Annotated in this window: 99 protein-coding genes and 2 pseudogenes (1 of these 101 running past the window's edge); 74 read left to right on the forward strand and 27 right to left on the reverse strand. The window is 61.3% G+C overall.

Translation table 11 applies throughout. The features are described from left to right. The first annotated feature begins 457 nt into the window (after nucleotides 1–457). The 7 genes from cobU (at nucleotide 458) to K7431_RS17010 (ending at nucleotide 5,746) form a co-directional block, all read left to right on the forward strand. On the forward strand, nucleotides 458–979 hold the full coding sequence (cobU, locus tag K7431_RS16980; RefSeq protein WP_015885235.1) for a bifunctional adenosylcobinamide kinase/adenosylcobinamide-phosphate guanylyltransferase: 522 nt from the start codon (nucleotides 458–460) through the stop codon (nucleotides 977–979). Further along, on the forward strand, nucleotides 976–2,031 hold the full coding sequence (gene cobT / locus K7431_RS16985; RefSeq protein WP_015885234.1) for a nicotinate-nucleotide--dimethylbenzimidazole phosphoribosyltransferase: 1,056 nt from the start codon (nucleotides 976–978) through the stop codon (nucleotides 2,029–2,031). The genes cobU and cobT overlap by 4 nt, the downstream gene beginning before the upstream one ends. After that, nucleotides 2,028–2,603: an alpha-ribazole phosphatase family protein gene (gene cobC, locus K7431_RS16990; RefSeq protein ID WP_015885233.1), complete on the forward strand. Its 576-nt coding sequence runs from the start codon at nucleotides 2,028–2,030 to the stop codon at nucleotides 2,601–2,603. The genes cobT and cobC overlap by 4 nt, the downstream gene beginning before the upstream one ends. Before the next feature lie 2 nt (nucleotides 2,604–2,605). Then, nucleotides 2,606–3,334: an adenosylcobinamide-GDP ribazoletransferase gene (locus tag K7431_RS16995; RefSeq protein WP_015885232.1), complete on the forward strand. Its 729-nt coding sequence runs from the start codon at nucleotides 2,606–2,608 to the stop codon at nucleotides 3,332–3,334. Nucleotides 3,335–3,376: 42 nt separating this feature from the next. Next, on the forward strand, nucleotides 3,377–3,781 hold the full coding sequence (locus K7431_RS17000) for a MarR family winged helix-turn-helix transcriptional regulator (RefSeq protein ID WP_015885231.1): 405 nt from the start codon (nucleotides 3,377–3,379) through the stop codon (nucleotides 3,779–3,781). A gap of 63 nt (nucleotides 3,782–3,844) precedes the next feature. Next, nucleotides 3,845–5,044 carry an MFS transporter gene (locus K7431_RS17005; protein WP_162471080.1) on the forward strand — a complete coding sequence of 400 codons (1,200 nt, stop codon included), beginning with the start codon at nucleotides 3,845–3,847 and terminating at the stop codon, nucleotides 5,042–5,044. A 150-nt stretch (nucleotides 5,045–5,194) separates the two neighbouring features. Beyond that, nucleotides 5,195–5,746, forward strand: coding sequence for a glutathione peroxidase (locus K7431_RS17010; protein ID WP_015885229.1), 552 nt, complete (start codon nucleotides 5,195–5,197; stop codon nucleotides 5,744–5,746). Between the two features lie 65 nt (nucleotides 5,747–5,811). Here the strand turns inward: K7431_RS17010 and K7431_RS17015 are convergent, their stop codons facing one another. The 4 genes from K7431_RS17015 to K7431_RS17030 all read right to left on the reverse strand — a co-directional run bounded on the left by K7431_RS17015 (nucleotide 5,812) and on the right by K7431_RS17030 (nucleotide 8,985). Next, entirely contained in the window at nucleotides 5,812–7,107 is a 1,296-nt protein-coding gene (locus tag K7431_RS17015; RefSeq protein ID WP_015885228.1) for an OmpP1/FadL family transporter, read from the reverse strand. 146 nt (nucleotides 7,108–7,253) lie between these two features. Then, nucleotides 7,254–7,736, reverse strand: a complete 483-nt coding sequence (locus tag K7431_RS17020) for a hypothetical protein (protein ID WP_015885227.1) — start codon at nucleotides 7,734–7,736, stop codon at nucleotides 7,254–7,256. Nucleotides 7,737–8,014: 278 nt separating this feature from the next. Further along, a complete protein-coding gene (locus tag K7431_RS17025; RefSeq protein ID WP_024076751.1) occupies nucleotides 8,015–8,236 on the reverse strand; it encodes a hypothetical protein in 222 nt (73 codons plus the stop codon). Nucleotides 8,237–8,679: 443 nt separating this feature from the next. Continuing rightward, nucleotides 8,680–8,985, reverse strand: a complete 306-nt coding sequence (locus K7431_RS17030) for a hypothetical protein (RefSeq protein ID WP_015885226.1) — start codon at nucleotides 8,983–8,985, stop codon at nucleotides 8,680–8,682. A 457-nt stretch (nucleotides 8,986–9,442) separates the two neighbouring features. Between K7431_RS17030 and K7431_RS17035 the strand changes: the two genes are divergently transcribed. Together K7431_RS17035 and rmuC are read left to right on the forward strand one after the other, a co-directional pair. Then, on the forward strand, nucleotides 9,443–9,766 hold the full coding sequence (locus K7431_RS17035; RefSeq protein WP_015885225.1) for a hypothetical protein: 324 nt from the start codon (nucleotides 9,443–9,445) through the stop codon (nucleotides 9,764–9,766). Nucleotides 9,767–9,941: 175 nt separating this feature from the next. Next, the gene (rmuC, locus tag K7431_RS17040; protein WP_173390411.1) at nucleotides 9,942–11,306 is read left to right on the forward strand and encodes a DNA recombination protein RmuC; all 1,365 of its coding nucleotides are present in this window, start codon (nucleotides 9,942–9,944) and stop codon (nucleotides 11,304–11,306) included. Nucleotides 11,307–11,331: 25 nt separating this feature from the next. On the opposite strand, the gene K7431_RS17045 is transcribed toward rmuC, so the two are convergent. The 3 genes from K7431_RS17045 to K7431_RS17055 form a co-directional block, all read right to left on the reverse strand. Further along, entirely contained in the window at nucleotides 11,332–14,802 is a 3,471-nt protein-coding gene (locus K7431_RS17045; protein WP_015885223.1) for a hybrid sensor histidine kinase/response regulator, read from the reverse strand. Nucleotides 14,803–14,920: 118 nt separating this feature from the next. Further along, the gene (locus K7431_RS17050; protein WP_043205714.1) at nucleotides 14,921–15,304 is read right to left on the reverse strand and encodes a YbaN family protein; all 384 of its coding nucleotides are present in this window, start codon (nucleotides 15,302–15,304) and stop codon (nucleotides 14,921–14,923) included. Between the two features lie 20 nt (nucleotides 15,305–15,324). Next, complete coding sequence (locus K7431_RS17055) at nucleotides 15,325–15,912, reverse strand: UPF0149 family protein (RefSeq protein ID WP_015885221.1); 588 nt, start codon at nucleotides 15,910–15,912, stop codon at nucleotides 15,325–15,327. A 276-nt stretch (nucleotides 15,913–16,188) separates the two neighbouring features. Between K7431_RS17055 and recQ the strand changes: the two genes are divergently transcribed. Both recQ and K7431_RS17065 read left to right on the forward strand, forming a co-directional pair. Continuing rightward, nucleotides 16,189–18,315, forward strand: coding sequence for a DNA helicase RecQ (gene recQ, locus K7431_RS17060; RefSeq protein WP_015885220.1), 2,127 nt, complete (start codon nucleotides 16,189–16,191; stop codon nucleotides 18,313–18,315). A gap of 121 nt (nucleotides 18,316–18,436) precedes the next feature. After that, nucleotides 18,437–18,871 (forward strand): MarR family transcriptional regulator, encoded by a 435-nt coding sequence (locus K7431_RS17065; RefSeq protein ID WP_015885219.1) that lies wholly within the window; start codon nucleotides 18,437–18,439, stop codon nucleotides 18,869–18,871. Nucleotides 18,872–19,072: 201 nt separating this feature from the next. Here K7431_RS17065 and K7431_RS17070 read toward each other — a convergent pair whose 3' ends face one another. After that, nucleotides 19,073–21,262, reverse strand: a complete 2,190-nt coding sequence (locus tag K7431_RS17070; RefSeq protein WP_043205713.1) for a patatin-like phospholipase family protein — start codon at nucleotides 21,260–21,262, stop codon at nucleotides 19,073–19,075. Nucleotides 21,263–21,346: 84 nt separating this feature from the next. On the opposite strand from K7431_RS17070, the gene K7431_RS17075 reads away from it, so the two are divergent. After that, the gene (locus K7431_RS17075; protein ID WP_015885217.1) at nucleotides 21,347–21,634 is read left to right on the forward strand and encodes a SelT/SelW/SelH family protein; all 288 of its coding nucleotides are present in this window, start codon (nucleotides 21,347–21,349) and stop codon (nucleotides 21,632–21,634) included. Nucleotides 21,635–21,674: 40 nt separating this feature from the next. On the opposite strand, the gene K7431_RS17080 is transcribed toward K7431_RS17075, so the two are convergent. The 3 genes from K7431_RS17080 to K7431_RS17090 all read right to left on the reverse strand — a co-directional run bounded on the left by K7431_RS17080 (nucleotide 21,675) and on the right by K7431_RS17090 (nucleotide 23,822). Next, complete coding sequence (locus tag K7431_RS17080) at nucleotides 21,675–21,956, reverse strand: hypothetical protein (RefSeq protein WP_015885216.1); 282 nt, start codon at nucleotides 21,954–21,956, stop codon at nucleotides 21,675–21,677. A gap of 132 nt (nucleotides 21,957–22,088) precedes the next feature. Next, nucleotides 22,089–22,973: a DMT family transporter gene (locus K7431_RS17085; protein WP_015885215.1), complete on the reverse strand. Its 885-nt coding sequence runs from the start codon at nucleotides 22,971–22,973 to the stop codon at nucleotides 22,089–22,091. A 99-nt stretch (nucleotides 22,974–23,072) separates the two neighbouring features. After that, nucleotides 23,073–23,822, reverse strand: coding sequence for an AraC family transcriptional regulator (locus tag K7431_RS17090; RefSeq protein WP_015885214.1), 750 nt, complete (start codon nucleotides 23,820–23,822; stop codon nucleotides 23,073–23,075). 137 nt (nucleotides 23,823–23,959) lie between these two features. Here K7431_RS17090 and K7431_RS17095 point away from each other — a divergent pair, with 137 nt between their 5' ends. Beyond that, on the forward strand, nucleotides 23,960–24,769 hold the full coding sequence (locus tag K7431_RS17095) for a UDP-2,3-diacylglucosamine diphosphatase (RefSeq protein WP_015885213.1): 810 nt from the start codon (nucleotides 23,960–23,962) through the stop codon (nucleotides 24,767–24,769). A gap of 126 nt (nucleotides 24,770–24,895) precedes the next feature. On the opposite strand, the gene K7431_RS17100 is transcribed toward K7431_RS17095, so the two are convergent. From K7431_RS17100 to phhA, 3 genes are all read right to left on the reverse strand, one after another. Continuing rightward, nucleotides 24,896–26,089 (reverse strand): amino acid aminotransferase, encoded by a 1,194-nt coding sequence (locus K7431_RS17100; protein WP_015885212.1) that lies wholly within the window; start codon nucleotides 26,087–26,089, stop codon nucleotides 24,896–24,898. Then, complete coding sequence (locus K7431_RS17105; protein ID WP_010208721.1) at nucleotides 26,089–26,445, reverse strand: 4a-hydroxytetrahydrobiopterin dehydratase; 357 nt, start codon at nucleotides 26,443–26,445, stop codon at nucleotides 26,089–26,091. The genes K7431_RS17100 and K7431_RS17105 overlap by 1 nt, the downstream gene beginning before the upstream one ends. A gap of 96 nt (nucleotides 26,446–26,541) precedes the next feature. Next, nucleotides 26,542–27,333: a phenylalanine 4-monooxygenase gene (phhA, locus tag K7431_RS17110; RefSeq protein WP_015885211.1), complete on the reverse strand. Its 792-nt coding sequence runs from the start codon at nucleotides 27,331–27,333 to the stop codon at nucleotides 26,542–26,544. Nucleotides 27,334–27,590: 257 nt separating this feature from the next. On the opposite strand from phhA, the gene K7431_RS17115 reads away from it, so the two are divergent. The 38 genes and pseudogenes from K7431_RS17115 (at nucleotide 27,591) to K7431_RS17300 (ending at nucleotide 63,486) form a co-directional block, all read left to right on the forward strand. Beyond that, nucleotides 27,591–29,153 (forward strand): sigma-54-dependent phenylalanine hydroxylase transcriptional regulator PhhR, encoded by a 1,563-nt coding sequence (locus K7431_RS17115; protein WP_015885210.1) that lies wholly within the window; start codon nucleotides 27,591–27,593, stop codon nucleotides 29,151–29,153. A gap of 347 nt (nucleotides 29,154–29,500) precedes the next feature. Next, nucleotides 29,501–30,241: a flagellar basal body rod protein FlgF gene (locus K7431_RS17120; protein WP_015885209.1), complete on the forward strand. Its 741-nt coding sequence runs from the start codon at nucleotides 29,501–29,503 to the stop codon at nucleotides 30,239–30,241. Nucleotides 30,242–30,303: 62 nt separating this feature from the next. Continuing rightward, nucleotides 30,304–31,089, forward strand: coding sequence for a flagellar basal-body rod protein FlgG (flgG, locus tag K7431_RS17125; protein WP_005790105.1), 786 nt, complete (start codon nucleotides 30,304–30,306; stop codon nucleotides 31,087–31,089). Nucleotides 31,090–31,140: 51 nt separating this feature from the next. Beyond that, complete coding sequence (gene flgH / locus K7431_RS17130) at nucleotides 31,141–31,836, forward strand: flagellar basal body L-ring protein FlgH (RefSeq protein ID WP_015885208.1); 696 nt, start codon at nucleotides 31,141–31,143, stop codon at nucleotides 31,834–31,836. Nucleotides 31,837–31,845: 9 nt separating this feature from the next. Continuing rightward, entirely contained in the window at nucleotides 31,846–32,952 is a 1,107-nt protein-coding gene (locus tag K7431_RS17135) for a flagellar basal body P-ring protein FlgI (RefSeq protein WP_015885207.1), read from the forward strand. Nucleotides 32,953–32,956: 4 nt separating this feature from the next. After that, entirely contained in the window at nucleotides 32,957–34,228 is a 1,272-nt protein-coding gene (flgJ, locus tag K7431_RS17140) for a flagellar assembly peptidoglycan hydrolase FlgJ (protein WP_043205712.1), read from the forward strand. Nucleotides 34,229–34,238: 10 nt separating this feature from the next. Then, nucleotides 34,239–36,287 carry a flagellar hook-associated protein FlgK gene (flgK, locus tag K7431_RS17145; RefSeq protein WP_015885205.1) on the forward strand — a complete coding sequence of 683 codons (2,049 nt, stop codon included), beginning with the start codon at nucleotides 34,239–34,241 and terminating at the stop codon, nucleotides 36,285–36,287. Between the two features lie 14 nt (nucleotides 36,288–36,301). Further along, a complete protein-coding gene (locus K7431_RS17150; RefSeq protein ID WP_015885204.1) occupies nucleotides 36,302–37,924 on the forward strand; it encodes a flagellar hook-associated protein 3 in 1,623 nt (540 codons plus the stop codon). A gap of 276 nt (nucleotides 37,925–38,200) precedes the next feature. Then, nucleotides 38,201–39,130 (forward strand): ketoacyl-ACP synthase III, encoded by a 930-nt coding sequence (locus K7431_RS17155; protein WP_015885203.1) that lies wholly within the window; start codon nucleotides 38,201–38,203, stop codon nucleotides 39,128–39,130. A 265-nt stretch (nucleotides 39,131–39,395) separates the two neighbouring features. Continuing rightward, entirely contained in the window at nucleotides 39,396–40,853 is a 1,458-nt protein-coding gene (locus K7431_RS17160) for a flagellin N-terminal helical domain-containing protein (RefSeq protein ID WP_015885202.1), read from the forward strand. A gap of 73 nt (nucleotides 40,854–40,926) precedes the next feature. Beyond that, complete coding sequence (locus tag K7431_RS17165; protein WP_015885201.1) at nucleotides 40,927–41,277, forward strand: flagellar protein FlaG; 351 nt, start codon at nucleotides 40,927–40,929, stop codon at nucleotides 41,275–41,277. A gap of 81 nt (nucleotides 41,278–41,358) precedes the next feature. Continuing rightward, the gene (gene fliD / locus K7431_RS17170; RefSeq protein WP_015885200.1) at nucleotides 41,359–42,762 is read left to right on the forward strand and encodes a flagellar filament capping protein FliD; all 1,404 of its coding nucleotides are present in this window, start codon (nucleotides 41,359–41,361) and stop codon (nucleotides 42,760–42,762) included. A gap of 140 nt (nucleotides 42,763–42,902) precedes the next feature. Beyond that, nucleotides 42,903–43,307: a flagellar export chaperone FliS gene (fliS, locus tag K7431_RS17175; protein ID WP_015885199.1), complete on the forward strand. Its 405-nt coding sequence runs from the start codon at nucleotides 42,903–42,905 to the stop codon at nucleotides 43,305–43,307. Between the two features lie 41 nt (nucleotides 43,308–43,348). Further along, nucleotides 43,349–43,645, forward strand: a complete 297-nt coding sequence (locus K7431_RS17180) for a flagellar assembly protein FliT (protein ID WP_015885198.1) — start codon at nucleotides 43,349–43,351, stop codon at nucleotides 43,643–43,645. Nucleotides 43,646–43,816: 171 nt separating this feature from the next. Next, nucleotides 43,817–44,008: pseudogene (locus tag K7431_RS17185) on the forward strand (sigma-54-dependent Fis family transcriptional regulator); the annotation flags it as partial. 24 nt (nucleotides 44,009–44,032) lie between these two features. Next, nucleotides 44,033–44,191: pseudogene (locus K7431_RS17190) on the forward strand (helix-turn-helix domain-containing protein); the annotation flags it as partial. A 269-nt stretch (nucleotides 44,192–44,460) separates the two neighbouring features. After that, complete coding sequence (locus K7431_RS17195) at nucleotides 44,461–45,672, forward strand: sensor histidine kinase (protein WP_043206315.1); 1,212 nt, start codon at nucleotides 44,461–44,463, stop codon at nucleotides 45,670–45,672. 7 nt (nucleotides 45,673–45,679) lie between these two features. Further along, nucleotides 45,680–47,056: a sigma-54-dependent transcriptional regulator gene (locus K7431_RS17200; RefSeq protein WP_015885195.1), complete on the forward strand. Its 1,377-nt coding sequence runs from the start codon at nucleotides 45,680–45,682 to the stop codon at nucleotides 47,054–47,056. A gap of 131 nt (nucleotides 47,057–47,187) precedes the next feature. Then, nucleotides 47,188–47,517, forward strand: coding sequence for a flagellar hook-basal body complex protein FliE (gene fliE, locus K7431_RS17205; RefSeq protein WP_015885194.1), 330 nt, complete (start codon nucleotides 47,188–47,190; stop codon nucleotides 47,515–47,517). A 16-nt stretch (nucleotides 47,518–47,533) separates the two neighbouring features. Beyond that, a complete protein-coding gene (fliF, locus tag K7431_RS17210; RefSeq protein WP_015885193.1) occupies nucleotides 47,534–49,315 on the forward strand; it encodes a flagellar basal-body MS-ring/collar protein FliF in 1,782 nt (593 codons plus the stop codon). Further along, entirely contained in the window at nucleotides 49,308–50,324 is a 1,017-nt protein-coding gene (gene fliG / locus K7431_RS17215; protein ID WP_015885192.1) for a flagellar motor switch protein FliG, read from the forward strand. The genes fliF and fliG overlap by 8 nt, the downstream gene beginning before the upstream one ends. A gap of 10 nt (nucleotides 50,325–50,334) precedes the next feature. Further along, nucleotides 50,335–51,099 (forward strand): flagellar assembly protein FliH, encoded by a 765-nt coding sequence (gene fliH / locus K7431_RS17220; RefSeq protein ID WP_015885191.1) that lies wholly within the window; start codon nucleotides 50,335–50,337, stop codon nucleotides 51,097–51,099. Beyond that, nucleotides 51,089–52,447 carry a flagellar protein export ATPase FliI gene (gene fliI / locus K7431_RS17225; RefSeq protein WP_015885190.1) on the forward strand — a complete coding sequence of 453 codons (1,359 nt, stop codon included), beginning with the start codon at nucleotides 51,089–51,091 and terminating at the stop codon, nucleotides 52,445–52,447. Before fliH ends, fliI begins: the two co-directional genes overlap by 11 nt. A gap of 3 nt (nucleotides 52,448–52,450) precedes the next feature. Next, nucleotides 52,451–52,900 carry a flagellar export protein FliJ gene (gene fliJ / locus K7431_RS17230; RefSeq protein WP_015885189.1) on the forward strand — a complete coding sequence of 150 codons (450 nt, stop codon included), beginning with the start codon at nucleotides 52,451–52,453 and terminating at the stop codon, nucleotides 52,898–52,900. Nucleotides 52,901–53,161: 261 nt separating this feature from the next. Next, entirely contained in the window at nucleotides 53,162–53,467 is a 306-nt protein-coding gene (locus tag K7431_RS17235) for an STAS domain-containing protein (protein WP_015885188.1), read from the forward strand. Then, nucleotides 53,464–55,182, forward strand: a complete 1,719-nt coding sequence (locus tag K7431_RS17240) for an ATP-binding SpoIIE family protein phosphatase (RefSeq protein WP_043205711.1) — start codon at nucleotides 53,464–53,466, stop codon at nucleotides 55,180–55,182. Before K7431_RS17235 ends, K7431_RS17240 begins: the two co-directional genes overlap by 4 nt. 30 nt (nucleotides 55,183–55,212) lie before the next feature. Further along, nucleotides 55,213–55,566 (forward strand): Hpt domain-containing protein, encoded by a 354-nt coding sequence (locus tag K7431_RS17245; RefSeq protein ID WP_015885186.1) that lies wholly within the window; start codon nucleotides 55,213–55,215, stop codon nucleotides 55,564–55,566. Between the two features lie 405 nt (nucleotides 55,567–55,971). Then, complete coding sequence (locus K7431_RS17250; protein ID WP_015885185.1) at nucleotides 55,972–57,312, forward strand: flagellar hook-length control protein FliK; 1,341 nt, start codon at nucleotides 55,972–55,974, stop codon at nucleotides 57,310–57,312. A 221-nt stretch (nucleotides 57,313–57,533) separates the two neighbouring features. Further along, nucleotides 57,534–58,034: a flagellar basal body-associated protein FliL gene (fliL, locus tag K7431_RS17255; protein WP_015885184.1), complete on the forward strand. Its 501-nt coding sequence runs from the start codon at nucleotides 57,534–57,536 to the stop codon at nucleotides 58,032–58,034. Between the two features lie 9 nt (nucleotides 58,035–58,043). Beyond that, nucleotides 58,044–59,012: a flagellar motor switch protein FliM gene (gene fliM, locus K7431_RS17260; RefSeq protein ID WP_015885183.1), complete on the forward strand. Its 969-nt coding sequence runs from the start codon at nucleotides 58,044–58,046 to the stop codon at nucleotides 59,010–59,012. A 56-nt stretch (nucleotides 59,013–59,068) separates the two neighbouring features. Further along, nucleotides 59,069–59,536, forward strand: a complete 468-nt coding sequence (gene fliN, locus K7431_RS17265) for a flagellar motor switch protein FliN (protein WP_015885182.1) — start codon at nucleotides 59,069–59,071, stop codon at nucleotides 59,534–59,536. Between the two features lies 1 nt (nucleotide 59,537). Then, a complete protein-coding gene (fliO, locus tag K7431_RS17270) occupies nucleotides 59,538–59,975 on the forward strand; it encodes a flagellar biosynthetic protein FliO (protein ID WP_015885181.1) in 438 nt (145 codons plus the stop codon). Further along, nucleotides 59,975–60,718 carry a flagellar type III secretion system pore protein FliP gene (gene fliP / locus K7431_RS17275; protein ID WP_015885180.1) on the forward strand — a complete coding sequence of 248 codons (744 nt, stop codon included), beginning with the start codon at nucleotides 59,975–59,977 and terminating at the stop codon, nucleotides 60,716–60,718. The genes fliO and fliP overlap by 1 nt, the downstream gene beginning before the upstream one ends. A 4-nt stretch (nucleotides 60,719–60,722) precedes the next feature. Continuing rightward, nucleotides 60,723–60,992 (forward strand): flagellar biosynthesis protein FliQ, encoded by a 270-nt coding sequence (gene fliQ / locus K7431_RS17280; protein WP_010208761.1) that lies wholly within the window; start codon nucleotides 60,723–60,725, stop codon nucleotides 60,990–60,992. A 4-nt stretch (nucleotides 60,993–60,996) separates the two neighbouring features. Then, a complete protein-coding gene (gene fliR / locus K7431_RS17285) occupies nucleotides 60,997–61,782 on the forward strand; it encodes a flagellar biosynthetic protein FliR (RefSeq protein ID WP_043205710.1) in 786 nt (261 codons plus the stop codon). 3 nt (nucleotides 61,783–61,785) lie between these two features. Then, nucleotides 61,786–62,922, forward strand: coding sequence for a flagellar biosynthesis protein FlhB (gene flhB / locus K7431_RS17290; RefSeq protein ID WP_015885178.1), 1,137 nt, complete (start codon nucleotides 61,786–61,788; stop codon nucleotides 62,920–62,922). 138 nt (nucleotides 62,923–63,060) lie between these two features. Beyond that, on the forward strand, nucleotides 63,061–63,267 hold the full coding sequence (locus tag K7431_RS17295) for a cold-shock protein (protein WP_224265914.1): 207 nt from the start codon (nucleotides 63,061–63,063) through the stop codon (nucleotides 63,265–63,267). A gap of 18 nt (nucleotides 63,268–63,285) precedes the next feature. Next, nucleotides 63,286–63,486 (forward strand): cold-shock protein, encoded by a 201-nt coding sequence (locus tag K7431_RS17300; protein WP_043205708.1) that lies wholly within the window; start codon nucleotides 63,286–63,288, stop codon nucleotides 63,484–63,486. A 44-nt stretch (nucleotides 63,487–63,530) separates the two neighbouring features. Here the strand turns inward: K7431_RS17300 and K7431_RS17305 are convergent, their stop codons facing one another. After that, nucleotides 63,531–63,773 (reverse strand): DUF6124 family protein, encoded by a 243-nt coding sequence (locus tag K7431_RS17305; protein WP_015885177.1) that lies wholly within the window; start codon nucleotides 63,771–63,773, stop codon nucleotides 63,531–63,533. Between the two features lie 583 nt (nucleotides 63,774–64,356). On the opposite strand from K7431_RS17305, the gene flhA reads away from it, so the two are divergent. From flhA to yegS, 15 genes are all read left to right on the forward strand, one after another. After that, a complete protein-coding gene (gene flhA, locus K7431_RS17310) occupies nucleotides 64,357–66,471 on the forward strand; it encodes a flagellar biosynthesis protein FlhA (protein ID WP_255610971.1) in 2,115 nt (704 codons plus the stop codon). 12 nt (nucleotides 66,472–66,483) lie between these two features. Beyond that, nucleotides 66,484–67,800, forward strand: coding sequence for a flagellar biosynthesis protein FlhF (gene flhF / locus K7431_RS17315; RefSeq protein ID WP_015885175.1), 1,317 nt, complete (start codon nucleotides 66,484–66,486; stop codon nucleotides 67,798–67,800). 105 nt (nucleotides 67,801–67,905) lie between these two features. Further along, nucleotides 67,906–68,739 carry a flagellar synthesis regulator FleN gene (fleN, locus tag K7431_RS17320; protein WP_003192912.1) on the forward strand — a complete coding sequence of 278 codons (834 nt, stop codon included), beginning with the start codon at nucleotides 67,906–67,908 and terminating at the stop codon, nucleotides 68,737–68,739. Then, nucleotides 68,736–69,476, forward strand: coding sequence for an RNA polymerase sigma factor FliA (gene fliA / locus K7431_RS17325; RefSeq protein ID WP_015885174.1), 741 nt, complete (start codon nucleotides 68,736–68,738; stop codon nucleotides 69,474–69,476). Before fleN ends, fliA begins: the two co-directional genes overlap by 4 nt. Before the next feature lie 167 nt (nucleotides 69,477–69,643). After that, the gene (locus K7431_RS17330) at nucleotides 69,644–70,018 is read left to right on the forward strand and encodes a chemotaxis response regulator CheY (protein ID WP_015885173.1); all 375 of its coding nucleotides are present in this window, start codon (nucleotides 69,644–69,646) and stop codon (nucleotides 70,016–70,018) included. Between the two features lie 18 nt (nucleotides 70,019–70,036). Continuing rightward, nucleotides 70,037–70,825 (forward strand): protein phosphatase CheZ, encoded by a 789-nt coding sequence (locus K7431_RS17335; RefSeq protein WP_015885172.1) that lies wholly within the window; start codon nucleotides 70,037–70,039, stop codon nucleotides 70,823–70,825. Between the two features lie 11 nt (nucleotides 70,826–70,836). Further along, complete coding sequence (locus K7431_RS17340; protein ID WP_015885171.1) at nucleotides 70,837–73,053, forward strand: chemotaxis protein CheA; 2,217 nt, start codon at nucleotides 70,837–70,839, stop codon at nucleotides 73,051–73,053. 48 nt (nucleotides 73,054–73,101) lie between these two features. Beyond that, complete coding sequence (locus tag K7431_RS17345; RefSeq protein WP_015885170.1) at nucleotides 73,102–74,241, forward strand: protein-glutamate methylesterase/protein-glutamine glutaminase; 1,140 nt, start codon at nucleotides 73,102–73,104, stop codon at nucleotides 74,239–74,241. After that, nucleotides 74,241–74,981 (forward strand): flagellar motor protein, encoded by a 741-nt coding sequence (locus K7431_RS17350; protein WP_010166125.1) that lies wholly within the window; start codon nucleotides 74,241–74,243, stop codon nucleotides 74,979–74,981. Before K7431_RS17345 ends, K7431_RS17350 begins: the two co-directional genes overlap by 1 nt. Nucleotides 74,982–75,177: 196 nt before the next feature. Further along, the gene (gene motD / locus K7431_RS17355; protein WP_043205705.1) at nucleotides 75,178–76,065 is read left to right on the forward strand and encodes a flagellar motor protein MotD; all 888 of its coding nucleotides are present in this window, start codon (nucleotides 75,178–75,180) and stop codon (nucleotides 76,063–76,065) included. A gap of 50 nt (nucleotides 76,066–76,115) precedes the next feature. Then, nucleotides 76,116–76,904 (forward strand): ParA family protein, encoded by a 789-nt coding sequence (locus tag K7431_RS17360; RefSeq protein ID WP_015885168.1) that lies wholly within the window; start codon nucleotides 76,116–76,118, stop codon nucleotides 76,902–76,904. Then, the gene (locus tag K7431_RS17365) at nucleotides 76,904–77,716 is read left to right on the forward strand and encodes a CheW domain-containing protein (protein ID WP_015885167.1); all 813 of its coding nucleotides are present in this window, start codon (nucleotides 76,904–76,906) and stop codon (nucleotides 77,714–77,716) included. Before K7431_RS17360 ends, K7431_RS17365 begins: the two co-directional genes overlap by 1 nt. Nucleotides 77,717–77,795: 79 nt before the next feature. Continuing rightward, nucleotides 77,796–78,278 (forward strand): chemotaxis protein CheW, encoded by a 483-nt coding sequence (locus tag K7431_RS17370; protein WP_005790025.1) that lies wholly within the window; start codon nucleotides 77,796–77,798, stop codon nucleotides 78,276–78,278. Further along, nucleotides 78,279–78,671 carry a DUF2802 domain-containing protein gene (locus tag K7431_RS17375; protein ID WP_015885166.1) on the forward strand — a complete coding sequence of 131 codons (393 nt, stop codon included), beginning with the start codon at nucleotides 78,279–78,281 and terminating at the stop codon, nucleotides 78,669–78,671. It begins immediately after the preceding gene. A 411-nt stretch (nucleotides 78,672–79,082) separates the two neighbouring features. After that, nucleotides 79,083–80,003: a lipid kinase YegS gene (gene yegS / locus K7431_RS17380; protein WP_015885165.1), complete on the forward strand. Its 921-nt coding sequence runs from the start codon at nucleotides 79,083–79,085 to the stop codon at nucleotides 80,001–80,003. On the opposite strand, the gene K7431_RS17385 is transcribed toward yegS, so the two are convergent. The 3 genes from K7431_RS17385 to K7431_RS17395 all read right to left on the reverse strand — a co-directional run bounded on the left by K7431_RS17385 (nucleotide 79,962) and on the right by K7431_RS17395 (nucleotide 82,326). Continuing rightward, nucleotides 79,962–80,621, reverse strand: a complete 660-nt coding sequence (locus K7431_RS17385; protein WP_015885164.1) for a response regulator transcription factor — start codon at nucleotides 80,619–80,621, stop codon at nucleotides 79,962–79,964. The two genes, yegS and K7431_RS17385, sit on opposite strands and share 42 nt — an antisense overlap. Next, nucleotides 80,618–81,511: a sensor histidine kinase gene (locus K7431_RS17390; protein WP_043205703.1), complete on the reverse strand. Its 894-nt coding sequence runs from the start codon at nucleotides 81,509–81,511 to the stop codon at nucleotides 80,618–80,620. The genes K7431_RS17385 and K7431_RS17390 overlap by 4 nt, the downstream gene beginning before the upstream one ends. Nucleotides 81,512–81,879: 368 nt before the next feature. Beyond that, complete coding sequence (locus K7431_RS17395; RefSeq protein WP_043206314.1) at nucleotides 81,880–82,326, reverse strand: hypothetical protein; 447 nt, start codon at nucleotides 82,324–82,326, stop codon at nucleotides 81,880–81,882. Nucleotides 82,327–82,869: 543 nt separating this feature from the next. On the opposite strand from K7431_RS17395, the gene K7431_RS17400 reads away from it, so the two are divergent. Further along, nucleotides 82,870–83,805, forward strand: a complete 936-nt coding sequence (locus tag K7431_RS17400) for a chemotaxis protein CheV (RefSeq protein ID WP_015885161.1) — start codon at nucleotides 82,870–82,872, stop codon at nucleotides 83,803–83,805. 51 nt (nucleotides 83,806–83,856) lie between these two features. Continuing rightward, the gene (locus K7431_RS17405; protein ID WP_015885160.1) at nucleotides 83,857–84,663 is read left to right on the forward strand and encodes an MOSC domain-containing protein; all 807 of its coding nucleotides are present in this window, start codon (nucleotides 83,857–83,859) and stop codon (nucleotides 84,661–84,663) included. Between the two features lie 66 nt (nucleotides 84,664–84,729). Here the strand turns inward: K7431_RS17405 and ppnP are convergent, their stop codons facing one another. From ppnP to K7431_RS17445, 8 genes are all read right to left on the reverse strand, one after another. Further along, nucleotides 84,730–85,014 carry a pyrimidine/purine nucleoside phosphorylase gene (gene ppnP / locus K7431_RS17410; RefSeq protein ID WP_015885159.1) on the reverse strand — a complete coding sequence of 95 codons (285 nt, stop codon included), beginning with the start codon at nucleotides 85,012–85,014 and terminating at the stop codon, nucleotides 84,730–84,732. Nucleotides 85,015–85,077: 63 nt separating this feature from the next. After that, entirely contained in the window at nucleotides 85,078–85,620 is a 543-nt protein-coding gene (locus K7431_RS17415) for an exonuclease domain-containing protein (protein WP_015885158.1), read from the reverse strand. 72 nt (nucleotides 85,621–85,692) lie between these two features. Then, nucleotides 85,693–87,576: an acetyl-CoA carboxylase biotin carboxylase subunit gene (locus K7431_RS17420; RefSeq protein WP_015885157.1), complete on the reverse strand. Its 1,884-nt coding sequence runs from the start codon at nucleotides 87,574–87,576 to the stop codon at nucleotides 85,693–85,695. A 160-nt stretch (nucleotides 87,577–87,736) separates the two neighbouring features. Continuing rightward, the gene (locus K7431_RS17425) at nucleotides 87,737–88,498 is read right to left on the reverse strand and encodes an enoyl-CoA hydratase/isomerase family protein (protein ID WP_015885156.1); all 762 of its coding nucleotides are present in this window, start codon (nucleotides 88,496–88,498) and stop codon (nucleotides 87,737–87,739) included. Next, the gene (atuD, locus tag K7431_RS17430; RefSeq protein WP_015885155.1) at nucleotides 88,495–89,652 is read right to left on the reverse strand and encodes a citronellyl-CoA dehydrogenase; all 1,158 of its coding nucleotides are present in this window, start codon (nucleotides 89,650–89,652) and stop codon (nucleotides 88,495–88,497) included. The genes K7431_RS17425 and atuD overlap by 4 nt, the downstream gene beginning before the upstream one ends. A 46-nt stretch (nucleotides 89,653–89,698) precedes the next feature. After that, a complete protein-coding gene (gene atuC, locus K7431_RS17435; protein WP_015885154.1) occupies nucleotides 89,699–91,315 on the reverse strand; it encodes a geranyl-CoA carboxylase subunit beta in 1,617 nt (538 codons plus the stop codon). A 3-nt stretch (nucleotides 91,316–91,318) separates the two neighbouring features. Further along, nucleotides 91,319–92,191: an SDR family oxidoreductase gene (locus K7431_RS17440; protein ID WP_015885153.1), complete on the reverse strand. Its 873-nt coding sequence runs from the start codon at nucleotides 92,189–92,191 to the stop codon at nucleotides 91,319–91,321. A gap of 13 nt (nucleotides 92,192–92,204) precedes the next feature. Beyond that, nucleotides 92,205–93,983 (reverse strand): acyclic terpene utilization AtuA family protein, encoded by a 1,779-nt coding sequence (locus K7431_RS17445; RefSeq protein ID WP_015885152.1) that lies wholly within the window; start codon nucleotides 93,981–93,983, stop codon nucleotides 92,205–92,207. 153 nt (nucleotides 93,984–94,136) lie between these two features. Here K7431_RS17445 and K7431_RS17450 point away from each other — a divergent pair, with 153 nt between their 5' ends. Together K7431_RS17450 and K7431_RS17455 are read left to right on the forward strand one after the other, a co-directional pair. Further along, nucleotides 94,137–94,760, forward strand: a complete 624-nt coding sequence (locus K7431_RS17450; protein ID WP_015885151.1) for a TetR/AcrR family transcriptional regulator — start codon at nucleotides 94,137–94,139, stop codon at nucleotides 94,758–94,760. Nucleotides 94,761–94,854: 94 nt separating this feature from the next. Beyond that, a complete protein-coding gene (locus K7431_RS17455) occupies nucleotides 94,855–95,643 on the forward strand; it encodes a substrate-binding periplasmic protein (RefSeq protein ID WP_080567210.1) in 789 nt (262 codons plus the stop codon). A 151-nt stretch (nucleotides 95,644–95,794) separates the two neighbouring features. Here the strand turns inward: K7431_RS17455 and K7431_RS17460 are convergent, their stop codons facing one another. Continuing rightward, nucleotides 95,795–96,346, reverse strand: a complete 552-nt coding sequence (locus K7431_RS17460; RefSeq protein ID WP_005789991.1) for an RNA polymerase factor sigma-70 — start codon at nucleotides 96,344–96,346, stop codon at nucleotides 95,795–95,797. Nucleotides 96,347–96,647: 301 nt separating this feature from the next. Here K7431_RS17460 and K7431_RS17465 point away from each other — a divergent pair, with 301 nt between their 5' ends. The 4 genes from K7431_RS17465 to K7431_RS17480 form a co-directional block, all read left to right on the forward strand. Continuing rightward, complete coding sequence (locus K7431_RS17465; RefSeq protein WP_015885149.1) at nucleotides 96,648–97,400, forward strand: thioesterase II family protein; 753 nt, start codon at nucleotides 96,648–96,650, stop codon at nucleotides 97,398–97,400. A gap of 51 nt (nucleotides 97,401–97,451) precedes the next feature. After that, a complete protein-coding gene (locus K7431_RS17470) occupies nucleotides 97,452–110,342 on the forward strand; it encodes a non-ribosomal peptide synthetase (protein ID WP_015885148.1) in 12,891 nt (4,296 codons plus the stop codon). Nucleotides 110,343–110,490: 148 nt separating this feature from the next. Then, a complete protein-coding gene (locus K7431_RS17475; protein ID WP_224265913.1) occupies nucleotides 110,491–113,232 on the forward strand; it encodes a hypothetical protein in 2,742 nt (913 codons plus the stop codon). Nucleotides 113,233–113,412: 180 nt separating this feature from the next. Beyond that, on the forward strand, nucleotides 113,413–115,343 hold the 5' portion of the coding sequence (locus K7431_RS17480) for a hypothetical protein (RefSeq protein WP_015885146.1). It continues 805 nt past the right edge of the window; only the first 1,931 of its 2,736 coding nucleotides appear in the window; it begins with the start codon at nucleotides 113,413–113,415; its stop codon lies beyond the right edge, outside the window.

The following is a 115,343-nucleotide window of genomic DNA, read 5'->3' on the forward strand; positions in this document are numbered from 1 at the left end:
ACTCCGGCTTTGGAGCGTGGGCCGCCGCGATGGGCCATCCTTGGCCCAGCGCGGCTAACCCGGCGTCCTGCCGGGTTACCCACGCTCCAAAGCCTGCGTTCGGCCAGCGTGGTTTTACGGGGCGCCTGAGATCAAAATCAAAAGCCAGATCAAACGCGAATCTGCTTTTCTGTGGGAGTGGGCTTGCCCGCGATGGCGGCCCGACGGCCGACCCCTATTTACCTGATGCCCCCCACTCCAAATGTGGGAGTGGGCTTGCCCGCGATGGCGGCCCGACGGCCGACCACCCTTTACCTGATGCCCCACGCCCCAAAGGTGGGAGTGGGCTTGCCCGCGATGGCGGCCCGACGGCCGACCACCCTTTACCTGATGCCCCACGCCCCAAATGTGGGAGCGGGCTTGCCCGCGATGGCGGCCTGACAGCCGACCCATTTCAGCCAACCCAAGGTGCCATCCCATGCTTCAACTGATCCTCGGTGGCGCTCGCTCCGGCAAAAGCCGTCTCGCCGAAAGGCTCGCCAGCGACAGTGCCTTGCCCGTCATTTACATTGCCACCAGCCAACCGCTGGATGGCGAGATGAACGCGCGCGTCGCGCTGCATCGCCAACGTCGCCCGGACGATTGGGGCTTGATCGAGGAGCCTGTTGAGCTGGCGCGGGTGCTTCGGGAGAACGCTGCCGTGGGGCAGTGTCTGCTGGTGGACTGCCTGACGCTGTGGCTGACCAATCTGCTGAGGCTCGAGGACGTCGAACGCTTGGCGCTCGAACGCGAACAACTGCTGGAAACCCTGGCCTCGTTGCCGGGTGAAATCATTTTTGTCAGCAACGAGACCGGTCTGGGTGTCGTGCCGCTGGGCGAATTGACTCGCCGCTATGTGGATGAAGCCGGTTGGCTGCATCAAGCCTTGGCCGAGCGGTGTCAGCGTGTTGTCCTGACCGTTGCCGGCCTGCCCCTGACTTTGAAAGGTACTGCGTTATGACTGACACTTGGTGGCTCAACCCTTGTAAGGCGATCGATGCTCAAGCGTACGAACAAGCCCTGGCGCGCCAGCAACAATTGACCAAGCCGGCCGGTTCCCTCGGTCAGTTGGAGGCGCTGGCAGTGCAATTGGCCGGTCTGCAGGGCCAGGTCAAGCCGTCAGTGGATTCTCTGTGGATCGCCATTTTCGCCGGTGACCATGGCGTGGTTGCGGAAGGCGTGTCGGCGTTTCCCCAGGAAGTCACCGGGCAGATGCTGCAGAACTTTGTCACCGGTGGCGCGGCCATCAGCGTATTGGCGCGGCAGTTGGGTGCGCAGTTGGAAGTGGTCGACCTGGGGACGGTGACGCCGTCGCTGGATCTGCCGGGTGTACGGCACTTGAATATCGGCGCGGGCACGGCCAACTTCGTCAACGGCCCGGCGATGACCGAGGCTCAGGGGCAGCTCGCCCTGCAAGCCGGTCGCGACAGTGCGTGGCGTGCGTTGGCAAACGGGGCGCAACTGTTTATCGGCGGCGAGATGGGCATCGGCAACACCACCGCCGCCAGTGCGCTGGCGTGTGCCTTGCTCGATTGCCCGGTCAGCGACCTCACCGGGCCGGGCACCGGGTTGAATGCCCAGGGTGTCAGCCACAAAGTGGCCGTGATCGAACGCGCGCTGGCGTTGCATGCCGGCCAGCGCGGTAATGCGTTGCAGACCCTGTTCAATCTTGGCGGCTTTGAAATTGCCGCACTGGTGGGCGCGTATCTGGGCTGCGCCCAGGAAGGCATCGTGGTGCTGGTGGATGGGTTCATCTGCACGGTCGCGGCGCTGGTGGCGACACGCGTGAACCCGGCGTGCCGTGAATGGCTGGTGTTTGGCCATCGCGGTGCCGAGCCTGGCCATCGTCATGTGCTGCAGCGTCTGGACGCGCAGCCATTGCTGGAACTGGGTCTGCGCCTGGGTGAGGGCAGCGGTGCTGCGCTGGCGGTGCCGTTGTTGCGCCTGGCCTGCGCGCTGCACGGGCAGATGGCGACCTTCGCCGAAGCCGCCGTGGCAGACCGTCCGGCATGACCTTGCGCCTCGACCTGCTGCGCCACGGCGAAACCGAGATGGGCGGCGGCCTGCGCGGCAGCCTGGATGACGCACTCACCACCAAGGGCTGGGCGCAGATGCGTGCTGCTGTTGTGGCGCAAGGGCCGTGGGACCGCTTGGTCAGTTCGCCACTGCAACGTTGTGCGCGGTTCGCCGAGGCATTGGGCGCTCAACTCAACCTGCCGGTCACGCTGGAAAAGGATCTGCAAGAGCTGCACTTCGGTGCCTGGGAGGGGCAAAGTGCCGCCGCCTTGATGGAGACCGACGCCGAGGGGCTGGGCTTGTTCTGGGCTGATCCCTACAGTTTTACGCCGCCGGAGGGGGAGCCTGTCAGCGACTTTTCCGGTCGGGTTCTGGGCGCTGTCGCACGTTTACATCAGGCTTACGCCGGTGAGCGTGTGTTGTTGATCAGCCATGGCGGCGTGATGCGCCTGCTATTGGCGCAAGCGCGAGGCTTGCCTCGGGAGCAATTGCTAAACGTGGAAGTTGGCCACGGTGGGCTATTCAGCCTGCAGGTCGCCAACGACGGCGCGCTGAAGGAAGTGGGGTAACCATGCTGCCATTCTGGATCGCCCTGCAATTTCTCAGCAGCCTGCCGATTCGCCTGCCGGGCATGCCGCAGCCTCAGGAGCTGGGCCGCTCGTTGCTGTTTTATCCCGTCGTCGGTGTGTTGTTCGGTGTGCTGTTGTGGGCCTTGAGTACGGCATTGATGGGCGCGCCGCTGTTGCTGCATGCCGCACTGTTGCTGACGGCCTGGGTGCTGCTCAGTGGCGGCCTGCACCTGGACGGTCTGGCGGACAGCGCCGATGCCTGGCTGGGCGGCTTCGGCGATCGCGAGCGAACGCTCGCGATCATGAAGGACCCGCGCAGCGGGCCGATTGCCGTCGTCACGCTGGGGCTGGTGCTGCTGCTCAAATTCACCGCCTTGGTCGCCTTGATCGAACAGCAGAACGGCGCCGCACTGATCCTGGCCCCGTTGATCGGCCGCGCATCGATGCTGGCGCTGTTTCTCACCACGCGCTATGTGCGTGCTGGCGGATTGGGACAGGCATTGTCGGATCATTTACCGAGGATCGTCGGCCAACAGGTGCTGATCCTCAGTGGGCTGGCGTGCATCCTGATCGGCGGCTTCAGCGGTGGAGTTGCGGTATTGCTCGCGGCGATCTGTTTTATCGGGCTGCGCCAACTGATGGTCAATCGCCTGGGCGGCACCACGGGCGACACCGCGGGCGCCTTGCTGGAGCTGCTGGAAGTCGCGGTATTGGTTGGCTTGGCGCTGTAACACTTTCTTGCATTTCCTTAATCGCGGGTATATACACGTTCCATGCTTGCCTCCCAATGTTTATGTACCAACCTGCGACGTGCCGCCCGTGGCGTCAGCAGGCATTACGACGGCGCCCTTGATGGCTTCGGGATCAACGTCGCCCAGTATTCCTTGCTGTGCAACCTGCAGCGACTCGATCAGCCGAGCATTTCCAACCTGGCCGACGCCATGGGCCTGGATCGCAGCACCTTGGGGCGCAACCTGCGGGTGTTGGAAGGCGAGGGCCTGGTGCAGTTGGTTGAGGGGGATGACTTGCGTAACCGCCTGGTGAAGTTGACCGACGACGGTGAGGCACGACTCGCCGCCGCATTACCCGCCTGGGAGGCGGCGCAGCAGAAATTGATCGATCAACTCGGCGCGGAAAAACGCGAAACCTTGTTGGCCTTGCTGGACGAACTCGCCTGATCGCGGGTTTTTTCGACTATAAGCGGGTATATACCCGCGAGCGGAGAATAAGAAATGACCTCGATGTGGCGCACCAGTGGCTGGATTCTTGTGGGGAGTGCGCTGATCCTGGCGTTGTCGTTGGGTGTGCGACACGGGTTCGGCCTGTTCCTGGCGCCGATGAGCAGCGAGTTCGGCTGGGGCCGTGAAACCTTTGCCTTCGCCATCGCCTTGCAGAACCTTATCTGGGGCCTGGCACAGCCGTTTACCGGCGCCCTGGCCGATCGGTTTGGCGCCACCAGAGCGGTGTTTGTCGGCGGCGTTCTTTACGCGGTGGGCCTGGTGCTGATGGGCATGTCCGATTCGGCGTGGTCGCTGTCCCTCAGTGCCGGCCTGCTGATTGGTATCGGCCTGTCCGGCACCTCGTTCTCGGTGATTCTCGGCGTGGTCGGCCGCGCCGTGGCCCCGGAAAAACGCAGCATGGCCATGGGCATCGCGAGCGCTGCCGGTTCGTTCGGCCAGTTTGCGATGGTGCCGGGCACCTTGGGCTTGATCAGTTGGTTGGGGTGGTCTGCAGCACTGCTGGCGCTGGGCCTCATGGTGGCGCTGATTCTGCCGCTGGTCGCGATGCTCAAGGACCGGCCGTTGCCGGTGATGGCCGGTCAGCAAACCTTGCGTGAAGCGTTGAAGGAAGCCTGTTCCCATTCCGGCTTCTGGTTGTTGGCCTTCGGCTTTTTTGTCTGCGGTTTCCAGGTGGTGTTCATCGGTGTGCATTTGCCGGCCTACCTGGTGGACCAGCACCTGCCGGCCACCGTCGGCACCACGGTGTTGGCGCTGATTGGCCTGTTCAATATCTTCGGCACCTACACCGCCGGCTGGCTCGGTGGGCGCATGTCCAAGCCGCGCTTGCTGACCGGTTTGTACCTGTTGCGTGCGGTGGTGATTGTGCTGTTTCTGTGGGCGCCGGTCACCGAAGTCACGGCCTACCTGTTTGGCATGGCCATGGGCTTCTTGTGGCTGTCCACCGTACCGCTGACCAACGGCACCGTCGCGACACTGTTTGGTGTGCGAAACCTCTCCATGCTCGGTGGGATCGTGTTCCTGTTCCACCAGCTTGGTTCATTCCTGGGCGGCTGGTTGGGCGGGGTGGTCTATGATCGTACCGGCAACTACGATTTGATCTGGCAGGTGGCAATTCTGTTGAGCCTGCTCGCCGCGGCGCTTAACTGGCCGGTGCGCGAGCGGCCGGTGGCACGATTGCAGGCGCAGATGGAGGCAGCATGAGCTTAGCGGTACGCGGTGTGATACTTATCGCAGGGTTGGTCCTGGTGCTGCTGGCCTGGTGGGGCTGGCAACACGGCGGGCTGGCGTTGATGCAACTGGGTATGCCGATCTGTTAAGTTCGTAGCCTGAATATTTTGAAGGACACCCGACATGCAGATGCGCTGGCTCGCTGTACCCGTCCTGATGGCAATCGGCAGTGTCGCCTCTGCTGCCAGTTGCCCGCCGCTGCTGGAAGGCCAATTGCCCAAGCTGCGCGCCAAGGAATCCATCGACCTGTGCCAACGTTTTGCCGGCAAACCCTTGGTCATCGTCAATACCGCGAGCTTCTGCGGGTTCGCCCCACAGTTCAAAGGGCTCGAAGCGTTGTATCAACGCTACAAGGGCGAAGGGCTGGAAGTGATCGGCGTGCCGTCCGATGACTTCAAGCAGGAAGCCAAGACCGGTGAAGAGACCGCCAAGGTGTGTTACGTGAATTATGGCGTGACCTTTACCATGACCGAGCCACAAAGGGTCAAGGGGCCGGACGCGGTGCATTTGTTCAAGGTATTGGCGCAGCAGACCGACGCGCCGCCGAAGTGGAATTTCTACAAGTATGTGGTGGATCGGCAGGGCAAGGTGATTGCCAATTTCTCCAGCCTTACCAAGCCGGACAGTCCGGAGCTGATCAAGGCGGTGGAGGAGGCGATCGCCTCCAAACCGTGATCGGCGTGCATTAAAAAGCCCCGCCTCCTTTGCAGGAGAGCGGGGCTTTTTTATGCGGCGTCGGGTTAGAACTTGTAGGTCAAGCCCAGGCCGAAACCGTTAGCGCTGTTTTCGTACTTGGCGTTGTACGTCTGACGCAGGGCATTGGTGCGCTGCACTTTGACGTCTTCTTCCTTGAGGTACGAGTAAGCCAGGTCGACGGTCATGTTATCCATGACCGCGTAGCCCAGGCCCACACTGAAGATTGTACGGTCGCCAGTAGGGATGCGCGGTGAACGATCGGTATTGTTGGTAGGCGACTGGTCGAAGGTCAGGCCGGTACGCAGTACAACTTGTTTGGTCAGTTGGTACGAAGTACCCACTGCGTATGCCCAAGTGTCATGCCAGTTCTGATCTTCTTTGATAGTACCGACCAGCGCCGGAGCAACGCCGCCGCCGTTGGCAGCGGTGACGCCTTCGTTGTTGACGGTGATGTCTTTCAGGCGGCTCCAACGGGTCCAGGTCGCACCTGCATAGAGTTTCCATGCATCGTTCATGTCCTGAGTGACCGACAGATCCCAGGATTCAGGGGTGTCGATTTTCAGCGAGGCATCGTAACGATTTCCGCGCAGGGCAATGCCTGGAACGCCCGTGCCCGGGGTCACTTCAGTATGGCCTTCGAGCTTGTACTTCACTTTCGAGTGATAAGTCAGGCCCACGCGCGTGGTATCGGTGGCTTGAACCAGAACGCCGAAGTTAAAGCCCAGGGCAGTATCGTCGCCCTTGATCTTGATGTTATTCGGGCCGCTGCCTGGAACCTGAGGCAACGAAACATCCGACTCCAGCACGCCGGAGATCCGGTTGATGGTTGGGCCAAAGCCGATGGAAACCCTGTCGTTAAAGGCATAGCTGACAGTCGGCTGGAAGGTCATGACCTTCACTTCGCTCTTGCTGCCAAAGCCACGGCCCTGGAAGCCATTTTCGTAGTCGGTCACCAAACCGAACGGAGCATAGACGCCGAAACCGATGGCCCACTGTTCATTGAGCTTGTTTGTGTAGAAGCCGAATGGAACGGCGGTGAAGGGCACCATGTCACCTTTGTTGCTACCGGTGGTGTTGGTGTTGCCACTGACGTGGCTGATATCGGTTGAAGCATCAATCGCTGCAACACCGCCCGTGATTTGCTGGCCTTCCAGCCGAGCCATACCGGCAGGGTTACCGTAAACAGTACTTGCATCATCGGCAGAAGAAGAGCGACCTGCGAAACCCGTACCCATCCCGCTGACGCTCTGTTCGTTCAGTGCGAAACCGCTTGCAAACAGTTGGGAGGATGCCATGGCAACGGCGAGGCTAAGTGTGGTCTTGAGCATTACTTTTTTCATTATTAGAACTCCGTGGTGATCACCGCTGCGGAAAGTAACAATAAATTTAAGATCGCGCTATAGGCTGTAATACTGGAGATAGAGCGGTTTTGTAGGACAATCCGACCAGAATTCGGGGTTTTTGGCGAATCTTGCAAATTGCCCGGTCAGCAAGCCACGTGATTCATGGGTGAAACACAGGTTTGCCAGGCTTGAGTGAAATCGCGCAGCCTTCCTTGTGGGTGAAATATTTCTTTCCAGATACGCGCCATTGCCAAGACATCACCGGGCGGTGGCAGGGTGCAGGTGTGTTGTTCAACCAAAAGCCAGGCGATTGCCGTGGCGTAGCGCAGGTTTACCGTCAACTCCAGTTGCGGCGCGCTGAGGAAGGCATGTTGGCTGGCCAGTCCACGCACCAGGCTGGCCCGTTCAGGGTCCAGCGCCAGGTACTTGTCCCATAAATCGCGATGGCGGGGCTCGGTGATGCTGTACAGGCCATGCCCGCGTCGGTCGTGCAAAGCGGAACCGAGTTCCGACTGGCTGGCGGCAATGCCCAGCAGCAGGGACTCAGCCGTCGGGTTATGGCGGCCGAGGTACAGTAATGTCGGCCGGATCACATAACGACACAATTCGCTGGCGGCGATACCCATACGAGCCTCAATCCGTGAAAATGGTCGGCGAGGCCTGAGGAGGGGGCTTGGCAGCAGTGGATCGGATCTCAGGCTCGCCGGAGGCGGATCATGCCGCCTGAGTTGAAGTGTAGTGTCATATTTGTGATGTAAAGGACTGTTTTTAAAACATCTTATTCATTTAGTTATAACGTTTATATCTATTTGAACTTAATGTCATCACCTGTGCATAAAAGCCAGGCAATAAAAAACCCTGTTTTTTAAACAGGGTTTTTTTATGTTTCAGCGACTCAGGTCGATCAGGCAACCAGTGCCTGACGAGTACGTTCGATCACAGCCTGCAGCGGTTCTGCGCTGGAGTATTGATCGGGGTACAGGCGTTCGCTGTGACGAGCGATGCCGTGTTCATTGACCAGGGTGAAGCTGAAGCAGCCTTTACGAGCGGCCATGATCAGGCAGTTCATTGGGGCAAAAGCATTGGTGAGGGTGCGAATGGCATCCTGAGTATGGATAGTGGACATATTATTGGTGTTCCTACAAATGACACGGTTAAGAACCGTGCAACGTTAAAACGTTCCAGTGACGTTGATCACCATTGATCGAACGAAGAACCCGACTGGAACAAAGCAGCCAGTTTGAAGCGCTAATAAGTTAGGCGCGCTTGGGCTGGCAGGTAGGTACTTAGGAGGGCAGGCAACACAACAGGGGCAAAGGTTCTGGGCCCAGGGTGGAGATCCTGATCAATTTGCAGGCTGGTTCGGTCAGAGTATTGAAACTTCGCGACACCCTTTGTTTGTTCAAAGGCCGTGTCGTCGCAAGTGATACCTGGAAACCATCGAGGTGGTCGATCCCGTGTTGTTCAGGGGAGTTGTTCGACCAGAATTGACTTTCAGCTTGGTACTAACGCCGCGGATAGTAACGGAATGAATTTGGTAATGGAAGGGCTCTGACCAAAAAACTTCAATCAGCCGCCCAGCAGGCCCCGATAGACCAGCACCGTGGTTGCCGCTGCCAACGAGCAGCCCAGCCCGTAAGCGGCGAGGGTCAAGCGCAGGGACTGGCCGGTCTCCACCACTTTCATCACATCGGCCATGTCGTTGATCCGGCCTTCGCCCAGTTCAATGCACAGGCTTACGGCGGTAAACGCCGCCGACAGCAAGATAGCGATGGCAAACAGTGCGCCGTCCGGGGATGGCAGCGCCGCATTGATCCCCAAGGAAATGGCGCAGATGGCCAGTAGCAACACAGCGAATAACAGAATTCCTTTCATCGACCCTTCCAACGTTGCGCTGTAGGTCGGGGAGTGTGGCGAGCCGGGAAAGATTTGAAAAGTCCCTGGTTTGCCCCGGCGGTAACATTTTTGCAGCAAGTTGCTTCATAAAAAGCCGGCGATATAACCATCGGATGGGTACTTGTGCACATTGGTTGCGCGGGGTGTAACCGCGCTGTCAACTGCACTGCAGCGCCGCCATTTGCCTGCAATGGAAATTTAAGTCAATGAAAAATCTGGCTTTTTTTTATTGGTGAAAAAATCGTCAGTTTGACTGCGGCCCCCATTCCATGGGGGTTTGCGCGGGTTAAAGGGGGGTTGTCCACTGAGTTATCCACAGCTTCTGTGGATTGTCCCGAGCGCTTGCTCTAGAACGGGCGTGCAGAGTTTTTTCAGCTTTACCTGTACGAAAAAAAGAGTAGAGTGGCGCGCCTTCCGTTCTGTCCCACAGTGCTTTATGAAGTTTCGCTCAGTATCACCTTCTGTTACCGACGCCCCTCACACTGTTACCGCCCCCAAGCGCTTTTCCTTGAAAGTGGCTTTGTGGTTGCTCGACAGCCCGCGCCTGGGTCACAACGTCAACGTCAAACACTTCGCCGGGCGCTTGCTCAAGCAGCCGGCCCGTGAAGGCGTGGTCGCTGCCCAAAGTCGCCTGGGCCAACTGATGTGCCGTGAGTGCGGGAATGCCCGTGACCGCCGCATCGGCCACGACCTGCTGCGCCTCGCGGCCCGTGCCGGTGACCGCCGCGCCCAACGTGAACTGGGCCAGGTCGAAGACTGAGCTGTCCTCAGGCCCTGTGCTCCGCTAACCTTGCTTTTTTTCGGTGATGGCAGACATGTCTATGGCGTTTGACTGGACCAGTATTGCCCTTGGCCTCGCTGGCGCTGCTGTGCCGTTATTGGCCCTGTGCTGGCAGCTTCAGCGACGGCTGACCGCGCGCATGACCGGCTGGGAACTGCTCGAAGAGCGTCTGGCCATTGCGCAACTGGCCCAAGAAGGCCTCGCCGCGCAGTTGGATGCCAGTCGCGATGAAATCAGCGACCTGAGCCAGGCCAATGCTGCCAAACAGGCTGACTTGGCGGCTGTGCGCCGCGAGGTCGAACTGCTGCAGATCGACCGCGACAATGCCCGCGACGCCGCGCATGCGTGGAACTTGGACCGCAGCGCCAAGGAGGCCGAGCTACGTCGCCTGGATGCATTGTCGTCCGCCCTGCGCGCCGAACTGCGTGAGCAGCAGGACAGCCATCAACAACGCCTTAACGACCTGCAAGGCTCACGGGATGAGTTGCGCGCGCAGTTCGCCGAACTGGCGGGCAAGATCTTCGACGAGCGTGAACAGCGCTTCGCCGAAACCAGCCAGGAACGCCTGGGCCAGTTGCTTGATCCGTTGAAGGAACGCATCCAGTCCTTCGAAAAACGCGTAGAAGAAAGCTACCAGAACGAAGCACGCGAGCGTTTTTCCCTGGCTAAGGAGCTTGAACGCCTACAGCAACTGAACCTGCGTCTGTCAGACGAGGCCACCAACCTGACCCGCGCCCTCAAGGGCCAGAAAACCCAAGGCAACTGGGGCGAGCTGATCCTTGAGCGGGTGTTGGAGCATGCGGGCCTGGAGAAGGGCCGCGAGTATCAGACTCAGGTCAGCCTCAAGGGCCCGGACGGCGAGCGTTTCCAGCCGGACGTGCTGATCATGTTGCCCGGCGACAAGCAGGTGGTGGTGGATTCCAAGGTCAGCCTCACCGCTTATCAACAGTACGTGGCAGCGGAGGATGATGTGATCGGCCAAGCGGCGTTGAAGCAGCACGTGCTGTCGCTGCGCAATCACGTCAAAGGCTTGGCCGGCAAGGATTACAAACGCCTGGAAGGCCTGCACAGCCTGGACTTCGTGTTGCTGTTCGTACCGATTGAGGCGGCTTTTTCGGCCGCGTTGCAGGCCGAACCGAACTTATTCCAGGAAGCCTTCGATCGCCATATCGTCATCGTCAGCCCCACCACGTTGCTGGCTACCCTGCGGGTGATCGATAGCCTGTGGAAGCAGGAACGCCAGAGCCAGAACGCCCGGGAAATCGCCGAGCGTGCGGGCTGGCTTTACGACAAATTCGTGCTGTTTATCCAGGACCTGGACGAAGTGGGTAATCGTCTACAACAGTTGGATAAGGCTTACAGCGCCGCGCGTAACAAGCTGACAGATGGACGCGGGAATCTGGTCAGCCGGACCGAGCAATTGAGGTTGCTCGGCGCGCGAGCGAGTAAAAGCTTGCCGGCCGATCTGCTGGAGCGGGCGATGACCGATTCCGACGGCGTGGCCCATCTGCCCGAATAGGTACAAACCAAAATGTGGCACTGACCTAAAGGGGCAGATGCCGACTCAGCAACGCTCGCAACGCCGCCGGCTTCACCGGCTTGGCCAGGTAATCCAGCCCCGCCGCATGCACCTCGGCCACCATTTCCGGGCGGCCGTCGGCACTGATGACCACGCCGGGAATCGGCTCCGCCAATTGCGCGCGCAGCCAGCCCATCAACTCAGTACCGGTCTCGCCATGATCCAGGTGGTAATCCACCAGTGCCAGCTGCGGGCGCACGCCCTCGGCCAGCAGCGCCGCGCATTGCGCCTGGTCGGTGGCGGTCCACACTTCGCAACCCCAGCGCGTCAACAGGCTGCGCATGCCAATCAGGATGCTCTCTTCGTTATCCACGCACAGCACCTGCGCACCGCTCAACGGCAGCCCGGTTTCCTGCGGCGTCTTGACCAGCGGGGTGGCCTGGTTGCGTGCCAGCGGCACGCGCACACTGAACACGCTGCCCTTGCCTGGCCATGAGCGCACGCTCAAGCGGTGGTCCAGCACGCGGCACAGGCCGTCGGCGATCGCCAAGCCAAGTCCCAGGCCTTTCTCCGCGCGGGTCTGGTGGCTGTCCAGGCGCTTGAATTCTTCGAAGATCACCTTCTGTTTATCCTGCGGGATACCCGGGCCACGGTCCCACACTTCCAAGCACAGCTCGCCTTTACGTCGGCGTACGCCCAGCAGCACCGGGCCGTCGGCATAACGGAAGGCGTTGGTGAGAAAATTCTGCAGAATCCGTCGTAACAACTTTATGTCGCTGTCGACGCGCAAACGGCTGCCGCGCAGGCGGAAGCGCAGACCTTGCTCCTGGGCGAGCGCCTTGAATTCCGCGCCGAGGGTGTCGAACAGCTCATTGAGCACAAAGGGCTGGCGCTGTGGGTTGATCTTGCCGTTTTCCAGGCGAGAAATATCCAGTAGGTCGCTGATCAGGTCTTCGGCAGAGCGCAGCGAACTGTCCAGGTGTTGCACCAATTGCCGGGCTTCGCTGGACAGGCCGTCGTTCTGGTGGGAGAGGGCGGCGGAGAACAGGCGCGCAGCATTCAACGGCTGCATCAGGTCATGGCTGACGGCCGCCAGGAAGCGCGTCTTCGACTGGCTGGCAGATTCGGCCACGCCCTTGGCGTCAGTGAGCGCCACGTTGAGCTGGGACAGCTCGTGGGTGCGCTCGGTCACCCGTTGCTCCAGGCCTTCGTTGGCTTCGGTGAGTGCCTGTTCGGCTTCGCGGAACGCGGTAATGTCAGTGAAGCTCATGACGAAACCGCCGCCGGGCATTGGGTTGCCGATCAGTTCGATCACGCGGCCATTGGGGAATAAACGCTCGGACGTGTGCGCGCGGCCCTGGCGCATCCAATGCAGGCGTCGCGCCACGTGCACTTCGGCCTCGCCCGGCCCGCACAGCCCGCGTTCGGCGTTGTAGCGGATGATGTCGGCAATTGGCCGGCCCACGCTGATCAGCCCGTCGGGGTAATTGAACAGCTCCAGGTAGCGCCGGTTCCAGGCCACCAGCTTGAGGGACTGGTCGACCACGCTGATGCCTTGGGTGATGTTTTCGATGGCGCCTTGCAGTAACGCGCGGTTGAACTGCAGCACTTCCGACGCTTCGTCGGCGATGCGTACGACGTCCTCCAACTGCATTTCCCGCCCTTCGATGGCTGCTTTTACCACTGCGCGGGTCGAGGATGCACCGAGTACACCGGCCAGCAAGCGTTCCGTGTGGGCGATCCAATCGTTGTCGGCATTCTGGTTGGGGTTGAAGCCTTTACCCTGGCGATAGGCGAAACGGATAAAGCTTTGCTGGGCCCGTTCTTCACCCACAAAGCGCGCAGCCAGGCTCAGCAGATCGCTGATCTGCACCGACAGCATTGAGCGGGCACTGGCGCGCTGGCTGATTTCCTGGCCGATAAAGCGCCCGGCTTGCCAGTGCTCGGACACCCGCGTGCGCGAGAGCATCGACACCCACACAAACAGCGTGAAGTTACCCGCCAGTGAGAACACGGTGCCCAGGGTCAGCGAAGTGACGGAGAGGCCCAGCGGGTGCGAATGCATCCACGTCAGCCCTGGGAAAAGGCTGAGGGACCAACCCAGGCTTTTCGCCGTCACCGGTAGGACCAAGGTGTAGAACCACAGGAAGGTGCCCGCTGCCAGGCCCGCGAATACACCGCGTCGGTTCGCCTGTTTCCAGTACAGCGCACCGAGCATCGCCGGCGCCAATTGGGTCACGGCGGCAAAGGCGATCTGGCCGATGGTCGCCAGGCTGGCGGTCGAACCCAGCAGGCGGTAACTGACGTAGGCCAGCAACAGGATGATCACGATGCTCACCCGGCGGACCGAGAGCATCCAGTGGCGGAACACTTCGAACGGCCGCTCGGCGCTGGAGCGACGCAGCAACCACGGCAGCAGCATGTCGTTGGACACCATGGTCGACAGCGCGATGCTCGCCACGATCACCATGCCGGTGGCCGCTGAAGCGCCGCCAATAAATGCCAGTACCGCGAGGGCGGGGTGGGCTTCGGCCATCGGCAGGCTGATGACGTAGGAGTCCGGAAGCACCGAGCCGGGCAGCATCATCTTGCCGCCCAAGGCGATCGGTACTACAAACAGCGCGGCAAGAATCAGATACGCGGGAAACACCCACTTGGCCAGGCGCAGGTCCTGCGGGTCGATGTTCTCGACCACCGTGACATGAAATTGCCGAGGCAAGCAGATGATCGCCATCATGGCCACGCCGGTCTGCACCACCATCGAAGGCCAGTTGACGGTCTCCTTCCAGTATTCCTCCAGCCGTGGCGCCAGAATGGCCTGGCTGAACAGGTCGCCGAAACCGTCGTACAGGCCGTAGGTCACAAACGCGCCGACTGCCAGAAACGCGAACAGCTTGACCAGGGATTCAAACGCAATCGCCAGCACCATGCCACGGTGGTGTTCCGTGGCGTCGAGGTTGCGGGTACCGAAGACGATAGTGAACAGCGCCAATACCAGCGACACGATCAGTGCGGTGTCCTGCGCGCGGGTGCCGGTGGTGTCGGCACCCGCGCCGATCAGCAGGTTGACTCCCAGCACGATGCCTTTGAGTTGCAGCGCAATATAGGGCAGTACGCCGACCAGGCAGATCAGTGCGACCACCACGGCCAGGGATTGGGATTTGCCGTAGCGCGCCGCAATAAAGTCGGCGATGGAGGTGATGTTTTCCTGCTTGCTGATCAGAATCATCTTCTGCAGCACCCAAGGTGCCAACACCAGCAATAGAACCGGTCCGAGGTAGATCGGTAAAAATGCCCACAGCTGTTCGGCAGCCTGGCCTACGGCGCCGAAGAAGGTCCAGCTGGTGCAGTAAACGGCGAGCGACAGGCTATACACCCAGGCACGTACACGTGGCGGCAAGGGCGCACGGCGACGATCACCGTAGAAGGCGATGGCAAACATAATGGCCATATAGGCCAGGGCAACGGCGGCGATCAGCCCGCTGGACAGCGTCATGGTAACTCCGAGCATAGGAACACCCAGGCATTCCGGGCCCGGTTGGACAGTCTCGCATGATGGGTGGGGTTAGTCAGTGTCGACCAAGGTCGTGTGGGATCGAATGTCGCAGGGGCGCTCAGCGAGGTGGCAGGGTTTTCTGGCGCAGGATGTAGAGTGTCACCAGCACGGCGCTGGTCAGCATGAAACCACGCGCCCACGGCAGGGGCACCAGGTAGCAGGAAACACCGATGCTCAGCCACATCAAGCCAATGGCGTAGACCTTGCCTTTGAGCGGGATACCGTTGCCGTCCAGGTAATCACGGATCCACGGGCCCAGGCGCGGGTGTTGCACCAGCCAGTGGTAGAAGCGCGGGGAGCTTCGAGCGAAGCAGGCGGCGGCGAGCAACAGAAAGGGCGTTGTCGGCAATACCGGTAGGAAAATGCCGATCACCCCCAGCGCTACGCTCAACCAGCCGATGGCCAGCAGCACGTAGCGCAGGAGCAGAGAACGATTGCCCATGGGTGTCACGGGCAAGCGACTCAGTGGTGACGTGGCTTGAGGATCGCCGGTTTTTCGTCAGGGGCGTTGCACAGCAGGTACAGCGCGGTCAGGGCTTCCGGGATCTGTACGATCATGTCATCCATCAGGTTGGCGTCGGCGGCGATGTCGGAGAACTCCGGCTGGTCGTCGAACAGGCCCGAACCGACCATGATCGGCAGCAGCATTTCGCTGACTTCTTCCTCGGCGGTTTCGAACCAGGCGGCTTCGCGCAGGAACACGCCTTCCATGAAGCCGATGCACCAGCCGCGCAGGTCGGAATCATCTGGCTCTTCGCCCAGGTCCAGCTCGCATGGCAATTCGAATTCCTCGTCGGAGGCCAGTTGGCGACCGATGTGGGCCTTGAGGGCCAGCAGGGTGGATTCGATTTCTTCGCGCTGGGCGGCGTCGGCGTAGTGCGGCTCTTCGGCGAACAGTGCGTCGATCCATTCGCGGTCGGGCACGACCTCGGAGCAGATCGACAGGGCGGTCAGGTAGCCGTGGGCGGCCACGTAGTCCAGCGCCTCGTCATGCAGCTCATCGGCGTCGAGGAAGGCTTGCAGGCGGGTTAGTTGCTCAGCGAAGGACATTGAAGGACTACCTTGGGAATAAACGATGCTGAATTCTAGGCCTTCTTGAGCGCCCAGGCCAGCCACACTGCATATTTGCCAGGTTTTAGATAGCGCTCGCTGTTCGTCAGTGGCGCCCTTTGCCGGGGATCGCTCGGGTATACTGCCGCGTTTTGTGATGCCCTTGCAGGCCAAGCGCCAGTCCGAGAAAACTTCGCTTACGGATTATTTCCCGTGAGAACGTGTTTTCTCGGCCAGCCTGTACAGAGGGATTTCGGCACTATTTTGGAGTTATACATGCTCGAGCAGGCTCAACGCGTCCTCAAGGACATCTTCGGCTACGACAGTTTTCGTGGCCGCCAGGGTGCGATCATTGAGCGCGTGGCCAGTGGCGGTGACGCCCTGGTCTTGATGCCTACCGGTGGTGGCAAGTCATTGTGTTTCCAGGTGCCGGCGCTGTTGCGCAATGGCTTGGCCGTGGTGGTGTCGCCGCTGATCGCGTTGATGGACGATCAGGTGGCGACCCTGGAAGAGCTGGGTGTCGCCGCCGCGTCCTTGAACTCCACCCTCAGCGCCGAGCAGCAGCGCGACCTGGCTGCACGCATCAAGCGCGGTGAGGTGAAGATGCTCTACCTCGCTCCCGAGCGCCTGGTGCAGCCACGCATGCTGGCCTTTTTGCAAAGCCTGGAAATCGCCCTCTTCGCGATCGACGAGGCCCACTGCGTGTCGCAATGGGGCCACGATTTCCGTCGCGAATACCTGCAGCTCGGCCAGTTGGCGGAACTGTTTCCCGATGTGCCGCGCATTGCCCTGACCGCCACCGCCGACAAGCGCACCCGCGAAGAAATCGTCGAGCGCCTGCACCTGCAGAACGCCGAGCGCTTCCTGTCGAGCTTCGACCGGCCGAATATCTTCTACCGCATCGTGCCCAAGGAGCAGCCGCGCAAGCAGTTGCTGGCCTTCCTGTCCGAGCGGCGCAGCGATGCCGGCATCGTCTATTGCCTGTCGCGCAAGAAGGTCGATGAAGTCGCCGCGTTCCTCTGCGAACAAGGTTACCCGGCGCTGCCTTACCACGCGGGCCTGCCTAACGAAACGCGCTCCGCCCACCAGAAGCGCTTCCTCAACGAGGAAGGCCTGATCATGGTGGCCACCATCGCGTTCGGCATGGGCATCGACAAATCCAACGTGCGCTTCGTGGCGCATATGGACCTGCCCAAATCCCTTGAGGCGTACTACCAGGAAACCGGGCGTGCCGGCCGTGATGGCCTGCCGGCGGATGCCTGGATGGTCTACGGCCTGCAAGACGTGGTGATGCTCAAGCAGATGTTGCAAAACTCCGAGGGTGACGAGCGTCACAAGCGCCTGGAGCAGCACAAGCTCGACGCGATGCTCTCGCTGTGTGAAGAGACCCGTTGCCGTCGCCAGACCTTGCTCGCGTATTTCGACGAAGACATGCCCCAACCCTGCGGCCATTGCGACAACTGCGTCGACGGCGTGCAGACCTGGGACGCCACTGAACCCGCGCGCCAGGGTTTGTCCGCTATTTACCGCACCGGCCAGCGTTATGGCGTGGGTCATTTGGTGGATGTATTACTGGGCAAGGATAACGAGAAGGTCCGCAGCTTCGGCCACGAAAAACTGTCGGTCTATGGCGTGGGCAAGGCCCGCGCTGAGGGCGAATGGCGTTCGCTGTTCCGGCAGATGGTCGCGCGTGGCTTGGTGGATATCGACATCGAAGGGTATGGCGGTTTGCGCCTGAATGACAGTTGCCGGCCATTGCTCAAGGGCGAAGTCAGCCTTGAGCTGCGCCGCGACCTCAAGCCGCAGACCACCGCCAAGAGCAGCACCAGCCAGGCCAGCCAACTGGTGCGTGGCGAAGAGCGCGAACAGTGGGAAGCCTTGCGCACCCTGCGGCGCAAACTGGCGCAGGAACACAGCGTGCCGCCTTACGTTATTTTCCCCGACTCCACCTTGCTGGAGATGTTGCGCGAGCAGCCCACCAGCATGGCTGAAATGGCGCGGGTCAGCGGCGTGGGTGCGCGCAAGCTCGAGCGCTACGGCCAGGCCTTCCTCGAAGTGCTGGGCGGCCAGGCCGAAGCGCCGAAGGAAATCGCCGATATTCGCCATGAATTGATCAGCCTGGCCCGCGCAGGCATGACCCCGATCCAGATCGCCGGTCAGCTGCAATGCTCGGAAAAAAACGTCTACACCTTGTTGGCTGAATCCATCGGCAAGCAGCAGCTGTCGTTGGAGCAGGCGCTTGATTTGCCGGAAGATTTGCTCGGCGAGATCCAAGACGCGTTCCTGGACGGAGAGGGCGAATTGCCACCAGTTGCGGAGATCGCACCGCTGTTTACAGGGCGTGTTCCTGAGGGTGTCTTGTACTGCGTAAGGGCCGCTTTGCAGTCTGAATTCGAAATTTAGTGCGCCAATTACGACAATGTAACGAATCAGTACATAGCAACTCTTGCCTACGGGAAGAGCGCATGCTTAGCTGACTAATAATTAGCCACACTTTATTTTCAGTCTAAAACATGAGTTTTTTATGCCGTTAACCGATCAACACCGATTTGGCATGCAGCTGGCGCAAATGTCCCGTGGTTGGCGCGCCGAGCTCGACCGCCGTTTGGCGGGGCTGGGCTTGTCCCAGGCGCGCTGGCTGGTGCTGTTGCACTTGGCCCGTTTCGAGGATGCACCCACCCAGCGCGAATTGGCGCAAAGCGTCGGCGTCGAAGGGCCGACACTGGCTCGCCTGCTGGACAGCCTGGAAGGTCAAGGCCTGGTGCAACGCCAGGCGGTGGTGGAAGACCGTCGTGCCAAGCGCATTCTGCTGTGTGATACCGCCCGGCCGTTGATTGAGCAGATCGAGACGATTGCTACCGCTTTGCGTCATGAGTTGTTTGTGGGGGTGGATGAAGCCGATTTGCGAGTGTGTATGCGGGTGCATGGGCACATTCTGGCGAATCTGGAAAAGTCCTGAGGCAAACAAACGCTGATTGACACTGGGCGGGCCTGCTGTGGTGAGCGGGCTGCTGTGGTGAGCGGGCTTGCCCCGCGCTGGGCTGCGAAGCAGCCCCACTGCAGTCACCGCGCTTCTTCAGTCAGAAATCAGTCGCCTGGTTTCGGGGCCGCTTCGCAGCCCAGCGCGGGGCAAGCCCGCTCACTACAATCCCCTCATGTGTCAGAACGTCTGCCCCAGGTTCAGATACACCGCCTTCTGATTATCATCGTTGAACCCATAACTGAAATTCAGCGGCCCCAACGGTGTATCAAACCCCAGGAAGATACTCGCCGCGTTGATGTAGCCGCTGTCGAATTCATTGTCGTTGTTCCACGCCCGGCCGCGTTCCAATGACGCACCGAGGTACAGCGGGAAATCCAGCGGCAGGTACGAACGTGGCGTCAGTCGACGGTAATACACCGCTCGCATCAGGCTGATGTTCTGGCCTGAGATGGCGTCCTGGCGGAAGCCCGACAGCTGCCGCGCACCGCCCAGCAGGAAGCTGGAAATCACCACATCCGAATCATCCAGCGTGCGCCCGTAGCGTCCCCCCAGCACCAGGGTGTCCGGGCCGTGGCTCATGGCCTTGTCCAACTTGAATTCCCATTGGCGGTAGCGCTGGTCCGAGCCCAGCCCCGGTTCGAATTCGCGGTAGGCCAGGCCGATGTCTTCGCCGGTATGGGGGAAGTACACATTGTCCAGGGAGTCGAAGGAGTACTTCAGTTCATAGAAGCCTTCGCTGAAGCTCACACTGGGCAGGTCCCGGTCGCCGATGCGTACATCCGCCTTGCCCCAAGCCTCGCCGACGCCGAAGCGGATCTCGCCGCTGTTGCCAATCTGCCTGCCGACGTTCAAGCCGAAGCCGTAGCGTTCCAGGCGGTATTCGGAGATGGGATCGTTGTCCAGGATCAGCTCGACGTTCTGTGCTTGGGCGCTGATATAAGGCGCGACAAAGTAACGCGAGCCGGTGTCCATCGGCTGGTAGAACTCGCTGTACAGCTCTTGCCGATCACCGATCTGCACCCGCGTCAGCCACTCGGCGCCGAGGCGGTTGATACCGTTCATGCGGTAGCTGGCGCCGAGGTTGAAGGCGCTGTCGCCGCGCATGTCATCCGAGAGGTTCAGGCCGAGGCGCAGGTAATCGGTGCCGCTGCGTTTGCCGCGCGCGCTGATCACCAGGGTGTTGTCCTGGCCTTTCTTGACCACGCGGTATTGCACCTGCTCGAAGTAATCCAGGCCGTACAAGGTGCCCATGTCCGACTGCAGGCGGCCCAGGTTCAACGGCTCGCCCAGGGGTTGGCGAATGTAGTAGCGGATCACGTCGTCGCTGACTTTCGAATCGTTTTCCACGGTGATCGCGGTGATCACCGGGGTGCGCTCGCCGGGGGTACGCGCGGCCACCAGTTGCGGGTCGATCGGTTCGGCAGGACGCAGGTGGGCCAGGCGCACGTCGAGGGCGCGAGTCGCGCGGTAGCCGGCGTCGATCATGTCCTTGGCGCGGCCGAAGTCGGTCACGCCATAGGCGGCGAGCGGTGGCTGGATCAGCACATCCTTGGGGTGCAAGTCCTTGAGTTGTTCTTCGGAGTTGCGCCGTGTCATCAGCGTGATGGACTGGTTGAGCACGTCCACCACCGTCGCCAGTTGCTTGCGCGAGCGCAGTGGGGTGCCGATGTCGACGACGATGGCGATATCCACGCCCATCTCCCGCGCCACGTCCAGCGGGATGTTATCGGTCATGCCGCCGTCCACCAGCAGCCGACCGTCCAGCTCCACCGGGGCGAATACCGCCGGGATCGACATGCTGGCACGGATCACCTGGGGCAGGTGGCCCTTGCGGAACACCACCTTCTCGCCGGTGGTGATATCGGTCGCCACCGCGCGGAAGGGAATCGGCAGCTTGTCGAAATTTCGCGTGTTGCTGCTGTGGGCGAACATGCTTTCCAGCAGCAGCGCCAGGTTCTGGCCCTGGATCACGCCCAGTGGCAGGCCCAGGCTACCGTCGTCACGAAAGCTGAGTTTCTGTTTGACCAGGAAATCCCGGTCATCCTGCTTGCGCCGGAACGGTACGTCCTCGCGGGGCGGTGCGTCGGACAGGGCCTGTTGCCAGTCGATGCTCAGCGCGAGCTTTTCCAGCTCGTCGATTTTGTAGCCGGAGGCGTACAGCCCACCGATCACCGCACCCATGCTGGTGCCGGCAATCGCATCGATCTGGATGCCTTGCTCTTCCAGCGCCTTGAGCACGCCGATATGCGCCAGCCCACGGGCGGCGCCACCGGACAGCACCAGGCCGATTTTTGGGCGTGGCGGTTCAAGGGCGTCGGCAACAAGAGGGAGTAGGCACAGGAACAGGCAGGACAGCAGGCGGCGCATCATGAATCTCGAGGCTGGGCGATAAAGGCCGCTATTATAGCCACTCGATCCGCCGAGCCCGTTACGCCAGGAGCCTCTCAAATTATGTCCTCGATCAAACCCGAGATCGTTATCACCTATTGCACCCAGTGCCAGTGGTTGCTGCGCGCGGCGTGGCTGGCGCAGGAATTGTTGAGCACGTTCGCCGATGACTTGGGCCAGGTGTCGCTGGCGCCGGCAACCGGTGGCGCATTTCGCATCACGTGCGATGGCGTGCAGATCTGGGAGCGTAAGGCCGACGGTGGTTTCCCTGAAGCCAAGGTGCTCAAGCAGCGCGTGCGCGACCAGATCGACCCGCAGCGTGACCTGGGGCACAACGATCGTACGCAGTAAAAGTCACCGCCGTCGGCGGGCGGTGACCGTGCAGGGGGGATTATTTGGCGGCCATTTTTTGCTTGATGAAGCCAATCACCCAGGTCAGCACCAGCCCGCCGACGCCACCGCCGACAATGTTGCTGCCAACGGTCGCCACATCCAGCGCTTCGCCACCGGAGGCGCCCGTCAGTACCGCGACGATCTGGCCCAGCAGCGCCCCGCCGACACCCCCGATCACGGTGTTAAGCCCTGTCCCAAGACTCTGCCTGGTCATCCCGGCGATGTTGCCGCCGATGGTCCCGCTGATTATTTGCACCAACAAACTGATGAGCATTTCCATGGTAAAGCTCCCGCATCGCGTTGAGGTTGTGACCACTCGCGTGCAGCAACTTCAGAAAATACCCAGGCTGTCGTCGAGGTGTCGGTTATCCGTTGAACGACGACAAACTGTTGCGGATGTTTAAAGTGTAGATCACGCCGTCGCCGCAGGCTGTTTGGCCTGGCTGGCACTGCCCATCAGTCCGGAAAGCACGATAGCGACGATGATCAGCACGCCACCCAGCAGCATCCGCAGCGTCGGGGTTTCGGCAAACAGCAGCCAAGCCGCGGTGATGCCGTAGACCGGCTCCATGGCAAACACCACCGAGGCCGTGCGCGCCTTGATCACCGCGAGGCTGGCGACAAACAGACTGTGGGCCAGGCCGGTGCAGAACACGCCGAGCAGGCCGATCCACAGCCAGTCAATCGCCCTCACCTCGGTCAGCCCCGGTGCCGCCACGGGCAACAGGCACACCGCGACCACCACGTTCTGGCACAACGCGGCCTGCACCGCCGGAATGCGGCCGGAACTGGCGCGATTGTTCAGCGACAGCAGGGAAAACAGCAGCCCCGAGGCGATCCCCCAGAGCAAGCCGCCGGTGGCTTCGCTGGCGAGGTTGAAGTCCGGGGTGACCAGCACCAGGCCGACGCTGACCAGTACCACCAGCACTATTTCATTGGCGCGGATACGCTCGCGGAAAATCAGCCCTTCAAGAATCACGGTAAAGGCCGGAAACGCAGTGAAACCCAGGGTCGCCACCGCAACGCCGGCGACCTTTACCGCAATAAAGAAGGTCACCCAATGCGCCGCCAGCAACACGCCGCTCACCAGCAGCCGACGCCAGTCGCGCCGCTCGAGTGTTTTCCAGGCGGTGTTGCTGGCGAACCGTGCGAATACCGCCAGGGCCACTACGGCAAACACGGCGCGTCCGAAGACGATGATGGCCGGTGAAGCGGCCGCCAGTTTGCCGAATACGCCGGTAAGGCCAAACATCAATGCACCGATATGCAGGGCGCCGAGGGCTGAGCGGGGAGTCATTGCAGTCCTTGAATCAAGCGTGTGACAGAAGCGCAGTTTAGTGGCTCGGCCGTGCAGGCGTCTGTCGTGCGGCTCGCGATTGTTATCGCAAGGCTATTCCTAGGCGTTGCGTCGCAATGCGCCCGGCGAGGCGCCAAACTCGCGCAGCATCGCGGCCGCAAAGGCACTTTGCGAGGTATAGCCGACGCGATCGGCGATTTCACCAACCGGCAAAGGCGTTTGGCGCAGCAGGTCCAAGGCCATGTGCAGGCGGCGACTGCGGATATAGTCCATGGGCGTTTGCCCGCATTCCGCCATGAAGCGTGCGTGCAAGCGCGCTACCGAGAGGTCGGCGATGCGTGCCAGGTCAGCCACCTGCAGCGGGTGCGCTAGGTGGCGCTCGATGTGCGCGTTGAACGCCGCATACGGCAGGCGCCGGCCCGGCAGCGGTTGGGCAGACGGATGGTTGAGGCTGGCCAGCAACAGCACTGCGCCTTGCTGGGCGATCAGCGGGTCATCCACCGGGCTCTGCGCCAGCCATTGCACCAACTGGTGTTGCCGCGAATCCAGGGCCAGCCGTGCCGGTTGGTCGAGCAGGCGGCGACTGGCATCGGCATGCGTGCCCAAGGATTGCAGCACCCAGTGCTCGGTGGGCACGTCCAGCACCAGGCAGCGGCTGCCGTCGCGACTGCCGCAGGCGTGGTGGGCGGAGAAGGGCAGCACCATCACGCTGCTTTCGCGCACTTGGCTGCCACGCCCGTCGACTTCCAGATCCAGGTGCCCGGACAGGCCGAACACCAACTGCGCATGGTCATGGCTGTGGGCGATGGGCGCTTCGAGGTAGTGGCGTAGCGTGAGAGTGGGGCTCATCGCGGTCTCCTGGGCGGCAAGTCGGCAGTCTACAACGCTTCGCGGTCGGTGGGCGCTGTCATCAGACTGACGCACAGTTGTCATGGGCTATTAATCGCACTGGCGCAAGCTCGCGAAAACACCGTCGAGGGATGCCCATGACCAGTGCCGAGTTGACCAAGCCCAGCCGCAAGCAACGGGTGCGTACCCTGTGGATTTCCGACGTGCACCTGGGCACACGGGATTGCCAGGCCGAACATTTGTCGCAGTTCCTCAAGGGCTACCACGCCGATAAGGTCTACCTGGTAGGGGATATCATCGACGGTTGGAAACTGCGTGGCGGCATGTATTGGCCCCAGGCCCACACCAACGTGATCCGCCGCCTGTTGACCATGGCCAAGCGCGGCACCGAGGTGATCTACGTTACCGGCAACCACGACGAATTCCTGCGCCGCTACTCCAAGCTGATCCTGGGCAATATCCAACTGGTGGACGAGGCCGTGCACGTGACTGCCGATGGCCGGCACCTGCTGGTGATCCACGGCGACCAGTTCGACGTGATCACTCGCTATCACCGCTGGCTGGCATTTCTCGGCGACTCGGCCTATGAGTTCACCCTCACACTGAACCGCTGGCTGAACCATTGGCGTGCGCGCTACGGCTATGGCTATTGGTCGCTGTCGGCGTACCTCAAGCACAAGGTCAAGACGGCGGTGAACTTCATCAGCGATTTCGAAGAAGCCATCGCCCACGAAGTCACCAAGCGCGAGTTGCACGGCGTGGTCTGCGGGCATATCCACCACGCGGAGATTCGCAAGGTGGGCGAGGTGGATTACCTCAACTGCGGGGATTGGGTGGAGTCGTGCACGGCGTTGATCGAGCACTGGGATGGGAGTATCGAGTTGTATCGGTTGGCGGATGCGCAGGCGAAGGAGGCGCAGCTTAAGGCCGAGATGGTCACAGGCTAAAGGGCTACTCAGGTCACAAATGTGGGAGGGGGCTTGCCCCCGATTGCAGAGTGTCAGTCGCTGTAAGCTTGACTGATATACCGCCATCGGGGGCAAGCCCCCTCCCACAGTTTTAATGCTGTTTCTTCAGTTGGACACGTCGGCGATGGCTTTGGCCAGCAGCGTCAACCGCGTGGCATCAATCCCTGCCACATTCGCCCGGCCAGAACTCACCATGTACACGCTGTGTTTCTCCCGCAGTTGTTTAACCTGCTCGGCACTCAGGCCGGTATAGGAAAACATGCCGCGCTGCGCGCCGATGTGCGCATACCGCTCCGACAGGCCATGGGGCGCCAACGCCTCCACCAGTCCGGAACGCAGGTGTGCGATGCGCGAACGCATGGCTTCTACTTCGTCGCTCCAGCGTTTTTTCAGCTCGGCATCGCCGAGGATGGTCGCCACCACCGCTGCACCATGGTCCGGTGGCGTCGACCACAGGTTACGCGCCGTGTTCGCCAACTGGCTACGCACATCCGTCAGCTTCTCCGCATCCGCCGCGCACACGATCAACGCGCCGACACGATCGCTGTACAGGCCGAAGTTCTTCGAGCAGGAACTGGTGACCAGCACTTCCGGCAGCTCGGCTGCAAACAGGCGCACCGCCCAGGCGTCCTGCTCCAGGCCGTCGCCAAAGCCCTGGTAGGCGAAGTCGATCAGCGGCAGCAACTGGCGCTCGCGCACGATCTGCAGCACCTGGCGCCAGTCATCCTGGGACAGGTCGAAACCGGTCGGGTTGTGGCAGCAGGCGTGCAGCAGCACGACATCGCCCTGAGGCACGCTGGACAGGGTGGCGAGCATCGCCGCCACATCCAGGCGATTGTCGGCGCCCACGTACGGATAATGGCTGACCGGGATCCCGGCCTTGGCAAAGATGGATTCGTGAATCGGCCAGGTCGGGTTGCTCAGCCAGACGCCACGGCCCGGCAGGTTTTGAGCGATAAAGTCGGCGCTCAGGCGCAGGGCGCCCGTGCCGCCTGGGGTCTGGGTGGCGCCGGCACGGCGTTCGCGGATCAGCGCAGAGTCCGCACCGAGCACCAGCTCGCTGATCAGCTTGCCGAACGCAGCGTTACCGTGGCCGCCGATGTAGGTCTTGGTGGCCTGGGTGTCCACCAGGCGCTGCTCGGCCAGTTTCACCGAGTGCGGGATCGGCGTCAGGCCCTGGTCGTCCTTATAGACGCCGACGCCCAGGTCGAACTTGTTCGGGTTGGCGTCCTGGGCGTACAGGTCCATCAGCCCGAGGATCGGGTCGCCGGGCACGCGGCCAATGGCATCGAAATGCATTACTTGCGGCCCTCGGCGTCCTTGGCCACTTCGTCGGTGCGCGCGGCCATGATGAAGTCGTTGCGGTGCAGGCCTTTGATGGAGTGGCTCCACCAAGTCACGGTGACCTTGCCCCACTCGGTGAGCAGGCCGGGGTGATGGCCTTCGGCTTCGGAGATTTCACCCATGGCGTTGGTGAAAGCCAGGGCGAATTTGAAGTTCTTGAACAGGAAAACCTTTTCCAACTGCATCACGCCGTCGCGCACTTCGATGTTCCAGTCGGGGATCTGCTTGAGCAGCACCGGCAACTCTTCATCGCTGACTTGCGGGGCATCGGCGCGGCAGGCTTCGCAGTGGGCTTGGTTCAAGGTGGTCATGGGGGTGTCCTGAATTCGAAAGTTGAAGGTCAGTAGCGTCACCCTAAAGCAACGCGCGGCCAGGGAACAGACTCACCTGGCCTCAAGATGTAAGGTTTACGCGGCTTTGGGTTTGGGCGGAAACTTTGGAGCATGAAGACCCAGCTGCATGCCGCGCTCAACCATGCCCATGATGTCCTCCTGCGCCACTTCGAACAGGCGCTTGAGGTTGGGCAGCACGAAGTACAGCGGTTGCAGGATGTCGATGCGATAGGGCGTGCGCATCGCTTCCAGCGGGTCGAACAGCTGGTGCTCAGGCTCAGAGGACAGGCTGTACACCGTTTCCTTGGGCGACGACAGAATGCCGCCACCGTAGATACGCCGGCCTTCCGGGGTGTCCACCAGGCCGAACTCGATGGTCATCCAGTACAGGCGCGCCAGGTAAACCCGTTGCTCCTTAGTGGCCGCCAGACCGAGCTTGCCGTAGGTGTGGGTGAACTCGGCGAACCAGGGGTTGGTCAGCAGCGGGCAGTGGCCAAAGATCTCGTGGAAAATATCCGGCTCTTGCAGGTAGTCCAGTTCTTCACGGGTACGGATAAACGTCGCCACCGGAAACTGTTTGTTGGCGAGCAATTCGAAGAAGGTCTGGAAGGGGATCAGCGCCGGTACGCGGGCGACTTGCCAGCCGGTTGTCTCGGCCAACACTTGGTTGATTTCGCCCAGTTGCGGAATCCGGTCATGGGGCAGGCCGAGCTTGTCGATGCCGTCCAGGTATTCCTGGCAGGCGCGACCCTCGATCACGTTCAATTGGCGAGTGATCAGGGTGTTCCACACCGCATGTTCTTCCGGCGAGTAGTGGATAAAACCTTGCGCGTCGGGCTCGCGGGCCACGTACTGCGTCTGCTTCATACGGCTCTCCTGCTAGGCATTCGTTCTTGTTATGTCCTGCGATGAGCCTATTGATAACCCGTGCGTGACCGGATTCCATCTGTTTAAAACGCCCTCGTGTAGGAAAATTTACTGATTTACGTAAAGTATTCGTTACGCTTGTGCGCCCGGCCGTTGCGCTGGGCTGGGAAAACCCTTCTGGCTGTCACATAATCTTGACGACTATCTGCGTCCTGCGACAAAAACACGCGGCGCCTACCTACATTTCGGGCCTCTTCATGCGTATCAAAGTGCACTGCCAGAACCGCATCGGCATCCTGCGGGACATTCTCAACCTGCTGGTGGAGTACGGCGTCAACGTCGCCAAGGGCGAAGTGGGCGGTGAGCATGGCAATGCCATTTACCTGTACTGCCCGAACCTGGTGAACATGCAGTTTCAGGCGCTGCGCCCGCAGTTCGAGGCGATTACCGGAGTGTTCGGGGTGAAAAGGGTAGGGCTGATGCCCAGCGAGCGGCGCCATATGGAGCTGAATGCGCTGCTCGGTGCCCTGGAGTTTCCGGTGCTGTCGATCGACATGGGCGGCTCCATCGTCGCCGCCAACCGTGCAGCGGCGCAGTTGCTCGGGGTGCGGGTGGACGAGGTGCCGGGGATTCCGTTGTCGCGGTATGCCGAAGACTTTGATTTGCCGGAGCTGGTGCGTGCGAGCAAATCGCGGATCAATGGTCTGCGGGTCAAGGTCAAGGGTGACGTGTTCCTGGCGGACATCGCGCCGCTGCAATCGTCCGAACATGACGACAGCGAAGCCATGGCCGGCGCGGTGTTGACCCTGCACCGCGCGGACCGCGTGGGTGAGCGCATCTACAACGTGCGCAAGCAGGAGCTGCGCGGCTTTGACAGCATTTTCCAGAGCTCCAAAGTCATGGCTGCGGTAGTGCGCGAAGCCCGGCGCATGGCGCCGCTGGATGCGCCTCTATTAATAGAAGGCGAAACCGGCACCGGCAAGGAGTTGCTGGCCCGCGCCTGTCACTTGGCCAGCCCGCGTGGGCAATCGCCGTTGATGGCGCTCAACTGCGCCGGCCTGCCCGAGTCGATGGCGGAGACCGAGTTGTTCGGCTACGGCCCCGGCGCGTTCGAAGGTGCACGTGCAGAAGGCAAGTTGGGGCTGCTGGAACTGACGGCGGGCGGTACGTTGTTTCTTGACGGTGTGGGGGAGATGAGCGCGCGCTTGCAGGTGAAATTGCTGCGCTTCCTGCAGGACGGTTGCTTTCGCCGCGTAGGCAGTGATGAGGAGGTTTACCTGGATGTGCGGGTGATCTGCGCCACCCAGGTGGATTTGTCCGAGCTGTGCGCCCGTGGCGAATTCCGCCAGGACCTCTACCACCGCCTCAACGTGCTGTCCCTGCATATCCCACCCCTGCGCGAATGCCTCGACGGCCTGGCGCCGTTGGTGGAGCACTTTCTCGACCAGGCCAGCCGTCAGATCGGCTGCCCGTTGCCCACGCTAGCGCCCGCCGCGATGGATCGCCTGAGTCATTACCATTGGCCAGGCAATGTGCGGCAGTTGGAAAACGTGCTGTTCCAAGCGGTGTCGTTGTGTGACGGCGGGACGGTCAAGGCCGAACATATTCGGCTGCCGGACTATGGGGTGCGTCAGCCGCTTGGCGATTTTTCGCTGGAGGGTGGCCTGGAAGCGATTGTCGGGCGGTTCGAGAAAGCGGTGCTCGAAGCCTTATATGCCGAGCATCCCAGCAGCCGGCAGATGGGCAAGCGTCTGGGGGTGTCCCACACCACCATCGCTAACAAGCTGCGCGACTACGAAATTCTCAAGGCTAATAAATAAATCCTTTGGGAAGGGGCTTGCTGTGGTGAGTGGGGCTTGTGCCCCCATTCAAGGGGGCTGCTTCGCAGCCCGGCGCAGGGCAAGCCTGCTCACCACGGGGCAAGCCTGCTCACCACAGTAAACCCCTCCCACATTCGATCTTTGTCGCTTTCAAGGACGGGGCTTGCCGCAGGCGGCAGTAGTCCGCCGTTTTTTCGACTCTCACTCAATCCTGAAATCTTCATACCTCGCCGCAAACCCCCGCCCCGCCTGCACTTCATGCTCTTTTTAAAAGTTGGTTCGCAAATTGCTTAAGCCTCATCAGTACAGCGGTGGGCGGCAAGCGTCCGTCAGAAAGAGGAAAGAGCGTGGACAAGTACCTTTATGTGGCAATGACCGGCGCCAGCCAGAATGCTCTGGCGCAGAAGGCCCATGCCAACAACCTGGCGAACATTTCCACCAATGGTTTCCAACGTGACCTGGAGCAGGCGCGTTCGATGCCGGTGTTCGGTGACAGCTTTCCGGCGCGGGCGTTTGCCTTGACCGAGCGCCCGGGCACTGACTTCTCTCCTGGCGCGATGATCGAGACCGGCCGTGACCTGGACGTGGCCGTCAGCGGCAATGGCTGGATGGCCGTGCAGACCCCGGACGGCAGCGAAGCCTACGTGCGCAGCGCGAGCATGAACGTCGACGCATTGGGCGTTCTGCGGGCCGGCAACGGCATGCCGATCATGGGCAACGGTGGGCCGATTGCCGTGCCGCCGCAGCAGAAAATCGAAGTGGGTGCCGACGGCACCATCAGCATCCGCGCCATGGGTGAAGGCCCGCGCGTGATGGCGGAAGTGGACCGCATCAAGCTGGTCCAGCCGGACCTGAAGAACATGAATAAAGGCTTGGACGGCACCATCCACACCAAGGATGGCCAGCCGGCCCAGGCTGACGCGACGGTCACGCTGACCTCGGGTTTCCTGCAGGCGAGCAACGTCAATGCGGTGGAAGAAATGACCGCAGTGCTGGCGCTTTCCAAGCAGTTTGAGCTGCACATCAAGATGATGAACAGCGCTAAAGAAGACGACCAGGCCATGACGCGCGTCATGCAGATGAGCTGATTGCAGCCCATTAACTAATTTGTGATGTCGCGCCAACAAACAGGCGCACAGAGGAGAACAGCATGCTTCCGGCTCTATGGGTTGCCAAAACAGGCCTGTCCGCCCAGGACACCAACCTGACCACCATTTCCAACAACTTGGCCAACGTATCGACCACGGGTTTCAAACGTGACCGTGCCGAGTTCCAGGACTTGCTCTATCAGATCAAGAAGCAGCCGGGCGCTCAGTCGACCCAGGACAGCGAGCTGCCGTCGGGCCTGCAACTGGGTACCGGTGTGCAGATCGTCGGCACCCAGAAGAACTTCAGCGCCGGTAACCTGCAACAGACCGGCCAGCCGCTGGACATGGCCATCAACGGCCGTGGCTTCTTCCAGATCCTGCAACCGGACGGCACTACTTCCTACACCCGTGACGGTACTTTCCACCTGGACTCCAACGGCCAGATCGTGACCGCCAACGGTTTTGCCCTGGAGCCGGCCGTGGTCGTTCCAGCAGATGCCAAAACCTTTACCGTGGGTAACGACGGCACCGTGTCGATCACCGTCGCCGGCAACCCGGCGTCGCAAGTGATCGGCAACCTGCAGACCGCCGACTTCATCAACCCGGCCGGCCTGCAAGCCATGGGTAACAACTTGTTCCTGGAAACCGCCTCCAGCGGCGCGCCGCAAATCGGCACCCCTGGGCTGAACGGCTTCGGCACCACGCTGCAAAGCACCCTGGAAACCTCCAACGTCAGCACCGTTGAGGAGATGGTCAACATGATCACTACCCAGCGTGCCTACGAGATGAACTCCAAGGTGATCTCCACCGCCGACCAGATGCTTTCGTTCGTAACGCAGAATCTGTAATCAAGTCTGGGGCGCTCTTGAGGGCGCCTGCAACACCGTGAGGTAAGGGTCATGAATCGCTATGTTTCTGTTTTGGCATTGAGTGGGATTGCCGTGCTCGCGGGCTGTGTCGCCCCGACGCCAAAGCCCAATGACCCATACTACGCGCCGGTGTTGCCACGCACGCCGTTGCCGGCGGCTGCCAACAATGGCTCGATCTACCAGGCCGGTTTCGAACAGAACCTGTACAGCGACCGCAAGGCGTTCCGGGTCGGTGACATCATCACCATCACCTTGAACGAGAAGACCCAGGCCAGCAAGAACGCCAACTCGCAGGTGGGCAAGACCAGCAAGACGGGGATCGGCCTGACCTCGTTGTTTGGTGCCGTGCCGAACACCAACAACCCCCTGGGCGATGGCGACTTGAGCTTGAGCGCCGGCTACAGCGGTGACCGCGCCACCAACGGCAAGAGTTCCGCAGGGCAGGGCAACAGCTTGACCGGTTCGATCACCGTGACTGTCGCCGATGTATTACCCAACGGCATCATTGCCGTACGCGGTGAGAAGTGGATGACGCTTAACACCGGCGACGAATTGGTGCGCATTGCCGGTATGGTCCGCGCCGATGACATCTCCACCGACAATACCGTGCCGTCGACGCGGATTGCCGATGCGCGCATTACCTACTCGGGTACAGGTTCGTTTGCTGATGCGAGTCAGCCGGGCTGGTTCGACCGTTTCTTCCTTAGCCCGCTGTTCCCTTTCTAGGTGGCCACTTTGAACTTCAAACAGCTGTTGGCGGCCGCACTCCTGCTTTCCTTGAGCGCTGTCGCCCAGGCCGAGCGCCTGAAAGACATCGCCAGCATTTCCGGCGTGCGTTCCAACCAGTTGATCGGCTACGGCCTGGTGGTGGGGCTCAGCGGTACGGGTGACCAGACCACCCAGACGCCGTTCACCCTGCAGACCTTCAACAACATGCTCTCGCAGTTCGGCATCAAGGTACCGGCGGGCTCGGGCAACGTGCAGTTGAAAAACGTCGCGGCCGTGTCCATCAGTGCTGACTTGCCGGCGTTCTCCAAGCCGGGCCAGGTGGTGGACATTACGGTGTCGTCCATCGGTAACTCGAAAAGCCTGCGCGGCGGCACCTTGCTGATGACGCCTTTGAAAGGTATCGATGGCAACGTCTACGCCATCGCCCAGGGCAACCTGGTGGTGGGCGGGTTCGATGCCGAAGGCCGTGACGGTTCGAAGATCACCGTCAACGTGCCGTCGGCCGGTCGTATTCCGGGCGGCGCCACGGTTGAACGCACCGTGCCGAGCGGTTTCAACCAGGGCAACAGCCTGACCCTGAACCTCAACCGCTCCGACTTCACCACCGCCAAGCGCGTGGTCGACAAGATCAACGACATGCTCGGCCCTGGCGTCGCCCAGGCCATCGACGGCGGCTCGATCCGCGTCACCGCGCCGCTGGACCCAAGCCAACGCGTGGATTACCTGTCGATCCTGGAAAACCTTGAAGTGGACCCAGGGCAGGCGGTGGCCAAAGTCATCATCAACTCGCGGACCGGTACCATCGTGATCGGCCAGAACGTCAAGGTGTCGCCCGCTGCGGTGACCCACGGCAGCCTGACCGTGACCATCACCGAAGACCCTATCGTCAGCCAGCCTGGGCCTTTGTCCAACGGCCAGACGGCGGTGGTGCCACGCTCGCGCGTCAACGCCCAGCAAGAAGCCAAGCCGATGTTCAAGTTCGGCCCCGGCACCACCCTGGATGAGATTGTCCGTGCGGTGAACCAGGTGGGCGCGGCGCCCGGTGACTTGATGGCGATCCTTGAAGCATTGAAACAGGCCGGCGCCTTGCAAGCCGACCTGATCGTGATCTGAGGCCATGGCCATGGATATGCGCAAGAGCGGTATAAGCAGCACGGCGGACTCGGGGTCTTACTCCGACTTGAACCGGCTTAACCAGCTCAAGGTCGGCGACGACAAGAACAGCGAAGGCAACATGCGCAAGGTGGCGCAGGAGTTCGAATCGCTGTTTTTGAGCGAGATGCTCAAGTCCATGCGTTCGGCTACCGAGGCGTTGGGTAAAGACAACCCGCTGAACACGCCGGCGGCCAAGCAGTACCAGGAAATGTACGACCAGCAGTTGGCCGTCTCGATGTCCCGTGAAGGCGGTGGTATCGGCCTGGCCGACGTGCTGATGCGCCAGATGCAGAAGAACAAACCGGTGGAGGCCCAGGCCGCCACGCTGCAAGGCCCGGCGGCGGCCGAGTCGGCGAAAAAAGTCGCTGTGCCGACGGAAATTGCCGCAGGCACCCAGGCAGAGGGTCCGTTGGGCCGCTCCAATGGCCAGCGCCCGTTGTGGGCGTATCGCGTGGCTGAGCCCCAGGCTGGCGCCGCAGCGTCCCACAGCAACGACATGGAGCTGATGAACCAGCGCCGTATCGCCTTGCCAAGCAAACTGACCGATCGCTTGCTCGCCGGCATCGTGCCGAATGCTCCGGTCGCGATCGATGCCAAAAGCGCACCGCTGCGTAACAGTGCCGCCGACGACAACGTGGTCAACAGCACCGCGCGCACCTTCGCCGTGCCGAGCGGGCGCATGCAGGTCTACGGTCGCGCCGTGGCCCAGCCACCGCTGGCGCCGGCGAAAAAAGCCTTCAGTTCGCAGGATGAATTTGTCGCCACGATGTTGCCGATGGCCAAGGCGGCTGCCGCGCGCATTGGTATCGATCCGAAGTACCTGGTGGCCCAGGCCGCGCTGGAAACCGGTTGGGGTAAATCGGTGATGCGCGCCGAAGACGGCAGCAGCAGCCATAACCTGTTCGGCATCAAGGCCGGCCAGAGTTGGCAGGGCGGCCAGGCCCGTGCAATCACCAGCGAGTTCCGCGACGGGGCGATGGTCAAGGAGACGGCGCAGTTCCGTTCCTACAACTCGTACCAGGACAGCTTCCACGACCTGGTGACCTTGCTGCAAAGCAATGACCGCTATAAAGAAGTTGTGAAGTCGGCCGACAACCCGGAACAGTTTGTACGCGAGTTGCAAAAAGCCGGGTACGCAACCGACCCGGCCTACGCCAGCAAGATTTCGCAGATCGCTAAAACGATGAACAGTTACCAGAACTACGCTGCCGCTGGCGCAACCACTCATTTATAAGGTCTGAACCATGAGTTTGCTCAATATCGGGATGTCGGGGCTTAACGCCGCTCAAGGATCGTTGTCGGTCTTGAGTAACAACATCGCCAACGCCAATACCGCAGGCTATTCGCGTCAGCAGACCATCCAGAGCGCCAATGCGTCGAACCAGTATGGCGGCGTGTTCATCGGCAGCGGCACCACCCTGGCCGACGTGCGCCGGGTGTACAACGAATACCTGGACACGGCGTACCAGAACAGCACCTCGCTCAATAGCGATGCCAAGGCTTACCTGGACCAAGTGAGCGCCGTGGACAAGACGTTGTCGGACAAGACGACGGGCATGTCGTCCGTACTCAGCTCGTTCTTTGCCGCTGTTCAGACCGCCTCGGCCAATCCGAGCGATACCTCGGCTCGCCAGATACTGCTGACCAGCGCCCAGACATTGAGCAACCGCTTCAACTCGATCTCCAGCCAGTTGAGCCAGCAGAAAGAAACCATTAACAGCCAGCTGACCTCCTTGACTGATCAGGTCAACCAGCTGACCTCGTCGATTGCTTCGCTCAACAAGCAGATCACCCAGGTGCAGGGGTCTTCGAACACCACCCCGGCCAACCTGCTGGACGCGCGCGCCGAAGCCGTACGTTCGCTCAATGAGTTGATCGGCGTGAACGCCAGCGAGAAGAACGGTGTGTTCAGCGTCAGCACCGGTACCGGCCAGTCCCTGGTGCTGGGCGATCGGTCCAACACCCTTTCCGCCGTACCGAGCAAGAGCGACACCAGCCAGTACACGATTCAGATGAATGCGTCTGGCGGGACGGCGATGGACCTGGGCAATGTGATCAGTGGTGGCAGCATCGGAGGCTTGCTGCGCTATCGCAGCGATGTGTTGATGCCGGCCATCAATGACCTGGGTCGCATTGCTATCGTCACTGCCGATACGATCAACAGCCAGCTGGGCCAGGGCATCGACTTGAACGGCGAATTCGGCTCGTCGATGTTCAAGGACATCAACAGCGCTGCGTCTGTCGCGCTGCGTAGCCTTTCCGCTCAAGGCAATCAGGGCGTTGGTAGCCTGGGTGTTACGATCAAGGACACCAGCAAGCTGACCAACTTCGATTACAAGGTCACCTTCAGCGACCCTGCCGATCTCAACAAAGTCACCGTCGAGCGCTCTGATGGCAAAGCCATGGGCGCGTTTGATATCTCGGCTACACCGCCCTCGGTGATCGATGGTTTTACCCTGGAACTCACGAACGGACCGATGCAGGCGGGTGACAGCTTTAAAGTCAGCCCGACCGCCAGTGGCGCCCAGGATATCGGTACTGTCCTCAACGACCCGAGCAAGATTGCGTTTGCCGCGCCGCTGAAAGGGGAGGCCAGCAAAACCAACCAGGGTACCGGTAGCTTCACACCGCCGACCCTGACCCTGCCCTTGGATATCCAGGGTGGCGCCACTACCGCGCAGCTTCGCGTTGGCATTGAAAATTCGATGCCGGTGAAGATGGTGTTCGGCAAGCCGGCGGCTGATGGCACTCAGAGCTATACCCTTAACGACGCCAAGGGCGATCCTATCGGCTCGGGGACCATCATTCCGGGGCAGGCCAATAAAATCACCGTCAACGTGCCGATGCGTGATGCCAGCGGTGCCCTGGTGGTGCCGGCCAAGAGTTTTGGCTTTGACACCACGGTTGCGGGCTCGCCGACCGATGGGGACAGCACCACCTTTTCGTTTAACGCCACGGGCGTATCCGACAACCGCAATGCCCAGCAACTGCTGAATCTGCAAACCAAGGCCACCGTGGGCGTGGCGACAGATGGTACCGGCGGCACCAGCCTGGTCGGGGCCAACAGCAAGTTGGTGTCCACCGTTGGCGCCAAGGCCGCTGCGGCCACCACTGACACCACGGCCACCAATGCGTTGCTGACGGCTAACAAAAATGCGCGCAACTCCGTGTCCCAGGTCAACCTGGACGAAGAGGCGGGCGACATGATCAAGTTCCAGCAGTACTACACAGCGTCGTCGCAGATCATCAAGGCTGCGCAAGAAACCTTCAGCACGCTGATTAATAGTCTTTAAGGGAGTCTGGGACGATGCGCATTTCTACACAGCAGTATTTCGACACCAGTGCCGCCAAGTACCAGAACAACTATTCCGGCGTAGTACAGGCTCAAGAGCAGGCGAGTTCCGGCGTGCGTGTACAGACCGCTGGAGATGATCCGGTGGCCGCGCAGCGTTTGCTGATGTTGCAGCAGCAGAAAGATATGCTGGCGCAGTTCAGCGGCAATATTTCCAACATCCAGAGTTCGCTGACTAACGAAGAAAGTGTGCTGACGGCGATCAGTGCGACGATCCAGGCCGCCAGCCAGTTGGCGTTGAAGGCCGGTGGCGTCACCAGTGATGCCGACCGCAAATCCATCTCGGTCGAGGTGGGTGCCCTTGAGGACCAACTGCTGGGCTTGCTCAACAGCAAGGATGCGGCGGGCAACTACCTGTTCTCCGGTTCCAAGACCGAGACGCCACCGTACTCACGTAACATTGACGGCACCTACAACTATCAGGGTGACGAGAATGAGCTCAGTCTGCAGGTTTCCGAGACGTTGACCGTTCGCGCAGGCGACACCGGCAAGACCATTCTGGAAGGGGCGGCCAACAACAGCCGCACCCAGACCAAATACACCACGCCTGCTCCTGTGCCACCTGCGACAACACCGTCGCAAGTGGATGACAACAAAGTCGCCATCTCGGCCGGTTTGGTGACATCGGGTGTCGACTACAACAAGTCCTTCGCCGACGGCCAGCCGTACAAGCTGACCTTTACCAGCAGCACCCAGTACGTGGTAACGGACAAAAACAACAACGACATTACCTCGCAGCTCCCAGGTAATGGGACATTCGACTCTACCAAGGAGGGCAGCGCCAGCGTCAACCTGCGTGGGGTCAAATTTGATATCACCGTTGATCTCACCGACAAGGCTACTGGGCCTGACGCTGATGCGATGGTCAAAGGCCGCGAGTTCAGCCTTTCCGCCAAGCCGGACGTGTTCAACGTGTCGCGCACCGCGAGTAATACCTCAGCGACGCAACTGACAAATGCCACCGTCAGCAGCCCTGCCAAATATGCCAGCACCTTTCCGGCCAACAGCGGCGTGGTGATCAAGTTCAGCGACACCGACCCGACGGCTTTCCAGGTGTTTACGCAGCCGTACAGCGCCAACAGCAAGGCGATTGATTCGGGCGTCATCGACACCACCACCACGCCGAATTCGATCACGGCAGCGGGTGTTACCTTTGGCCTGAGCGGTACGCCCAATGTCGGTGATCAGTTTTCGGTCGGCGCAAGCACCCAGAAAACCCAGAGTGCCCTCGACACCTTGAGTCAGTTGCGCAAGGCTCTGGAGCAACCGGCTGATGGTATCCCGGGGGCACGCATTAAGCTGCAGGATGCCCTGAACTCCGCTGTAAGTAACCTGACCAGTTCTTCCGATCAGGTGGACAATGTGCGCGGCTCCATTGGCGCGCGGCAGAACGCCCTAACGGTGCAGTCCAGCGAAAACGAAAGCGTCGGCCTAGCCAATAAAACCACAATGAGCGCGCTGGCGAACATCGACATGGGCGAGGCCGCGATCAACCTGACACTTCAGCAAACCATGCTGGAAGCCTCGCAATTGGCCTTCGTGAAAATCTCGCAGTTGAGCCTGTTCAACAAGATGTAAGCGGCATTACGTCAAGCGGCCCGCTCTGGAAACAGGGCGGGCCATTGTCGTTTATGGGGTTTAATTGTTTGAAGGTTTTGCACAAAGCACACAAAATTGAGTGACCTGTGAGTCATAAAGCGCATCTTCACTGTATCGTGTGAAAAGGATAAGTCGTCACAGGGTCCTTGCGAGGCGGCTTTCAGCGAGATTTTTATGGGGTTATCCCCTTTATTGTCAGCACTCCGGGCCCAGGCCCTGGGGTGTTCTCCAGCTATTTAGTATTGGGAAGCCACAATGATTGGCATAAAAAGCATCGCCAGTTACGTGCCGGCAGACGGGATCGATAACTACGCTCAGGGTGCCAAATTCGCCAAGGATGAAGAGTTCATCATTGGCAAGATCGGTTCGGCGTTTTTGCCGCGCAAGGATGCCGCGCAGGAAACGTCTGACCTGTGTGTCGAAGCGGTCAACGCTTTGTTTGCCAACAACCCGGATTTGAAGCGCGAGTCCATCGACGCACTGATCGTCGTGACCCAGAACGGTGATGAAGAGGGCTTGCCCCACACCGCCGCCATCGTCCAGGACAAACTCGGCCTGCCGACTCACGTCGCCGCGTTCGATATTTCCCTGGGCTGCTCGGGCTACGTGTATGGCATCTATGCGATGAAAGGCTTCATGGAGGCCACGGGCTTGAAAAACGGCCTGTTGATCACCGCCGACCCGTACTCGAAGATCGTCGACCCGGAAGACCGCAACACCACCATGCTGTTCGGCGATGCTGCCACCGCCACCTGGATGGGCGAAGACGCGCCGTGGTTGCTCGGCAAGTCCAAGTTCGGCACCGACGGTTCCGGCGCACCGCACCTTAAGGTCAGCGACGGCGTGTTCTTTATGAATGGCCGCCAGGTGTTCAACTTCGCGCTGCTTAAAGTACCGGCGCATTTGCACGAGCTGCTCAACGAGTCGGACCTCAAGGCTGACGAGATTGATGCCTTCTGCATTCACCAGGGTAGTGCGGCCATTGTCGACGCCGTGGCGCGTCGGTTTGAAGACGCTCCGGTGGACAAGTTCATCAAGGACATGGTCGAGACCGGCAACACCGTTTCATCGAGCATTCCGTTGCTGCTGGAAAAACACGTGATGGACGCCACCTGGAAGCGCGTGGCCATCAGTGGTTTTGGTGTGGGCCTGTCGTGGGGTTCGGCGATTCTTTATCGCCCTTGATGCTTTAATCGCTTCAATAAAAAAACGCCGATGATCGAAAGATCATCGGCGTTTTTTATTTGGCGCCAGAAAACCCAATGAAATCGGGGTTTCGAGCCTGCGTAAACCCTTGAATTACAAGGGGTGGCACGACGCCAGTAAATATTTTCAAAAAAATCCTCAAGCAACCGGCTACCACGACGATAACTATTACGTAGGTTCTCAGGCCACACCCGGCGGTTGCCAGGGCCGGAAGCCGCAGTATCCATCCAACGAGGATTTCGTCATGGCTTTAACAGTAAACACCAACATTGCTTCGATCACTACTCAGAGCAACCTGAACAAAGCTGGCGGCGCCCTGGCCACTTCTATGCAGCGCCTGTCTTCCGGCCTGCGTATCAACAGCGCTAAAGACGACGCTGCCGGCCTGCAGATCGCTAACCGCCTGACCAGCCAAATCAACGGCCTGGGCCAAGCAGTCAAAAACGTGAACGACGGTATCTCGATCGCTCAGACCGCTGAAGGCGCGATGCAGGCTTCGACCGACATCCTGCAAAAAATGCGTACCCTGGCTCTGTCTTCCGCTACTGGCTCGCTCAGCCCTGACGACCGTAAGTCGAACAACGACGAATACCAGGCTCTGACTTCGGAACTGACCCGTATCTCGCAAACCACTACTTTCGGTGGCCAGAAGCTGCTGGACGGTTCGTACGGTACCAAAGCAATCCAGGTTGGCGCCAACGCTAACGAAACCATCAACCTGAGCCTGGAAAACGTTGCAGCCAACAATATTGGTTCGCAGCAAATCAAGAGCGTAGCGGTTACCCCTAGCGCTACTGGCCTGGCTGCTGGCTCCATCGCCATCACCGGTAACGGTCAGTCTTCGACAGTTGCAGTTAACGCCGGCGACTCGGCCAAGACCATCGCTGCAAGCCTGAATGGCGCCGTCGGTGGCCTGAGCGCTACTGCCAGCACCGAAGTTGAATTCTCGGTAGACGAGACCAAGACCAAGGGTGCTACCGGTGTTCCGGCTAACTTCAGCATCGGCGTCGGTTCCGCCACCGTTAAGTTCGTTGGTGTAACCAGCACTGCTGACCTGGCTGACCAGTTGAAGTCTAACGCTGCCAAACTGGGCATCAGCGTTAACTACGACGAAGCTAAAGGCACTCTGCAAGTCAAATCCGACTCCGGCGAAAACCTGAGCTTCACCAGCGACGCTGTTGGCGCTGACGCCGTTGGTATCAAGGTCAAAGACGGTTCCGGCGCATACGCTGCTGCTGCTACTCCTCTTGCCGCTGCTGCTGCAGGCGTGATTGTTGCAACTGGCCAGATCTCGCTGGATTCGGCTAAAGGCTACTCCTTGGCCAACGGCGCTACCGGTACTTCGGTAACCGACCTGTTTGGCGCAGCTCAGATCTCTTCCAAGAAGACGTCTGTTGCCCAAACCGACGTAACTGACGCCAACAACGCGCAAAACGCCATTGCTGTACTCGACAAAGCCATCGGCACCATCGACGGCGTTCGTTCGGGCCTGGGTGCTACCCAGAACCGTCTGACTACCACTGCAGACAACCTGCAGAACATTCAGAAGAACTCCACCGCTGCACGTTCCACCGTTCAGGACGTCGACTTCGCTTCCGAAACCGCCGAGCTGACCAAGCAACAAACCCTGCAATCGGCTTCCACCGCGATCCTGTCGCAGGCTAACCAGCTGCCATCCGCTGTACTGAAGCTGCTTCAGTAACTCCAGCGCTTGGTCACTAACGGAAGGGCGCGCTGAGTGCCCTTCCGTTTTTTCGGTTTAGAGGAGATTGGACATGGACATGAGTGTAAAGCTGAACCAGTCTTATCCGCCGGTTGCCCCTCAAGGCGCACCTGTGCAGGTGTCCGCCGATAAGAGCGTCACTAAAGTCCAGGAAACCCCGGCTACAGGCAAAGAGCCTGAGCGTGCGGACCTGGAAAAAGCAGTCACCGATATTCGCGAATTTGTACAAGCGTCCGAGCGTAAGCTGGACTTTTCCATTGATGACTCCACCCATCGCGTGGTGGTCAAGGTTATCGCCACCGACAGCGGTGAAGTGATTCGCCAGATTCCGTCGGAAACGGCACTGAAGCTGGCACAGAACCTTTCCAGCGCAAGCCACCTGTTGTTTGACGACAAGGTCTGAGCTGGCATGAAAATTGTTGCTGTCATGTCTTGAGGCTTCGTCAGTCAAGATAACGGCAGCCACCGAACAGGAGAAACGAAGATGGCGGGTTCAACGGTAAGTGGTATCGGTTCGAATATCGATACGCAAGCGATCGTGAAGTCCTTGGTGGACGCCGAGAAGGTGCCCAAGCAGACGCAGATCAATACCGCGTCCCAGAAGGCGACCACCACGCTGTCTTCGATAGGTAAGATTCAGGCGGCACTGGATGCTTTTCGCGGCGCCCTGGACAATATGACTGCCAGCTCCAGCTTCACGGGCTTGACCGGCTCATCCTCGGATGAAAAGGTCGCCACCATGACGGCCAGTAACACCGCGTCGAACGGTAGCTTCCGCTTGATTGTCAGCCAATTGGCCCAAGCGTCCAAGCTGTCGACTAAGAACTTCGCCGGCGGCACGTCTACTGTGGTAAACGCCACGGACAAGCCGACGACCTTGACAATCAGTCAGTCGGGCAAGAACTACGACGTCAATATTCCGGCCGGCGCGACCTTGCAGCAAGTGCGCGATTCGATCAATACCCAGTTCGGCACCTCTGGTTTGAGTGCCAACATCCAGACCGACTCCAATGGTTCGCGGTTGATCCTGACCTCCACCACCATGGGCACGGGCTCGGACCTGACGCTGTCGGGTAATTCCGGGCTGGACGTAGGCTCGACAGTGGTCGATCATCCTAAGGACGCGCAGTACAGCATCGATGGCGTTGCGTCCGTTTCCAAGACCAACAATATCGAAGGCGCACTCAGTGGCGTGAATATCAAGTTGCTGTCGGTTTCAGCGACCAAAACGGTTGGCGATACGAGCGATACAGCTGAGCGAACTGCGACCCTCATCACTGTAAGTACCAATAACACCGCCTTGAAGTCCGGGGTCAAAGGCTTCATCGATAGTTACAACGCCTTGATCACGGCCATGAACGCTGAAACCAAGATCACCAAGAACCTGGACGGTAGCACCACTGCGGCAGCGCTCACGGGCGATTCGACCATGCGGTCGCTGCAGGCTTCAATCCGGAATGAGTTCAATACCATTTCCGGAACCGGCACCTTCAAGTCGTTGGCTCAGTTTGGCGTGAGCACCAGTTCCACGACTGGGCTGCTGACAATGGATGACAAAAAGTGGGATGCGGCGGCTAAAACCAATGCGGCTGACATCAATAGTATGTTCACCGGTAAAAACGGCATGCTGGCGCGCATGAAAAGCGCCACGGACGACTTTGCCAAGGCGTCCACGGGCGTTCTAGCCACGCGTTCAACCTCACTGTCCGACAGTCTGAAAGACCTGTCTAAACAGCAGGATACCTTGAACGAACGCATGGACCTGCTGACCAAGAGCCTCTCCGACAAATACAACGCCATGGACACCCTGGTCGCTCAATTGCGTCAGCAAAGCACCAGTGTCATGACCACGCTCAATGCCTTGAACAACCCTAAAACCAATACTTGATTGCGGCCACGAAAAAAGGCCAGACGGTTGTCTGGCCTTTTTTTTCATCTGGAGACGACTCGCGCTAAAGCTTTTTGCGAGCCAGTCGACATATTGGTTACTGAAATCCTTTTCGCTGTCGCCTGTCACGAGGTAGAAACATGAATCCCATGAGAGCCCTTCGCCAATACCAGAAGGTCAATTCCCATGCTCAGATCTCCGAAGCCAGCCCACATCGCTTGGTGCAGATGCTGATGGAAGGCGGCCTTGATCGCATGGCCCAAGCCAAGGGTGCGCTGGCGCGTGGCGACATCGCGGCCAAGGGCCTGATGCTCGGCAAGGCGATTGATATCGTGATCGGCCTGCGTGACGGCTTGGATGCAGCAAAGAGTGATAACCCGGCTTACGTCCAGCAGTTGGAAAGTTTGTATGCATATATGACCAACCGACTGATGGAAGCGAACGTGCATAACGACGCCGAAATGATCGACGAAGTGGCGCGTTTGCTGATCACCGTAAAAGAAGGCTGGGACGCTATCGCGGCGCCACAGGCTGTAACCGAGTAAGGCGCAGCAGAGAAAGGCCTGAGGGCCTTGAGGAACACATCATGAGCCAAGCACTGCAACGCATTGATGAAACCCGCGAGGCGCTGATGGGCGCGCTGGCGGACCGCAACTGGGACGCCATCGGCGAACTGGACCTGGGCTGCCGTCACGTGATCGACGAAGTACTCAGCGAAGCACCGGTAGATGAGGATGCGTTGCGGGAGAAGCTTGAAAGCTTGCTGGCGGTATACCAGCAACTACTTGAGGTGACGACTGGCGAGCGCCAGGCGATTTTCGAAGAGATGTCGCAGATCAACCAAGCGAAAAACGCGTCAAAGGTTTACCATCTGTTCGGCTGAACAGTCGCAGTTAATCCTACCGGTGCGTCATAAATTTGACCGTGCCAGCTTTTTTGACTTAACTAGTGCTGTTTTCAGATTTCAGACGTCTAGTAAGGTAAGAAGTCTTACAGGCGCCTCGATTGCCCTCAATCTCGGGGCAGGAAGTTTTACTAGGGAAGTTGCTATTGCATGTGGCGTGAAACCAAAATTCTGCTGATCGATGACGATAGCGTCCGCCGCCGCGACTTGGCGGTGATTTTAAATTTTCTCGGTGAAGAAAATTTGCCCTGCGGCAGCCATGATTGGCAGCAGGTGGTCAGCTCATTGTCGTCGAGCCGTGAAGTCATATGCGTGCTGATCGGGACGGTAAACGCTCCTGGCGCTGTTCCGTCAACGGATCCGCATGCTGTGGAACAAGGCCTGATCCAACAGGCCCTGGACGACGCCAACGGCATCGTCGCCCGCGCCGCCGAGCGCCTGCGTATCCGTCGAACCACGCTGGTGGAGAAGATGCGCAAGTACGGTATGAGCCGCAAAGAAGGTGATGAACAGGCGGATGATTGACGCCTGTTTTTCAAGCCGCTGATTTTGGGTGTCCGGCCTCGCCAATACTGTTCCGTTTTTGACGGCGTCTGTTGCCGTCATACTGCGTTGCAGCTCCTCCCCATAGCCAGCTATGAGTCGTCGCTGCGCCTTGTCTGACGGCAACAGCCACTCGTCAAAACGAAACTGTATTGGCGAGGCCGGGCACCTTGGTTTTTTTTCGGCACAAGTATTGCTACAGCCCTCGCAACGTTCCGTTTAACTGACGGTCAGCCAAGCGAGAGAGCATGATGCCCCACGCCGCCCAACTATCTACGGCCCCTGCCATCCAGGGGCTGGTCCCGCCTGTAGAGCCGCCGACCCGGCAGGGTCTTGAACAGGCGTTCTCGCAGTTCAACCAGATGTCGAGCCAACTGACCGATTCCTACAGCCTGCTCGAAGCCCGGGTTTCCGAGCTCAAGGGCGAGTTGGCGGTGGTCAGTGCCCAGCGCATGGAAGAGCTGGCCGAGAAAGAGCGCTTGGCCAACCGTCTGCAAAACCTGCTGTCGCTGTTGCCCGGTGGCGTGATCGTCATCGACGAGGAAGGCCGCGTACGCGAAGCCAACCCGGCCGCCTGCGACATGCTCGGGCTGCCGCTCGAAGGTGAGCTGTGGCGCCACGTCATCACCCGCTGCTTTGCGCCGCGTGAAGACGACGGCCACGAAATCTCCCTCAAGGACGGGCGCCGCCTGTCCATCGCCACGCGTTCCCTGGACGCGGAGCCGGGCCAATTGGTGCTGCTCAACGACCTGACTGAAACCCGGCACCTGCAAGACCAACTGGCGCGCCACGAGCGGTTGTCGTCGTTGGGACGCATGGTCGCTTCTCTGGCGCATCAGATCCGCACACCGCTGTCGGCCGCGTTGATCTACGCCAGTCATTTGACTGATGAACAATTGCCCGTCGCCACCCACCAACGTTTTGCCGGCCGCCTCAAGGAACGCCTGCATGAGTTGGAGCACCAAGTGCGCGACATGCTGGTGTTTGCCCGCGGCGAATTGCCGCTGACCGACCGCATCACGCCGGCCGAGTTGATGCAGGCCCTGCAAGCGGCGGCCGCTACCCATATCCAGGACGTGCACGTGCGTTGGCAGTGCGACAGCCACCTCGGCGAGCTGCTGTGCAACCGCGACACGCTGGTCGGTTCGCTGCTCAACCTCATCGAGAACGCCACCCAGGCCAGCGGCCCCGACGCGCGGCTCAAGGTGCACCTGTACAACCGCGAGCAAAACCTGCGCCTGTGCATCAGCGACAGCGGCAGCGGTATCGAGCCCGCCGTGCTGCAGCGTTTGGGCGAACCTTTTTTCACCACCAAGACCAACGGTACCGGCCTCGGCCTGACCGTGGTCAAGGCCGTGGCACGTGCGCATCAGGGAGAATTGCAGCTGCATTCCCGGGTTGGGCGTGGCACTTGTGCATTGATGACCTTGCCGCTGTTTTCATGCGCGGCAAGCGCGGAGTAAAAAGGTTATGGCTATCAAGGTTCTATTGGTGGAAGACGATCGCGCCCTGCGTGAAGCATTGGCTGACACGCTGCTGTTGGCGGGCCACGATTACCGGGCGGTCGGTTCTGCCGAGGACGCCTTGGAGGCGGTGGAGCAGGAGTCCTTCAGCCTGGTGGTCAGCGATGTAAACATGCCCGGCATGGACGGCCATCAACTGCTCAGCCTGCTGCGCGCGCGTCAACCGCAGCTGCCGGTGTTGCTGATGACCGCCCACGGCGCTGTCGAGCGCGCGGTGGATGCAATGCGTCAGGGCGCGGCGGATTACCTGGTCAAGCCATTCGAACCTAAAGCGTTGATTGAGCTGGTCGCACGGCATGCCTTGGGCGTGATCCCGGCCAGTGACGGCGAGGGCCCGATTGCCTTCGAGCCTGCCAGTGCACAATTGCTGGAGCTGGCGGCCCGCGTGGCGCGCAGTGATTCCACCGTGTTGATTTCCGGCGAGTCCGGCACCGGCAAGGAAGTGCTGGCGCGTTACATCCATCAGCAGTCGACCCGCGCCAAGCAGCCGTTTATCGCCATCAACTGCGCGGCGATCCCCGACAACATGCTCGAAGCCACGCTGTTCGGCCACGAAAAAGGCTCGTTCACCGGCGCCATCGCGGCCCAGGCGGGCAAGTTTGAACAGGCGGACGGTGGCACCATTCTGCTCGATGAAATCTCGGAAATGCCCCTGGGCCTGCAAGCCAAGTTGCTGCGGGTGCTGCAGGAGCGTGAAGTGGAGCGCGTCGGCGCGCGCAAGCCGATCCAGTTGGATATCCGCGTGGTTGCCACCACCAACCGCGACCTGGCGGGTGAAGTGGCGGCAGGGCGCTTCCGTGAGGATTTGTTCTACCGCCTGTCGGTGTTCCCGCTGGCCTGGCGCCCGTTGCGCGAGCGCCCGGCGGATATCATTCCGCTGGCCGAGCGCCTGCTGAACAACCACGTCAAAAAAATGAAGCATGCCCAGGCACGCCTGTCGGCTGAGGCCCAGGCTTGCCTGATCAGTTATCCGTGGCCGGGCAACGTGCGGGAGTTGGACAACGCCATCCAGCGCGCGCTGATCCTGCAACAGGGCGGCCTGATCCAGCCCCAGGATTTCTGCCTGGCCATGGGCAGCGGCGCCGCGCCGCTGCCCACCCTGGCGCCCGCGCCAATCGTCGCGGAAACCGAAACCGCGGGTGCGCTGGGTGACGACCTGCGTCGGCGCGAATTCCAGATGATCATCGACACCCTGCGATCCGAGCGCGGTCGCCGCAAAGAGGCCGCCGAGCGCCTGGGCATCAGCCCACGGACTTTGCGCTACAAGCTGGCACAGATGCGCGACGCCGGAATGGATGTGGAAGCGTATCTTTTCGCCACATAACTGGTAACAAGGTCGACAACCTTTGTCGCCTTTTCTTACGAGTTGATCCAGAGCTGGCACCCTTGTTGCTACTTCCCTAGTAATTGCGGCGTAGCGTCAAAAAACATGCGGGTTGTCGGAGAGAGAAGTTCATGAGCCAGGGTATTGAGTTCAATCGGTTGATGTTGGATATGCGCTCCATGCAAATGGATGCCATGGCTCAACCGAAATCTGTCGCGCCAGCGCCGGAATTGGGCCAAAGCAGCTTCGCCGACATGCTCGGCCAGGCCATCAACAAAGTCAGTGACACCCAGCAAGCCTCCAGCCAGTTGGCCAATGCCTTCGAGATCGGCAAAAGCGGCGTGGACCTTACCGATGTGATGGTTGCCTCGCAAAAGGCCAGTGTTTCGTTCCAGGCGTTGACCCAGGTGCGTAACAAGCTGGTTCAGGCCTATCAAGACATCATGCAGATGCCGGTTTAAGGACGAGATTTAAGTCATGGCAGAAGCAGTCGTGGACAACGCACCCGCCAAGGCAGACGGCAAGCCGCCGCTGTTTGGCCTGTCGTTCCTGGAAAACCTCTCCGAAATGACCATGTTGCGTCAGGTGGGCCTGATGGTCGGCCTGGCTGCCAGCGTGGCGATTGGTTTTGCCGTGGTGTTGTGGTCGCAGCAACCCGATTACCGGCCGCTGTATGGCAGCCTGGCGGGCATGGATTCCAAGCAGATCATGGAAACCCTGGCCGCCGCCGATATCGCCTACACCGTGGAGCCCAACTCCGGGGCCCTGCTGGTCAAGGCCGACGATGTAGCCCGTGCACGCATGAAGCTTGCGGCAGCCGGCGTGACCCCGTCCGACAGCAACATCGGGTTTGAAATCCTCGACAAGGACCAGGGCCTGGGTACCAGCCAGTTCATGGAAGCCACTCGCTACCGTCGTGGCCTGGAAGGCGAACTGGCGCGCACCATCTCCAGCCTGAACAACGTCAAGGGTGCCCGCGTGCACCTGGCCATTCCGAAAAGCTCAGTGTTTGTGCGCGATGAGCGCAAGCCGAGCGCCTCGGTATTGGTCGAACTGTTCTCCGGCCGCTCCCTGGAGCCGGGCCAGGTACTGGCGATCGTCAACCTGGTGGCCACCAGCGTTCCTGAGTTGAGCAAGTCGCAGATCACCGTCGTCGACCAAAAGGGCAACCTGCTGTCCGACCAGGGCGAAAACTCCGCGCTGACCCAGGCCGGTAAGCAGTTCGACTACAGCCGCCGTGTAGAAAGCATGCTCACCCAGCGTGTGCATAACATCCTGCAACCGGTGCTGGGCAACGACCGCTACAAGGCTGAAGTGTCCGCCGACGTGGACTTCAGCGCCGTCGAGTCGACCTCCGAGCAATTCAACCCGGACCAGCCGGCGCTGCGCAGCGAGCAATCCACCAGCGAACAACGCACCGCCGCCAACGGCCCGCCGCAAGGCGTACCGGGTGCCCTGAGCAACCAGCCACCAGCGCCGGCCTCGGCCCCGCAAACCACCGGTGGCGCTGCCGCTACCGCTGGCGCGATCCAGCCAGGCCAACCGCTGTTGGACGCCAACGGCCAGCAGATCATGGACCCGGCCACTGGCCAGCCGATGCTCGCACCGTACCCGGCGGACAAACGTAACCAGTCCACCAAAAACTTTGAGCTGGACCGCTCCATTAGCCACACCAAGCAGCAACAAGGCCGCGTCAATCGCCTGTCGGTGTCGGTGGTGGTCGATGACCAAGTCAAGGTCAATGCGGCAGATGGCGCCGTTACCCGTGCCCCGTGGAGCGCCGATGAATTGGCGCGCTTCACTCGATTGGTGCAGGACGCCGTCGGTTTCGATGCCAGCCGTGGCGACAGTGTCAGCGTGATCAACATGCCGTTCTCCGCCGAGCGTGGCGAAGTGATCGCTGAGCCGGCGTTCTACTCGCAGCCGTGGTTCTGGGACATCGTCAAGCAAGTGTTGGGTGTGTTGTTCATCCTGGTACTGGTGTTCGGCGTGCTGCGCCCAGTGCTCAACAACATCACCGGCAACGGCAAGAAACAACTGGCGGCCTTCGGTGGCAGCGATGTCGAGTTGGGTGGCATGGGCGGCCTGGATGGCGAACTGGCCAACGACCGCGTCAGCCTCGGCGGCCCGCAAAGCATCCTGTTGCCGAGCCCGAGCGAAGGCTACGACGCGCAGTTGAACGCAATCAAAAGTCTGGTGGCAGAAGACCCGGGTCGTGTGGCCCAGGTCGTGAAAGAGTGGATTAACGCAGATGAGTGATCGAGCCGCTGTTGCCAAGCTTACCAAGGTCGACAAAGCCGCAGTCCTGCTGCTGTCCCTCGGTGAAACCGACGCCGCCCAAGTGCTGCGCCACATGGGCCCCAAAGAAGTTCAGCGGGTGGGCGTGGCCATGGCGCAAATGCGCAATGTGCACCGTGAGCAAGTCGAACAGGTGATGAGCGAGTTCGTCGAGATCGTCGGCGACCAGACCAGCCTGGGCGTCGGCTCCGACAGCTACATCCGCAAGATGCTCACCTCGGCCCTGGGCGAAGACAAAGCCAACGGCCTGATCGACCGTATCCTGCTCGGTGGCAACACCAGCGGCCTCGACAGCCTGAAATGGATGGAGCCGCGCGCCGTTGCCGACGTGATCCGCTACGAGCACCCGCAGATCCAGGCGATCGTGGTGGCCTACCTCGACCCGGACCAGGCCGGTGAAGTGCTGGGCCACTTCGACCATAAAGTGCGCCTGGACATCATCTTGCGCGTGTCGTCGCTGAACACTGTGCAGCCGGCGGCCCTCAAAGAGCTCAACACGATTCTGGAGAAGCAGTTCTCCGGCAACTCGAATGCTTCGCGTACCACCTTGGGTGGCATCAAGCGCGCGGCCGATATCATGAACTTCCTCGACAGCTCGGTCGAAGGCCAGTTGATGGACTCGATCCGCGAGATCGACGACACCCTGTCCGGCCAGATCGAAGACCTCATGTTCGTGTTCAACAACCTCTCCGATGTCGACGACCGTGGCATCCAGGCGTTGCTGCGCGAAGTGTCCTCCGACGTGCTGGTGCTGGCGCTCAAGGGCTCCGACGAAGGCGTCAAGGAAAAGATCTTCAAGAACATGTCCAAGCGTGCCTCGGAACTGTTGCGCGACGACCTGGAAGCCAAAGGGCCGGTGCGCGTCAGCGACGTCGAAACCGCGCAGAAAGAGATCCTCACCATTGCCCGCCGTATGGCCGAAGCCGGAGAAATCGTTCTCGGCGGGAAGGGCGGCGAAGAAATGATTTAAGGCGCTTTCCATGTCGAACAAAGATGAGGCTCCCAGCGATCTGATTCGCGCGCGGGATGTCGGCGGGTTCGACATCTGGTCGTTGCCCAGCTTCGATCCGCATGTGCCCGAGCCCGAGCCGGAACCGGTTGAAGAGCCGCCGGTGGAAATGGAAGAAGTGCCGCTGGATGAAGTCCAGCCGCTGACCCTGGAAGAGTTGGAAAGCATCCGCCAGGAGGCCTACAACGAAGGCTTCGCCGCCGGTGAAAAAGATGGTTTTCGCAGCACCACCCTCAAAGTGCGCCAGGAAGCCGAGGCGGCGCTGAGCGTCAAGCTGGCCAGCCTGGAGCGCTTGATGGGGGTGCTGTTCGACCCCATTGCCGAGCAGGATTCGCAGATCGAAAAAGCCATGGTCGGCCTGGTCGAGCACATCGCTCGCCAAGTGATCCAGCGCGAGCTGGTGCTGGACTCCAGCCATATCGAAAGCGTGATGCGCGAAGCCCTCAAGCTGCTGCCCCTGGGCGTCGGCAATGTGCGGTTGTACATCAACCCGCAGGATTTCGAACAGGTCAAAGCCCTGCGCGAGCGCCACGAGGAAACCTGGCGCATCGTCGAAGACGCCGCGTTGCAGCCCGGCGGTTGTCGCGTCGAGACCGAACACAGTCGCATCGATGCGACGGTGGAAACCCGCATCAGCCAGATCATGGCCAAGCTGCTGGACCAGGTGCATGAGCAGGTTCTGAACCCCGCCGAGCCTGACCTGAGCGTGGACCTGGACGCCCCCGATGCGCCTTGATCGCACCAGCTTCGCCAAGCGCTTGAGCGGTTACGCCGAAGCCACATCGTTGCCCGGCCAGCCGATCCTCGAAGGGCGCCTGTTGCGCATGGTCGGCCTGACCCTCGAAGCCGAAGGCCTGCGCGCCGCCATGGGCAGCCGCTGCATGGTCATCAACGACGACAGCTACCACCCGGTGCAAGTCGAAGCCGAAGTGATGGGTTTTTCCGGCAACAAGATTTTCCTGATGCCCGTCGGCAGCCTGGCGGGCATTGCCCCTGGCGCCCGCGTGGTGCCATTGGCCGACACCGGCCGCCTGCCGATGGGCATGAGCATGCTCGGCCGCGTACTGGACGGCGCCGGTCGCGCGCTGGATGGCAAGGGCGGCATGAAGGCCGAAGATTGGGTGCCGATGGACGGCCCCACCATCAACCCGCTCAACCGTAACCCCATCAGCGTGCCGCTGGACGTGGGCATTCGCAGCATCAACGGATTATTGACGGTCGGTCGCGGCCAGCGTCTGGGCCTGTTCGCCGGTACCGGCGTGGGTAAGTCGGTGTTGCTGGGCATGATGACGCGCTTTACCGAGGCCGACATCATTGTGGTGGGCCTGATCGGTGAGCGGGGCCGTGAGGTGAAGGAATTCATCGAGCACAGCCTCGGCGAAGAAGGCCTCAAGCGCTCCGTCGTGGTCGCCTCGCCGGCGGACGATGCGCCGCTGATGCGTTTGCGCGCCGCGATGTACTGCACGCGCATCGCTGAGTATTTTCGCGACAAGGGCAAGAACGTCCTGTTGCTGATGGACTCGCTCACGCGTTTTGCCCAGGCCCAGCGGGAAATCGCCCTGGCCATTGGCGAACCGCCTGCGACCAAGGGTTACCCGCCGTCGGTGTTCGCCAAGTTGCCCAAACTGGTGGAACGCGCCGGTAATGCCGAGGCGGGCGGTGGCTCGATCACCGCGTTCTATACGGTGCTGTCCGAAGGCGATGACCAGCAGGACCCGATTGCCGACTCGGCGCGGGGCGTGCTCGACGGCCACATTGTGCTGTCGCGGCGTCTGGCCGAAGAAGGGCACTACCCGGCCATCGATATCGAAGCGTCCATCAGCCGGGTGATGCCGGCGGTGGTCACCCCGGAACACATGGCCCGCGCGCAACACTTCAAGCAACTGTGGTCGCGCTACCAACAAAGCCGCGACTTGATCAGTGTCGGCGCCTACGTGGCCGGCGGTGATCGCGACACCGACCTGGCCATCGCCCTGCAACCGCAACTGGTGACCTACTTGCGCCAAGGCCTCAACGACAAGATCAGCATGGGCGAAAGCGAAGCGCACCTGCAGTCGATCTTCGCCCCCGCGCCGGGCGGCTAAGCCATGGCCAACAGCCGCGCCGCACGCCTGGCTCCGGTGGTGGACATGGCCGAAAAGGCCGAGAAAACCGCCGTTCAGCGCCTGGGTTATTTCCAGGGCCAGGTGCGCCTGGCGGAAAGTAAACTCGGCGACCTGGAGCGTTTTCGCGGTGAATACCAGCAACAATGGATCGAACGCGGCGCCAAAGGCGTGTCGGGCCAGTGGTTGATGGGTTACCAGGGCTTTCTCAACCAATTGGAAACGGCCGTCGGCCAGCAGCGCCAGAGCCTGGCGTGGCACCAGAACAACCTCGATAAAGCGCGCGAGAGCTGGCAAGCGGCGTTTGCCCGGGTCGAAGGCCTGCGCAAGCTGGTGCAGCGCTATATCGACGAAGCGCGGGCACTTGAAGACAAACGCGAGCAAAAGCTGCTCGACGAACTCTCTCAGCGCCTTCCACGCCAAGAACAGTATTAAGGCGCGGGCTTACCTGCGATGACACACGCGTGTAGTGAGCGGGCTTGCCCCGCGCTGGGCTGCGAAGCGGCCCTAAAACCTGACACCGCGTTTTACCTGAATAACCCTATGGCCTTTTTGGGGGAGGCTTCGCCCCCAGCGCGGGGCAAGCCCGCTCACTACAAATAGTGCATAGCCCACACACATTTGATGTGTTGTGTTGCCCATAGCCGGTTCACCTGCTAAACCTTGTGTCATTGCCAATGACAAGGAAGCAGTCGCATGTCAGTCGAGTCAGATGTATCCCTGGATGGGAAGAAGTTGACGATTTCAGTCAAAGGGCGGTTTGATTTCGGTAGCCATCAAGCCTTTCGTGACGCCTACGAGCGGTTTTACAAGGTGCCCGAGATCTACGTGGTGGACTTGAAGGAGACCACGTATATGGACAGCTCTGCGCTGGGCATGCTCCTGCTGTTACGTGACCATGCCGGCGGCGATGAGGCCGAGGTTCAGGTCGTCAACAGCAACTCCGACGTGCGCAAGATCCTCGCCATTTCCAACTTCGACAAATTGTTCGACCTCACTTGAGCGTCCTGGCCCCGGTTGCGCAAGCGCTGAGTGTATTGATCGCTGAAGACAGTGCCGCCGATTTGCTGTTGCTGTCGACCATTATCCGGCGCCAGGGCCACCAGGTGCTCACCGCCACCAACGGTGCTGAAGCGGTCGAGGTGTTTACCCGTGAGCGCCCGCAGTTGGTGTTGATGGATGCGCTGATGCCGGTGATGGACGGCTTTGAAGCTGCGCGGCAGATCAAGCAGCTGGCGGGGGAGGCGCTGGTGCCGATCATTTTCCTCACGTCACTGCGCCAGAGCGAGGCGCTGGCGCAGTGCCTGGATGCGGGGGGTGATGACTTCCTGCCCAAGCCTTACAACCCGCTGATCCTGGCAGCGAAGATCAACGCCATGGACCGTTTGCGCCGCCTGCAGGCCACGGTCTTGCAGCAGCGCGACCTGATCGCCAAGCATCACGACTACCTTCTGCATGAGCAGCGGGTGGCCAAGGCGGTGTTCGATAAGGTCGCGCACTCCGGTTGTATCAATGCCGCGCCGAATATCCGCTACCTGCAGTCGCCCTACGCGCTGTTCAACGGCGACCTGCTGCTGGCCGCCTACACGCCGTCCGGCGATATGCACGTGCTGCTCGGCGACTTCACCGGCCACGGCTTGCCGGCGGCGGTGGGCGCCATGCCCCTGGCGGAGGTGTTCTATGGCATGACCGCCAAGGGCTACGGCTTGGCGCAGACCCTGCGCGAGATGAACGCCAAGCTCAAGCGCATCCTGCCGGTGGACATGTTCTGCTGCGCCACCCTGTTGTGCCTGAGCACGCAGCGGCGGGTGGTGGAAGTGTGGAACGGCGGCATGCCTGACGGGTATGTGCATGAAGTCGCGACCGGCAAGCGTACGCCGCTGGCGTCGCGGCATCTGCCGTTGGGGGTGCTGTCGGCCGAAACCTTTGATGACCGCACCGAAGTCTGGCCCATGGCCCTGGGCGACCGGGTGTTCCTGTTGTCCGATGGGGTACTGGATACCGCCGACGCCAATGACCAACTGTTCGGCGCCGAACGCTTGCAGCAGGTGTTCGCCGCCAATCGCGAGCCTGATCGTTTATTTGAAGCGATCGAACAGGCCCTGGCGGCGTTTCGAGGTGAGGCGCGGGATGACGTGAGCATGGTGGAAATCACCCTGCAAGCCGGGCCGCCACTGCGTGCCAGCGGGCCGTTGTATGCCGACAGCGGGCAGTCGTGCCCGCTGGATTGGTCGGTGAGTTTTGAATTCCGCGCCGAGACCTTAAAACGTTACAACCCATTGCCGTACCTGCTGCAACTGCTGCTGGAGATCCACGGCCTGCGCGAGCAGAGCGGGGCGCTCTACAGCGTGATGGCCGAGTTGTACTCCAATGCCCTGGAGCATGGGGTACTGGGCCTGGATTCGCGGCTCAAGCGCGATGCCGACGGGTTTGCCGAGTATTACCGCCAGCGCAATGACCGCCTGGCGCAGCTTGATAGCGGCCATATACGCGTGCATGTGCAGGTGGTGCCGACCGAGACGGGCGGCACGATGACCCTGCGTGTCGAAGACAGCGGGCTTGGTTTCGACGTGGAACAGGTGCTGGCGCGGCCGCTGGATATCGACCGTCTGTCTGGCCGGGGCTTGAGCCTGGTGCGTCAGTTGAGCAGCGCTGTACGCTGGTCCGATGGCGGGCGCAGTGTCTGCGTGGAGTTTTCCTGGGAGGCTCTGGCATAATCCGTCGATTCTTGATCAAGGAGCGAGCAAGTGGTTGATCTACATCTGGACCCTGATGTGTTGTCGGGTTTGCAGGAAGTCATGGAGGGTGAGTATCCCAAGTTGCTCGATACCTTTCTTGATGACTCCCAGAAACGCGTCGAAGCGTTGCGTAAGGCCAGGGATGATGCCAAGGCGTTGGGGCGGATTGCACATAGTTTCAAGGGGAGCAGTGGGAACCTTGGCGCGGTGCGGTTGGCGCAGTTGTGCCAGCGGCTGGAGGTTGAGTCGGTTGGGGCTGGGGCTGGGATTAGTGATTTGGGGGAGTTGGTGGACCAGATTGATCGGGAGTTTGCGTTGGTGAAGCCGTTGTATGAGACGGAGCGGCAGCGCTTTCAGATTTGAGTTGAGGTTGTGTACATATCCGTTGCTGCGGTAACGGCCACTTAGGGGGGCCGCGCTTACAGCGGCTAACCCGTCGTCCTGCCGGGTTCTTACTGTCGATCTCGGTTAAATGTGGGAGGGGGCTTGCTCCCGATAGCAGTGGGGCAGTTGCAGGTGTATTAGCTGACACACTGCAATAAGCCCCCTCCCACCGTTTGATCTCCATCCATCAGGTAGATATCAGCCTGCTTATGATCGTGATCTGGGGCACATCGAGCCCAGGCGAGGTGCCGAGTGCTGGGGCGGACCCCGATCAGCCGTTACCCACACAACGGATAGGTACCCGTAAAATCAAAACCTGGCCCAACTCTTGCTCTACCTCTAGATACTGCATCCCCGATCCCCATGCAGTGGAGACCTTTACCTATGCCAGTCGCCCCGAATTCCCTCCTGCAGGCTGCCCCCGCGGCCAAGCCTCAAGCGCCCGCCGCCAATCAACCGGCGGTGGCTGCGGACCCACGGGACAAGGGCCCTGGCTTCGCTCAAGTGTTCGCCAGCCAAGGCGCCAAACCCGCAGCCAAAGCCGACGACAACTCGCCCAAACCCACGCGGGACAAGCCTTCCGACGCCAGCGCCAAGCCGGCATCAGGCAACGACAAGCCTGCCGCCAGCACACCAGCGGTTGCCGATAGCGGCAATACCTTGCCTGCCAGCCCGCCGGCCAACACCGACGACAGCGCCAGCAAAGATGACGACGCGCCGGCCGATCCGACCCTGGTGCAGCAGCCTCCGGTTGACCCGGTGGTCGACCCGGCATTGATTGCCACCGTCACCCCGGTGGCCGTGCCGGTGCCGGTTGAGACCCCCGCGCCCGTCACCACGGCCAAGGATGACAACGCTCAGCCGGTGGTTGCAGCGCCGGTCGCCGCGACCGAGGCGGCCAAGCCGGCCTTCGATCCGGAGGCCGACCCCTTGGACGCCATGCCGGCCGTGCGCCTGGCGATGGAGCAGGGCGGGCATGTGTCGGCCAGCAGCCAGGCCTCGGCGAAGGCCGCACCGGCACCGACCCAGGATCAGCCGACCGCCGCGCAGAACTTTGCCGCTGGCCTGGCCAATATGGTCGACCAGCAAGCGACCAAGGACAGCACCGACCAGGGCGGCGACAAGGCGTTCAGCGGGCTGATCGAAGACGGCCTTAAAGACTTGAAGAACGCCAGCAGCGACACCCGTGTCGATGACTTCGCCAACCGTCTGGCGGCGTTGACGCAAGCGGCCACGCCGAAAACGGCGAACGCTTTGCCGCCGGTGACCAATGCGCCGTTGGCCATGCACCAGAGCGGTTGGACCGATGAAATCGTCAACCGTGTGATGTACCTGTCCAGCGCCAACCTCAAGTCGGCGGAGATCCAGTTGCAACCCGCTGAGCTCGGCCGCCTGGATATCAAGGTCAACATGACCGCCGACCAGCAGGCCCAAGTCAATTTCATGAGCGCCCACCCGGTGGTGCGTGAAGCGCTGGAAAGCCAGTCCGGCCGTCTGCGGGAGATGTTTGCCCAGCAGGGAATGGGGCAGGTGGACGTCAACGTCTCCGACCAGTCCCGTGGCCAGGAGCAGCAACAACAACAGGCCCAGACCCGTGGCGTGAGCAGCAGCGGCGGTCGGGGTGGCGATAACGGCGACAGCGGTAGCCCTGCTGATGTGGCTGAAGCGGTAGCGCCGGTAACGTCGACGGTGATCGGCTCCAGCGCCGTCGACTACTACGCCTGATCTGATTTTTGCGCTGGATGAAATGTGGGAGGGGGCTTGCTCCCGATGAGGGGTTGTCAACTGAAACATGGGTGACTGATACACCGCTATCGGGGGCAAGCCCCCTCCCACAATTTGACTTGCCGCGTCCGTACGTCCCCCACTTCAGACAACTCTGGCATAACACTTGCTCTTGCCTTTCCGTAGATCTATGAATCCCCGAATAGTGACGGATTATTGGCATGGCGAAGAGCGACGACGCAGCAAAAGCACCCGCAGGCAAAGGTAAGCTCAAGCTTATCCTGTTGATAGTCCTGGGCCTGCTCCTGGCCATCGGCGCTTCGGTGGGTGGCACCTGGTACATCATGCACAGCAGCGCCAGCAAACCGGCCCCCGCTGCCGAAACCGCCAGCAACGTCAAGCAACCGGCAATCTTCGAGCCGATGCTCCCGGCCTTTGTCGCCAACTTCAATCAGAACGGTCGTCAACGCTACCTGCAGGTGAGCATCACCTTGCTGGCGCGCAACCAGTCGGACCTGGATGCCCTCAAGGTGCATATGCCGGTGATCCGCAACAACCTGGTGATGCTGTTCTCCGGCCAAAGCTTCGACACACTCGCCACCCCGGTGGGCCAGGAAATGCTGCGCCAGAAGGTCACTGCCAGCGTGCAGGAAGTGGCCCAGAAAGAGCTCGGCAAAGTCGTGATCGAGCAGGCGCTCTTCACTAACTTCGTATTGCAGTAGGATCACGACATGGCCGTGCAGGACCTGCTGTCCCAGGATGAAATCGACGCACTGTTGCATGGCGTCGACGATGGTCTGGTACAGACCGAAATGGCTGCCGAACCCGGCAGTGTCAAAAGTTATGACCTGACCAGCCAGGATCGCATCGTCCGTGGACGCATGCCGACCCTGGAAATGATCAACGAGCGTTTTGCCCGCTACACCCGTATCAGCATGTTCAACATGCTGCGCCGTTCAGCGGACGTGGCGGTGGGTGGCGTGCAGGTGATGAAATTCGGTGAATACGTGCACTCGCTGTACGTGCCTACCAGTCTCAACCTGGTCAAGATCAAGCCGCTGCGCGGTACCGCGCTGTTCATCCTCGACGCCAAGCTGGTGTTCAAGCTGGTGGACAACTTCTTCGGCGGTGACGGCCGTCACGCCAAGATCGAAGGCCGTGAATTCACCCCCACCGAGTTGCGGGTAGTGCGCATGGTGCTGGAGCAAGCCTTCATCGATTTGAAGGAAGCCTGGCAGGCAATCATGGAAGTCAATTTCGAGTACATCAACTCGGAAGTGAACCCGGCCATGGCCAACATCGTCGGCCCCAGCGAAGCCATTGTGGTGTCCACCTTCCACATCGAACTCGATGGCGGTGGCGGCGACCTGCACGTGACCATGCCGTACTCGATGATCGAGCCGGTGCGCGAGATGCTCGATGCCGGTTTCCAGTCAGACCTCGACGACCAGGACGAACGCTGGGTCAAGGCCCTGCGCGAAGACCTGTTGGACGTCGACGTGCCGCTGAGCGCCACGGTGGCACGTCGCCAGTTGCGCTTGCGCGATATTTTGCACATGCAGCCGGGGGACATCATCCCGGTCGAATTGCCGGAAGAAATGATCATGCGCGCCAATGGCGTGCCGTCGTTCAAGGTCAAGCTGGGTTCCCACAAGGGCAACCTGGCACTGCAGGTGGTGGAGTCGATCACCCGTCGCTGAGCCACCGCTGTTGATGCACCCCTATTTATGAATGTTTGCTCCGCCGAGGACATGTAATGGCTACCGAACAAGAAATCACTTCCGCCGAAGACCAGGCCCTGGCTGACGAATGGGCAGCGGCATTGGAAGAAACCGGCGATGTTGGCCAGGACGATATCGATGCACTGCTGGCCGCTGATGCCGCCACTGCACCGGCCGGCAAGCGCCTGCCGATGGAAGAATTCGGCAGCGTGCCGAAGAACAATGACCCAGTGACCCTTGATGGCCCGAACCTGGATGTGATTCTCGACATCCCGGTGTCGATCTCCATGGAAGTGGGCAGCACTGACATCAACATCCGCAACCTGCTGCAACTCAACCAGGGGTCGGTGATCGAGCTTGACCGCCTGGCCGGCGAGCCGCTGGATGTGCTGGTCAACGGCACCCTGATCGCCCATGGCGAGGTGGTGGTGGTCAACGAAAAGTTCGGCATCCGCCTGACGGACGTGATCAGCCCGAGCGAACGCATCAAGAAGCTGCGCTGATATGAAACGGCTGATGGTGGGACTGTTAGTCGCGCTGCCATTGGACGCCTGGGCGGCCGAACCGGTGGCTCAGGCCGCGGCCGCTGCGCCGGTGGGCACTGGCCTGGGCGGGCAATTGACCCAGCTGGTGCTCGGGCTGTTGCTGGTGGTCGGCTTGATCTTCGTGCTGGCCTGGTTGCTGCGTCGAGTGCAGAACGTCGGCCCGGGCAACGCCCAGGTCATCGAGCTGATCGGCTCGCGCGCCCTCGGCCCGCGTGATCGGCTGGTGCTGGTGCAAGTGGGTGAGGAACAGATCCTGCTGGGCATCACCCCCGGCCGCATCACCCCTTTGCACGTGCTCAAGACTCCGGTGAACGTGGACTCGTCCAAGCCCGCCACGCCAGAATTCGCCCAGCGCCTGATGGAGTTGCTGGGCAAGGATCAGAAGGATAAGAAGTAATGCGCGTTTTATTGACGCTCATGCTGTTGCTGGCGACGCCATTGGCGTTCGGCGCCGACCCGTTGTCGATCCCGGCCATTACGCTGGGGACCAACGCGGCGGGGGCGCAGGAGTATTCGGTCAGCCTGCAGATCCTGCTGATCATGACCGCGCTGAGCTTTATCCCGGCGTTTGTCATGCTGATGACCAGCTTCACGCGGATCATCATCGTGTTCTCGATCCTGCGCCAGGCCCTGGGCCTGCAGCAGACGCCGTCGAACCAGATTCTCACCGGCATGGCCTTGTTCTTGACGCTGTTCATCATGGCGCCGGTGTTCGACAAGGTGAACCAGCAAGCCCTGCAACCCTACCTGGCGGAAAAAATGACCGCCCAGGACGCCATCGACAAGGCCCAGGGGCCGATCAAGGATTTCATGCTGTCGCAGACCCGCTCCAGCGACCTTGAGCTGTTCATGCGCCTGTCCAAGCGGACCGACATCGCCACCCCGGACCAGGCGCCGTTGACCATCCTGGTGCCGGCGTTCGTCACCTCCGAATTGAAGACGGCGTTCCAAATCGGCTTCATGATCTTTATCCCGTTCCTGATCATCGACCTGGTGGTGGCGAGCGTGCTGATGGCCATGGGTATGATGATGCTGTCGCCGCTGATCATCTCGTTGCCGTTCAAGATCATGCTGTTTGTGCTGGTGGACGGCTGGGCGCTGATTATCGGCACCCTGGCCAGTAGTTTCGGCGGGGTATAGCGCAATGACTCCCGAAGTCGCCGTCGACCTGTTCCGTGAAGCGCTGTGGCTGACCACCGTGATGGTCGCGGTGCTGGTGGTGCCGAGCCTGTTGGTGGGCCTGCTGGTGGCGATGTTCCAGGCCGCGACCCAGATCAACGAACAGACCTTGAGCTTCCTGCCGCGCCTGCTGGTGATGCTGGTCACCCTGATCGTCGCCGGCCCGTGGCTGGTGCAGACCTTCATGGAATACATCCTGCAGCTGTACGGCAGTATTCCGCAGTTGATCGGCTGACCCGATGCAATCCTTGCTGGCATTGACCGACACCCAGATCAGCACTTGGGTGGCGTCCTTCATTTTGCCGCTGTTCCGGATAACGGCCATGTTGATGGCCATGCCGGTGTTCGGCACGACCCTCGTGCCACGGCGGATCCGCTTGTATTTCGCCGTGGCTATTACGGTGGTGCTCGTGCCTGGCCTGCCGCCGATGCCGCCGGTCAATGCGCTGGACCTCAGTGCCCTGATGCTCATCGCCGAGCAGGTCCTGATCGGTACGCTGCTGGGCTTCTCGCTGCAGCTGTTTTTCCAGGCGTTTGTGATCGCCGGGCAAATCATCTCGATCCAGATGGGCATGGGCTTCGCGTCCATGGTCGACCCCACCAACGGCGTGTCGGCGGCGGTGATCGGGCAGTTCCTGACCATGCTGGTGACCTTGCTGTTCCTGGCGATGAACGGCCACCTGGTGGCGTTCGAGGTGCTGACCGAAAGCTTCACCACCTTGCCGGTGGGCTCGGGGCTGGTGGTCAACCATTTCTGGGAAGTGGTGGGGCGGCTTGGCTGGGTGTTGGGTGCCTCGCTGTTGCTGGTGCTGCCGGCCATTACTGCGTTGCTGGTGGTCAATATTGCGTTTGGCGTAATGACCCGTGCGGCGCCGCAACTGAACATCTTTTCGATCGGTTTCCCGTTGACCCTGGTATTGGGCATGGGGATTTTCTGGGTCGGCCTGGCTGACATTCTCAATCAGTATCAACCGCTGGCGACCGACGCCTTGCAGTTCTTACGTGACCTGGCACGGGCGCGCTGAGCCATGGCCGAGAGCGAGAGTGGTCAGGACAAAACAGAAGACCCCACGGAGAAACGCAAAAAGGACTCCAGGGAAAAGGGCGAGATTGCGCGCTCCAAAGAGCTCAATACCGTTGCCACCATGATGGCCGGCTCCGGCGCCTTGCTGATCTACGGCGGTGGCCTGGCGCTGGACTTGATGGAGCTGATGAAGCACAACTTCGCCTTGCCTCGTGAAGTGCTGCTCAACCCCGACGCCATGGGCCAGTACCTGCTGCACTCCGGCAAGATCGCGATCCTGGCGGTGCAGCCGATCCTGATCACCTTGCTGCTGGCCGCGCTGATTGGCCCGGTCGCCTTGGGTGGCTGGCTGTTCGCTGCCGGCAGCATGGCGCCCAAATTCAGCCGCATGAACCCCGGTGCCGGGCTTAAGCGCATGTTTTCCGCCAAGGCCTTGGTGGAGCTGCTCAAGGCCTTGGCCAAGTTCATCCTGATCCTGTTTGTGGCGTTGATGGTGTTGTCGTCCGACATCGACGACCTGCTGCGCATTGCCCATGAACCGCTGGAGTCGGCGATCATCCACAGCGTGCAGGTGGTGGGCTGGAGCGCGCTGTGGATGGCGGCGGGGCTGATCATCATCGCGGCGGTGGATGCGCCGATCCAGCTGTGGGAAAGCCACAAGAAGCTGCTGATGACCAAGCAGGAAGTGCGCGACGAGCACAAGGACCAGGAAGGCCGCCCCGAGGTCAAGCAGCGCATTCGCCAGCTGCAGCGGGAAATGTCCCAGCGCAAGATGATGGCCTCGGTGCCCGACGCCGACGTGATCATCACCAACCCGACCCACTACGCCGTGGCCCTCAAGTACGACCCGGAGAAGGGCGGCGCGCCGATGCTGCTGGCCAAGGGCAGCGATTTTACCGCGTTGAAAATCCGTGAAATTGCGGTGGCCCACGACATCCTCCTGCTGGAGTCGCCGGAGCTGGCGCGGTCGATCTTCTACTCCACCGACCTCGACCAGGAAATCCCTGCCGGGTTGTACCTGGCCGTGGCGCAGGTATTGGCCTATGTCTATCAGATTCGCCAGTACCGCTCGGGCAAGGGCAAACGCCCGGATCCGCTCAAAGACCTGCCAATCCCGCCGGAATTGCGCCGCGATTCCTGATTTCTGTCGGCTACCACTCGTCGTGAATGCCTGTCTACCTGTCAACTTTGACAGTAGCCGGCGTGTGCTTCTCGCGGTTCTATTACAGTCAGCACTGCGCACAGGCTGTAAACGAGATGCAGGGAGAGGGTTTTGAAGGTGTTTAGAGGCACGGTCAAATCTTATGACCGCAATACCGGGAAAGGTTGGATTGCCCTGGAAGGTGAGGACGACGTGCAAGTGGATCTTTTCAGTTCACGATGGATTTGGCTTGCCGTGGGCCAGCAAGTGGAGTTTCACATGATCCACCGACCCCGTGGCGTTTTTGCGAGAGACGTCAAAGTTATCCCGCGAGTCCTTGAATGAGATGTGAGGAGAACGGTAATGGCAACAGGCACAGTGAAATGGTTTAACGCGGAGAAGGGGTTTGGGTTTATCACTCAAGATGGTGGGGGCGATGTATTTGTCCACTTCTCGGCCATCAAGGGCGACGGATTCAAGACGCTTGAGGAACATCAAAAAGTGGAGTTCGAGGTTACCCAGGGCCCCAAAGGTGCTCAGGCTGAAAGCGTCCGCATCCTATGAGCTTCATGATCGTTCCCGCAGGGTGGTGCAGGAACGATCGGTCATCAGGCCGTTAAGCGTTCGCTACTCTCCAGCACTCTGTCGGCCAGCAGCTTCGCGAGGCCAATCAACTGCGTAACGCCCAGCGCACCTTCGCGTTTTGCCCCGTCCAATTCAAAGGCAAAGTCACTCATCAGCGCCTCGGCCGAGGCGAGGGTTTCGGTGAGGTTGACCAGCAGGTCTTCGGTTTTCAGGTGGTCTGCGACGGTGAACAGGCTGATGGGGGGATTTGGGGTGGGTTTGATCATTGTGAAACTCCATTGGTAAGTGGAGCCGCCACTGATCGCCGCGATGCGATGGAGGGTGGCAGCTGTGCGCAGGTTCGCGGACCGGTTACCAATGGACCCGGCATACCCGAGGGTATCCCGCGCACAGCCACCATAAGGCCGCACAGTAGACGATAAAAAGGCGTCAACTGAAAGCGGACAATGGCGCTTCTGCGCATTGGTAAGCCGGGCCGCGACGCCCGACCACTGCGTTTGCAGCGGTGTACGGAGACTAGAGAGCGGCTTTCCTAGGGGCAACCGCAAAACCTTGTCAGAAATTTCCTCATCTCTACCCGCGAACCCCTGTGGTGAGGGAGCTTGCTCCCGCTGGGGCGCGTAGCGCCCCCAAATCCTATGTATGCGATCGGTCAGGTAAATCGCATCGGCTGGTTTTGGGGCTGCTACGCAGCCCAGCGGGAGCAAGCTCCCTCGCCACAGGTGCGACATGATCTGCGGCATGGGGCAAAAGTTGGAAGGCTTCTTGCAATACCGCCTGCAGGACGCCTCCCGGCGTCAAAAGTTTGCTTCAAGGAAACGAGGAATACCGGTGGTGGATCGCTCTCAAATGTTCGGCACGGCCCGTACCACCCTGACTGACCTCTCGCGGGGCAATCTGGGTGTGCCGTTGTTGTTGCTGGTCATGCTGGCAATGATGATGTTGCCGATGCCGCCGTTCCTGTTGGACGTGTTCTTCACCTTCAACATCGCCCTGTCGGTGGTGGTGCTGCTGGTGTGCGTCTACGCCTTGCGGCCGCTGGATTTCGCGGTATTCCCCACCATTTTGCTGGTCGCGACCCTGTTGCGCCTGGCGCTGAACGTGGCGTCGACCCGTGTGGTCATGCTCCACGGCCAGGACGGCCACGCCGCCGCCGGTAAGGTGATCCAGGCCTTCGGTGAGGTGGTGATCGGCGGTAACTACGTGGTCGGTATCGTGGTGTTTGCGATCCTGATGATCATCAACTTCGTGGTGGTGACCAAGGGCGCCGGGCGGATCTCCGAGGTGAGCGCGCGCTTTACCCTCGACGCCATGCCCGGCAAACAGATGGCCATCGACGCCGACCTCAACGCCGGCCTGATCGACCAGAACCAAGCTAAAACCCGTCGTTTGGAAGTCGCCCAGGAAGCCGAGTTCTACGGCTCCATGGACGGTGCCAGTAAATTCGTGCGCGGTGACGCCATTGCGGGCCTGCTGATTCTGTTCATCAACCTCATCGGCGGCATGGCAGTCGGCATCTTCCAACACGGTATGACTTTCGGCGATGCGGGCAAGGTGTACGCCTTGCTGACCATCGGTGACGGTTTAGTGGCGCAATTGCCATCACTGTTGTTATCCACAGCAGCGGCGATCATGGTGACCCGTGCTTCGGGCTCCGAAGACATGGGCAAGCAGATCAGCCGCCAGATGTTCGCCTCGCCCAAGGCGCTGGCCGTGGCGGCGGGCATTATGGCGATCATGGGCATCGTGCCGGGCATGCCGCACGTGTCGTTCCTCAGCATGGCTGCGCTGGCCGGTGGCGGTGCGTACCTGTTCTGGAAGAAGCAGAACGCCGTCAAGGTTCAAGCCTTGCAGGAAGTCGCGCGCCAGCAGGAGCTGCTGCCATCCCCGGCCCGCGCCCAGGAAACCAAGGAGCTTGGCTGGGATGACGTGACCCCGATCGACATGATCGGCCTGGAAGTCGGCTATCGCCTGATTCCGCTGGTGGACCGCAACCAGGGCGGGCAATTGCTCGCGCGGATCAAGGGTGTGCGCAAGAAGCTGTCCCAGGACCTGGGCTTTTTGATGCCCACTGTGCATATCCGCGACAACCTCGACCTGGCGCCCAGTGCCTACCGCTTGACGCTGATGGGCGTGATTCTGGCCGAAGCCGAGATCTACCCGGACCGCGAGCTGGCGATCAACCCTGGGCAGGTGTTCGGCAGCCTCAATGGCATCACCGCCAAAGATCCGGCTTTTGGCCTGGAAGCGGTATGGATCGAAATCAGCCAGCGCAGCCAGGCCCAGTCGCTCGGCTATACCGTGGTGGACGCCAGCACCGTGGTTGCCACTCACCTTAACCAGATTCTGTACAAGCACTCCCATGAGCTGATCGGCCACGAGGAAGTCCAGCAATTGATGGGTTTGCTCGGCAAAGCCTCACCAAAACTCGCCGAAGAGCTGGTGCCGGGCGTGCTGTCGTTGTCGCAATTGCTCAAAGTGCTGCAGGCGCTGCTGGCCGAACAAGTGCCGGTACGCGACATTCGCAGCATCGCCGAGGCCATCGCCAACAACGCCGCCAAGAGTCAAGATACTGCCGCCTTGGTGGCTGCGGTGCGCGTCGGATTGTCGCGTGCAATCGTGCAAAGCATTGTAGGGCTTGACTCCGAGCTGCCTGTGATCACCTTGGAACCAAGGTTGGAACAAATATTGCTCAATAGTATTCAGAAGGCAGGACAAGGCCAGGAAGAGGGCGTTCTGCTGGAGCCAAGCATGGCTGAGAAGCTGCAGCGTTCGTTGATCGACGCCGCACAGCGCCAGGAAATGCAGGGCCAACCGGTGATCCTGCTGGTGGCAGGCCCCGTCCGGGCGATGTTGTCGCGGTTTGGGCGCCTGGCAGTACCGAATTTGCACGTTTTGGCTTATCAGGAAATTCCTGACAACAAGCAAGTGACTATCGTCGCGACAGTAGGGCCCAACGGCTGAGGGTAGTGGGTTATGCAAGTTAAGCGTTTTTTCGCCGCCGATATGCGTCAGGCCATGAAACTGGTTCGTGATGAGCTGGGCGCCGACGCCGCGATTATCGGAAACCGTCGTATTGCCGGCGGTGTCGAGCTGACGGCTGCCCTGGATTACACCCCCCAGGCCCTGGCGCCACGCGTGCCGAACATGGAGCTTGAAGACGAGCTGCGCAAGACCGCTTCGCGCATTGTCTCGGCCCAGGCTGAGCTGAGCATGCGGGGCGACAGCGATGCCACCACCAATCGCCAGTTGTTCGCCGGCTTGCCGTTGACCGCTGCCGAGCCGCTGGTCGAGCCCACCTTCAAAGAGCCGCCACGTCCGGCCGCGCCTGCCCCGGCTGCGGCTGTTGACCAGCGCGTGTTCGACTCGATGCGCTTTGAACTCAACGGCTTGCGCGAACTGCTCGAAGTGCAGCTTGGCTCGCTGGCCTGGACCCAATTGCAAGGCAGCAAGCCGCAACAGGCCAACCTGTGGCGCCGCCTGCAACGCATCGGCTTGTCCGGCCCGTTGTCCCGCGACCTGCTGGCGCTGACCACCGAAATCGAAGAACCCCGCCAGGCCTGGCGCATGTTGCTGGCCCACTTGGCGCGCATGATTGCCACCCCGGAAATCGAACCCCTGGAAGAGGGCGGTGTGATTGCCATGGTCGGTCCTGCCGGCATGGGCAAGACCACCACCCTGGCCAAGCTGGCCGCACGCTATGTGCTCAAGTACGGCGCGCAGAATATCGCGCTGGTGAGCATGGACAGCTACCGCATTGGCGCCCAGGAACAGCTCAAGACCCTGGGCCGGATCCTCAATGTATCGGTGACCCATGTCGACCCGGGCCAGTCCCTGGCCAACGCCCTCGACCCGCTGCTGCGCAAGCGTGTGGTGCTGATCGATACCGCCGGCCTGCAAGCCAGCGACCCGGCGTTGCGCATGCAACTGGAAAGCCTGGCCGGTCGCGGCATCAAGTCGAAAAATTACCTGGTGCTTGCAACCACCAGCCAGAAACAAGTTCTTACCGCTGCGTACCACAGTTACAAGCGTTGTGGCCTGGCCGGTTGCATCCTCACCAAGCTCGACGAAACTGCGAGCCTGGGCGAGGTGCTGAGCCTGGCCATCAGTCATGAATTGCCGGTCGCCTACCTGACCGACGGACCGCGGATCCCGGATGATCTGCATCTGCCGCGCCGTCATCAGTTGGTCAGCCGCGCAGTCAGCGTGCAAATGCAAGAAGAGCCTAGCGAGGAAGCGATGGCCGATATGTTCGCCGACCTTTACCACAGCCCGGCAAAACGGGTGGGTTGAGTCAGGATGAACACCGTGAAATGTACCTACATCGATGGTCTGCAAGCGATTCACGCGGCCAAGCCATGTAGCCTGCGTCTAAGCAAGACAAGGTAAAGAAATAAAATGGGCAGCATGCATCCCGTACAGGTGATCGCGGTGACCGGCGGCAAAGGTGGCGTCGGGAAAACTAACGTGTCAGTGAATTTGTCCCTGGCCCTGGCAGAGCTTGGCCGTCGCGTCATGCTGCTGGATGCTGACCTGGGGCTGGCGAACGTCGACGTTCTGCTGGGGCTGACGCCCAAACACACCCTTGCCGATGTGATCGAGGGCCGCTGTGAGCTGCGCGATGTGCTGCTGCAGGGCCCAGGCGGCATCCGCATCGTGCCTGCCGCCTCCGGCACCCAGAGCATGGTGCACCTGAGCCCGGCACAGCATGCCGGGCTGATCCAGGCCTTCAGTGATATCGGCGACAACCTCGACGTGCTGGTGATTGACACCGCGGCCGGGATCGGCGAGTCCGTGGTCAGCTTCGTGCGCGCCGCGCAGGAAGTATTGCTGGTGGTCTGCGACGAACCCACCTCGATCACCGACGCCTACGCCCTGATCAAACTGCTTAACCGTGACTACGGCATGAACCGCTTCCGCGTCCTGGCCAACATGGCCCAGAGCCCGCAGGAAGGGCGCAACCTGTTCGCCAAGTTGACCAAGGTCACGGATCGCTTCCTCGATGTCGCCTTACAATACGTCGGCGCAGTTCCCTACGACGAGTGTGTGCGCAAGGCTGTGCAAAAGCAGCGTGCAGTCTACGAAGCGTTCCCTCGTTCCAAATGCGCATTGGCGTTCAAGGCTATTGCCCAGAAGGTCGATACCTGGCCGTTGCCCGCCAACCCTCGGGGGCATCTGGAGTTTTTCGTCGAGCGATTGGTGCATCAGACGAGCGCAGGACCCGTGCTATGACAGCGAACGGCTATAACGCTTACAAAAAGTCGGCCCGTGACAGCCAGGGTGAGTTGATCGAGCGCTATGCGCCACTGGTCAAGCGCATCGCCTATCACTTGCTGGCACGCCTGCCCGCCAGCGTCCAGGTCGAAGACCTGATCCAGGCGGGCATGATCGGTTTGCTCGAAGTGTCGACCAAATACGACGCGAGCAAAGGGGCGAGCTTCGAGACGTATGCGGGGATCCGTATCCGTGGCGCGATGCTCGACGAGGTGCGTAAAGGTGACTGGGCACCACGTTCGGTGCATCGCAATACGCGCATGGTCAGTGACGCAATTCGCGCAATTGAAGCAAAAACCGGTCGCGACGCTAAAGATCACGAAGTTGCGGCCGAACTCCAATTGAGTCTCGACGATTATTACGGGATTTTGAACGATACCTTGGGCAGCCGCCTGTTCAGTTTCGACGACCTCTTGCAGGACGGCGAGCACGAAGGGCTGCACGAGGATGGCGCGAGTGCTCATATGGAGCCGTCGCGTGACCTGGAGGATGAACGCTTCCAGGGTGCGCTGGCGGACGCGATTGCCAATTTGCCGGAACGTGAGCGGTTGGTGTTGGCGCTGTACTACGACGAAGAGCTGAACCTCAAGGAAATCGGTGAGGTCCTGGGGGTCAGCGAATCGCGGGTCAGCCAGTTGCACAGCCAGTGCGCAGCCCGCTTGCGGGGGCGTTTGGGAGAGTGGCGAGCGCGCTGACAGGCAGTGTGGGGACACTGCAGACGATACCGCGAGGGCAGCAAGCCTTCGCGGTTTCGACCCGTGGTGCCCGAGGCGTCCTTTTTGTGTAATGCCTGTTGATTGAAATGGCGCGTCCAGGTGCTGGGCGCGTTTAAGACTGCTTGGAGGTCGAATTGGACAAGAACATGAAAATCCTCATCGTTGATGACTTTTCAACGATGCGGCGGATCATAAAAAACCTGTTGCGTGACCTTGGGTTCACTAACACGGTCGAGGCGGATGACGGCATTACGGCGATTCCGATCCTCAACAGCGGGAGCATCGACTTTCTGGTAACGGACTGGAACATGCCGGGCATGACCGGTATCGACTTGCTGCGCCACGTGCGCGCTGACGAAAAACTACGCAGCCTTCCCGTGCTGATGGTGACCGCCGAAGCCAAGCGTGAACAGATCATCGAAGCCGCCCAAGCCGGGGTTAACGGTTACGTGGTCAAGCCATTCACTGCATTGGCCTTGAAAGAGAAGATCGAAAAAATCTTCGAACGCATCCACGGCTAATGCCATCGCGGGGGAGCTATGGAGCATAAAGAAACGTCACAGGGAGACTTTGAGTCGACCCTGAAAAAGCATGCTCACCAGTTGGTCGACAGCCTTGAAAAAGGCCAGTTCGGCGATGCGGTGCAGTTAATCCATGAGCTCAATCAGACCCGTGACCGCGGCCTGTATCAGGAAGTGGGCAAGCTCACGCGCGAGCTGCACAGTGCGATCGTCAATTTCCAGATTGACCCGCATATGCCCCAGGCCGAAGAGATCTCGCAGATCACCGATGCCACCGAACGCCTGTCCTATGTGGTCAGGCTGACTGAGGCGGCGGCCAACCGCACCATGGACCTGGTGGAAAACGCCACGCCCCTGGTCAACGGCATGGCCACCGAGGCCCAGGCCTTGAGCCACGACTGGGGCCGTTTCATGCGCCGCGAAGTCGGGGCTGAAGAGTTTCGTGAGTTGGCGCGTCGGGTCGACGGGTTCTTGTCACGCAGCGAGCAGGAAAACCGCACGGTTTCCAGCAACCTCAACGACATTCTGCTGGCCCAGGATTACCAGGACCTCACCGGTCAGGTGATCAAGCGTGTGACCCAATTGGTCACCGAAGTGGAAAGCAACTTGCTCAAATTGGTGCTTATGGCAGGCCAGGTTGATCGTTTCGCCGGCATTGAACATGACCGCGAAGCGATCCTCTCGGAAAAAGATCCACAAAAACATCTCGCCAAGGGTGAAGGTCCGCAGATTCATGCCGATAAACGTGAAGACGTTATGTCAGGTCAGGATGACGTAGATGACCTGTTATCCAGTTTAGGCTTCTAAGGAGCACACCCATGAGCTTCGGCGCCGATGAAGAGATCCTTCAGGATTTCCTTGTAGAGGCCGGCGAAATTTTAGAGCAACTGTCCGAGCAACTGGTCGAGCTGGAAAGCCGCCCGGATGATGCGAACCTGCTCAATGCAATTTTTCGCGGTTTTCATACTGTAAAAGGGGGCGCCGGCTTCCTCCAGCTCCATGAGCTGGTGGAGTGCTGCCACATCGCCGAGAACGTGTTCGACATCCTGCGCAAGGGTGAGCGTCACGTTGATTCGGAGTTGATGGACGTGATTCTCGAAGCACTCGATGCGGTCAACGGCATGTTCAGCGAAGTGCGCGAACGTGCCCCGATCACCGCAGCCACCCCGGAACTGCTGGCCGCCCTGGCGCGCTATGCCGAGCCTGCCGACCTGTCGGCTGCGCCGGTGGCTGAAGCGGCGCCGGAACCTGTGGCAGAGCCCGAAGCGGATGTGACCGACAGCGAGTTCGAACAGCTGCTCAACTCCCTCAGTGCCGTCAAGGCCGAGGCAGAAGCACCGGCCGCCGTTGCTCCGGCAGCGGCGCCGACCAGCGAAGACATTACCGACGCTGAGTTCGAATCCCTGCTCGACCAGTTGCACGGCAAAGGCCAGTTCGCGGCCGACGCCGTGCCACCGGCTGCTGCTGCCGCGGCACCTGCCGCGCCCGTCAGCACTGACATCACCGACGACGAATTTGAAGCGTTGCTCGACCAACTGCATGGCAAGGGCACCTTCGCGGCCGATGCCTTGCCGGCCGTCGCCGCCACGCCTGCAGCGGCTGCCAGCACTGCGGCGCCTGCCGCTGCTGCACCGGCAGGCGATGGGTTGATTTCCGATCACGAATTCGAATCCCTGCTGGACGAATTGCACGGCAAGGGCAAGTTCAGCGAAGTTGCTCCGGCCGCTGCGGTGGCCACGGCTGCACCGGTTGCCGCCAAAGCCGCCGCCCCGGCACCGGCCGCCAAGCCTGCGCCCGCACCGGCCGCCGCTCCGGCGCCTGCACGTGCTGCAGCGGCACCGGTCGCCGAGAAGCCCGCCAGTGAAGCCGAAACCACCGTGCGGGTTGATACCGCGCGCCTGGACGACATCATGAACATGGTCGGCGAACTGGTGCTGGTGCGTAACCGCCTGGTCCGCCTGGGCCTGAGCAGCGGCGATGAAGCCATGCAGAAGGCCGTGTCGAACCTCGACGTGGTGACCGCCGACCTGCAGACCGCCGTGATGAAAACGCGGATGCAGCCGATCAAGAAAGTCTTCGGCCGCTTCCCACGGCTGGTTCGTGACCTGGCTCGCCAGCTCAAGAAAGAGATCAACCTGGAACTGGTGGGTGAAGAAACCGACCTCGACAAAAACCTTGTCGAGGCCCTGGCCGACCCGCTGGTCCACTTGGTGCGCAACGCCGTCGACCACGGCGTGGAAACCCCGGAAGAACGTGAAGCTTCGGGCAAGTCCCGTGGCGGCAAGGTGATCCTGGCGGCGGAGCAAGAAGGCGACCACATCCTGCTGTCGATCACCGATGACGGCAAGGGCATGGACCCGAACATCTTGCGCAGCATCGCAGTCAAGCGTGGCGTGATGGACAAGGACGCCGCCGACCGCCTGACCGACACCGAGTGCTACAACCTGATCTTTGCCCCGGGCTTCTCGACCAAGACCGAGATCTCCGACGTGTCCGGCCGTGGCGTCGGCATGGACGTGGTGAAGACCAAGATCAGTCAGCTCAACGGCTCGATCAACATCTACTCGACCAAGGGCCAGGGCTCGAAGATCGTCATCAAGGTGCCGTTGACCCTGGCGATCATGCCGACCTTGATGGTGATGCTGGGCAACCAGGCGTTCGCCTTCCCGCTGGTCAACGTCAACGAAATCTTCCACCTCGACCTGTCGCGCACCAACGTGGTGGACGGCCAGGAAGTGGTGATCGTGCGCGACAAGGCGTTGCCGCTGTTTTACCTCAAGCGTTGGCTGGTGGCATCGGCTGCCCATGAAGAGCAGCGCGAAGGCCATGTGGTGATCCTCTCCGTGGGCACCCAGCGGATCGGCTTTGTCGTCGATCAGTTGGTGGGCCAGGAAGAAGTGGTCATCAAGCCTTTGGGCAAAATGCTGCAGGGAACCCCGGGCATGTCGGGTGCGACCATCACCGGTGACGGTCGGATCGCGCTGATTCTCGATGTTCCGAGCATGCTCAAGCGTTACGCCGCTCGGCGTATTTGATTCTGGTGGGGCAGGGCGGTAATGCCCGCCCCGCCTAACGGAGTGTTTATGGCAGTCAAGGTCCTGGTGGTGGACGATTCGGGTTTCTTCCGCCGTCGCGTCTCGGAAATTCTTTCCGCCGATCCAACGATCCAGGTGGTCGGCACGGCCACCAACGGCAAAGAAGCGATTGATCAAGCCATTGCGTTGAAGCCGGACGTGATCACCATGGACTACGAGATGCCGATGATGGATGGCATCACGGCAGTTCGCCATATCATGCAACGCTGCCCGACCCCGGTGTTGATGTTCTCCTCGCTGACCCACGAAGGCGCCCGAGTGACCCTCGACGCGTTGGACGCTGGCGCGGTGGATTTCCTGCCGAAGAATTTCGAAGACATCTCGCGCAACCCCGAGAAGGTCAAGCAGATGCTGTGCGAGAAGGTGCACAGCATTTCGCGCAGTAACCGACGCAGCCTGTTCAGCGCGCCGACGCCGACGCCGACGCCTGCACCGGCCGCGGCCCCGTCTGCGCCTGCGCCTTCGTTTGGTCGACCTGCTCCTGCGCCTGCGCCGGTTGCTCGGCCTGCCGTGGCGCCTGCCCGTGCATCGGCCTCCAGCGCTCACTCCCCGGCGCCCAAGCGCAAGGCCTACAAGCTGGTCGCCATCGGTACATCCACCGGCGGCCCGGTCGCCCTGCAGCGCGTGTTGACTCAACTGCCGGCCAACTTTCCGGCGCCGATTGTGCTGATCCAGCACATGCCCGCCGCCTTCACCAAAGCCTTCGCCGAACGCCTGGACAAGCTGTGCCGCATCACCGTCAAGGAAGCGGAGGATGGTGACATCCTGCGCCCTGGCCTGGCGTTGCTGGCCCCAGGTGGCAAGCAAATGATGGTGGACGGGCGTGGCGCGATCAAAATCCTGCCGGGCGATGAGCGCCTGAACTACAAGCCGTGCGTGGATATCACCTTCGGTTCGGCAGCCAAGTCCTACGGCGACAAAGTTCTGGCGGTGGTGCTCACCGGCATGGGCGCCGACGGCCGTGAAGGCGCGCGCCTGCTCAAGCAGGGCGGCAGCGCCATCTGGGCGCAGGACGAAGCCAGCTGCGTGATCTATGGCATGCCCATGGCCATCGTCAAAGCGGACCTGGCCGACGCGGTCTACAGCCTGGACGATATCGGCAAGCATCTGGTGGAGGCTTGCCTCTGATGGATGTATTGAGCCTGATCGGCATCATCATGGCGTTTGTCGCGATCATCGGCGGCAACTACCTCGAAGGCGGCCATCTCGGCGCCTTGGCCAACGGTCCGGCAGCGTTGATCGTGATTGGCGGCACGGTGGGCGCGGCATTGCTGCAGTCGCCCATGAGTTCGTTCAAGCGTGCCATGCAGATCCTGATCTGGATTATTTTCCCGCCGCGTGTCGACTTGCCGGGCGGCATCGACCGAGTGGTCAACTGGAGCCTCACCGCCCGCAAGGAAGGCCTGCTGGGCCTGGAAGGCGTGGCCGATGCCGAGCCCGACAGCTACGCGCGCAAAGGCCTGCAATTGCTGGTGGACGGTGCCGAGCCGGAAGCGATCCGCAGCATCCTGGAGGTGGATTTCTATACCCAGGAAAGCCGCGACATCAATGCCGCCAAAGTCTTTGAAAGCATGGGCGGCTACGCGCCGACCATCGGTATCATTGGTGCGGTCATGGGCCTGATCCACGTGATGGGCAACCTGGCCGACCCTTCGCAACTGGGCAGCGGGATTGCCGTGGCGTTTGTCGCCACCATCTACGGCGTGGCGAGTGCCAACTTGGTGCTGTTGCCGGTGGCGAGCAAGCTCAAGTCGATCGCCATGCGCCAGTCGCGTTATCGCGAAATGCTGCTCGAAGGCATCCTGTCGATCGCCGAGGGCGAGAACCCGCGTTCGATCGAATTGAAGCTCCAGGGCTTCATGGATTGATGACCATGAGTATTTACTTGTGGCGAGCGAGCTTGCTCGCGTTGGGCTGCGGAGCAGCCCTAAAACCAGGCACCGCAATCTTTCTGAAGAAACGCGGTGCCTGGATCAGGGCCGCTTCGCGCCCCAACGCGAGCAAGCTCGCTCGCCACAATGAACCGGTTGGCAGTGAGTCTTGTGTTCAGGGAGGTAGTTGCCTGTGAGCCGTCGCCGTCGCGAGCCTGAAGAACACGTCAACCACGAACGCTGGCTGGTGTCCTACGCGGACTTCATCACCTTGCTGTTCGCGTTTTTTGTGGTGATGTACTCCATCTCGTCGGTCAATGAAGGCAAGTACAAAGTCATTTCCCAGGCGCTGATCGGCGTGTTCAACGACGCCGACCGCGCCCTCAAGCCGATTCCTATCGGTGAAGAACGGCCCAAGACCGTGACCCCGGCCAAGCCGCTGGTCAACGACAGTGACGAAACCGCCGCCGGCGTGGGCGGCACCAGCGATCCGCTGAAAAGCATCGCCGACGACATCAGTGCCGCGTTTGGCGACCTTATCAGCTCCAACCAGATGACCGTGCGTGGCAATGAGTTGTGGGTGGAGATCGAGCTCAATTCCAGCCTGCTGTTCGCCAGCGCCGATGCGATGCCCAGCGACCAGGCGTTTACCATCATCGACAAAGTGGCGTCGATCCTGCGGCCGTTTGAAAACCCGATCCACGTTGAAGGCTTTACCGACAACTTTCCGATCAACACGGCGCAGTACCCGACCAACTGGGAACTGTCTTCGGCGCGTGCCGCCAGCATCGTTCGCATGCTCGCGATGCAGGGCGTGAACCCCGGACGGCTGGCCTCGGTGGGGTACGGCGAGTTCCAGCCGGTGGCCAATAACGCTACGGTGGAAGGCCGCGCGCGCAACCGTCGCGTGGTGCTGGTGGTGTCCCGCAACCTGGATGTACGCCGCAGCCTGACCGGCACGGGCACCGCCAATGCAACACCGGATGCGGCCTTGAAGCGGGCTGGCACACAAACTGCACCGGCCCCTGCAAAGCCGCCGGTTCGTCAGAGTGCCGTCAATTCTCCGTCGCCGGCTCAATAACCTATGCAATGTCTCGGTCGCGCCAATGCCTGCCGGGAGGAACCAACCGAATGAGAGTCTGGGCAGTTGCCAATCAAAAAGGTGGAGTCGGCAAGACCACCACCTCCATCGCTTTAGCCGGCTTGCTGGCGGAGGCGGGCAAGCGTGTGGTCGTGGTGGACCTGGATCCCCATGGCTCGATGACCAGCTATTTCGGCTACGACCCGGATGCGCTGGAGCACAGCAACTACGACCTGTTCCTGCACAAAGGCAGCGTGCCTGCCGACTTGCCGGGGCAACTGCTGCTGCCGACCAGCAATGAAAGCATTTCCTTGCTGCCGTCCAGCACCGCGCTGGCAACCCTTGAGCGCCAGTCGCCGGGGCAGAGTGGCCTGGGCCTGGTGATCGCCAAGACCCTGGCGCAACTGTGGCAGGACTTCGACTACGCGATTATCGACAGCCCGCCGTTGCTGGGCGTGCTGATGGTCAACGCCTTGGCGGCCAGCCAGCAACTGGTGATCCCGGTGCAGACCGAACACCTGGCGGTCAAAGGCCTGGAGCGTATGGTCAGCACCCTCGCGATGATCAACCGCTCGCGTAAGCAGGCGTTGCCCTACAGCATCGTGCCGACCCTGTTCGACCGTCGCACCCAGGCGTCCCTCGGCACGTTGCGCGTATTGCGCGATGCCTACCCGGACACCATCTGGAATGGCTACATACCGGTGGACACGCGCCTGCGTGACGCCAGCCGCGCCGGCCTGACGCCGTCGCAGTTCGACGGCAAGAGCCGTGGCGTGCTGGCGTACCGCGCGTTGCTCAAGCACCTGCTGTCCCAGCAACTTGTGGCGCAGGTGGCGTGATGAACCGTCCCGTCGAACTCAAGACCAAGACCCGGCCGCAACTGGCGCTGGAATCCTATCTGGATGCCTTGCTGCAGGAGGCCACGGCGCAAGAACTGCCCGAACCGATCCTGGTGCTGGAGCCCGCCGTCGAACCCGAAGCCGCACTGGATGAATTCCAGTTGGCGGTGCTGGAAGAACAAGCGCGTGATGCGCAGATTGTGGTGCCGATCACGCCCACGGTGGTGGCGCCTGTCGTGGCTGCGCCTGTGGTGGTTGCACCCGTGGTGGTCGAGCCGGTGGTCGAAGTCCATCTGCCGCCGAGCATCACACCGCCACCGGTCACCGGTGATGGCCGCCCGGCGTGGGCCGCCGAGCCGTTCGAGTGCCTGCTGTTCGACGTCGCCGGGCTGACCCTGGCGGTGCCACTGGTCTGCCTGGGCTCGATCTATTCCCTGGAAGGCCAGGAGCTGACGCCGCTGTTCGGGCAACCGGAGTGGTTCCTCGGCATCCTGCCCAGCCAGGCCGGCAACCTTAAGGTGCTGGACACCGCGCGTTGGGTCATGCCCGACCGCTACCGCGATGATTTTCGCCAGGGCTTGCAGTATGTGATTTCGGTGCAAGGCTATGAGTGGGGGCTGGCGGTGCATCAAGTCAGCCGCTCGTTGCGCCTGGACCCGAACGAAATCAAATGGCGCAGCCACCGGGGCCAACGGCCTTGGCTGGCGGGTACCGTGATCGAACACATGTGCGCGTTGCTCGACGTAGCCGAACTGGCCGAGTTGATTGCCAGTGGCGCGGTCAAGGCGATGCCACAGAACAAACGCAGTTGATTGAACAATAAGGTCCGCATGCGAGTGCGGTCAGCGAAGCACACACGCCGTATACATCGGCATTTGAGGGGTCAGGGGTATGAATAAGTCAGCGTCCGCACAAGGTTTAGATGATCCGATCCTGCAATGGGTTACCTTCAAACTGGACAACGAAACCTACGGCATTAACGTGATGCGCGTGCAGGAAGTGCTGCGCTACACCGAGATCGCTCCGGTACCGGGTGCGCCAAGCTACGTGCTGGGCATCATCAACCTGCGCGGCAACGTGGTCACGGTCATCGACACGCGTCAGCGTTTCGGCCTGGATACCGTTGAAGTCAGCGACAACACGCGCATCGTGATCATTGAAGCCGACAAGCAAGTGGTCGGTATCATGGTCGACAGCGTGGCCGAAGTGGTTTACCTGCGCCAATCGGAAGTGGAAACCGCGCCGAACGTCGGTAACGAAGAATCCGCCAAATTCATCCAGGGCGTGTGCAACAAGAACAACGAACTGCTGATTCTGGTTGAGCTGGACAAGATGATGAGCGAAGAAGAATGGTCGGAACTGGAGAGCATCTGATTGTTCTTTGAGGCCGTGGTAATTGTCCTGGCCCTGTTGTGGGCCGGGACGTTGGCATTCTTGCTGCGTTATGTGCGCCAGCAGCGTGAGTTGGGCCTGCAACAGGCCGAGCGTGATGCGGTGCGTGACCGGCGCATTCTGGAGTTGGTCAAGCGGGTTGATCATTACCAGCAGAGTGCGGTGAAGGTGGGGGATGAGGTGCATGAACTGCGCGCCATACTTGCGCCGTTGCCCGATAAACTTGCGCAGATTGAGCAGCGGGATCCTTCCAGTCTTTCGTTTGCACAGGCGGCGAAGTTGGTGGGGATGGGGGCTACGGTGGATGAGCTTACTCAATCGTGTGGGTTGACCCAGGCTGAGGCGCAGTTGATGAGTAAGCTTCATAAGAGCTGACTGGGTACATATCCATTGCTGCGGTAAAGGCTAACCCGGCGTCCTGCCGGTTTACCCACGCTCCAAAGCCTGCGTTCGGCCAGCGCGTTTGACTGGGCGCCCTAGATCAAAAGCAAGAGCACGGCGGCCTGGAGCCGGCCGGGTTCTGACTGTCGATCTCGGTTAAATGTGGGAGGGAGCTTGCTCCCGATAGCCGTCGGGCAATTGCAGAGGTATTGGCTGACACACTGCAATCGGGGGCAAGCCCCCTCCCACCGTTTGATCTCCATACATCAGGTAGCCCCCGAGCCTAGGCGAGGTGCCGGGGGACAGGCCCACCATTACCAAAAAAATGGATAGGCACTCAGTAAACCAAACCCCCTCCCCAAAGGTCCCATCCTCCAAGCACCTTTGAATCAGGAGATTCCCCCAATGACCACCCCCAAAGCACTGTTGATCCTTCACGGCAAGCAAGCCCTCAACGAGGACGTGCGCGCCGCCGTGCAGGCCCGGCGCGAGCAGGGCGGGGAATTGGCGGTGCGGGTCACCTGGGAAGGCGGCGACGCCCAGCGCCTGGTCAACGAAGCCTTGGCTGACGGCTACACCCACATCATCGCCGGTGGCGGCGACGGCACCTTGCGCGATGTGGCCGAAGCCATGGCCCAGGCCAAGACCGACGCCAGCCTGGTGCTGATGCCGCTGGGCACCGCCAACGATTTCGCCAAGGCCGCCGGCGTGCCGTTGGAGCCCGCCCAGGCGCTGGCGCTGCTGGACGTGCCGCCCAAAGCCATCGACCTCGGCCAGGTCGGTGGGCAAATCTTCCTCAACATGGCGACCGGCGGTTTCGGCAGCCAGGTCACCGCCAACACTTCCGAAGACCTGAAAAAAGTCCTCGGCGGTGCGGCCTACCTGTTCACCGGCTTGACGCGTTTCAGCGAGTTGAAGGCTGCCTATGCCGAGCTGGATGGTCCCGATTTCCACTGGAAAGGCGAACTGCTCGCCCTGGGGATCGGCAACGGTCGCCAGGCAGGCGGTGGGCATGAGCTATGCCCAGGCGCGATGGCCGACGACGGCCTGCTGGATGTCAGCATCCTGCCGGCGCCCCAGGAAGTGGTCGGTACGTTGCGTGAGCTCATGAACAATGGCTGGGGCCTGGACACGATGTTCGTGCGGGCGCGGCTGCCGTGGGTGAATATCAAGGTTGCACAGGGCCTGTACATCAACCTGGATGGTGAGCCGCTGGAGGGTGATGACCTGCACTTCGAGGCCTTGCCCAAGGCCTTGCGGGTGCACTTGCCGGTCGGTTCGCCGTTAGTCGTCCAGGCTGATGATCTGCTCGCGCACCGCGAATAGCACCAAGCCGGCCACGTCGAAGATCTGCAGGCGCTTCATGATCTGCGAGCGGTGCGCCTCGACGGTCTTGATGCTCAGGCCCAGGCCGTGAGCGATCTCCCGGGTGGACTTGCCGCGCACGATCAAGCGCAGGATCTCCAACTGCCGCGCCGTGAGGTTGTGGCTGTGGCCGGCGGGTGTGATCGGCCCCTGGCTGCGCACCAGCGCCTGGTTGATCACCGTGTGGGCAATCGCCGGGCTCAGGTAGCGCTCGTTGTTGCGCAACGCCAGCAGCGCGTGTTCCAGCTCGTTGGCTGTTGTGTCCTTGAGCAGATAACCATGGGCCCCGGACTCCAGCGCGCACATGATCAGCTCCGGGTCGGTGTGCATCGACAGGATCAGCACCTTGCTCTTGGGGTAGGCGCGCTTGAGTTGCTGCAAGGCATCCAGGCCGCCGGTGTGCTTCATCGACAGGTCCAGCAGCACGATATCGGGCAGCAGGGCACTGAACTGCTCCAGTAACTGCGCGCCATCGTTGGCTTCGCCGATCACCGTGTAGCCGGGAATGTCTTGGACCAGCGCGCGGACGCCGGCCCGGATCAGTGCATGGTCATCTACCAGGAGTAATTTGCAGGTCACTCGAGAACCTTAGGGGAACTGGCCCGTTCGAGGGCGCGGGGCGCCCAGGGGAAAAGCGCTTCGATCCGTGTTCCTTTGCCTGGCTGGCTGCTGACGGATAATGAACCGCCAAGCTGATCAATCCGCTCGGACATGCCGGCCATGCCCCGTTGGCCTTCCAGGCCTGGGTTGATGGCCGGCGAAAAGCCCTGGCCGTCATCACTGATAAATAGCGAGAGGCCCTCGGGCAGACGTTGCAGGCGAACCAGCAGATTGCGCGCCTGGGCGTGGCGCAGCATGTTGGTCACCGCTTCCTGGGTGATCCGAAAGGCGGCCACGGCCGTTTCTTCCGGGATGCCGGTCAGCCGTTGCTGGCATTCCAGGCTCCAGTGGATCGGGGTGTTTTCCAGGGTCTTGAGCAGGTGCGCACGCAGGCTGGCTTCCAGGCCCAGGCTGGCTAACTGGCGAGGATTGAGGATGGCGGAGACGTCGCGCACCTTGGCCAGGGTTTCATTCAGGGTGTTGCACAGCACCGTGCACTGGCTTTGCAGGTCGTCGGGCAGGCGGCGCTTGAGCCATTCGCTTTGCAGCTTGGCGGCGGTGAGCAGTTGGCCGATATCGTCGTGCAATTCGCGGCTGAGGCGGTGGCGTTCGTTCTCCTGCACTTGCAGCAGGCGGTCGGCCAGTTCCTGGGGCTGGAACTTGATCGACTTGCGTGACCGCCACTGTTGCAGGCCAACCACCACCAGGGTGGCCAGGTTGAGCACAATCACCAGCAATGGAAGCGGCGCGGAGCGGGTATAGGCCCACAGGCTCAACAGCAGCGAGCCAAGGCACAGGGCGAGGATCAAACGGCGTGCATTACTGCGGGACGCGGACCATGCGAAGAGTGTCTTGAGACTGGCGTACATAGCGGATGGAGCCAATGAGGGTTCGCTGCGGGAAGTCCGGTCACGGCGGCTGACAGGGCTCTGTTTAGAATGCGTTATCGAATCGTATTTATGCATGATGAAGTTGAGTCACTTCGAGTGGGGCATAGTACCACCACTATTACCGTTGGTCGCCTGGTGCCGTGCCTGGCGGGGTTTTTAACCGCACAAATGCTCCGGGCGGTATTCCCAGAGTTTATGGCGTGGGGGAGTTATATTATTTGCGTTTGATTGTATCGTTATGACCGTTAGTGGCTAATTGATATCTTTGCCTGCGCGATTCAACCCTATGTATTAATAGGTATGTCGTTTTCAGATAACTTCAGGCTTAAATACGACCTGATATTCGATCAAGACGCGTGATGTATCCGTTGTTGCGGTTTAGAACCGAAATCTTTTTGCGGAATATGCAGCGTTACAGTGGCAATCAACGTCGTTTGCTCTGCTTCATCCAATCCCAGTTTGCCGGTCTTTGCATCAATCAACTCCAACTGCCAGGCCAGCAATGTCAGGCATTGTTCCAGCGCGTCCAGGGCTTGATCATGCAGATGCAAAGGGTTTTCGGCATTGGCGATCAGGTACTGGATATGCCGCGAGAATTCGCTGATCGCCCGAAGGGCCAGGCAGTCGGCCTTTTCGGCGAGCTTGATCAGGCTGACCTTCATGCAGTCGATGGCGTCGCTGTCGTTGCGGATCATGTGCAGGTGGCTCAGGCACTCTTCCGATTTGGCCAGCAGCTTTTCAGCCTCGTGCAGGAATTCGGGCAATGCAAGTTGCCACTCGTTACCGTCGTTCATCATGCAAGTCTCCACAACAGAAGGTCGGGTGATGAGATGTCGCTCCGGGTGAATGGCTTCAAACTAGCGCTGAAATATGACTGAAATCTGTAGGTCGCTTCTGAGATTTCAGTAGGACGTTTATTAGAATGACGGCGACGGCTGTGCGCGGCGAGCATGAGCGGAGTCCATTGCACGCCTTCAATTGCCGACATCTGAATGTCCGAAAGACCCGTGGGCCGAGGGCTTGGGATGGCAAACAAAAGCCTGACTCCATTCATGCATTGAGAATGGCGTCACATTAATGGCTATTAGATATTGCGAATATCAGGTTGGGCCTGATTGTGCATAGGGGAATCCCTTACGCGGCGGAACCTTGCGTCGAAATGAATGTCGCGCAACGTCGCTACACCCCTGTCTGGAGAGGCCAGTGCAGTAAACCATGATGTCAGTGTGACATCAATGAATTTACGTGGCATTTTACCGGGGTCAAGGTCTGGCGTTCGCCGCCGATAACCCACTGTATGTGAACTGCACAATCCCTTAGCGCATCAGGAGCTTTTAATGGCCGGCATTCTCGACACGGTAGATCAACGCACGCAACTGGTGGGTGAGAATCGCCTGGAGATCCTCATGTTCCGCCTGGCCGGGCGTCAGTTGTTCGCGATCAACGTGTTCAAGGTGCAGGAAGTCCTGCAGCTGCCCAAGCTGACGTTGATGCCGCAACGCCATCCGTTCGTGTGCGGCGTGGTCAACCTGCGTGGGCAGACCCTGCCGGTGATCGACCTGTCCCAGGCCATCGGCATGCGCCCGTTGGTGCCGGGTCCCAACAGCACCATTATCGTCACCGAGTATAACCGCTCGGTGCAGGCGTTCCTGGTGGGCGGCGTGGACCGCATCGTCAACATGAACTGGGAAGCCATCCTGCCGCCGCCGACCAGTGCCGGACGCCAGCATTACCTCACCGCCATCAGCAAGGTCGACGACCAGTTGGTGGAAATCATCGACGTGGAAAAAGTCCTGGCCGAAATCGTGCCCTACAACGCCAAGGTCTCGCGTGAAAAACTCGAGGACCCGGTCCTGGAACGCGCCCGTGGCCGTGAAGTGCTGCTGGTGGATGACTCCAACGTGGCCCTCTCGCAACTGCGCGACACGCTTGGCCAGCTGGGCGTGAAGATGCATATCGCCAGCGACGGTCTCAAAGCGTTGAATATGCTCAAGGCTTGGGCCGACGCCGGCCATGTGATGACCGACAAACTGTTGATGATCTTCACCGACGCCGAAATGCCCGAGATGGACGGTTACCGCCTCACCACCGAGATCCGCAACGACCCACGCCTGCGCAAACTTTACGTGGTGCTGCACACCTCGCTGTCGGGCAGTTTCAACGACTCGATGGTGAAGAAGGTCGGCTGCGACAACTTCCTGTCCAAATTCCAGCCCGACAAGCTGGTGGATGTAGTGCGTCAACGTCTGATGCTCGACGAAGTGCCCGCCTGATTGTAGTGAGCGGTTATAGTGTCGGCTTTACTCCTTCAGGAATGCAGGCCCATGCTTCGTCTCAGCGCGTTGTACCGTTACCCCTTGAAGTCCGGCAAGGCCGAAATACTGCAACAGGTCGGCCTGGATAAACTCGGGGTGGACGGCGATCGACGCTGGATGCTGGTGGACGAAGCCAGCGGGCGTTTTCTCACGCAACGGGCCGTGGCCAAGATGAGCCAGCTGTCGGCGCTGTGGAACAGCAGCGGCGGGCTCACCCTGAGTTCGCCTGGCTACACGCCGCTGGACGTGACCCTGCCCGACAACGAGGCAGAACTGCGTGGCGTGACCATCTGGCGTGACACCTTGCGCGTGCCGGATGCGGGCGACGCGGCTGCCGCGTGGGTCAGCGACTTCATCGGCAAGCCGACACGGCTGGTGCAAATCCCTCTCGAACGTGCCCGCACCACCCAGGCCGGTTATGGCAAGGACGATGACCAGGTCGCCTTCGCCGACGGTTATCCGTTGTTGGTGATCGGCCAGGCCTCGCTGGACGACCTCTCGCAACGCATCGGCCGCCCCATGGACATGCTGCGTTTTCGTCCCAACCTCGTGATCGAAGGCAGCGAAGCCTTCGCTGAAGACGGCTGGAAACGCCTGCGCATCGGCGATGTGGAGTTCCGTGCGGTCAAGCCGTGCTCGCGCTGCATCCTTACCACCATCGACCCGCAGACCGGCGAACGCAGCGCCGACCGCGAACCCTTCGCCACGCTGGAAACCTATCGCAAGACCGAGGATGGCGCGATTTTCGGCCAGAACCTGGTCAACGACGGCGTGGGTCGCCTGGAAGTCGGGATGCCGGTGACGATTCTCGAGTAATGTGCCGTGGCCATAAAAAATGCCCGTCTCCTGCGAGACGGGCATTTTTTTTCCTGCTGGTCACCCTCAGCCGCGGTATTCGCACAGGTAGGCGGTGTCCACGGCGACCTTCAGCTGGAACTTGCTGTTGGCCGGCACGTTGAACTGGCTGCCGGCGGCGAAGGTTTCCCACGTGCTGGCGTCAGGCAGCTTGACGGTCAGGGCGCCGGACACCACGTGCATGATTTCACGCTGGGCGGTGCCGAATTCGTATTCGCCGGGGGCCATTACGCCGATGGTCGCCGGACCTTCTGCGGTGCCGAAAGCGATCGACTTGACGGTGCCGTCGAAGTACTCGTTGACTTTAAACATGGGCGATTCCTCGGAAAAGGGTCTGGAAAGGTCGGCCAGTATGCCCAAGGGCAGGGGAACTGCCTAGACCGGCAAAATCAGCGGCAACAGGCGCGCGGTGTTGCGGGCGTCCTCCAGCGCGCGATGTTGCTGGCCATGGAACTGCATCCCCGCCAGTTGCAGGGCGCCATTGAGGCCCAGGGGCTTGTCCAGGCGCCGGGCCTTGGCGAAACGCTGCTTGAGGTTCACATGGGGCGTGTGGGCGAGTGCGCTGGCCAGGCCATGGCGTTGCCACTCCAGTTCAAGCTGCGCGCGGTCGTAGTCACCCCAACTGGCCCAGCCCTCCAGGCGTGCGTGGTGCTGGCCCAGCCAACGCTCGAACAGCGGCCACACCTCGGTGATCGGCGCCGCGCCGTCCATGTTCGCCTGGGTGATGTGGGTCAGCTGGCGGCAGAAGGGCGTCAGCAATGGCCGCCGCAGCGGCCGCACAAAGCGCTGGAAGTGGTCCAGTTCGCGGCCCTGGCGGTTGACCAGGCTCGCGCCGATCTCGATGACTTCCATCTCCGTCACGGGCCAGCCGCCTTCATCCGTTGTGGCTTCAAGGTCAATAATCAGCCAATGAGGCATCGCGCAGGTTCCCGTACTCTTCCCTTTCTGTTGGGGGTAGAGCGTAGCCCGGCCCTGTAGTTCCGCCTAGGGCTAGACGATCTCGAGTAACACCTGACGATTGCGCACTTGATCACCCGCAATGACCTGCACACCCTTGATCACGCCGTCGATACCGGCCGTCAGTGGGTGCTCCATTTTCATCGCTTCGAGTACCAACAGCAGTTGGCCTTTGGTGACGCTGTCACCGGCGCTGACCCGCACATCGACAATTGCACCGTCCATCGGCGCCTTGACCGTCCCGCTGCTGGCGTCGGCCTGGCGGCTGGCGACCTGCTGGGTGCGGTCGATCACCGTCAGGCCGGGTAGCCACAGTCGGTTGCCGTCGAGGTGATAGGCCATGCGACGGCGAATGCCGTTGAACACCCCTATGGCGTAGCCACCTTCGGTAGTGAGTGGCAGGGGCTCAGCGCTGACGTCGTGGATGTCGCCGTTGACCTCCAGGCGGTAGGTGCAGAGTGTGCTGGCGGTGTTGCGCCAGCCTGCCAGTGCTGGGGGATGCGGGTGCGCGCTGTGTGCGTAAAACAACGCGGCGGCCAGGCTAAGGTGTTCTTTTGATAGGGGCTGGGGCGGGATCTCGCTGAAGTGTTGCGCGATAAACCCGGTGCTGAAATCACCCGCGATAAACTCCGGGTGCTTGAGCAGATCGGCCAATAACCGTTGATTGGTCGCCACCCCCAACAGCAACGTGTCTTCCACCGCCCGCAACAACTTGCGCCGCGCCTCTTCGCGGGTGGCGCCATGGGCGATGATCTTGCCCAGCATCGGGTCATAGAACGGGCTGATGCGTTGGCCTTCTACGACACCGTGGTCAATGCGTACGCCCGCCGCCGGTTCCCAGCGCAGCACATCGCCGGTTTGCGGCAGGAAGCCCTGGGCCGGGTCTTCGGCGTACAGGCGCACTTCCATGGCGTGGCCGCTCAGGGTGACCTCCGCTTGTGTCAGCGGCAGCGGTTGGCCGGCGGCGATCTGCAGTTGCCAGTCCACCAGGTCGAGGCCGGTGATCAGCTCGGTCACCGGGTGCTCCACTTGCAGGCGGGTGTTCATTTCCAGGAAGTAGAACTGGCCGTGGCGGTCGAGCAGGAACTCCACGGTGCCGGCGCCGACGTAGTTCACCGCGCGCCCGGCCTTCAGGGCGGCTTCGCCCATGGCCAGGCGCAGCTCGGGTGTCATGATGGGGCAGGGGGCTTCTTCGATGACTTTCTGATGGCGGCGCTGGATGGAACAGTCGCGTTCGCCGAGGTAGATCAAGTGGCCGTGGCTGTCGCCGAACAGCTGGATTTCGACGTGACGGGGGTCGATCAGGGCGTGTTCGAGGATCAGTTCGTCGCTGCCGAAGGCGTTCTTGGCTTCCGAACGGGCGGTCTGCAGGTTGTTCAACAGGTCTTTTGCGTGGTGCACCAGGCGCATGCCGCGACCGCCACCGCCGGCGCTGGCTTTGATCATCAGTGGGTAGCCGATGCGCTCGGCTTCTTGTTGCAGGGTGACGTCGTCCTGGGCGCTGCCTTGGTAGCCGGCGATGCAGGGCACGCCGGCGTCGAGCATGGCGAGTTTGGACAGGCGTTTGCTGCCCATCAGTTCGATGGCGGCGACGCTGGGACCGATGAAGGTGAGGTTGGCGTGTTGGCAGGCGCGGGCGAAGTCGGGGTTTTCAGAGAGGAAGCCGTAGCCGGGGTGGATGGCGTCGGCGCCGGTGAGTGTGGCGGCGTTGAGGATGGCTTCGATGTTGAGGTAGGACTGTTGGACGGGGGCGGGGCCGATGTAGACGGCTTCGTCGGCCATCTGGACGTGCAGGGCCTTGGCGTCGGCTTCGCTGTAGACGGCGACGGTGCGGTAGCCCAGGGCTTGGGCGGTGTGTTGGATGCGGCAGGCGATTTCGCCGCGGTTAGCGATCAGGATTTTCGTTAGCTGCGGCATTGTTGCGGTCCTCGAGTACACATCCATTTCTGCGGTAACGGCCGCGGATTCAAGCCTGCGTTCGGCCAGCGTGTTTGACGGGGCACTCCCAGATAGAGCCGACCGGTGTGGTTGTGGCGTACTCAGTACAAATGTGGGAGGGGGCTTGCCCCCGATGGCGTCATTTGCACCACCGAGGCTTTCTTTTCTGCACAAACGCCTGCGTCCCCTCAATCCCTTCCTCACTCCTCACCGCTTCGGCAAACCACTGCGCCCCACGGTCCAGCACAGCCTCAAGCGGTTCATCCACACTGGCCAGCAACAGGGATTTGGTCCGTCCATTCGCGCCCGGTGCGCAGCGCAGCACCTGTCCCAACACGTCATCCAGCCGTTCCGCCAATGCCTGCGGGTCGCGTTCGGTAAAGTGCACGACGCCCAGTCGCTCGGCTTCCAGGCCGTCAAAGCGCGCCGCGGTCAGCGCTAGGCGGCGGGCTTGGGTCAGGCCGATACGCTTGACCACAAACGGCGCGATTTGCGCCGGCAGTAAGCCCAGGCTGGTTTCCGGCAGGCCGAATTGCGCCTGGTGATCGGCGATGGCGATATCACTCACGCACGCCAGCCCAAAGCCGCCGCCCAGCACCGCGCCTTGCAGCACCACGATCACGACTTGCGGTACCGCTTCGACTTCCTGCAGCAAGGTGCCGAACGCGCGGTTCAGCGCCTGGAGTTGATTGCCCGCAGTGACCAGGTCCTTCACATCGGCGCCGGCGCAGAAGTGCCCGCCGGCCCCGCTGATCACCAGTGCGCGGACCTGGCTGTCCAATTGCGCCAGCACCGTGCGCAGTTCGTTGACCATCTCCAGGCTCATCGCATTGCGGTTTTCCGGGCGGTTGAGGGTGATGTGCAGCACGCCGTTATGGGGTTCGAGCAATAAGGTGTTCATGGCTTTTTCCCAGGCAAGGTGCCCATCAGTTTGCAGAGGATGCCCAGCATGATTTCGTCGGCGCCGCCGCCGATCGAGACCAGGCGCACATCGCGATAGGCGCGGGCGACGGGGTTGTCCCACATGAAGCCCATGCCGCCCCAGTATTGCAGGCAGCTGTCGCTGACTTCTCGGCCCAGGCGCCCGGCCTTGAGCTTGGCCATGGAGGCCAGGCGAGTCACGTCCTGGCCTTTGATGTATTGCTCGGTGGCCTGGTAGACCAGCGCGCGCAGGCATTCGATTTCGGTGGAGAGTTCGGCCAGGCGAAAGTGGATGACCTGGTTGTCGATCAGCGCCTTGCCGAAGGTCTGGCGCTCCTTGCAGTATTCGATGGTGGTGTCGATGCAATGCTCCAGGCCCTTGATCATGTTGGCCGCGCCGAACAGGCGTTCTTCCTGGAACTGCAGCATCTGCATCATGAACCCCGCGCCTTCGTGGCCGATGCGGTTGCGCTGCGGCACGCGCACGCCGTCGAAGAACACCTGGGCGGTCTCGGAGCTGTGCATGCCGAGTTTTTCCAGGGGCGGGCTGACGCTGATGCCGGGGGTGTTCATCGGCACCATGATCAGCGATTTGTTGATGTGCGGCTTGTCGTCGGAGGTGTTGGCCAGCAGGCAGATGAAGTCGGCGCTGGGTGAGTTGGTGATCCACATTTTGCTGCCGTTGATCACATAGTCGTCGCCGTCCTTGCGCGCATGGGTTTTCAGCCCGGCCACGTCGGAACCGGCACCGGTTTCCGAGACACCGATGCAGCCGACCTGCTCGCCGCTGATGGCCGGACGCAGGAATTCATCCCGCAACTCATCGGAGCCGAAGCGGGCGAGGGCGGGGGTGCACATGTCGGTCTGCACGCCGATGGACATGGGAATGCCGCCGCAGTGAACGGTGCCGAATTCCTCGGCGGCGACGATGGAATAGCTGTAGTCCAGGCCCATGCCGCCGAATTTTTCCGGCTTGGAGATGCCCAGCAGGCCGAGGTCGCCGGCCTTGCGGAAAATATCGTGGATGGGAAAGCGCCCGGCCTTTTCCCATTCGTCGACGTGGGGGTTGATCTCGCGATCAACGAAGGCGCGGACGGTGCGGCGTAGTTCCTGGTGTTCTTGGGTAAAGATCATTTTTTATTGTTCTCCTTATCGTGACGCGCAGCGTCTCGGGCGAAATTTAGAGACGCGCTACACCGAAGGTATTGGCTTGCAACTCACGCACCTCGGCCTCGTGGCAGATATCCAGCACAAAGCCCAGCAACGTCCGCGTATCCCGTGGATCAATCAGCCCGTCGTCCCACAGATTCGCGCTGCCATACAGCGCAGTGGACTGGCTGTCGAGCTTCTGCGCGGTGACCTGTTCCAGCATGTCCAGCACCTTGGGATCCGGCACCAGGCCGTCCTTCAACTGCTTGGCTTCGGTGACGATACGCAGCACCTTGCCCGCCTGGGCGCCGCCCATCACCGCCGTGCGGCTATTGGGCCAGGCGAAGATGAAGCGTGGGTCCAGGCCACGGCCGCACATCGCATAATTGCCGGCGCCGTAGGAGCCGCCGACCACAATCGTGAGTTTAGGCACTCGTGCATTGGCCACCGCCTGGATCATCTTCGCGCCGTGCTTGATCACCCCTTGTTGCTCCGACTCGGTGCCCACCATGAAACCGGTGGTGTTGTGCAGGAACAGCAGCGGCGTGCGGCTCTGGTCGCACAGTTGGATAAACTGCGCGGCCTTGCTCGCACCCTTGGGTGTGATGGGGCCGTTGTTGCCGATCACCCCGACGGCACGCCCCTGGATATGCAGGTGGCCGCACACGGTGTGGGCGTCGAACTCGCCCTTGAATTCGAGGAAGTGCGAGCCGTCGGCCAGGCGGGCGAGGATTTCACGCACGTCGTAGGGTTTTTTCGGGTCATCCGGGATCAGGCCCAGCAGCTCTTCGATGGGGTACAGCGGCTCGGCGTAAGCGCGTCGGGGCGCCTGCGGCAGGCGATCATTCCAGGGCAACAGGCTGACAATCTCACGGGCGATGCGCACGCCGTCGGCGTCATTTTCCGCCAGGTATTCGGCGGTGCCGGCGGTTTGGGCGTGCATTTCGGCGCCACCCAGTTCTTCGTCGGTGGCCACTTCGCCGGTCGCGGCTTTGAGCAGCGGCGGGCCCGCGAGGAACAGCTTGGCGCGGCCGCGCACCACCACCACGTAATCCGACAGCCCCGGCTGATAGGCGCCGCCCGCCGTGGCCGAGCCATGCACCACGGTGATTTGCGGCAAGCCCAGGGCCGACAGGCGCGCCTGGTTGGCGAAGCTGCGCGCACCCTCGACGAAAATTTCGGCGGCGTAGTTGAGGTTGGCACCGCCGCTTTCGGCGAGGGTCACCACCGGCAGTTTGTTCTCCATGGCGATCTGTTGCAGGCGCAGGGATTTTTTCAAGCCGGAAGGGGAAATAGTCCCGCCCTTGATCGCGCTGTTATTGGCCACCACCAGCATGCGCACGCCACTGACGTAGCCGATGCCGGCGATCAACCCACCGCCGGCGGCGCTGCCGTCTTTGTCGTCGTGCAGCTTGTAGCCGGCCAGGCTGGCCAGTTCCAGGAACGGCGCGCCGGGGTCCAGCAGCAGGTTGAGGCGCTCGCGGGGCAGCAGTTGGCCGCGCTTGTCGAACTTGGGCTTGGCTTCCTGGGCCTTGGCGAGCAGGTTGTGTTCCAGTTGGTGCAGCTGGGCGATGGCCGCCAGCATGGCCTCGCGGTTTTGCGCGAACTGGGCGCTGTGGGCGTCGATCAAGGATTCAATCACCGGCATGGTTTATTGCTCCGCCTTGAGCACATCCGGCAGGTAGGCGCGGTGGAAGCCATTGAAGGGCTCACTCGGCGCCTGCGCCTTGTGCAACGGCCAGGCGCGGCTGCCCAGGCTGGCGGCACCGTCGATGCGCAGGGTGCTGCCGCTGATAAAGGCGGCGGCGGGGCTGAGCAGGAACACGATGGCCGCGCTGACTTCCGACTCCGTGCCGATACGCTTGAGCGGCACGTGTTCGCGCAAGGTCGGGATCACCGCCTTGAACGCGCCTTCATAGGTGTCCATGCCGCTGGAGGCGATCCAGCCCGGCGCCACGGCGTTGACCCGCACGCCGGCATACCCCCATTCGAAGGCGGCGGTCTTGGTGAAGTTGTCCATGCCGGCGCGCGCCGCACCCGAGTGGCCCATGCCGGGCATACCGCCCCACATGTCGGCGAGCATGTTGACAATGGCGCCGCCGTGCTTGCTCATGGATTGGTTGAACACTTCCCGCGCCACCAGGAAACCGCCGACGAGGTTGGTGCGCAGTACGGTTTCGAAGCCTTTCTGGTTGATTGAAGCCAGTGGCGAGGGGTACTGGCCGCCGGCGTTATTCACCAAACCATGGAGTTGACCGTGGTCATTCAGGACTTGGCTAACCAGTGCCTTCACTGCTTCTTCATCACGAATGTCGCAGGCGTGCCAATGGGCGATGCCACCGTCTTCAGCGATTTCCGCCGCGACCGCTTGCAGCTTTTCCGGCTTGCGTCCCACCAGAATCACCTGTGCACCCAGCGCCGCCAATTCATGCGCAGTGCAACGGCCGATGCCACTGCCTCCGCCGGTGACCATCACGGTTTGCCCCTGGAACAGGTCGGCTTTGAAGATTGAGTCGAAGGCCACGGCAACGCTCCTGTCAGTTGAGAAAATCGGCGATGTGTTGCGGCACGGCAATGGGGATGTCCAGCAGTTGCTGGGCGAAGGCTTTGCCTTGCGGGTCGATGCGCAGGCTGGCGATGCCGCCACCGCCCAAGGCGTTTTCCAGCAGGAAATTGAGGCTGTGGCTGCCGGGTAAATACCAGCGCTCGACGCGGCCGTGCACGGGGTCCAGCACGTGGCCCATCCAATCGACGATGACTTCCGGGGTCAGCGCCTCGGCGATCCACGGCAGGTAGTCGGGATCGCGCGCGATCACGCCGATGTTGCTGTGGTTACCCTTGTCGCCTGAACGCGCCACGGCCAGTTTCACCAGCGGCACGCTGGCGTCGGCGCGCCCTTGGGGCTTGGGTGGGGCTATCGGCGCGTCGGGCAGGGTGGGCGCATCGGCCATCGGCAATGCGCAGGCGTGGCGTTCGCCCTGGAAGTCGATCAGCACGTCACAGGACGCCTTATCGATCAGGAACGAAAACAGCCTTATCAACGGGTACACCGTCGGTCGCCCGCCGACGATGCCGGTCAGGCCCGGGGCCATGCCGGTGGCGGCCTGGGCAATCTCGCGGGCGAACAGCACCAATGCCTGTTTGCTCGGGTGACGCACCGCCAGTTTCACCACCACTTCGCGGCAGTCCTGGCGCATTGCGTGGGCGCCGTAGGTGGCTTCGCTGCCGAGCAGTTCGATGTTCACTTCGGTGTAAGGCGCCCAGCCGCGTTGGCTGAACAGTTCCGAGGTCTTGTTGATGATCGCCTGGCTGACCCGTTCGGCCTTGGCCACCGCATCGATGCCGGCGATCAGGCAACTGGCGGTGCAACGGAAACCGTCCGGGTACGTGGCGCTGACTTTGTACTGCTCGGTCGGCGGCGAGCCCTTGGCGCCGTGCAGGCGTACGCAGTGTTTGCCTTGCTGCTGCAACTTGACCTGGCTGAAGTCGCAGATCACATCCGGCAGCAGGTACGCGCGGGGGTCGCCGATTTCATACAGCAACTGTTCGGCCGCGCTGAGTTCGCTGATCAACCCGCCGGTGCCGTCGACCTTGTTGACGGTGAACTGGCCGTCGGCGCTGACCTCGACGATGGGAAAACCGATGTGCTCGTAGTCCGGCACGTCGCGCCAATCGGTGAAGTTGCCACCGGTGCACTGCGCGCCACATTCGATGATATGCCCGGCCAATGCAGCCTGGGCGAGGCGGTCGTAGTCCTGCCATGACCAGTTGAATTCATGCACCAGCGCGGCGCTGACCACCGCGCTGTCCACCACCCGGCCGGTGATGACGATATCCGCCCCCAACTGCAGCGCCTGGGTAATGCCCGGTGCGCCCAGGTAGGCGTTGGCGGACACGCACATCGGCGGCAGCGGCGTGTCGTTGAACATGTCGGTGATGCCGTGCAATTGCTTGAGTTGGGGATGCAGGTCATCGCCCAGCAGCACGGCGATTTTCAGTGCAACGCCTGCCTTGTCGCAGGCTGCTTGCAAGGCCGCGGCGCAGGCTTGGGGGTGGATGCCGCCGGCGTTGCTGATCACGCGAATGCCTTGGCGCTGGATTTCCGCCAGCAAGGGCGTAAGCACGTCGACAAAATCCGTGGCATAACCGGCTTGGGGATCTTTCATGCGCGCGCCGGCGAGGATCGACATCGTGACTTCCGCCAGGTAGTCGAAGACCAGGTAATCCAGCGCGCCGCCCTGTACCAATTGGGCGGCGGCGGTGCAGGTGTCGCCCCAGAAGGCGCTGGCGCAGCCGATACGAACCGTCTTGCTCATGAGAAATCCTTCCTCGAATGGCTGGTAGCGAGACTACCAAGCAAGCGCTTGGTTTGTAAACTCCGCGCACAAGTTTTAGCCAAGCGCTTGCTTGGGTGGCTGCCACGGCCTAAATTGCCGCCCAAGACGTCCGTGGAAGTAGAGGAGAGAGGCATGGATGAGCAAAAAGCCCTGCGGGTGATGCGCACCATGGTCGATGGCGGCCAGTTGACCGACCCCGACAGTGCCCGTGGCAAGCTGCTGCAAACCGCGGCCCACCTGTTTCGCAACAAGGGCTTCGAGCGCACCACCGTGCGCGACCTGGCCAGTGCGGTGGGCATTCAGTCCGGGAGCATCTTTCATCACTTCAAGAGCAAGGACGAGATCCTGCGCGCGGTGATGGAAGAAACCATCCACTACAACACCGCGATGATGCGCGCTTCGCTGGAAGAGGCGACCACTGTGCGCGAACGGGTGCTGGCGCTGATCCGTTGCGAATTGCAGTCGATCATGGGCGGCAGCGGCGAGGCCATGGCGGTGCTGGTGTACGAGTGGCGCTCGCTGTCGGCTGAAGGCCAGGCCCAGGTGCTGGCCCTGCGCGATGTGTATGAGGCGCTCTGGCTGCAAGTATTGGGCGAGGCCAAGGACGCCGGCTATATCCGCGGCGATGTGTTTATCGCCCGGCGGTTCCTCACCGGCGCCTTGTCCTGGACCACCACCTGGTTTCGCGCCGAGGGCAGCCTGACGCTTGAGCAGCTGGCCGAAGAAGCCCTGTTGATGGTTCTGAAAGCCGATTGAGACGCAAGCTATTAATTTGCCGATGGAAAGTTGTCTCGCCAGACAAAAACGCCTAGCTTATCGGCATTAGCGTTTTTGAACGGTGTGTGCCTTGATGTTTTCGCCATGGCGGCTGGCTGCAGGACTTACCTTTTGGGCACTGGGCACCGCGTGGTGGATGCCGGCTTCGGCTGCGCAATTGGTGCGCATCGGCGCGGCACATTTCCCTCCCTACACCGTGCGCCCCGAGCAGGGCGCCGACACCGGTTTGCTGCCGCAACTGGTCGAGGCCCTGAACGCCTCGCAAACCGACTACCAATTTGTCTTGGTGCCCACCTCCATTCCGCGACGCTTTCGCGATTTCGAGCAGGGCCGGGTCGATATGGCTATCTTCGAAAACCCTGACTGGGGCTGGCAGAAGATTCCCCACACCACCGTCGACATGGGCCTGGAAGACGCGGAAATCTTTGTCGCCCAGCGTGAGTCCGGTCGCGACCAAGGCTATTTCGCTGACCTCAACGGCAAACGCCTGGCGGTGTTCAGCGGTTATCACTACGCCTTCGCCCACTTCAACCCCGACCCCAAGTACATGGCCGAGCACTTCAATGCCACGTTGACCTACTCCCATCACAGCAACCTGCTGATGGTCGCGCGCGGGCGTGCCGACATCGCCTTGGTGACCCGTTCGTACCTGAGTGACTTTATGGTGCGCAACGCGGAGATGGCCGGGCAGTTCCTGGTGTCGGAACGCATCGACCAGGTGTATCACCACTACGCGCTGCTGCGCCCGAAAGCGCCGATCACGGGGGAGGCGTTTGCCGCGTTGCTCAAGCGCTTGCGTGACGATGGCGAGATGTTGAAGATTTTCGAGCCGTATCGCATTGATGTGATGCCCACGCCCTGACAGGTACAACACCGATCAAAAGTGTGGCGCGAGCTTGTGTGGGAGCTGGCTTGCCTGCGATAGCATCAACTCGGTGCAACTGAAAAACCGAGGTGCCTGCATCGCAGGCAAGCCAGCTCCCACATAAGGCGCACATTTCATCTGCTGGGGATCAGACCCTGCGCGCAAACGTATCGCTATGGCTGCCCGACACCTTGCGGCAGTGCACCAGCGCATCACGGATCATGAAGTTCACCAGGGTCGGCGAGACGCCCAGCTCCTTGGCGATGTCCTTTTGCGGCACGCCGTGCAGGCGGTACATCTCGAACGCGTAGCGGGTGCGCTGGGGCAGTTCGGTCAGCGCGTCGGCGATGTTTTCCAGGGTATTGAAATTAATGTGCGAGGTTTCCGGTGAAGCGCCGTGAATAACCACATTCAAGCCTTCCTCTTCCGTTCCGGAGTATTTGAGCTCCAGGGCCTGCTTGCGGTAGTGATCGATCGCCAGGTTGCGCACGATCTGGAACAGATAGCTCAATTGAGCCTTGAACGATGACGTGATCGTCGGCGCCGATTGCAGCCGGAAGTAGGCATCCTGCACTACGTCTTCGGCCCGCGAGCGGCACCCGGTAATGCGTGCCGCGATCTTCACCAGAATCAGCCGATTATCGACGAATGCCTGGAGAAGCGGTGAGTCGCACCTGCCTGTGGATACTTGTTCCGTCATGGAAATCACCTTGTCGCAAAAGAGGTTAGGGGAGGGCGTCCTTGCTGAGGCCTCCTACACATCGGGCAACAAATTATGCTTAATGATAATGATTGTCAAATGAGAAGGCGAACTAATCTTATGCTTTCTTGTTCGGTGTGAACCACGTCTCGCGCGTACCCGGCGACTAATTATTTGCCGGTGCCGTCCGTTCTTCTGGGTGACAGGTCCGTTAGCAAACGGCCAAGGATCCGCACCCGCAGGAGGACGAAATGGGTTTTTATCGTGCATACAGCGTGTTTCAGTTTGGAGTCGTGACTCGATGAGTACGCCGACTCGACTGCGCCTGTTCTGCCTGCCCTATTCGGGCGCCAGCGCCATGGTCTATGCGCGTTGGCGCCGTGCCCTGCCTGAGTGGTTGCAGGTGTGTCCGCTGGAATTACCCGGCCGCGGCATGCGCATGGACGAGCCGCTGCAGCGCGATATCAAGGCCTTGGCCGCGCAGCTCGCCGACGAAATCAGCCGCGACTTGAACGGCCCCTACGCGTTGTTCGGCCACAGCCTCGGCGGCCTGCTCGCCTTTGAACTGGCGCACGCCTTGAGCGCTCGCGGTGTGCCCGCGCCGCTGGCGCTGTTTGCGTCCGGTACGGCCGGGCCGGCGCGTCGTGACGTCAGCGAATACGCCGTCGAAAAGACCGACGAACAACTCATCGCCCGTCTGCGCGAACTGCAGGGCACCGCCGAAGAAGCCCTGGCCAACCCCGAGTTGATGCAGTTGATGCTGCCGATCCTGCGCGCCGATTTCCTGCTGTGCGGCAGCTTCACCTACGGCGAGCGCGCACCGCTGGAGATGCCGATCCACGTGTTCGGCGGCAAACAGGACAGCGTGCGCGCCGACCAGTTGCTCGACTGGCAACTCGACGCCGCCAGTGGCTTTTCCCTGGACATGTTCGACGGTCACCACTTCTTCCTCATGCAGCACGAAAGTGCCGTGCTGCGCTGCCTGCGGCGCTACGCCGACGAACACCTGGCCCGCTGGCGCAATGGCGCGGCGCGGCAACTGGCCGCGGGCTAGACGCAACCTATTCCCCGAATTTCCCGTAAGCCGCTTTCAGGCAGGAACCCCATGATGGACGCCTTCGAACTTCCCCAAACGCTGGTCCACTCCCTTCAACGTCGCGCCGCGCAGACTCCGGACCAGGTCGCCCTGCGCTTCCTCGCCGAATCCGCCGAGCACAGCGTTGTACTCAGTTACCGCGACCTGGACCTGCGCGCCCGCACCATCGCCGCCGCCCTGCAATCCAATGTGGACCTGGGCGACCGTGCGGTGCTGTTGTTCCCCAGCGGCCCGGATTACGTCGCGGCGTTCTTTGGTTGCCTGTACGCCGGGGTCATTGCAGTGCCGGCCTATCCGCCGGAATCCACCCGTCGCCACCATCAGGAACGCTTGCTGTCGATCATCAGCGATGCCGAACCGCGCCTGTTGCTGACCATCGCCAGCCTCGCCGACGGCCTGGCGCAGATTGAAAACGCGCCGCCAGTATTGAGCGTCGATAGCCTTGAGAGTGCCGACAACTGGATCGCTCCCGACCTGCAGCCGGACGACATCGCCTTCCTGCAATACACCTCCGGTTCCACCGCGCTGCCCAAGGGCGTGCAAGTCAGCCATGGCAACCTGGTGGCCAACGAAGTGTTGATCCGTCGCGGTTTCGGCATCGACCTCAACCCGGATGACGTGATCGTCAGCTGGCTGCCGCTGTACCACGACATGGGCCTGATCGGCGGCCTGCTGCAACCGATCTTCAGTGGCGTGCCGTGCGTGCTGATGTCGCCGGCCTACTTCCTCGGCCGGCCGTTGCGCTGGCTCGAAGCGATCAGCGAATACGGTGGCACCATCAGCGGTGGCCCGGATTTCGCCTATCGCCTGTGCAGCGAGCGGGTCAGCGACTCGGCGCTGGAACGCCTGGACCTGAGCCAGTGGCGCGTGGCCTATTCCGGTTCCGAACCGATCCGCCTCGACACCCTGGAACGCTTCGCCGAGAAGTTCGCCACCTGCGGTTTTACCCCGAACAATTTCTTTGCCTCCTACGGCCTGGCCGAGGCGACCCTGTTTGTCGCCGGTGGCACGCGGGGCCATGGCATCCCCGCGCTGCGGGTCGACGAGCAGGCCCTGGCCGCCAATCGCGCCGAACCGGGGCAGGGCAGTGCAATCATGAGCTGTGGCACCCACCAGCCCGAGCATGCGGTCCTGATTGCCGACCCGCAGACCCTCACCGAACTGCCCGACAACCGCGTCGGCGAACTCTGGGCCAGCGGCCCAAGCATCGCCCACGGCTACTGGCGCAACCCCGAAGCCACCGCCAAGACCTTCGTGCAGCATGCCGGCCGTACCTGGCTGCGCACCGGCGACCTGGGTTTTATCCGTGACGGCGAGGTGTACATCACCGGTCGCCTCAAAGACCTGCTGATCGTGCGCGGCCACAACCTGTACCCGCAGGACATCGAGCAGACCATCGAGCGCGAAGTGGAAGTCGTGCGCAAAGGCCGGGTCGCGGCATTTGCAGTGAATGACCAAGGCCTGGAAGGTATTGGCATTGCCGCCGAAATCAGCCGCAGCGTGCAGAAAATCCTGCCGCCCGAAGCACTGATCAAGGCGATCCGCCAAACCGTTGCCGAGGCGTACCAGGAGGCGCCGAGCGTGGTGGTGCTGCTCAACCCTGGCGCCCTGCCGAAGACCTCCAGCGGCAAGGTGCAACGTGCGGCGTGCGCGCTGCGGCATGCCGATGGCAGCCTCGACAGCTATGCGCAGTTCCCTGATCTGCACGTGCAGGTCAGCGATGCAGCGTTGGGCTGCGAACTGCAAAACCAGATCGCCGCGATCTGGTGCGAGCAACTGCACGTCGCGACGGTCGCGGCCGATGACCATTTCTTCCTGCTCGGCGGCAACTCCATCACCGCCACCCAGGTGGTCGCGCGCCTGCGTGAAACACTCGGCCTGGAGCTGAACCTGCGCATGCTGTTCGAAGCGCCAACCCTGGAAGGCTTTGCCGCCAACGTTGCGCAGTTGCAACAGGATGGCGGTGTTGCCCAAGGCGCGATCCAACCCCTGTCACGCCAGGAAGACCTGCCCCAATCCCTTGCACAAAACCGCCTGTGGATCACTTGGCAACTGGACCCCCACAGCAGCGCCTACACCATCCCCGGCGCCCTGCGCCTGCGCGGCGAGCTGGATGAAGACGCCGTGCGCTTGAGCTTTCAACACCTGGTCCAGCGCCACGAAGCCCTGCGCACCCGCTTCTACGAAAGAGACGGCCAGGCCTTCCAGCGTGTCGAGGCCAAGGCGGATTTCGAGCTGCAAGTCATCGACCTCAGCGACCTGCCCACTGACGAACGCGAAGCCCGTGCACAGCAGATCCGCGAAGACGAAGCCCGTACCCAGTTCGACCTGGAAAAGGGCCCGCTGCTGTGGGTAACCCTGGTGCGCCTGGACGATGAGGATCACCAACTGTTGGTGACGCTGCACCACATCATCGCTGACGGCTGGTCGCTCAACATCCTCATCGACGAATTCTCGCGCCTCTACGCCGCCGCCGCCCAGGGCCAAACCCTGGAGCTGCCACCGCTGGCCCTGCAATACGCCGACTACGGCAGTTGGCAGCGCCAATGGCTGGCCGAAGGCGAAGGCCAGCGCCAACTGGCGTACTGGAAAGCGCAGTTGGGTGAAGAGCATCCCACCCTGAGCCTGGCCACCGACCACCCGCGCTCGGCACACCACCGTCACACAGCTTCACGCCACACGGTACGTCTTGGTGTGAGCCTCAGCGAAGCGATTCGCCAGACCGCCCAGGCCCACGAATCCACACCCTTCATGCTGTTGCTGGCAGCCTTCCAGAGCCTGCTCTACCGCTACAGTGGCCAGCGCAATATCCGCATCGGCGTGCCCAACGCCAACCGTCCGCGCCAGGAAACCCAAGGCCTGGTCGGCTTCTTCATCAACACGCAGGTCATGCGGGCCGAGCTGGACGGGCGCCTGCCGTTCAGCGAGCTGTTGGCCGCGACACGCCAGACGGCATTGGGCGCCCAGGCCCATCAGGACCTGCCCTTCGAACAGTTGCTGGAAGCTTTCCCGCAAGCTCGCGAACAGGGCCTGTTTCAGGTCATGTTCAACCACCAGCAACGCGACCTCAGCGCCTTGCGCCGTCTACCGGGCATGCTCGCCGACGAACTGCCATGGCACAGCCGTGACGCCAAGTTCGACCTGCAATTGCACAGCGAAGAAGACCGCAACGGGCGCCTGAGCCTGTCGTTCGACTACGCCGACGAGCTGTTCGACAGCGCGACCGTCCAGCGCTTGGCCGAGCACTTCATCAACCTGTTGCAAGCCGCGTGTGACCAGCCGCAGCAAGCCATCGGCGATCTAAAGCTGATGCAGGAAGACGAGCAGCAGCCGTGGAGCGAAGCACCTTGCACACCTGCCCAGCAATGGCTGCCGGAGCTGCTCAATAGGCACACCTCGGACAACATCGCGCTGGTCTGGCAGGGCGGCAGCCTGACCTTCGCCCAACTGCACACCCAGGCCAACCGCCTGGCCCACTACCTGCGCGACAAAGGTGTCGGCCCGGACGTGTGCGTGGCCATCGCCGCCGAGCGCTCGCCGCACCTCCTGATCGGCCTGCTGGCGATCATCAAGGCCGGTGGCGCCTACGTGCCGCTGGACCCGGATTACCCCGCCGAGCGCCTGGCCTACATGCTTAAAGACAGTGGCGTCCACCTGCTGCTGACCCAGACCGCATTGCTGGAACAGGTGCCGAGCGCCGACGGCGTGTGCGTGATTGCGATGGACAGCCTGCACCTCGACAGCTGGCCCACCCAGCCACCCGGCTTGCACCTGCACGGCGATAACCTCGCCTACGTGATCTACACCTCCGGCTCCACCGGCCAGCCCAAAGGCGTGGGCAACACGCATGCGGCATTGGCCGAGCGCTTGCAGTGGATGCAGGCCACCTATCAACTCAACGACACCGATGTGCTGCTGCAAAAGGCGCCGATCAGTTTCGACGTGTCGGTGTGGGAATGCTTCTGGCCGCTGATCACCGGCTGCCGACTGGTACTCGCCGGCCCTGGTGAACATCGCGACCCGCATCGCATTGCGCAGTTGGTGCAGGCACACGGCGTGACCACGCTGCACTTTGTGCCGCCGCTGTTGCAGTTGTTTATCGACGAACCGCGGGTGACTGAATGCACCAGCCTGCGCCGCCTGTTCTCCGGCGGCGAAGCCTTGCCCGCCGAACTGCGCAACCGCGTCCTGGCGCAGTTGCCGGCGGTGCAATTGCACAACCGTTATGGTCCGACCGAAACCGCGATCAACGTGACCCACTGGCACTGTCGCGCGGAAGACGGCGAGCGCTCGCCGATTGGGCGTCCGTTGGGCAATGTGATCTGCCGCGTGCTGGACGAGCAACTCAACCCCGTGCCACTGGGTGTGCCGGGTGAATTGTGCATCGGCGGCATTGGCCTGGCCCGGGGTTACCTCGGCCGCGCGGGGTTGACGGCTGAACGCTTCGTCGCCGACCCCTATGGTGAGGCGGGCGCGCGCCTGTACCGCACCGGTGACCGCGCCCGTTTCAACGCCGAGGGTGTGATCGAGTACCTTGGGCGCCTCGACCAGCAGGTCAAGCTGCGTGGCTTCCGTGTGGAGCCGGAAGAAATCGAAGCGCGCATGCTTGCCCTGGAGGGCATCGCCCAAGCCGTGGTGCTGGTGCGTGATGCACAGCTGATCGGCTACTACACCGCCCTTGCCCAGCTGGACGAACACCACGTCAAGAGCGCCCTGGCCGCCGAGCTGCCGGAATACATGGTGCCCGCGCTATTGATGCGCCTGGACGCCATGCCCCTGAGCCCCAGCGGCAAGCTGGACCGTCGCGCGCTGCCGGAGCCGGTGTGGCACGTGCGTGAACATGTCGAGCCCGAGACCCCGCTGCAACAGCAGATCGCCGCCATCTGGCGCGAAGTCCTCGGCTTGCCCAGCATCGGCCTGCGCGATGACTTCTTCGCCCTTGGCGGCCACTCGTTGCTGGCCACGCAAATCATCTCCCGCACCCGCCAGGCGTGTGACGTCGAACTGCCGTTACGGACCTTGTTTGAAGCCAGCGAGTTGGGCGCTTTTGCCGAGCAGGTCGGCCTGATCCAGGCGTCGGGCCAACGCAACCAACAGACCGCCATCGCCAAGGTCGACCGCAGCCAACCGGTGCCGCTGTCCTATTCCCAGCAGCGCATGTGGTTCCTGTGGCAGATGGAACCGGACAGTCCGGCCTACAACGTCGGCGGTATGGCGCGCCTGCGTGGCGTGCTGGATGTGGGGCGTTTCGAGGCGGCGCTGCAGGCCTTGATCATGCGTCACGAAACCCTGCGCACCACGTTCCCGAGTGTCGACGGCGTGGCCTGTCAGAAGGTCTCGGCCCAGACCGGCCTGCGCATGGACTGGCAGGACTTCTCCGCGCTGGACGAAGCCGAGCGCCAGTCACGGTTGCAGCAATTGGCGGATCACGAGGCGCATACGCCGTTCAACCTGGAAACCGGGCCGTTACTGCGAGCCTGTCTGGTCAAGGCCGCCGAGCGCGAGCACTACCTGGTGCTGACCCTGCACCACATCGTCACCGAAGGCTGGGCCATGGACATCTTTGCCCGTGAACTCAGCGCGTTGTATGAAGCCTTTATCGACGAGCGCCTGTCACCGCTGGCGCCGCTGCCGGTGCAGTACCTCGATTACAGCGTGTGGCAACGCCAGTGGATGGAAGCGGGTGAGCGTCAGCGTCAGTTGGACTATTGGACCCAGCAGCTGGGTACGGAACATCCGTTGCTGGAACTGCCCGGCGACCGCCCACGTCCGCCGGTACAAAGCCATCGGGGCGAGCTGTACCGCTTCGACTTGAGCGATGACCTGGCGGCCCGCGTGCGGGCCTTCAACGCCGAACGTGGCCTGACCCTGTTCATGACCATGACCGCCACCCTGGCCGTGTTGCTCTACCGCTACAGCGGCCAGACCGACCTGCGCATCGGTGCCCCTGTGGCCAACCGCATTCGCCCGGAAAGCGAAGGGCTGATCGGCGCTTTCCTCAATACCCAGGTGCTGCGTTGCCAGCTCAGTGGGCAGATGAATGTCGCTGAGTTGTTCGAACAGGTGCGCCACACCGTCATCGAAGGCCAGTCCCACCAGGACCTGCCGTTCGATCACCTGGTGGAAGCCCTGCAGCCGCCGCGCAGTGCGGCGTACAACCCGCTGTTCCAAGTGATGTGCAATGTGCAGCGCTGGGAGTTCCAGCAGAGCCGCCAACTGGCCGGCATGACCGTCGAGTACCTGGCCAACGATGCGCGCGCGACCAAGTTCGACCTCAACCTGGAGGTCACCGACCTCGATCATCGCCTGGGCTGCTGCCTGACCTACAGCACCGATCTGTTCGACGAGCCGCGCATTGCGCGCATGGCCGAACATTGGCGCAACCTGTTGGAAGCCTTGATCGCCAACCCGCAACAACGCCTCAGCGAACTGCCGTTGCTGACCGCCGCCGAGCAACGCGCCTTGCAGGACAGCCTGGGCATCGAGGCGGGCGAGCACCGTCTCGACCAGTGCATTCATCAACTGTTCAGCCAGCAAGCGGCAGCCCGTGGCGATGCGCCGGCGCTGACCTTTGCCGGTGAAACCCTGAGCTACCGCGAACTCGACGCCCGCGCCAACCGCCTGGCCTGGATGCTGCGCGAGCGTGGCGTCGGACCGCAGGTGCGCGTGGGCCTGGCGCTGCCGCGCTCGCTGGAAATGGTGATCGGCCTGCTGGCGATCCTCAAGGCCGGCGGCGCCTATGTGCCGCTGGACCCGGAATACCCGCTGGACCGTCTGCACTACATGATCGAAGACGGTGGCGTCGGCCTGCTGCTCAGCGATGCGGCGATGTTCGAAGCCCTCGGCGAATTGCCCGCGAGCGTGGCGTGCTGGTGCCTGGAAGATGACCTGCCGGTGCTCGCCAACTACCCGGCCGATGAGCCGCCCTTTATCAGCCTGCCGCAGCACCAGGCGTACTTGATCTACACCTCCGGCTCCACCGGCAAGCCGAAAGGCGTGGTGGTGTCCCACGGTGAAATCGCCATGCATTGCGCGGCGGTGATCGAGCGCTTTGGCATGCGCCCTGATGACTGCGAGTTGCACTTCTATTCGATCAACTTCGACGCTGCCACCGAACGCTTGCTGGTGCCGCTGCTCAGCGGCGCCCAGGTGGTGTTGCGGGCTCAGGGCCAGTGGGATGCAGAAGAAATCTGCGCGCTGATCCGCACCCATCGCATCAACATCCTAGGCTTCACGCCCAGCTATGGCAGCCAGTTGGCGCAATGGTTGGCGACCCAGCAGCAGACCTTGCCGGTGCGCATGTGCATCACCGGTGGCGAAGCGCTCACTGGCGAACACCTTCAGCGCATCCGCGCCGCGTTCCAGCCGCAGGTGTTTTTCAACGCCTACGGCCCGACGGAAACGGTGGTGATGCCGCTGGCCAGCCTCGCGCCCGAGCAGTTGGAGGAGGGCGCTGCGAGCGTGCCGATCGGCAGCATTATCGGTGACCGCGTGGCCTATATTCTCGATGCCGACCTGGCGTTGGTGCCGCAAGGCGCGACCGGCGAGTTGTACGTCGGTGGGGCGGGTCTCGCCCAGGGTTATCACCAGCGTCCGGGCATGACCGCCGAGCGGTTTGTCGCCGACCCGTTTGCCCACAATGGCGGGCGCCTGTACCGCACCGGCGACCTGGTGCGCCAACGCGCCGATGGCCTGGTGGAGTACCTGGGGCGTATCGACCACCAGGTGAAGATTCGCGGTTTCCGTATTGAACTGGGCGAGATCGAAACCCGCCTGTTGGAACACGCGGCCGTGCGCGAAGCCGTGGTGCTGGCGCTGGATGCGCCGAGTGGCAAACAGTTGGTGGCGTACCTGGTCAGCGATGCCGAGCACGGCGCATTACGCGATGCGCTCAAGGCTCACCTCAAGGCGCAACTGCCGGACTACATGGTGCCCGCGCACCTGATTGTGCTCGACAGCATGCCGCTGACCGCCAACGGCAAACTCGACCGTCGCGCCTTGCCGCAGCCGGACCCGGAAGCCAACCGCCAACAATACGTGGCCCCGCGCAACGAACTTGAAAGCACGTTGGCCGCCATCTGGTGCGCTGTGTTGAATGTGCAGCAAGTCGGTCTCGACGATAACTTCTTTGAGCTGGGCGGCGACTCGATCCTGTCGATCCAGGTGGTCAGCCGTGCGCGGCAGGCCGGGATTCACTTCAGCCCCCGCGACCTGTTCCAGCACCAGACCGTGCAAACCCTGGCGGCGGTCGCCACGCGCTCCGAGCAGGTCACGGCCGAGCAGGGTGTGTTGACCGGCACCTCCGGGCTGACGCCGATCCAGCACTGGTTCTTCGACACTGATATCCCACAGCGCCAACACTGGAACCAGGCACTGGTCCTCAAGCCGTTGCAACTGCTGGTGCCGCATCGCCTGGAGCAAGCCTTGCTGGCGGTGCTGGAACACCACGACGCCCTGCGCCTGAGCTTCTCCCAGCGTGACGCGCACTGGCATGCCGAGCACCTGGCCGTGCCGCAAGGCGGCGTACTGATGCAGGCGCAAGTGCGCGATATGGCGCAATGCACCGCGCTGTTCACCGACACCCAACGCAGCCTCGACCTGCAACACGGCCCGCTGCTGCGCGCCTTGCTGGTGGACGGGCCCGAGGGGCAGCAACGCCTGCTGGTCGCGATCCATCACCTGGTGGTGGACGGCGTGTCGTGGCGGGTCTTGCTGGAAGATTTGCAAACGGTTTACCGCCAGTTGAGCGACGGCCAGTCCGTCAGCCTGCCGGCCAAGACCAGTGCCCTGCGTGAGTGGGCCGCGCGTTTGCAGGCCTACGCCGGCAGTGAATCCCTGCGTGAAGAATTGAGCGTCTGGCAAGCGCAGTTGGCGGGCCCTGATGTGGCGTTGCCGGTGGCCCGCCCGCAAGGTTCGCTGCGCAACCGCGATGCCGACACCGTCAGCGTGCGCCTGGATGCCGAGCATACGCGTCAGCTATTGCAACAGGCTCCGAGCGCCTACCGCACCCAGGTCAACGATCTGCTGCTGACGGCCTTGGCCCGTGTGCTGTGCCGCTGGAGCGGCCACGCGTCGGCGCTGATCCAGTTGGAAGGCCACGGCCGCGAAAGCCTGTTCGATGACATCGACCTGACCCGCAGCGTCGGCTGGTTCACCAGCGCCTACCCGCTGCGCCTCACTCCGCACGCTGCTCAGGGCGACTCGATCAAGGCGATCAAGGAACAACTGCGCTCCGTACCGCATAAAGGCTTGGGCTACGGCGTGCTGCGCTACTTGGCCGATGATCTGTGCCAACAGAGCATGGCCGTCTTGCCGAGCGCGCAGATCACCTTCAACTACCTCGGCCAGTTCGACCAGAGCTTCGGCGCCGATGCGCTGTTCCACCCATTGGATGAATCCGCAGGCCTGGCCCATGACCCGGACGCGCCGCTGCCTAACGAGTTGAGCGTCGACAGCCAGGTCTACGGCGGCGAGTTGGTGCTGCGCTGGACCTTAAGCCGTGAACGCTTCGATCACGCTACCGTGCGCGAATTGGCCGAGGCGTATCTGGCCGAACTGCACAGCCTGACCCAGCACTGCCTGCAGGACGATGCCGGTGGCCTTACGCCGTCCGACTTCCCGCTGGCCCACCTGAGCCAGGTGCAACTCGACAGCTTGCCGGTACCGGCCACCGTTATCGAAGACGTCTACCCGCTGACCCCGATGCAGGAAGGCCTGTTGCTGCATACCCTGCTGGAGCCGGGCACCGGCCTCTACTACATGCAGGACCGCTACCGCATCAACAGCGCCCTGGACCCCGAGCGTTTCGCCCAGGCCTGGCAGGCGGTGATCGCTCGTCACGAAGCCCTGCGTGCCTCGTTCTGCTGGAACGTCGGCGAAGACATGCTGCAAGTGATCCACAAACCGGGCAGCACGCCGATCGAGTATCTGGACTGGAGTGCTGACCCGGAAAGCGAACAGGAACCGCGCCTGCAAGCGCTGCTCAAGCAAGAGCGCGAAGTCGGTTTTGATCTGCTCAACCAGGCACCGTTCCACCTGCGCCTGATCCGTGTTGGCGCCGAACGCTACTGGTTCATGATGAGCAACCACCACATCCTCATCGATGCTTGGTGCCGTTCGTTGTTGATGAATGACTTCTTCGAGATCTACATGGCCCTCGGTGAAGGCCGCGAAGCGCAACTGGCCACACCGCCGCGTTATCGCGACTACATCGCCTGGCTGCAACGCCAGAACCTCAACGAGGCTCGCCAGTGGTGGCAGCAGAACCTGCAAGGGTTCGAGCGCACCACGCCGATCCCGAGCGACCGGCCGTTCCTGCGTGAGCACGCGGGTCACAGCGGCGGCATGGTGGTGGGCGATTGCTACACCCGTCTCGACGCCTGCGATGGAGCACAACTGCGCGAACTGGCCCAGGCCCATCAGCTGACCGTCAACACTTTCGCCCAGGCGGCGTGGGCGCTGGTGCTGCGGCGCCTGAGCGGTGATCGCGACGTGCTGTTCGGCGTCACCGTGGCCGGGCGCCCGGTGGAGATGCCCGAAATGCAACGCACCGTCGGCCTGTTCATCAACAGCATCGCGCTGCGGGTAAAACTGCCCGAGGACGACCAGCCTTGCAGCGTGCGCCAGTGGTTGAGCGGCCTGCTCGACAGCAATATGCAACTGCGCGAGTACGAATACCTGCCGCTGGTGACGATCCAGGAACACAGCGAACTGCCCAAGGGCCAGCCGCTGTTCGACAGCCTGTTCGTGTTCGAAAATGCCCCGGTGGAAGTCTCGGTGCTGGACCGCGCGCACAGCCTGAATGCCACCTCGGACTCCGGCCGCACCCACACCAACTTCCCGCTGACCGCCGTGTGTTATCCGGGCGATGACCTCGGTTTGCACCTGTCCTACGACCAACGCTACTTCGACGAAACCACCGTGCAAGGCATGCTTGGCGAGTTCAAGCGCCTGCTGCTGGCGCTGGTGCAGGGCTTCCACGGCGACATGGCCGACCTGCCGCTGATTGGCGAGCAGGAGCGCGAGTTCCTGGTGGATGGTTGTAACCAGAGCGAACACGACTACCCGCTGGAGCGCAGCTACATCGAGCTGTTCGAAGAGCAGGTGGCCGCGCATCCGCAGCGCATCGCCGCCAGTTGCCTCGACCAGCAATGGACCTATGACGAACTGAACCGTCGCAGCAACGGCCTCGGCCACGCGCTCATCGCAGCGGGTGTCGGCCTCGATCAACCGGTGGCGCTACTCGCCGAACGCAACCTCGACCTGCTGGGCATGATCATCGGCAGCTTCAAGGCCGGTGCCGGCTACCTGCCGCTCGACCCGGGCCTGCCGAGCCGCCGTTTGCGCAGCATCATCGACTTGAGCCGCACGCCGTTGCTGGTGTGCACCGAGGCGTGCCGCGAGCAGGCCATCGAGTTGCTGGACGGTTTCGACTGCCAGCTGCTGGTGTGGGAAGAAATACCGGCGCGTGGCGAAAACCCTGGGATCTACAGCGGCCCGGACAACCTCGCCTATGTGATCTATACCTCGGGCTCCACCGGCCTGCCCAAGGGTGTGATGGTGGAACAGCGCGGCATGCTCAATAACCAGTTGAGCAAGGTGCCATACCTGGCCTTGAGCGACGCGGATGTGATTGCGCAAACCGCTTCGCAGAGCTTCGACATTTCCGTGTGGCAATTCCTCGCCGCGCCGCTGTTCGGCGCACGGGTGGATGTCGTGCCGAACACCCTCGCCCACGATCCACAGGGCCTGCTGGAACATGTGCAGGCCCAGGGCATCACCGTGCTGGAAAGCGTACCGTCGCTGATCCAGGGTATGTTGGCCCAGGACCGTATCAGCCTGGACGGCCTGCGTTGGATGCTGCCGACCGGTGAAGCCATGCCGCCGGAACTGGCGCACCAATGGCTGCTGCGCTACCCGCAGATAGGTTTGGTGAACGCGTATGGCCCGGCGGAATGCTCGGACGATGTGGCGTTTTACCGCGTCGACCTGGCCTCGACCCGTGGCACTTACCTGCCGATTGGCACGCCGACCGACAACAATCGTTTGTACCTGCTCGATGGTGCGTTGGAGCTGGTGCCGCAAGGTGCTGTCGGCGAGTTGTGTGTCGCCGGGACCGGCGTCGGTCGCGGTTACGTCAGCGACCCGCTGCGCACCGCGCCGGTGTTTGTGCCCAACCCGTTCGGTGCCCCCGGCGAACGCCTCTACCGCACCGGTGACCTGGCGCGCCGCCGCAGTGACGGTGTGCTGGAGTATGTTGGTCGCGTCGACCACCAGGTGAAGATTCGCGGCTACCGCATCGAACTGGGTGAAATCGAAGCGCGCCTGCACGAACAACCGGAAGTGCGCGATGCGGCGGTGGGCGTGCAGGAAGGCGTCAACGGCAAGCATCTGGTCGGCTATCTGGTGGCCGCGGATGCAGCACTGAACCCAGGCGAGCGCCTGGACCGCATCAAGCAACGCCTGCGGGCCGAACTGCCGGAATACATGGTGCCGCTGCACTGGCTATGGCTCGACCGCCTGCCGCTCAACGCCAACGGCAAACTCGACCGCAAGGCCCTGCCGGCGCTGGAGATCGGCCAGTTGCACAGCCAGGACTACCTGGCGCCGCGCAACGAACTGGAAACCACCCTGGCCGCTATCTGGGCCGAGGTGCTGAAAGTCGATAGGGTAGGGGTGCAGGACAACTTCTTTGAACTGGGCGGGCATTCGTTGCTGGCCACGCAGATTGCCTCGCGGGTGCAGAAAACCCTGCAACGGGATGTGCCGCTGCGGGCGATGTTCGAGTGCAGCACGGTGGCGGAGTTGGCTGAGTATATCGAGGGGTTGGCGGCGAATGAGATCAGTGCCGAGAAGGTGGATCGGTTGAGTGATTTGATGGCGGAGTTGGAGGGGTTTTGAGGCGGCCGTTGGTCGGGTAAAGCCTGGCGTTGCGTCCCTACTGTCAATTCTGACAGTAGGCAGTCACGTCTCATAAGGATTAGATAACCGTTATTACCTTGTCCAGAGGCGGACTGGGGGGATCTATCCTTGGATGGGAGTGTCGGCAATGGCTAAACCCAAAGCACCTGAAAAAAACGCAGACCCAGTTGTAGCAGCTTCTTCGCGCGCGCCTGAACCTAAGGGCGCCGCTCCGATGCGCCTGCCCGCGACAGCCAATCAACTGCTGCAGCCTAAGGTAAGCGAGGCCACGGCCAACAACACGTTGCCGCCCATGAAGGTGACGGCAGGCACGGATCTCACGATCACTGCTGCCATTGCGTCCGGTGTTGAAATCAAGGTGTATTGGGCAATCCGAGGCAGGGAGGCCAAACCGGTATTTACCGCACTTGCTCAAGGAACCGGTAGCGCCGGCGTTCAGGTGCCGATCCCGGCTTGGGTGATCGGCTTCTGCATCGGCCACACGTTGACTATCTGGTATGAAACAGCGGATGACAGTTCCGTGCGGTTGGACCTGTTCGTTGAGGTGATCGACCCCAGTGAGATGCCCGCTCCCACCTTTCTGGACCTGACGTTCGCTGACGGCTCCCGGTGGCTGGACATGAAAACATTCCCAGGCAATGCCCGTGTCGAACTGTGTGCATGGCCCTTTGTTGCCGCCGGACAGCGACTGTGGGTCGAGGCTGTCGGCAATGAACATCTGTCGCCGTACCGCTTTAACTGGATTCTCGAAGATCATGTGGTCACTGCACAGCAAGCCCATAGCGGCTTTTGTTTCCTGTTGGATATCGTGCGTGCGTGGCTGGCGGCAAACGAAGACTGGTCGTCTGTGACAATACACAGCGCCGTCACCTACGACGGTGTGCCGGGAACTGCACCTGAAGACCCGAGCATTTCCCATATACCCGCGAACGCCCATCCGCTTCGGCGTGCTACGGCCAACCTGCGGCTGGGTGAGCCTGAGCTCATTTTACGCGCGCCTACTGTCCGAGAAGCGACCTACGTGGACGGACAGGGTTATTTGATCAACCCGGCCAATGCGGTTGATGGGCTGCACGTGGTCGTAGAGTACGACGGCATGCGACCTGGCGATGTGGTCTGCCTGACGTTTGAAGGTACACCAGGTGCGGGTTCACCCACGGTACCGTGTGTTGAGGTACAGCAGGGGCAGACCAGCCTCGAGTTTCACCTGCCGCCCTCGGCGGCCAGCCACAATTTTGGCGAACGGGTGACGGCGTCTTACACGGTCCAGCGCGGAAAAACGTGGCCTTCACCACCGTTCCAGGCACAGGTGCTGAACCCCGTGGACTTGACGGACGTCACTGTCGAGGAAGCCACCGATGGCAAGTTATGCCTGAACAATTTCCTCGATAACGCCACTGCCATAGTGCCTAAGTGGGACTATATCGCGCTGGGACAACTGTGCTGGATGTGGATAGTCGGAAAGCTTGAGGACGGTAGCCCGTTCCTCTGGAGCGTATTGGACGCAGAACCGGTTTGCCCCGAGTGGTTGGCGGGCGGAGTCAGTACTGCGCTGGACCGGCAGTCGCTGGAAAAACTCGCAGACTGCCTGGTGTTCGATATTCATTTCGCGGTGAACTTTCGTGGCAAGCCGAACCAGGCAGATGCCATAGCGTTTCGCTCATCGTCATTGCAGCTGGTCCAGGCAGACCTGCAGCTTGAAGCGCCTTCGGTGCGCGAGGCCGTGGGCAGGGAATTGACCGTATGGAACGGCCGAGATGGTGTGACGGTGCGCGTGCAGTACCCACGGATGAGTCCTCATCACACGCTCACGGTTTGCTGGAAACAGGCAGGTGTTTGTCTGCCATTGCCTTCCCAGCCTGGCAACCTCGAACCGGGCTATGTTGACTTTCCGATTCCTCGTGAGGCGGTCATTCATGGCATCGGCAAGACGGTGTCGATCAGCTTCAGTGTTGTCAGTCGGTGTAAACAGCAGACATCGCCAGCGCTTGAGTTGGACATCAGTGTGCCGGTACCGATGCGGCTGCCCACACCGGTAGTTCCGCAAGCCACGCCACCTGCGGTCCAAGACGGCATTCTAGACATGGCGGCCTTCTCTGGCGATGCCGATATCATCGTGTACAGCCAAGAGCATGAGAGAGCCTGGTGGTTTGCCCTGGCAGGGCAGTCCGTATGGCTTAAATGTACCGGCACTAAAAAGGATGGCACCCCCCACACGTTCTACGCGGTGCAAGGCCGGCTCCTCACTGCACAGGAGGCCAGTAATGGGCTTAAGGCGCTGATGAGCCGAGCCGAGCTGGATTTGTTAAAACATGACACGGGTATCAGCTTTACGTGTTTGGTGGCACCCGATGGTAATGAACTAGAGAGCAACGCGATTGTTTTCCCGACGCTGCGCGTGATTATCAGAAAACCACTTGAATGTAAGACAGAAGATTTCGAATCACTGCCATTGGGGCGTTTTGGCGAGGGCAACAGTGTGCAGACACCGTTGATGAAAATAACCTTTGAGGCCGGATCGGGTGTGGCAGGCATTGTCACGTATGGCAATGACCAGTTCTATTCGGGCAAACACTTTGTCATGTGTGAAAACGAGGGCGAACAAAACCCGCCACAATTACATCGTATTGATTTCCCTCACGCCCTGGAGTCCATCAGATTCGCGTGGTCGTGGAAACAGGCTCCCGCGACGGTCACTTTTTATAATCAGGCAGGCGGTGTGATTACCAAGCTTGATTACGATGACGATTGGCGAGGGGGGTTCTGGGTTAAGCATGTAACGGAACCGGGGACGGCTATTGCATGGATGACGATTCTGGTGAGGGACTACTCGTTTATTGACAACTTCGAAATGTGTTATCGAGTTTGAACCGGGGGCGCAGTGCGATGTTCGTCACGGGCGCTGGTGAGTAAAAGACTGGCGTTCCGTCAGAACTGTCAATTCTGACAGTAGGCAAAGTTCCTGTTTCAGCCGTTAGATAACCGGAGTTTCTGGTCGACCGGGCCAAGCCCGATCGATGGTTATCTACTGCTGAACAGGAGTCTTACCGTGGCTAAAAAACCGATCCCTACAACGCCGCCCTCCGCGCAATCGAAGCACATTGCATCCTCCCCTTCGAGTAAAACACTGCTTAAACCCGTAATAATTAAGCATGCTCCTGACAACAGCAGTGTGCTTTACCCCATTGATGCCATCGCCGGTACCACAGCAACGCTCACGTTGAATGCGGGCAGTACCGAGGTGCAGCTTTATTGGGAAATAAAGCCTCATCCGAATTTCCCGACACCCCCGACGTTTCTGCCGCTCACGGTGGAAAGCGGCAATACTGTCGATATTCCCTGGGAATGGGTGAGTACCAGTATCGGCCATACCGTGCTGATCAGGTATACGGCTGTGGTGGATGGCGAACTTCAGTCTTCACAGGTACGGGACTTGGAAATCCAGCAGGTTCGCGAAGCAGACCTGATTGTCTCCCGGCCGGAGTTTGTACACGCTGAGTATGAGTGGAGCACGTGGTGGCTGTGGATGAGTGATTTCGAGGGCGATGAGACGATCACGATCGACGCCTGGCCGATGATCCAGCCTGGGCAGCGCTTGTTTGTTACCGTGGCCGGCGATCAGCATCAGGCGCCTTACCCCTTTATCTGGGTAGTCTATGACCATGTGGTGACGGAGGCCGAAGCGCATGCCGAGCATGTGTTTGAACTCGAACTGTCGCGCCGCTGGATGTCACAGCGCCAGGACTACTCGGCCCTGACGATCCACTTTGGGGTGATCTGGGACGGCACGGAGCCCGTGCCGCCGGATCCGGGAGATCCGCATCTGGAAAACCCATTGCCCACCAACGCCCAGGATTTCCACCTGCGCACTACCACGTTGTTGCGCGTTGACCCTGGGTTGGATTTACCGCCGCCGCATTTGCGTGAATCAACGGAGTGCACGCCAGGTCACTGGGTGCTCAACCCGGTCAACAGTGCTTCCGGTGGGCATGCGGACGTTACCTACGACTGGATAGCACCGGGAGACCACGTTTGCGCCTACGCATCCGGCCCGGGGCTGGAGACACAGCCGCTCGGCTGCAAGGACGTGAAAAAGGGCGAAACCTCACTGGCATTTGAGGTCGTGCCGTGGATTATCGCTGCGCTGTTCAACCAGACGTTAACGTTGACCTATACCGTGAGTTCCAACGGGAGCGATCCGCAGCATTCCCCCGAACGTGTCATCAAGGTCCTTGAGCCTTTGCTGACCGTGCCGGATATCGCAGAGGCAACGGGCGATACCTTGGACCTCAATAACTTCCGCGGTAACGCCACTGGCGTGGTGCCTTACTGTGACTACTTGGAGGCGGCAGAGTGCTGCTGGATGTGGGTCAGCGGCACGCTTGAGGGCGGCGCTGCTTATCGGTTTGATGTGCTGGAGGATGAGCCACTTAAGCCCGAGTGGTTCCCGGATGGCGTTGAGACACCCATCTCCAGAGCGCAACTGCAGAAGCTGGCGGACTGCCGTGAGTTTACCCTGCATTTCGCGGCGAGCTTTAACAGGCGGTGCGAGCGTGCGACGGCCATCGAATTCCCGTCGAGGACCTTCACGATCGTGCAGGAAGACCTGGTCCTGGTCGCACCGACCGTACGCGAAGCCGTGGGTAACCAACTGACGATTTACAACGGCAGAGAGGGCGTGACGGTGCGCGTGAAATATCCGAGCATCAGTGATCACCAGCAAATCAGCGTGTGCTGGAAACGGACAGACGGGACCTGCCTGCCCCTGGCCTCCCAGCCAGGTAATCATGCGCTGGGCCATGTGGACTTCAGCATCCCGCGTGAGGCGGTGATTGAGGCTGCCGGTGAAACGGTCACGATCAACTACACGGTAACGAGTGCGTGCAAACTTGCGACCTCCGAGGGTCTGGCGTTGCACATCAGCCTGCCGGTGCGTTTGCCCACGCCTGGGGTGCCACAGGCAACGCCGCCAGCGACCCA

Origin of the sequence: Pseudomonas fluorescens group sp., from assembly GCF_020093335.1 — a bacterium.
Lineage (GTDB): Bacteria > Pseudomonadota > Gammaproteobacteria > Pseudomonadales > Pseudomonadaceae > Aquipseudomonas > Aquipseudomonas petroselini.

Excerpts from the sequence above, each read along its gene's own strand:
- atuC (WP_015885154.1), bottom strand. The coding sequence starts at position 91,315 with ATGCCGGTGATTGAATCCTTGATCGACGCCCACAGCGCCCAGTTCGCG.
- K7431_RS17465 (WP_015885149.1), top strand. The coding sequence starts at position 96,648 with ATGAGTACGCCGACTCGACTGCGCCTGTTCTGCCTGCCCTATTCGGGC.
- fliL (WP_015885184.1), top strand. The coding sequence starts at position 57,534 with ATGGCGAAGAGCGACGACGCAGCAAAAGCACCCGCAGGCAAAGGTAAG.
- cobC (WP_015885233.1), top strand. The coding sequence starts at position 2,028 with ATGACCTTGCGCCTCGACCTGCTGCGCCACGGCGAAACCGAGATGGGC.
- K7431_RS17425 (WP_015885156.1), bottom strand. The coding sequence starts at position 88,498 with ATGAACACCTTATTGCTCGAACCCCATAACGGCGTGCTGCACATCACC.
- atuD (WP_015885155.1), bottom strand. The coding sequence starts at position 89,652 with ATGATCTTTACCCAAGAACACCAGGAACTACGCCGCACCGTCCGCGCC.
- K7431_RS17035 (WP_015885225.1), top strand. The coding sequence starts at position 9,443 with ATGAAGTTTCGCTCAGTATCACCTTCTGTTACCGACGCCCCTCACACT.
- K7431_RS17350 (WP_010166125.1), top strand. The coding sequence starts at position 74,241 with ATGGATGTATTGAGCCTGATCGGCATCATCATGGCGTTTGTCGCGATC.
- fliN (WP_015885182.1), top strand. The coding sequence starts at position 59,069 with ATGGCTACCGAACAAGAAATCACTTCCGCCGAAGACCAGGCCCTGGCT.
- K7431_RS17105 (WP_010208721.1), bottom strand. The coding sequence starts at position 26,445 with ATGACCACCTTGAACCAAGCCCACTGCGAAGCCTGCCGCGCCGATGCC.
- ppnP (WP_015885159.1), bottom strand. The coding sequence starts at position 85,014 with ATGTTTAAAGTCAACGAGTACTTCGACGGCACCGTCAAGTCGATCGCT.
- recQ (WP_015885220.1), top strand. The coding sequence starts at position 16,189 with ATGCTCGAGCAGGCTCAACGCGTCCTCAAGGACATCTTCGGCTACGAC.
- fliS (WP_015885199.1), top strand. The coding sequence starts at position 42,903 with ATGAATCCCATGAGAGCCCTTCGCCAATACCAGAAGGTCAATTCCCAT.
- K7431_RS17475 (WP_224265913.1), top strand. The coding sequence starts at position 110,491 with ATGGCTAAACCCAAAGCACCTGAAAAAAACGCAGACCCAGTTGTAGCA.
- K7431_RS17360 (WP_015885168.1), top strand. The coding sequence starts at position 76,116 with ATGAGAGTCTGGGCAGTTGCCAATCAAAAAGGTGGAGTCGGCAAGACC.
- K7431_RS17070 (WP_043205713.1), bottom strand. The coding sequence starts at position 21,262 with ATGCGCCGCCTGCTGTCCTGCCTGTTCCTGTGCCTACTCCCTCTTGTT.
- K7431_RS17165 (WP_015885201.1), top strand. The coding sequence starts at position 40,927 with ATGGACATGAGTGTAAAGCTGAACCAGTCTTATCCGCCGGTTGCCCCT.
- K7431_RS17455 (WP_080567210.1), top strand. The coding sequence starts at position 94,855 with ATGTTTTCGCCATGGCGGCTGGCTGCAGGACTTACCTTTTGGGCACTG.
- fliO (WP_015885181.1), top strand. The coding sequence starts at position 59,538 with ATGAAACGGCTGATGGTGGGACTGTTAGTCGCGCTGCCATTGGACGCC.
- fliQ (WP_010208761.1), top strand. The coding sequence starts at position 60,723 with ATGACTCCCGAAGTCGCCGTCGACCTGTTCCGTGAAGCGCTGTGGCTG.
- fliF (WP_015885193.1), top strand. The coding sequence starts at position 47,534 with ATGGCAGAAGCAGTCGTGGACAACGCACCCGCCAAGGCAGACGGCAAG.
- K7431_RS17370 (WP_005790025.1), top strand. The coding sequence starts at position 77,796 with ATGAATAAGTCAGCGTCCGCACAAGGTTTAGATGATCCGATCCTGCAA.
- flhB (WP_015885178.1), top strand. The coding sequence starts at position 61,786 with ATGGCCGAGAGCGAGAGTGGTCAGGACAAAACAGAAGACCCCACGGAG.
- K7431_RS17050 (WP_043205714.1), bottom strand. The coding sequence starts at position 15,304 with ATGGGCAATCGTTCTCTGCTCCTGCGCTACGTGCTGCTGGCCATCGGC.
- K7431_RS17470 (WP_015885148.1), top strand. The coding sequence starts at position 97,452 with ATGATGGACGCCTTCGAACTTCCCCAAACGCTGGTCCACTCCCTTCAA.
- K7431_RS17200 (WP_015885195.1), top strand. The coding sequence starts at position 45,680 with ATGGCTATCAAGGTTCTATTGGTGGAAGACGATCGCGCCCTGCGTGAA.
- K7431_RS17000 (WP_015885231.1), top strand. The coding sequence starts at position 3,377 with ATGCTTGCCTCCCAATGTTTATGTACCAACCTGCGACGTGCCGCCCGT.
- K7431_RS17420 (WP_015885157.1), bottom strand. The coding sequence starts at position 87,576 with ATGCCGCAGCTAACGAAAATCCTGATCGCTAACCGCGGCGAAATCGCC.
- K7431_RS17100 (WP_015885212.1), bottom strand. The coding sequence starts at position 26,089 with ATGCATTTCGATGCCATTGGCCGCGTGCCCGGCGACCCGATCCTCGGG.
- K7431_RS17405 (WP_015885160.1), top strand. The coding sequence starts at position 83,857 with ATGCTTCGTCTCAGCGCGTTGTACCGTTACCCCTTGAAGTCCGGCAAG.
- K7431_RS17330 (WP_015885173.1), top strand. The coding sequence starts at position 69,644 with ATGAAAATCCTCATCGTTGATGACTTTTCAACGATGCGGCGGATCATA.
- K7431_RS17390 (WP_043205703.1), bottom strand. The coding sequence starts at position 81,511 with ATGTACGCCAGTCTCAAGACACTCTTCGCATGGTCCGCGTCCCGCAGT.
- fliE (WP_015885194.1), top strand. The coding sequence starts at position 47,188 with ATGAGCCAGGGTATTGAGTTCAATCGGTTGATGTTGGATATGCGCTCC.
- fliH (WP_015885191.1), top strand. The coding sequence starts at position 50,335 with ATGTCGAACAAAGATGAGGCTCCCAGCGATCTGATTCGCGCGCGGGAT.
- flgG (WP_005790105.1), top strand. The coding sequence starts at position 30,304 with ATGCTTCCGGCTCTATGGGTTGCCAAAACAGGCCTGTCCGCCCAGGAC.
- fliD (WP_015885200.1), top strand. The coding sequence starts at position 41,359 with ATGGCGGGTTCAACGGTAAGTGGTATCGGTTCGAATATCGATACGCAA.
- K7431_RS17180 (WP_015885198.1), top strand. The coding sequence starts at position 43,349 with ATGAGCCAAGCACTGCAACGCATTGATGAAACCCGCGAGGCGCTGATG.
- K7431_RS17025 (WP_024076751.1), bottom strand. The coding sequence starts at position 8,236 with ATGTCCACTATCCATACTCAGGATGCCATTCGCACCCTCACCAATGCT.
- K7431_RS17020 (WP_015885227.1), bottom strand. The coding sequence starts at position 7,736 with ATGGGTATCGCCGCCAGCGAATTGTGTCGTTATGTGATCCGGCCGACA.
- K7431_RS17095 (WP_015885213.1), top strand. The coding sequence starts at position 23,960 with ATGACCAGTGCCGAGTTGACCAAGCCCAGCCGCAAGCAACGGGTGCGT.
- K7431_RS17085 (WP_015885215.1), bottom strand. The coding sequence starts at position 22,973 with ATGACTCCCCGCTCAGCCCTCGGCGCCCTGCATATCGGTGCATTGATG.
- K7431_RS17345 (WP_015885170.1), top strand. The coding sequence starts at position 73,102 with ATGGCAGTCAAGGTCCTGGTGGTGGACGATTCGGGTTTCTTCCGCCGT.
- fliI (WP_015885190.1), top strand. The coding sequence starts at position 51,089 with ATGCGCCTTGATCGCACCAGCTTCGCCAAGCGCTTGAGCGGTTACGCC.
- K7431_RS17045 (WP_015885223.1), bottom strand. The coding sequence starts at position 14,802 with ATGACGCTGTCCAGCGGGCTGATCGCCGCCGTTGCCCTGGCCTATATG.
- K7431_RS17365 (WP_015885167.1), top strand. The coding sequence starts at position 76,904 with ATGAACCGTCCCGTCGAACTCAAGACCAAGACCCGGCCGCAACTGGCG.
- phhA (WP_015885211.1), bottom strand. The coding sequence starts at position 27,333 with ATGAAGCAGACGCAGTACGTGGCCCGCGAGCCCGACGCGCAAGGTTTT.
- cobT (WP_015885234.1), top strand. The coding sequence starts at position 976 with ATGACTGACACTTGGTGGCTCAACCCTTGTAAGGCGATCGATGCTCAA.
- K7431_RS17335 (WP_015885172.1), top strand. The coding sequence starts at position 70,037 with ATGGAGCATAAAGAAACGTCACAGGGAGACTTTGAGTCGACCCTGAAA.
- K7431_RS17235 (WP_015885188.1), top strand. The coding sequence starts at position 53,162 with ATGTCAGTCGAGTCAGATGTATCCCTGGATGGGAAGAAGTTGACGATT.
- K7431_RS17250 (WP_015885185.1), top strand. The coding sequence starts at position 55,972 with ATGCCAGTCGCCCCGAATTCCCTCCTGCAGGCTGCCCCCGCGGCCAAG.
- fliA (WP_015885174.1), top strand. The coding sequence starts at position 68,736 with ATGACAGCGAACGGCTATAACGCTTACAAAAAGTCGGCCCGTGACAGC.
- K7431_RS17460 (WP_005789991.1), bottom strand. The coding sequence starts at position 96,346 with ATGACGGAACAAGTATCCACAGGCAGGTGCGACTCACCGCTTCTCCAG.
- K7431_RS17010 (WP_015885229.1), top strand. The coding sequence starts at position 5,195 with ATGCAGATGCGCTGGCTCGCTGTACCCGTCCTGATGGCAATCGGCAGT.
- fliG (WP_015885192.1), top strand. The coding sequence starts at position 49,308 with ATGAGTGATCGAGCCGCTGTTGCCAAGCTTACCAAGGTCGACAAAGCC.
- fliJ (WP_015885189.1), top strand. The coding sequence starts at position 52,451 with ATGGCCAACAGCCGCGCCGCACGCCTGGCTCCGGTGGTGGACATGGCC.
- K7431_RS17195 (WP_043206315.1), top strand. The coding sequence starts at position 44,461 with ATGCCCCACGCCGCCCAACTATCTACGGCCCCTGCCATCCAGGGGCTG.
- K7431_RS17400 (WP_015885161.1), top strand. The coding sequence starts at position 82,870 with ATGGCCGGCATTCTCGACACGGTAGATCAACGCACGCAACTGGTGGGT.
- flhF (WP_015885175.1), top strand. The coding sequence starts at position 66,484 with ATGCAAGTTAAGCGTTTTTTCGCCGCCGATATGCGTCAGGCCATGAAA.
- K7431_RS17115 (WP_015885210.1), top strand. The coding sequence starts at position 27,591 with ATGCGTATCAAAGTGCACTGCCAGAACCGCATCGGCATCCTGCGGGAC.
- fliR (WP_043205710.1), top strand. The coding sequence starts at position 60,997 with ATGCAATCCTTGCTGGCATTGACCGACACCCAGATCAGCACTTGGGTG.
- K7431_RS17015 (WP_015885228.1), bottom strand. The coding sequence starts at position 7,107 with ATGAAAAAAGTAATGCTCAAGACCACACTTAGCCTCGCCGTTGCCATG.
- fleN (WP_003192912.1), top strand. The coding sequence starts at position 67,906 with ATGGGCAGCATGCATCCCGTACAGGTGATCGCGGTGACCGGCGGCAAA.
- K7431_RS17065 (WP_015885219.1), top strand. The coding sequence starts at position 18,437 with ATGCCGTTAACCGATCAACACCGATTTGGCATGCAGCTGGCGCAAATG.
- K7431_RS17155 (WP_015885203.1), top strand. The coding sequence starts at position 38,201 with ATGATTGGCATAAAAAGCATCGCCAGTTACGTGCCGGCAGACGGGATC.
- flhA (WP_255610971.1), top strand. The coding sequence starts at position 64,357 with ATGTTCGGCACGGCCCGTACCACCCTGACTGACCTCTCGCGGGGCAAT.
- flgJ (WP_043205712.1), top strand. The coding sequence starts at position 32,957 with ATGGCCATGGATATGCGCAAGAGCGGTATAAGCAGCACGGCGGACTCG.
- K7431_RS17450 (WP_015885151.1), top strand. The coding sequence starts at position 94,137 with ATGGATGAGCAAAAAGCCCTGCGGGTGATGCGCACCATGGTCGATGGC.
- cobU (WP_015885235.1), top strand. The coding sequence starts at position 458 with ATGCTTCAACTGATCCTCGGTGGCGCTCGCTCCGGCAAAAGCCGTCTC.
- K7431_RS17080 (WP_015885216.1), bottom strand. The coding sequence starts at position 21,956 with ATGGAAATGCTCATCAGTTTGTTGGTGCAAATAATCAGCGGGACCATC.
- K7431_RS17150 (WP_015885204.1), top strand. The coding sequence starts at position 36,302 with ATGCGCATTTCTACACAGCAGTATTTCGACACCAGTGCCGCCAAGTAC.
- K7431_RS17030 (WP_015885226.1), bottom strand. The coding sequence starts at position 8,985 with ATGAAAGGAATTCTGTTATTCGCTGTGTTGCTACTGGCCATCTGCGCC.
- fliP (WP_015885180.1), top strand. The coding sequence starts at position 59,975 with ATGCGCGTTTTATTGACGCTCATGCTGTTGCTGGCGACGCCATTGGCG.
- K7431_RS17300 (WP_043205708.1), top strand. The coding sequence starts at position 63,286 with ATGGCAACAGGCACAGTGAAATGGTTTAACGCGGAGAAGGGGTTTGGG.
- K7431_RS17160 (WP_015885202.1), top strand. The coding sequence starts at position 39,396 with ATGGCTTTAACAGTAAACACCAACATTGCTTCGATCACTACTCAGAGC.
- K7431_RS17445 (WP_015885152.1), bottom strand. The coding sequence starts at position 93,983 with ATGAGCAAGACGGTTCGTATCGGCTGCGCCAGCGCCTTCTGGGGCGAC.
- flgK (WP_015885205.1), top strand. The coding sequence starts at position 34,239 with ATGAGTTTGCTCAATATCGGGATGTCGGGGCTTAACGCCGCTCAAGGA.
- K7431_RS17055 (WP_015885221.1), bottom strand. The coding sequence starts at position 15,912 with ATGTCCTTCGCTGAGCAACTAACCCGCCTGCAAGCCTTCCTCGACGCC.
- K7431_RS17090 (WP_015885214.1), bottom strand. The coding sequence starts at position 23,822 with ATGAGCCCCACTCTCACGCTACGCCACTACCTCGAAGCGCCCATCGCC.
- K7431_RS17005 (WP_162471080.1), top strand. The coding sequence starts at position 3,845 with ATGTGGCGCACCAGTGGCTGGATTCTTGTGGGGAGTGCGCTGATCCTG.
- K7431_RS17305 (WP_015885177.1), bottom strand. The coding sequence starts at position 63,773 with ATGATCAAACCCACCCCAAATCCCCCCATCAGCCTGTTCACCGTCGCA.
- flgH (WP_015885208.1), top strand. The coding sequence starts at position 31,141 with ATGAATCGCTATGTTTCTGTTTTGGCATTGAGTGGGATTGCCGTGCTC.
- yegS (WP_015885165.1), top strand. The coding sequence starts at position 79,083 with ATGACCACCCCCAAAGCACTGTTGATCCTTCACGGCAAGCAAGCCCTC.
- K7431_RS17340 (WP_015885171.1), top strand. The coding sequence starts at position 70,837 with ATGAGCTTCGGCGCCGATGAAGAGATCCTTCAGGATTTCCTTGTAGAG.
- K7431_RS17415 (WP_015885158.1), bottom strand. The coding sequence starts at position 85,620 with ATGCCTCATTGGCTGATTATTGACCTTGAAGCCACAACGGATGAAGGC.
- fliM (WP_015885183.1), top strand. The coding sequence starts at position 58,044 with ATGGCCGTGCAGGACCTGCTGTCCCAGGATGAAATCGACGCACTGTTG.
- K7431_RS17075 (WP_015885217.1), top strand. The coding sequence starts at position 21,347 with ATGTCCTCGATCAAACCCGAGATCGTTATCACCTATTGCACCCAGTGC.
- K7431_RS17395 (WP_043206314.1), bottom strand. The coding sequence starts at position 82,326 with ATGAACGACGGTAACGAGTGGCAACTTGCATTGCCCGAATTCCTGCAC.
- K7431_RS16995 (WP_015885232.1), top strand. The coding sequence starts at position 2,606 with ATGCTGCCATTCTGGATCGCCCTGCAATTTCTCAGCAGCCTGCCGATT.